The sequence below is a fragment of the Pseudomonas sp. RP-B7 genome (assembly GCF_059803535.1).
On the sequence record NZ_JAPFHC010000026.1, the window covers coordinates 1 to 94692 of the forward strand.

General features: G+C 62.7%; 81 protein-coding genes. 49 read left to right on the top strand and 32 right to left on the bottom strand.

Features of this window, described 5'->3' with window-relative positions; all coding sequences use genetic code 11:
- Positions 1-164: 164 nt before the first annotated feature.
- Together OPU96_RS21035 and aptA are read right to left on the bottom strand one after the other, a co-directional pair.
- A complete protein-coding gene (locus tag OPU96_RS21035; RefSeq protein ID WP_192300141.1) occupies positions 165-1658 on the bottom strand; it encodes a CoA-acylating methylmalonate-semialdehyde dehydrogenase in 1494 nt (497 codons plus the stop codon).
- Between the two features lie 39 nt (positions 1659-1697).
- Complete coding sequence (gene aptA / locus OPU96_RS21040) at positions 1698-3047, bottom strand: omega-aminotransferase AptA (protein ID WP_192300142.1); 1350 nt, start codon at positions 3045-3047, stop codon at positions 1698-1700.
- Positions 3048-3172: 125 nt separating this feature from the next.
- On the opposite strand from aptA, the gene OPU96_RS21045 reads away from it, so the two are divergent.
- The 6 genes from OPU96_RS21045 (at position 3173) to OPU96_RS21070 (ending at position 9140) form a co-directional block, all read left to right on the top strand.
- Entirely contained in the window at positions 3173-4093 is a 921-nt protein-coding gene (locus tag OPU96_RS21045) for a LysR family transcriptional regulator (protein WP_192300143.1), read from the top strand.
- Between the two features lie 79 nt (positions 4094-4172).
- Complete coding sequence (locus OPU96_RS21050; protein ID WP_498559645.1) at positions 4173-5567, top strand: uracil-xanthine permease family protein; 1395 nt, start codon at positions 4173-4175, stop codon at positions 5565-5567.
- Positions 5568-5654: 87 nt separating this feature from the next.
- Positions 5655-6314, top strand: a complete 660-nt coding sequence (locus OPU96_RS21055; RefSeq protein ID WP_192300145.1) for a TetR/AcrR family transcriptional regulator — start codon at positions 5655-5657, stop codon at positions 6312-6314.
- Between the two features lie 12 nt (positions 6315-6326).
- On the top strand, positions 6327-6908 hold the full coding sequence (locus OPU96_RS21060) for an IMPACT family protein (RefSeq protein WP_498559620.1): 582 nt from the start codon (positions 6327-6329) through the stop codon (positions 6906-6908).
- A gap of 34 nt (positions 6909-6942) precedes the next feature.
- Complete coding sequence (locus OPU96_RS21065; RefSeq protein WP_498559621.1) at positions 6943-7629, top strand: SDR family oxidoreductase; 687 nt, start codon at positions 6943-6945, stop codon at positions 7627-7629.
- Positions 7630-7781: 152 nt separating this feature from the next.
- Positions 7782-9140 carry an 8-oxoguanine deaminase gene (locus OPU96_RS21070; protein ID WP_226455700.1) on the top strand — a complete coding sequence of 453 codons (1359 nt, stop codon included), beginning with the start codon at positions 7782-7784 and terminating at the stop codon, positions 9138-9140.
- A gap of 123 nt (positions 9141-9263) precedes the next feature.
- On the opposite strand, the gene OPU96_RS21075 is transcribed toward OPU96_RS21070, so the two are convergent.
- Positions 9264-10349, bottom strand: a complete 1086-nt coding sequence (locus OPU96_RS21075) for a calcium:cation antiporter (protein ID WP_192300149.1) — start codon at positions 10347-10349, stop codon at positions 9264-9266.
- Between the two features lie 194 nt (positions 10350-10543).
- Between OPU96_RS21075 and OPU96_RS21080 the strand changes: the two genes are divergently transcribed.
- Positions 10544-11497: an adenosine deaminase gene (locus OPU96_RS21080; protein WP_305392014.1), complete on the top strand. Its 954-nt coding sequence runs from the start codon at positions 10544-10546 to the stop codon at positions 11495-11497.
- 137 nt (positions 11498-11634) lie between these two features.
- On the opposite strand, the gene OPU96_RS21085 is transcribed toward OPU96_RS21080, so the two are convergent.
- From OPU96_RS21085 to vimR, 3 genes are all read right to left on the bottom strand, one after another.
- Entirely contained in the window at positions 11635-13005 is a 1371-nt protein-coding gene (locus OPU96_RS21085; protein ID WP_305392013.1) for an MFS transporter, read from the bottom strand.
- A gap of 321 nt (positions 13006-13326) precedes the next feature.
- Positions 13327-14022 (bottom strand): ArsR/SmtB family transcription factor, encoded by a 696-nt coding sequence (locus OPU96_RS21090; RefSeq protein WP_226455698.1) that lies wholly within the window; start codon positions 14020-14022, stop codon positions 13327-13329.
- A gap of 134 nt (positions 14023-14156) precedes the next feature.
- Complete coding sequence (gene vimR / locus OPU96_RS21095; protein WP_305392011.1) at positions 14157-15086, bottom strand: transcription regulator VimR; 930 nt, start codon at positions 15084-15086, stop codon at positions 14157-14159.
- Between the two features lie 120 nt (positions 15087-15206).
- Here vimR and OPU96_RS21100 point away from each other — a divergent pair, with 120 nt between their 5' ends.
- Both OPU96_RS21100 and OPU96_RS21105 read left to right on the top strand, forming a co-directional pair.
- Complete coding sequence (locus OPU96_RS21100; RefSeq protein ID WP_498559622.1) at positions 15207-16220, top strand: zinc-binding alcohol dehydrogenase family protein; 1014 nt, start codon at positions 15207-15209, stop codon at positions 16218-16220.
- Between the two features lie 145 nt (positions 16221-16365).
- Entirely contained in the window at positions 16366-16539 is a 174-nt protein-coding gene (locus tag OPU96_RS21105) for a hypothetical protein (RefSeq protein WP_498559623.1), read from the top strand.
- Between the two features lie 8 nt (positions 16540-16547).
- Here the strand turns inward: OPU96_RS21105 and OPU96_RS21110 are convergent, their stop codons facing one another.
- Both OPU96_RS21110 and OPU96_RS21115 read right to left on the bottom strand, forming a co-directional pair.
- The gene (locus tag OPU96_RS21110) at positions 16548-17741 is read right to left on the bottom strand and encodes a multidrug effflux MFS transporter (protein ID WP_226455694.1); all 1194 of its coding nucleotides are present in this window, start codon (positions 17739-17741) and stop codon (positions 16548-16550) included.
- A gap of 85 nt (positions 17742-17826) precedes the next feature.
- Positions 17827-18018, bottom strand: a complete 192-nt coding sequence (locus tag OPU96_RS21115) for a heavy-metal-associated domain-containing protein (protein ID WP_192300157.1) — start codon at positions 18016-18018, stop codon at positions 17827-17829.
- 147 nt (positions 18019-18165) lie between these two features.
- Here OPU96_RS21115 and OPU96_RS21120 point away from each other — a divergent pair, with 147 nt between their 5' ends.
- The 3 genes from OPU96_RS21120 (at position 18166) to cueR (ending at position 21212) form a co-directional block, all read left to right on the top strand.
- Complete coding sequence (locus tag OPU96_RS21120; RefSeq protein WP_192300158.1) at positions 18166-18546, top strand: hypothetical protein; 381 nt, start codon at positions 18166-18168, stop codon at positions 18544-18546.
- A 66-nt stretch (positions 18547-18612) separates the two neighbouring features.
- Complete coding sequence (locus tag OPU96_RS21125) at positions 18613-20814, top strand: heavy metal translocating P-type ATPase (RefSeq protein ID WP_498559624.1); 2202 nt, start codon at positions 18613-18615, stop codon at positions 20812-20814.
- The gene (cueR, locus tag OPU96_RS21130; protein ID WP_192300160.1) at positions 20811-21212 is read left to right on the top strand and encodes a Cu(I)-responsive transcriptional regulator; all 402 of its coding nucleotides are present in this window, start codon (positions 20811-20813) and stop codon (positions 21210-21212) included. The genes OPU96_RS21125 and cueR overlap by 4 nt, the downstream gene beginning before the upstream one ends.
- 179 nt (positions 21213-21391) lie before the next feature.
- Here the strand turns inward: cueR and OPU96_RS21135 are convergent, their stop codons facing one another.
- Together OPU96_RS21135 and OPU96_RS21140 are read right to left on the bottom strand one after the other, a co-directional pair.
- On the bottom strand, positions 21392-22291 hold the full coding sequence (locus tag OPU96_RS21135; RefSeq protein WP_014716761.1) for a PA4780 family RIO1-like protein kinase: 900 nt from the start codon (positions 22289-22291) through the stop codon (positions 21392-21394).
- A gap of 124 nt (positions 22292-22415) precedes the next feature.
- Positions 22416-23693 carry an acetyl-CoA C-acetyltransferase gene (locus tag OPU96_RS21140; RefSeq protein ID WP_498559625.1) on the bottom strand — a complete coding sequence of 426 codons (1278 nt, stop codon included), beginning with the start codon at positions 23691-23693 and terminating at the stop codon, positions 22416-22418.
- 116 nt (positions 23694-23809) lie between these two features.
- Here OPU96_RS21140 and OPU96_RS21145 point away from each other — a divergent pair, with 116 nt between their 5' ends.
- The 4 genes from OPU96_RS21145 to OPU96_RS21160 all read left to right on the top strand — a co-directional run bounded on the left by OPU96_RS21145 (position 23810) and on the right by OPU96_RS21160 (position 29745).
- Entirely contained in the window at positions 23810-25153 is a 1344-nt protein-coding gene (locus tag OPU96_RS21145; RefSeq protein ID WP_226455691.1) for a 3-oxoacyl-ACP reductase, read from the top strand.
- A 2-nt stretch (positions 25154-25155) separates the two neighbouring features.
- Positions 25156-26004, top strand: coding sequence for a MaoC family dehydratase (locus OPU96_RS21150; protein ID WP_226455690.1), 849 nt, complete (start codon positions 25156-25158; stop codon positions 26002-26004).
- Between the two features lie 291 nt (positions 26005-26295).
- Positions 26296-27885, top strand: coding sequence for a collagen-like triple helix repeat-containing protein (locus tag OPU96_RS21155; RefSeq protein WP_498559626.1), 1590 nt, complete (start codon positions 26296-26298; stop codon positions 27883-27885).
- A 174-nt stretch (positions 27886-28059) separates the two neighbouring features.
- Entirely contained in the window at positions 28060-29745 is a 1686-nt protein-coding gene (locus OPU96_RS21160; protein WP_498559627.1) for a ShlB/FhaC/HecB family hemolysin secretion/activation protein, read from the top strand.
- Positions 29746-29797: 52 nt separating this feature from the next.
- Here OPU96_RS21160 and OPU96_RS21165 read toward each other — a convergent pair whose 3' ends face one another.
- From OPU96_RS21165 to OPU96_RS21175, 3 genes are read right to left on the bottom strand one after another with little or no spacing between them, the layout of a single operon-like run.
- Entirely contained in the window at positions 29798-30205 is a 408-nt protein-coding gene (locus OPU96_RS21165) for a response regulator (RefSeq protein WP_192300166.1), read from the bottom strand.
- A gap of 55 nt (positions 30206-30260) precedes the next feature.
- The gene (locus OPU96_RS21170) at positions 30261-30458 is read right to left on the bottom strand and encodes a Flp family type IVb pilin (protein WP_192300167.1); all 198 of its coding nucleotides are present in this window, start codon (positions 30456-30458) and stop codon (positions 30261-30263) included.
- Positions 30459-30504: 46 nt separating this feature from the next.
- A complete protein-coding gene (locus tag OPU96_RS21175; protein ID WP_498559628.1) occupies positions 30505-30705 on the bottom strand; it encodes a Flp family type IVb pilin in 201 nt (66 codons plus the stop codon).
- Between the two features lie 314 nt (positions 30706-31019).
- Between OPU96_RS21175 and cpaB the strand changes: the two genes are divergently transcribed.
- Genes cpaB through OPU96_RS21215 form a run of 8 tightly spaced genes read left to right on the top strand, consistent with a single transcriptional unit; the run spans position 31020 to position 38461 of the window.
- The gene (gene cpaB / locus OPU96_RS21180) at positions 31020-31961 is read left to right on the top strand and encodes a Flp pilus assembly protein CpaB (protein ID WP_192300168.1); all 942 of its coding nucleotides are present in this window, start codon (positions 31020-31022) and stop codon (positions 31959-31961) included.
- Between the two features lie 20 nt (positions 31962-31981).
- Entirely contained in the window at positions 31982-33199 is a 1218-nt protein-coding gene (locus OPU96_RS21185) for a type II and III secretion system protein family protein (protein ID WP_305392006.1), read from the top strand.
- Positions 33196-34386 carry a CpaE/TadZ family protein gene (locus tag OPU96_RS21190; protein WP_498559629.1) on the top strand — a complete coding sequence of 397 codons (1191 nt, stop codon included), beginning with the start codon at positions 33196-33198 and terminating at the stop codon, positions 34384-34386. Before OPU96_RS21185 ends, OPU96_RS21190 begins: the two co-directional genes overlap by 4 nt.
- Entirely contained in the window at positions 34383-35657 is a 1275-nt protein-coding gene (locus tag OPU96_RS21195; protein WP_498559630.1) for a TadA family conjugal transfer-associated ATPase, read from the top strand. Before OPU96_RS21190 ends, OPU96_RS21195 begins: the two co-directional genes overlap by 4 nt.
- Before the next feature lie 12 nt (positions 35658-35669).
- Positions 35670-36554 carry a type II secretion system F family protein gene (locus tag OPU96_RS21200; protein WP_226455684.1) on the top strand — a complete coding sequence of 295 codons (885 nt, stop codon included), beginning with the start codon at positions 35670-35672 and terminating at the stop codon, positions 36552-36554.
- 1 nt (position 36555) lies between these two features.
- A complete protein-coding gene (locus tag OPU96_RS21205) occupies positions 36556-37440 on the top strand; it encodes a type II secretion system F family protein (protein ID WP_192300173.1) in 885 nt (294 codons plus the stop codon).
- Between the two features lie 11 nt (positions 37441-37451).
- A complete protein-coding gene (locus OPU96_RS21210; RefSeq protein ID WP_192300174.1) occupies positions 37452-38165 on the top strand; it encodes a tetratricopeptide repeat protein in 714 nt (237 codons plus the stop codon).
- A gap of 20 nt (positions 38166-38185) precedes the next feature.
- Entirely contained in the window at positions 38186-38461 is a 276-nt protein-coding gene (locus OPU96_RS21215) for a DUF3613 domain-containing protein (RefSeq protein WP_305392002.1), read from the top strand.
- Here OPU96_RS21215 and OPU96_RS21220 read toward each other — a convergent pair.
- Together OPU96_RS21220 and OPU96_RS21225 are read right to left on the bottom strand one after the other, a co-directional pair.
- Entirely contained in the window at positions 38458-39237 is a 780-nt protein-coding gene (locus OPU96_RS21220; RefSeq protein WP_498559631.1) for a response regulator transcription factor, read from the bottom strand. The genes OPU96_RS21215 and OPU96_RS21220 overlap by 4 nt on opposite strands.
- A gap of 116 nt (positions 39238-39353) precedes the next feature.
- The gene (locus tag OPU96_RS21225) at positions 39354-39839 is read right to left on the bottom strand and encodes a prepilin peptidase (protein WP_463984727.1); all 486 of its coding nucleotides are present in this window, start codon (positions 39837-39839) and stop codon (positions 39354-39356) included.
- Between the two features lie 72 nt (positions 39840-39911).
- Here OPU96_RS21225 and OPU96_RS21230 point away from each other — a divergent pair, with 72 nt between their 5' ends.
- Together OPU96_RS21230 and OPU96_RS21235 are read left to right on the top strand one after the other, a co-directional pair.
- Positions 39912-40352 (top strand): TadE/TadG family type IV pilus assembly protein, encoded by a 441-nt coding sequence (locus OPU96_RS21230; RefSeq protein ID WP_226455680.1) that lies wholly within the window; start codon positions 39912-39914, stop codon positions 40350-40352.
- Positions 40349-43081, top strand: a complete 2733-nt coding sequence (locus OPU96_RS21235) for a PAS domain-containing sensor histidine kinase (RefSeq protein WP_498559632.1) — start codon at positions 40349-40351, stop codon at positions 43079-43081. The genes OPU96_RS21230 and OPU96_RS21235 overlap by 4 nt, the downstream gene beginning before the upstream one ends.
- Here the strand turns inward: OPU96_RS21235 and OPU96_RS21240 are convergent.
- From OPU96_RS21240 to pbpC, 6 genes are all read right to left on the bottom strand, one after another.
- A complete protein-coding gene (locus tag OPU96_RS21240) occupies positions 43078-45087 on the bottom strand; it encodes a pilus assembly protein TadG-related protein (protein ID WP_498559633.1) in 2010 nt (669 codons plus the stop codon). The genes OPU96_RS21235 and OPU96_RS21240 overlap by 4 nt on opposite strands.
- Positions 45088-45251: 164 nt before the next feature.
- A complete protein-coding gene (locus OPU96_RS21245) occupies positions 45252-45809 on the bottom strand; it encodes a DUF4136 domain-containing protein (protein ID WP_192300181.1) in 558 nt (185 codons plus the stop codon).
- 45 nt (positions 45810-45854) lie between these two features.
- Positions 45855-46457 (bottom strand): DUF4136 domain-containing protein, encoded by a 603-nt coding sequence (locus tag OPU96_RS21250; RefSeq protein ID WP_192300182.1) that lies wholly within the window; start codon positions 46455-46457, stop codon positions 45855-45857.
- 24 nt (positions 46458-46481) lie between these two features.
- On the bottom strand, positions 46482-47231 hold the full coding sequence (locus tag OPU96_RS21255; protein WP_226455677.1) for a methyltransferase: 750 nt from the start codon (positions 47229-47231) through the stop codon (positions 46482-46484).
- Complete coding sequence (locus OPU96_RS21260; protein WP_048723087.1) at positions 47224-47532, bottom strand: MazG-like family protein; 309 nt, start codon at positions 47530-47532, stop codon at positions 47224-47226. The genes OPU96_RS21255 and OPU96_RS21260 overlap by 8 nt, the downstream gene beginning before the upstream one ends.
- A gap of 159 nt (positions 47533-47691) precedes the next feature.
- Positions 47692-50004: a peptidoglycan glycosyltransferase PbpC gene (gene pbpC, locus OPU96_RS21265; RefSeq protein WP_226455710.1), complete on the bottom strand. Its 2313-nt coding sequence runs from the start codon at positions 50002-50004 to the stop codon at positions 47692-47694.
- Positions 50005-50228: 224 nt separating this feature from the next.
- On the opposite strand from pbpC, the gene OPU96_RS21270 reads away from it, so the two are divergent.
- Entirely contained in the window at positions 50229-50522 is a 294-nt protein-coding gene (locus tag OPU96_RS21270) for a hypothetical protein (protein ID WP_017738360.1), read from the top strand.
- Between the two features lie 135 nt (positions 50523-50657).
- On the opposite strand, the gene OPU96_RS21275 is transcribed toward OPU96_RS21270, so the two are convergent.
- Positions 50658-55553, bottom strand: coding sequence for an alpha-2-macroglobulin family protein (locus OPU96_RS21275; protein WP_498559634.1), 4896 nt, complete (start codon positions 55551-55553; stop codon positions 50658-50660).
- 313 nt (positions 55554-55866) lie between these two features.
- Between OPU96_RS21275 and OPU96_RS21280 the strand changes: the two genes are divergently transcribed.
- Positions 55867-57204, top strand: a complete 1338-nt coding sequence (locus tag OPU96_RS21280; protein WP_498559635.1) for an MATE family efflux transporter — start codon at positions 55867-55869, stop codon at positions 57202-57204.
- Between the two features lie 56 nt (positions 57205-57260).
- Here OPU96_RS21280 and speA read toward each other — a convergent pair whose 3' ends face one another.
- The 4 genes from speA to OPU96_RS21300 all read right to left on the bottom strand — a co-directional run bounded on the left by speA (position 57261) and on the right by OPU96_RS21300 (position 61492).
- A complete protein-coding gene (gene speA / locus OPU96_RS21285; RefSeq protein ID WP_192300185.1) occupies positions 57261-59174 on the bottom strand; it encodes an arginine decarboxylase in 1914 nt (637 codons plus the stop codon).
- Positions 59175-59318: 144 nt separating this feature from the next.
- On the bottom strand, positions 59319-59690 hold the full coding sequence (locus OPU96_RS21290) for a translation initiation factor Sui1 (RefSeq protein WP_005784408.1): 372 nt from the start codon (positions 59688-59690) through the stop codon (positions 59319-59321).
- A 195-nt stretch (positions 59691-59885) separates the two neighbouring features.
- Positions 59886-60422: an NUDIX hydrolase gene (locus OPU96_RS21295; protein ID WP_498559636.1), complete on the bottom strand. Its 537-nt coding sequence runs from the start codon at positions 60420-60422 to the stop codon at positions 59886-59888.
- Between the two features lie 2 nt (positions 60423-60424).
- The gene (locus OPU96_RS21300; RefSeq protein ID WP_192300187.1) at positions 60425-61492 is read right to left on the bottom strand and encodes a DUF2333 family protein; all 1068 of its coding nucleotides are present in this window, start codon (positions 61490-61492) and stop codon (positions 60425-60427) included.
- Positions 61493-61792: 300 nt separating this feature from the next.
- Between OPU96_RS21300 and OPU96_RS21305 the strand changes: the two genes are divergently transcribed.
- From OPU96_RS21305 to OPU96_RS21365, 13 genes are all read left to right on the top strand, one after another.
- Positions 61793-63463: a diguanylate cyclase gene (locus OPU96_RS21305; RefSeq protein WP_498559637.1), complete on the top strand. Its 1671-nt coding sequence runs from the start codon at positions 61793-61795 to the stop codon at positions 63461-63463.
- A gap of 971 nt (positions 63464-64434) precedes the next feature.
- Positions 64435-65478: a methyl-accepting chemotaxis protein gene (locus tag OPU96_RS21310; RefSeq protein WP_498559646.1), complete on the top strand. Its 1044-nt coding sequence runs from the start codon at positions 64435-64437 to the stop codon at positions 65476-65478.
- Between the two features lie 175 nt (positions 65479-65653).
- Positions 65654-66109: a type II 3-dehydroquinate dehydratase gene (aroQ, locus tag OPU96_RS21315; RefSeq protein WP_017738538.1), complete on the top strand. Its 456-nt coding sequence runs from the start codon at positions 65654-65656 to the stop codon at positions 66107-66109.
- A 24-nt stretch (positions 66110-66133) separates the two neighbouring features.
- Positions 66134-66598 carry an acetyl-CoA carboxylase biotin carboxyl carrier protein gene (accB, locus tag OPU96_RS21320; RefSeq protein WP_226455672.1) on the top strand — a complete coding sequence of 155 codons (465 nt, stop codon included), beginning with the start codon at positions 66134-66136 and terminating at the stop codon, positions 66596-66598.
- A gap of 17 nt (positions 66599-66615) precedes the next feature.
- Positions 66616-67977: an acetyl-CoA carboxylase biotin carboxylase subunit gene (accC, locus tag OPU96_RS21325; protein ID WP_010213490.1), complete on the top strand. Its 1362-nt coding sequence runs from the start codon at positions 66616-66618 to the stop codon at positions 67975-67977.
- 262 nt (positions 67978-68239) lie between these two features.
- Positions 68240-69118 carry a 50S ribosomal protein L11 methyltransferase gene (prmA, locus tag OPU96_RS21330; protein WP_226455671.1) on the top strand — a complete coding sequence of 293 codons (879 nt, stop codon included), beginning with the start codon at positions 68240-68242 and terminating at the stop codon, positions 69116-69118.
- A gap of 30 nt (positions 69119-69148) precedes the next feature.
- The gene (locus tag OPU96_RS21335) at positions 69149-70396 is read left to right on the top strand and encodes a DUF3426 domain-containing protein (RefSeq protein ID WP_305391994.1); all 1248 of its coding nucleotides are present in this window, start codon (positions 69149-69151) and stop codon (positions 70394-70396) included.
- A 185-nt stretch (positions 70397-70581) separates the two neighbouring features.
- Positions 70582-71595 carry a tRNA dihydrouridine synthase DusB gene (gene dusB / locus OPU96_RS21340; protein ID WP_498559638.1) on the top strand — a complete coding sequence of 338 codons (1014 nt, stop codon included), beginning with the start codon at positions 70582-70584 and terminating at the stop codon, positions 71593-71595.
- The gene (gene fis / locus OPU96_RS21345) at positions 71592-71912 is read left to right on the top strand and encodes a DNA-binding transcriptional regulator Fis (RefSeq protein ID WP_002555375.1); all 321 of its coding nucleotides are present in this window, start codon (positions 71592-71594) and stop codon (positions 71910-71912) included. Before dusB ends, fis begins: the two co-directional genes overlap by 4 nt.
- A gap of 82 nt (positions 71913-71994) precedes the next feature.
- Positions 71995-73602 carry a bifunctional phosphoribosylaminoimidazolecarboxamide formyltransferase/IMP cyclohydrolase gene (purH, locus tag OPU96_RS21350; RefSeq protein WP_498559639.1) on the top strand — a complete coding sequence of 536 codons (1608 nt, stop codon included), beginning with the start codon at positions 71995-71997 and terminating at the stop codon, positions 73600-73602.
- 166 nt (positions 73603-73768) lie between these two features.
- Positions 73769-75061, top strand: coding sequence for a phosphoribosylamine--glycine ligase (gene purD / locus OPU96_RS21355; RefSeq protein ID WP_226455668.1), 1293 nt, complete (start codon positions 73769-73771; stop codon positions 75059-75061).
- 104 nt (positions 75062-75165) lie between these two features.
- A complete protein-coding gene (locus OPU96_RS21360; RefSeq protein WP_226455667.1) occupies positions 75166-77937 on the top strand; it encodes a hybrid sensor histidine kinase/response regulator in 2772 nt (923 codons plus the stop codon).
- A 552-nt stretch (positions 77938-78489) separates the two neighbouring features.
- Positions 78490-79086, top strand: a complete 597-nt coding sequence (locus tag OPU96_RS21365) for a MarC family protein (protein WP_003171467.1) — start codon at positions 78490-78492, stop codon at positions 79084-79086.
- Here the strand turns inward: OPU96_RS21365 and OPU96_RS21370 are convergent.
- From OPU96_RS21370 to cobG, 5 genes are all read right to left on the bottom strand, one after another.
- Positions 79083-79865 carry a hypothetical protein gene (locus tag OPU96_RS21370; protein ID WP_226455666.1) on the bottom strand — a complete coding sequence of 261 codons (783 nt, stop codon included), beginning with the start codon at positions 79863-79865 and terminating at the stop codon, positions 79083-79085. The two genes, OPU96_RS21365 and OPU96_RS21370, sit on opposite strands and share 4 nt — an antisense overlap.
- Before the next feature lie 226 nt (positions 79866-80091).
- Entirely contained in the window at positions 80092-81729 is a 1638-nt protein-coding gene (gene cobJ, locus OPU96_RS21375) for a precorrin-3B C(17)-methyltransferase (protein ID WP_498559640.1), read from the bottom strand.
- Positions 81729-82460 carry a precorrin-2 C(20)-methyltransferase gene (locus OPU96_RS21380; RefSeq protein WP_226455664.1) on the bottom strand — a complete coding sequence of 244 codons (732 nt, stop codon included), beginning with the start codon at positions 82458-82460 and terminating at the stop codon, positions 81729-81731. Before OPU96_RS21380 ends, cobJ begins: the two co-directional genes overlap by 1 nt.
- Positions 82460-83086 carry a precorrin-8X methylmutase gene (locus tag OPU96_RS21385; RefSeq protein WP_226455663.1) on the bottom strand — a complete coding sequence of 209 codons (627 nt, stop codon included), beginning with the start codon at positions 83084-83086 and terminating at the stop codon, positions 82460-82462. Before OPU96_RS21385 ends, OPU96_RS21380 begins: the two co-directional genes overlap by 1 nt.
- On the bottom strand, positions 83079-84425 hold the full coding sequence (gene cobG, locus OPU96_RS21390; protein WP_498559641.1) for a precorrin-3B synthase: 1347 nt from the start codon (positions 84423-84425) through the stop codon (positions 83079-83081). Before cobG ends, OPU96_RS21385 begins: the two co-directional genes overlap by 8 nt.
- Before the next feature lie 38 nt (positions 84426-84463).
- Between cobG and cbiE the strand changes: the two genes are divergently transcribed.
- Both cbiE and OPU96_RS21400 read left to right on the top strand, forming a co-directional pair.
- Entirely contained in the window at positions 84464-85669 is a 1206-nt protein-coding gene (gene cbiE, locus OPU96_RS21395) for a precorrin-6y C5,15-methyltransferase (decarboxylating) subunit CbiE (RefSeq protein ID WP_305391991.1), read from the top strand.
- A complete protein-coding gene (locus OPU96_RS21400) occupies positions 85666-86385 on the top strand; it encodes a cobalt-precorrin-6A reductase (protein WP_305391990.1) in 720 nt (239 codons plus the stop codon). Before cbiE ends, OPU96_RS21400 begins: the two co-directional genes overlap by 4 nt.
- A gap of 118 nt (positions 86386-86503) precedes the next feature.
- Here OPU96_RS21400 and OPU96_RS21405 read toward each other — a convergent pair whose 3' ends face one another.
- A complete protein-coding gene (locus OPU96_RS21405) occupies positions 86504-86752 on the bottom strand; it encodes a DUF6124 family protein (protein WP_226455659.1) in 249 nt (82 codons plus the stop codon).
- A 590-nt stretch (positions 86753-87342) separates the two neighbouring features.
- Between OPU96_RS21405 and OPU96_RS21410 the strand changes: the two genes are divergently transcribed.
- From OPU96_RS21410 to OPU96_RS21435, 6 genes are all read left to right on the top strand, one after another.
- Positions 87343-87738, top strand: a complete 396-nt coding sequence (locus tag OPU96_RS21410; protein WP_226455658.1) for a DUF2946 domain-containing protein — start codon at positions 87343-87345, stop codon at positions 87736-87738.
- A gap of 46 nt (positions 87739-87784) precedes the next feature.
- Positions 87785-88267, top strand: a complete 483-nt coding sequence (locus OPU96_RS21415) for a copper chaperone PCu(A)C (protein ID WP_305391989.1) — start codon at positions 87785-87787, stop codon at positions 88265-88267.
- An 11-nt stretch (positions 88268-88278) separates the two neighbouring features.
- Positions 88279-88668 carry a DUF2946 domain-containing protein gene (locus OPU96_RS21420; RefSeq protein ID WP_226455656.1) on the top strand — a complete coding sequence of 130 codons (390 nt, stop codon included), beginning with the start codon at positions 88279-88281 and terminating at the stop codon, positions 88666-88668.
- 93 nt (positions 88669-88761) lie between these two features.
- Entirely contained in the window at positions 88762-90831 is a 2070-nt protein-coding gene (locus tag OPU96_RS21425; protein ID WP_498559642.1) for a TonB-dependent copper receptor, read from the top strand.
- Between the two features lie 125 nt (positions 90832-90956).
- On the top strand, positions 90957-92339 hold the full coding sequence (locus tag OPU96_RS21430) for a PepSY-associated TM helix domain-containing protein (RefSeq protein WP_498559643.1): 1383 nt from the start codon (positions 90957-90959) through the stop codon (positions 92337-92339).
- 149 nt (positions 92340-92488) lie between these two features.
- Entirely contained in the window at positions 92489-94597 is a 2109-nt protein-coding gene (locus tag OPU96_RS21435; RefSeq protein WP_498559644.1) for a TonB-dependent receptor, read from the top strand.
- The last annotated feature ends 95 nt before the right edge of the window (positions 94598-94692 follow it).

The window sequence follows — 94692 nt, forward strand, 5'->3', positions numbered from 1 at the left end:
ATTGTTTACCAAGGAGTTTTCCGTTTCGACTGCGCCGGAAGTGGGGCGAATTATAGACATCCAGAATCTGCCGTCAATGCCTTTCTTCATATTTCTGTCATATAAGTCAGAAAAGCCCCAAAAACGCAAAAGCCGGCCCCAAGGGCCGGCTTTTGCCTCAAGCGTTACAAGCTAGGGAAAGCAAACTGCGACGCTTCATGGCTGGCCCGTTGCGGCCAACGCTGGGTAATCGCCTTGCGACGGGTATAGAAACGCACGCCATCCGGCCCATACGCATGCAAGTCACCAAACAGCGAGCGCTTCCAGCCACCAAAGCTGTGATACGCCACCGGCACCGGCAACGGAACGTTAACCCCGACCATGCCCACTTCAATCTCGTCACAGAACAAACGCGCCGCTTCACCATCACGGGTGAAGATACACGTACCGTTGCCGTACTCGTGGTCGTTGATCAGTTGCATCGCCGCTTCCAGGCTATCGACCCGCACCACGCACAGCACTGGCCCAAAGATCTCTTCTTTGTAGATACGCATCTCAGGCGTCACATGATCAAACAGGCTGCCCCCCAGGAAGAACCCCTCTTCGTGACCGGCAACGCTCAGACCGCGACCATCAACCACCAACTTGGCACCCGAAGAAACTCCGTCTTCTATATAGCCACTGACCTTATCCCGCGCCTGCCCCGTCACCAACGGCCCCATATCCAGGCCGCAGGAGGTGCCCGCACCGATCTTCAGCGCCTTGACCTGCGGCACCAACTTGGCGATCAACGCATCCGCGACCTGGTCGCCCACGCACACGGCCACCGAGATTGCCATGCAACGCTCACCGCATGAACCATACGCCGCGCCCATCAACGCGCTGACAGCGTTATCCAGATCCGCATCCGGCATCAATACCGCGTGGTTCTTCGCCCCACCCAGCGCCTGCACGCGTTTACCGCGCTTGGTCGCCTCGGCATAGATGTACTCGGCAATCGGCGTCGAGCCCACAAAACTCAGCGCCTTCACTTCCGGCGCTTCGATCAGCGCATCCACTGCGCCCTTGTCACCGTGCACCACGCTCAGCACACCTTTGGGCAAACCGGCTTCCTGCAACAGTTGTGCGATCAACAGCGTCGAGCTCGGATCACGCTCCGACGGCTTGAGGATAAAACAGTTACCGCAAACAATCGCCAGCGGATACATCCACAACGGCACCATTGCCGGGAAGTTGAACGGAGTAATACCCGCTACCACGCCCAACGGCTGGAAATCCGACCAGGCATCAATATTCGGTCCTACGTTACGGCTGTATTCGCCCTTCAGAATCTCCGGCGCGGAACAGGCGTATTCAACGTTCTCGATACCACGCTTCAATTCACCGGCAGCATCTTCCAGCGTCTTGCCATGCTCTTCGCTGATCAACTGCGAGATGCGCGCTTCGTTCTGCTCCAGCAATTGCTTGAAACGAAACATCACCTGGGCGCGCTTGGCCGGTGGGGTATTACGCCAGGCCGGGAACGCCGCCTTGGCCGAGTCGATCGCCTGCTGAATGGTTTCACGACTGGCCAACGGCACCTGGTGGATCACTTGGCCGGTCGACGGGTTGTAGACGTCGGCACTACGACCGCTGTCATTGACCAATTCACCGTTGATCAAATGCTGGATAAGGCTCATGCAGGGCTCCTGAAAAATTGTTCTATATAGAAGGAGAAATCAGTCGATCTTGTTCAGCACTTCACCGACCGCATCGAACAGGCGATCCAGGTCCTGCGGTTTGCTGTTGAAAGTTGGCCCGAACTGCAGGGTGTCACCGCCAAAACGTACGTAGAAACCGGCTTTCCACAAGGCCATGCCGGCCTCGAATGGACGCACGATCGCATCACCGTCACGCGGGGCAATCTGAATCGCACCGGCCAGACCGTAGTTGCGGATGTCGATCACGTTCTTGCTGCCCTTCAACCCGTGCAGCGCATTCTCAAAGTGTGGAGCGACTTCGGCTACGCTCTGCACCAGATTCTCCTTCTGCAGCAGGTCCAAAGCCGCCAGGCCTGCAGCACATGCAACCGGGTGCGCCGAGTACGTATAGCCGTGTGGGAATTCCACCGCATACTCCGGCGTCGCCTGGTTCATGAACGTCTGATAAATCTCGCTGCTGGCAATCACCGCACCCATTGGGATGGCACCGTTGGTGACTTGCTTGGCGATGCACATCAGGTCTGGCGTCACACCAAAGCTGTCGGCGCCAAACATCGAACCAGTACGACCGAAACCGGTGATCACTTCGTCGAACACCAGCAGGATATTGTGCTGATCGCAAATTTCACGCAGACGCTTGAGGTAACCCTGCGGTGGCACCAGTACGCCAGCAGAGCCGGCCATCGGCTCGACAAACACCGCGGCGATGTTCGACGCGTCGTGCAGTTCGATCAGCTTGAGCAACTCATCGGCCAAGGCGATGCCGCCCTGCTCCGGCATGCCACGGGAGAACGCATTGCTCGCCAACAGGGTGTGCGGCAGATGGTCAACATCCATCATCGCCTGACCAAAAATCTTACGGTTGCCGTTCACGCCGCCCAAGCTGGTACCGGCAATGTTCACACCGTGATAACCACGGGCACGGCCGATCATCTTGGTCTTGGTCGACTGCCCCTTCAGGCGCCAATAGGCACGCACCATCTTCACCGCGGTATCGGCGCACTCGGAGCCGGAGTCGGTGAAGAACACGTGGTTCAAGTTACCTGGAGTCAGGTCGGTAATCTTTTCCGCCAACTGGAAGGACAACGGATGACCATATTGGAAGCCCGGTGAGTAGTCCAAAGTCCCCAGTTGCTTGGCCACCGCTTCCTGGATTTCCTTGCGCGTATGCCCGGCGCCGCACGTCCACAAACCCGACAACGAGTCGTAGACCTTGCGCCCCTTGTCATCGATCAACCAGCTACCTTCCGCGCCCACGATCAAACGCGGGTCACGCTGAAAGTTACGGTTGGCGGTGTAAGGCATCCAGTGCGCGTCCAACTTCAGTTGGCTGGCCAGGGACGATGGGGCGTTTTCGGGCATGTTCATCAGCAAAACCTCGCAGGGCAAAAGGCAGCGTCGGGATTGAAAAGCGTTGTTGCAGCTAAATTGCCACGGCGATAAAGTCGGTGAAATTCAACTCTTCTAACCTTCAGTCAGGCCTTCACTAAACTATGAGCAGCCGTCGACCCGATCCCCTCGCCCAAGTCAGCGACTTCGATATACGCTTGTTGCGCATCTTTCGCAGCGTGGTCGAATGCGGCGGCTTCTCGGCAGCGGAAACCGTGCTCGGCATCGGCCGCTCCGCCATCAGCCAGCAAATGAGCGACCTGGAGCAGCGCCTCGGACTGCGACTCTGCCAGCGCGGCCGCGCTGGTTTCTCCCTGACCGAAGAAGGCCGCGAGGTCTACCAGTCCGCGTTGCAACTGTTGAGCGCCCTGGAAAGCTTCCGCACAGAGGTCAACGGCCTGCACCAGCATCTGCGCGGCGAGTTGATCATTGGCCTCACCGACAACCTCGTCACCCTGCCCCACATGCGCATCACCCACGCCCTCGCGCAGTTGAAGGAACGTGGCCCGGACGTGCAGATCCAGATCCGCATGATCGCCCCCAACGAAGTCGAGCAAGGCGTACTCGACGGCCGCCTGCACGTCGGCGTGGTGCCCCAGGCCAGCGCCCTCTCTGGATTGGAATACCAGCCGCTGTACAGCGAGCGCTCGCTGCTCTACTGCGCAGTCGGCCACCCGCTGTTCTACGCCGACGACAAGCAGTTGGACGACGCACGTATCGATAGCCAGGACGCCATCGCCCCCACTTTCCGCCTGCCCGCCGACATCCAGGCCCACTATCAGGCGCTCAACTGCACCGCCAGCGCCTCGGACCGCGAAGGCATGGCGTTCCTGATCCTCACCGGCCGCTACATCGGCTACCTGCCCGACCATTACGCCAGTTTATGGGTGCAACAAGGCCGACTGCGCGCGCTGAAACCGGCTACACGTTTTTACGATTTGAGCCTGGCATCGGTCACACGCAAGGGGCGTCGCCCTCATTTGGTGCTGGAAAGCTTCCTGGAAAGCCTGGCCGCCACCCGTTAATTCGGGCGCAAGCGAAAAGCTGAGCAGTTGGACAGCTTTTTGCAAGAACCCAAGGACATAGACCTTGAGTTTGCCCGCCATGCCACCAGAATCCTCCAGCAGCAGCGACCTGATCTACGGCCTCAACGACCGCCCGAAACCCGCCCCGGCCCTGCTCGCCGCACTGCAACATGTACTGGCCGCGTTCGTCGGCATCATCACCCCGCCGCTGATCATCGGCTCCACCCTGGGCCTTACCGCGCATTTGCCCTACCTGATCAGCATGGCGTTGATGGTCTCCGGCGTCGGCACCTTCATCCAGGCACGTAGGCCTTATGGCATCGGCGCCGGCATGATTTGCCTGCAGGGCACCAGCTTTGCGTTTCTCGGCGCGGTGTTGTCGGCGGGTTTCCTGGTCAAGCAACGCGGCGGTAGCCCGGAAGACATCATGGCAATGATCTTTGGCGTGTGCTTTTTTGGCGCCGTGGTGCAGATCGTGCTGAGTCGCTTCATCGGTCAACTGCGCCGGGTTATCACACCGTTGGTGACGGGGATTGTCATTACCCTGATCGGCATCAGCCTGATCAAGGTCGGTATTACCGACTTGGGCGGTGGCTTCAATGCCCCCGACTTCGGCGCCCCCATCAATCTGGCACTGGGCGTGTTCGTCGTATTGACGATCATCCTGCTCAACCGCTCGAACACCCCATGGGTGCGCCTCTCGGCCATCATCATCGGCCTGGCGCTGGGCAGCCTCGCGGCCTGGTTCAGCGGCAAGCTGGTGCCCCAAACCTTGCCCGACCTGCCCCTGGTCAGCCTGCCGATCCCATTCCGCTACGGTTTCAACTTCGACTGGAGCGCTTTCCTGCCCATCGCGCTGATTTATCTGATCAGCAGCATCGAAACCGTCGGCGACCTCACCGCCAACTGCATGATCGCGCGCCAGCCCATCAGCGGCCCTTCTTATATAAGCCGACTCAAGGGCGGCGTACTCGGTGACGGCGTCAGCTGCATGATCGCCGCCACCTTCAGCGCCTTCCCCAACACCACGTTTGCCCAGAACAACGGCGTGATCCAACTCACCGGCGTGGCCAGCCGTTACGTCGGCTTATACATCGGCGTGCTGTTGTTTTGCCTCGGCCTGTTTCCGTTGATTGGCGCGGTACTCCAGCAAATCCCCAAACCGGTGTTGGGCGGCGCAACCCTGGTGATGTTCGGCAGCGTGGCCGCCGCAGGGGTGCGCATCCTCGCCCAGGCGCCATTGGATCGGCGCAGCATGTTGATCATCGCCACCTCGTTCGGCGTCGGCCTGGGCATCGCCGCCCAACCGAACCTGCTGCACCTGATGCCGACGCTGGTGCAGAGCCTGTTCGACTCGGCGATCACCAGCGGCGGCTTGACCGCCATCGTGCTGTGCCTGCTATTACCGGAAGCCAAGGCCACCGGGAATGCCGCAAACCACGCGTTGGAAAGCGACACGGTGGAATCGCTCTGACGGTTTTATTGCATCAGGACTTGTCTGAGGCTTGAGGGTGGGTTATCTGTGCACACGTCGTCTCTATCGATCTGCACGGAAACCTCCATGAGCCTCGAAGTTCCTGCCCACAGCAACCCCACCGGAAAACCCGCCAGCCGCATTCGGCAAAAGAACGAACAAGCGATTCTCCAGGCTGCTGAAGACGAATTCGCGCGCCATGGCTACAAAGGCACCAGCATGAACACCATTGCTGCCAGTGCCGGGCTGCCCAAGGCCAACTTGCACTACTACTTCACCAACAAGCTGGGCCTCTATATCGCGGTGCTCAGCAATATCCTCGAACTGTGGGACAGCACCTTCAACACGCTGACCGCCGAGGACGACCCCGCGGTAGCCCTGGCTCGCTACATCCGCACCAAGATGGAGTTTTCGCGACGCCAGCCCCAGGCCTCGCGGATCTTCGCCATGGAGATCATCAGTGGCGGCGAATGCCTCACCGAATATTTCAGCCAGGACTACCGCGCCTGGTTCAGTGGCCGGGCCGCCGTGTTCCAGGCCTGGATCGATGCGGGCAAGATGGACCCTGTCGACCCCGTACACCTGATCTTCCTGCTGTGGGGCAGCACCCAACACTATGCCGACTTCGCCACCCAGATCTGCCGCGTCACCGGTCGCACCAAGCTGACCAAGCAGGATATGGAAGACGCCGGCACCAACCTGATCCACATCATTCTCAAGGGCTGCGGCGTCAAGCCGGCCCTATAAACGAAGCGACTTATGCCTTTCACGCTCACCGGCCTTTGCGAGTTTCACGAAGAAATCCGCAAAAGCCGCTTTATCACCCTCGCCGCCCCGATCACCAGCCCGCAGGACGCCCAGGCGTTTTTCGCGCAACACAGCGACTTGAACGCCACGCACAACTGCTGGGCCTGGAAATTGGCTGATCAATACCGCAGCAACGACGATGGCGAACCCGGCGGCACCGCCGGGCGGCCGATCCTGGCGGCCATCGAGGCGCAAGGTTTCGGTCAAGTCGCGGTGCTGGTGATCCGCTGGTACGGCGGCATCCAGCTCGGTACCGGCGGCCTCGCCCGTGCTTATGGCGGCGGTGCGAACAAATGCCTGCAGAACGCCGAGCGCATCGAACTGATCAGCCGCGTCCCGCTGAGTTGCGCTTGCAGCTTCTCCGAGTTGAACCTGGTGAAACTGCGTGTCGCCGACCTGGGCGGGCTGGTGGTGGAAGAAACCTTCACTGCCAACGGCGTCGAACTACAACTCGCTGTCGGCCAAGCGCATATCGACACCCTGCAAATTCAACTCGCCGACCTCAGCCGCGGGCGTATCCTGCTACAACGCTGAACTCCCTGAACCGCGACTCCAAAGGAAGCTTTTCATGTCTACGCCAAAAACCGCACTGATCATCGGCGCCTCCCGCGGGCTGGGCCTTGGCCTGGTCAAGCAACTGCTCCAGGACGGCTGGGACGTGACCGCCACCGTGCGTGACCCGAGCAAGGCCGACGCCCTCAAAGCGCTCGGCCCGGTGCAGATCGAGAAACTCGACATGGACGATCAGCAAGCCGTGATCGCCCTGAGCCAGCGCCTCAAGGCGCGCACCTTTGACCTGCTGTTCGTCAACGCCGGCGTCAAAGGCCCCGCCAACCAGGAGCCTGGCCACGCCACCCTGGCGGAAGTCGGCCAACTGTTCTTCACCAATGCCGTGGCACCGATCAACCTGGCCCAGCGCTTTGTCGGGCAGATCCGCAAAGACAGCGGCGTGCTGGCCTTCATGAGTTCGGTGCTGGGCAGCGTGACCATCCCCGACGGCTCCGACCTGGCGCTGTACAAGGCCAGCAAGGCCGCACTCAACTCCATGACCAACAGCTTCGTCACCCAACTGGGCGATCACAAACTCACCGTACTGTCGCTGCACCCAGGCTGGGTGAGGACCGACATGGGCGGCGAAAACGCCCACATCGATGTCGACACCAGCGTGCGTGGCCTGGTGGATCAGGTAAATGCCTACACCGGCAAGGGCGGCCATCACTTCATCGACTACAAAGGCGACACCATCGCCTGGTAACTCCCACCTCAATCTCGTCCACTTTCCTACATGTGGACGAGATCTTTAACTACACGTAATCTAGCCCCTCGCCTTCACCGGCGACCCTGGATCAGCAGACAGGGCAACACTGAGCTGGCAAACCTGAACCCATCATTCAGAGGAGCCGGCCAATGCCTGCGACCCGTATCTGGTTAAAAAACCCCCTCGCGATTTTCACTGCCAACGGCCTCGACGCCCGTGGCGGCCTCGTGCTGCAAGACGGTGTGATCAGCGAAGTGCTGGCCCTGGGCCAAACACCTGCCCAGCCCTGCGCACAAACCTTCGATGCCCGCGAACATGTGATCCTGCCGGGCCTGATCAACACCCACCACCACTTCTACCAAACCCTGACCCGCGCCTGGGCGCCAGTGGTCAACCAGCCATTGTTCCCGTGGCTGAAAACCCTGTACCCGGTCTGGGCACGCCTCACCCCGGAAAAACTCGCCCTAGCCACCAAAGTCGCGCTGGCCGAACTGCTGCTCTCGGGCTGCACCACGGCGGCCGACCACCACTACCTGTTCCCCGACGGCCTGGAAAACGCCATCGACGTGCAAGTGCAGAGCGTGCGCGAACTGGGCATGCGCGCCATGCTCACCCGCGGTTCCATGAGCCTGGGCGAAGCCGATGGCGGCCTGCCACCGCAACAAACCGTGCAACAAGGCCAGGTGATCCTCGACGACAGCCAGCGCCTGATCCGCGCCTACCACGAGCGTGACGAAGGCGCGCAGGTCCAGATCGCCCTGGCGCCGTGCTCGCCGTTCTCCGTCACGCCAGAAATCATGCGCGCCAGCGCCGAATTGGCTGACAGTCTCGACGTACGCCTACACACACACTTGGCGGAAACCCTCGACGAAGAAGATTTTTGCCTACAGCGCTTCGGCCTGCGCACCGTGGACTACCTCGACAGCGTCGGCTGGCTTGGCCCGCGCACCTGGCTGGCCCACGGCATTCACTTCAACCCGGATGAAATCGAACGCCTCGGCGCGGCCGGCACCGGCATCTGCCATTGCCCAAGCTCGAATATGCGTTTGGCCTCGGGCATCTGCCCGACCCTCGACCTGCTCGCCGCTGGCGCGCCCATCGGTCTTGGCGTGGACGGTTCAGCCTCCAACGATGCGTCAAACATGATCCTTGAAGCGCGCCAGGCCCTGTACATCCAGCGCTTGCGCTACGGCGCGGAAAAGATCACCCCCGAAGGCGTGCTGGGCTGGGCGACCAAAGGTTCTGCGCAGTTGCTGGGGCGCACGGATATTGGTGAATTGGCTGTGGGAAAACAGGCCGACCTCGCGCTGTTCAAACTGGATGAACTGCGCTTCTCCGGTAGTCACGACCCGATCTCGGCACTGCTGTTGTGCGGCGCCGACCGGGCGGACCGGGTGATGGTGGCGGGTAAGTGGCGGGTGATTGATGGCCAAGTGGAAGGCCTGGACTTGAAAGGTTTGATCGCCGATCACAGCCAAGCGGCTCGAGCACTGATCGCCGGAACCTAAGTCATACACAAATCAAAATGTGGGAGCGGGCTTGCCCGCGAAGACGGCGGGTCAGTCAATGCATGTGCTGACTGATACACCGCTTTCGCGGGCAAGCCCGCTCCCACAGCTGATTGGCGGCGGCTATAGACCCAGTAACGACAACATAATGAAGGTCGCAAACAACACAAAATGCGTCATCCCCTCAATGGCATTGGTTTCCCCGTCATTGAGGTTGATCGCACTGACAATCAACGTGATCAACACCATCACCGTCTGCACTGGCGTCATCGCCATCTGGAACGGCTGGCCAGTGTAGAGCGCCATCGCCTCCATCACCGGCACCGTCAGGATCACCGTCGACAACGAGGCCCCCAACGCAATATTGACCACCGACTGCATGCGGTTGGCCAGCGCCGCACGCAACGCCGTCAGAATCTCCGGCGCCGCCGAAATCGCCGCCACCACGATTGCCGTGATCACCGGCGGTGCGCCCGTGCCCTCCAGGCCCAGGTCGAGGGTCTTGGACATCACCTCGGCCAACGCGCCAATCACAATCACGCCAAACACCAACGTACCGATAGAAAACGCCAGATTGATCGAATGCGCTTCTTCTGACGGCTTCTTACCGCGTTTCTCCGGGTAGCTGTAGCTGAAGAAATAACTGTGCGGCCCCACCTGCATGCGCAGGAACAGGGTGTAGAGCACCACCATCGCGCCGATGGTGAATGCCGAGTAAATTTTCCAGTCGGCCTCTGGGATAAATTCCGGCACCACCATCGACACACCCATGGCCGTCAGAATCATCACGCTGTAGCTGCGCGCCGAATCGTCGTTGTAGGACTGTTCACCATGCTTGATGCCGCCCATCAGCGCCGCCAGGCCGAGGATGCCGTTGATGTCGAGCATCACCGCCGAATAAATCGTGTCGCGCACCAAGGTCGGCGAAGGCTCGTTACTCATCATGATCGCCAGGATCACCACTTCCACCAGCACGGCGGCCAGCGTCAGGATCATGGTGCCGTAGGGGTCACCGACTTTTTCCGCGAGCTGCTCGGCGTGATGGGCCACGCGCATCGAGGCGATCACGATGAACACGATCAGCACCACCCCGCCAAGCAGTGCCACGCCCTGCCCGCTGTTGAGCATCCAGTGTTCCAGGGGGTATGCGGCGATGGCGGCAAGCAGCGCCAGCAGCATGAATTTTTCTTGCTTGAGGGATGTGAGCATTCCGGGCCTTATCAAACAGCGAATCAGTCATTGATGGAGTACAGACTACGGCAGGCTGCTAACGTTTCGTTACACCTTAGTTCACGCGGCCCTTGCGCGAATCCAACGAAAACGATCCTGCTGGTCAGGTTTTACCGATTATTTCAGCCATGCCCTGTAGAATGCCGCCATTGCACCTGATGAGAATTTAGAAAATGTACGATTGGCTCAACGCCCTGCCCAAGGCTGAACTGCACCTGCACCTGGAGGGTTCGCTGGAGCCTGAGCTGCTGTTCGCCCTGGCCGAGCGCAACAAGATTGCGCTGCCGTGGAACGATGTCGAAACCTTGCGCAAGGCTTACGCGTTCAACAACCTGCAAGAGTTTCTCGACCTGTACTACAAGGGTGCCGATGTGCTGCGCACCTCCCAGGATTTCTACGACCTGACCTGGGCCTATCTGCTGCGCTGCAAAGCGCAGAACGTGATCCACACCGAACCGTTCTTCGACCCGCAGACCCACACCGACCGTGGCATCCCGTTTGAAGTAGTGCTCAACGGTATCGCCGCTGCACTCAAAGATGGCGAGCAGCAACTGGGCATCACCAGCGGCTTGATCCTCAGTTTCCTGCGCCACCTGAGCGAAGCCGAAGCCGAGAAAACCCTGGACCAGGCCCTGCCATTCCGTGACGCGTTCGTGGCCGTGGGCCTGGACAGCTCGGAAATGGGCCACCCGCCGAGCAAGTTCCAGCGCGTGTTCGACCGTGCCCGTCACGAAGGCTTCCTCACCGTGGCCCACGCCGGCGAAGAAGGCCCGCCCGAGTACATCTGGGAAGCCATCGACCTGCTGAAAATCCAGCGCATCGACCATGGTGTACGCGCCATCGAAGACGAGCGTTTGATACAGCGCATCATCGACGAGCAGATCCCGCTGACCGTGTGCCCGCTGTCCAACACCAAGCTCTGCGTGTTCGATGACATGTCCCAGCACAACATCCTCGACATGCTCGAACGCGGCGTGAAGGTCACCGTGAACTCGGATGACCCGGCGTACTTCGGCGGTTATGTCACCGAGAACTTCCACGCGCTGCACACCGCACTGGGCATGACCCAGGACCAGGCCAAACGCCTGGCGCAGAACAGCCTGGATGCACGCTTGGTCAAGCCATAACCCGCACTCACTGGATGAGTGCAGGCTAAATGTGGGAGCGGGCTTGCTCGCGAAAGCGGTGGATCAGTCCATATAGCACTGACTGAAAGACCGCCTTCGCGAGCAAGCCCGCTCCCACATTAGAGGTGTATCGTCGATCAGATTTCGCTCAGCTCTTCCAGCGTCTTGCCCTTCGTCTCCATCCCAAACACCCACACCACCAGCGCCGCCACCGCAAAACACAGCGCGCCCAGGGCAAACACCCCACCCTGCCCGGTCATCGGAAATACCAACCCGGTCACCAACGGCCCCAGCAACGAACCAACCCGGCCGATCGCCGAGGCAAACCCGGACCCGGTCGCACGCGCCGAGGTGGGATAGAGTTCAGGCGTATAGGTGTACAACACCGCCCACATGCCAAACAGAAAGAACTGCATCAACAAGCCCGAGGTGATCAGCAAGCCCACATTGCCGCCAAACACCGCGCTTTGCCCATACACAAACGCCATCACCCCGCCACCGAGCAGCGTCACCACACACACCGGTTTACGTCCCCAGCGCTCCACCAGCCAGGCCGCCATCAGGAAACCGGGAATCCCGCCCAGGGAAATGATCACCGTGTAATACACCGACTGCGTCACCGCAAAACCCGACTGCTGCAACAGCGCACTCAACCACGACGTCAGCCCGTAGAAGCCGAGCAGGGCAAAAAACCACACGCTCCAGATCATCATCGTGCGTTGGCGATACTGCACCGACCACAGTTGCTGGAACGCCGAGAAAAATGTTCCCGGCGTGCTCTCCCCCCGTGGCAAGCGAATCGGCTCCGGCAACTGCGCGCCGCCCAGGGCGTTGCGCACTTTCTGCTCGATGCCCTGCAACACTTTGTCCGCCGCGTCATGCCGCCCGGCCTGTTCCAGCCAGCGCGGCGACTCAGGGATAAAAAACCGGATCGCCAGCACAAACACCGCCGGCACCGCCAACACCAGGAAAATGTCGCGCCAGCCGATCACCGGCAGCAAGAAGTACGACAGCACACCCGCAGCCACAAAACCCAACGGCCAGAAGCCATCCATCAAGGCGATGTAACGCCCGCGCCGCTTGGCTGGAATCAACTCCGACAGCATCGACTGCGCAATGGGAAACTCCATGCCCATGCCGATGCCCAGCAAGATGCGAAACAGCGTCAGCGTCTCTACCGTCTGCGCGGTGGAACACAGGTAACTGGCGATGCCCCATAACACGATGCTCCACTGGAACACCGGCTTGCGCCCGAAGCGGTCGGCGAGCATCCCGGACAACGATGCGCCCACCACCATGCCGAAAAAACTCGAACTGGCCAGCAATCCGGCCTGGGCCGTACTCAGCCCGAACTCGGTTTTGATCGAGCCCAACAGGAAGGTCATCATCGCCAGGTCCATGGAGTCGAAGAAAAACGCCAGGGCGATGATGATGAAAATGACTCGGTGGTAGCCGCTGATGGGCAACCGTTCCAACCGTTCCGCTGCGCTGTAGCCTCTCATACCCATGCCGCACCCCCAGTGTAAAAGTCCTCTCGGCGAGTGTGCGGCATGCTTTTTCCAGATTATTGCTGGATGCGACCTGATTGAAACTCTGAACGACGCCCGTATGGCCAAGGTTGCCGGGGCATAGGTATCTGCACAACTTTTGGCGACCGCAAACACTATGACAACCGTGTTGTAGTGAGCGGGCTAGCCCCGCGCCAGGTGGCGAAGCCGACCCAAACGGGACGCCGCCGTGTATCAGTGAGACCGCGGCGCCTGGATTTGGGGCGGCTTCGCCACCCGGCGCGGGGCTAGCCCGCTCACTACAGGGATGAGGTTCACGGTTTAGAGATTCTCGGGCGCAGCCAAACGATTGATTTCCACCAGCCCGCTGTCGTTGACCTGCAAGGCGTGTGAGTCTTTGATCAGGCTGACCCAGTTCGATTGCAGAAACAGTTGCAGCAAGCCCGCGCCCAACGCACCGCCCAGATGCGGTTGCTGCTGGCTCCAGTCGAAACAATCACACACCACGGGCAATGCCAGCGCCTGGGTAAAAATCCCCAGGTCTGCCAAATGCCGAGCGCCCTTGAGGGTCACGCCCAGACGCTGCTCATGCCGCGCAATCCAACCGGCCGCCAACATCCGTTGATACAACCCTGCCGCCAGTTCGCCGCCGAGGTGGCCGTGGCACATCCTGGCGTGACGCAGCGGCGATGGCACCACCAACGGCGGCGGTGGCGCACCCGGGCGACTGCGTGCGGCGCTGGCCATGGTGGTACTGGCCAAGGCATCGATGGCTGCACTGACATCCGGTGCCGCCACACGAAACAAGCGCTGGCCACGACGGGTCTCGACCCGCAGCAAGCCGCCACCTGTCAATCGCGCCAAATGCGCAATGGCCGAGGCCGGTGACAGCCCTGCATGCGCCGCCAGATCCTGCGACGACTTGGCCGAGCCGTCCATCAAGGCCCAGAGCATCGCCGTGCGCTTGGGCTCGGCGAGCAAGCTGGCAACTTGACTGATGCAAGGTGCTTCTTCCATGGTTTCACTCCCTGTTAAATCATTTTTCTGCTGTGGTTGGCGCCAAAGTATAGGGGCGCAAGCAACCCGTTCCGCGCCGTCCGACAGCGCGGATAAGGACAGAATCTGAGTGAAATTTCCTCGCTTGCTGGAGGCTACTGCCCAGCGGTAAATCGCTCCGGCCACTGCGCGGTCAAAGTCGCACAACGCGACACAAGCATTTCGCGCAGCAGGTTGACCGGTTTGCTCAATTGCGCACGGTGGGCACACAGCAGATTCAGCGGCGTACGCTCACCACGCAGCTCCGGCAGGATCACGCGCAAGCGCCCGGCGAGCACGTCAGCGCTGACATCCAGCCAGGACTTGTAGGCAATCCCCACCCCCGCCACTGCCCAGCGGCGCACCACGTCGGCATCGTCACTGAAGCGGTCGCCACTCACCGTCAGGCTGATCTCGCGTTTGCCGTCGTGAAAGCTCCAGCGATCATGCACGCGGCTGCCGAGCATATACAGCAGGCAATTGTGCTGGGCCAATTGCTCCAGGTGCCGGGGTTCGCCGTGCCGTGCGAGGTAGCCGGGCGCCGCGCACAACACGCGCACATTGTCCGGGGCCACCGGCAATGCGATCAGGCTGGAGTCCTCGGGCTCGCCGTAGCGCAGGGCGATGTCCACCGGCTGGCGAAACAGATCGGCAATCCGGTCGCCCAACAACAGACGCACGGTCAGTTGCGGATGCTCACGCTGGAAGTCATCCAACCACGGCAGCAACAGGTTGCGCCCCAGGTCCGAGGGTGCGGACAACTGCAGCACACCGCTGACCTGATCCTGGCCACTGGCCAATAGGCGCCGCCCCTCGTCCAGCGAACTCAGCGCAGCGCGGGCATACTCCAGGAACCCCTCACCTTCAGCCGTCAGGCGCAGGCTGCGGGTGGAGCGCGCCAGCAAGCGCGCGCCCAGTTGCTGTTCGATGCGCTTGAGCGCCGCACTGGCCACGGCGGGCGACAGGTCCATCACCCGCGCTGCCGCCGACAGGCTGCCCAAATCCGCCGAACGTACAAACAACTGCAAATCGTCAAAACGCAGCATGCCGCCCATCCATTATCAAAATTTTATTGAAACAGACCTCTGTTTTAGCCGCTTTTATCTATACGGGAAATAGCCAATCATCTGTCCATCCCGTTTATGCGCCCACTTCCCGGAGCCCCCATGAAAGCCATCGCGTACTACAACTCGCTGCCGATCAACGATCCCCAATCCCTGCAAGACATCGAACTGCCAGCGCCGGTCGCCGGCCCGCGTGACCTGCTGGTGGAAGTCAAAGCCATCTCGGTCAACCCGGTGGACACCAAAGTGCGCCAGAACGTCGCCCCGGAAAACGGCGCCGCCAAGGTGCTGGGCTGGGACGTCGCCGGGGTGGTCAAGGCGGTCGGCAGCGACGTGACGCTGTTCAAGGCCGGCGACAAGGTGTTCTACGCCGGCTCCCTGGTACGCCCCGGCGGCAACAGCGAACTGCACACCGTGGACGAACGCATCGTTGGCCACATGCCCAAGAGCCTGGGTTTTGCCGAAGCCGCCGCGCTGCCGCTGACGGCGATCACCGCCTGGGAATTGCTCTTCGAGCGCCTGCAAGTATCAGAGGGCAAAGAAGACAGGGGCCAGAGCCTGCTGATCGTCGGTGCCGCCGGTGGCGTGGGGTCGATCCTGACCCAACTGGCCAGCCAACTCACCGCGCTGAAGGTGATCGGCAGCGCCTCGCGCCCGCAAACCCAGGCCTGGGCCAAGGCACTGGGGGCAGACCTGGTGATCGACCACAGCCAACCGCTGAGCGAAGAACTCAAACGCGCCGGTGTCGGCCAGGTCACCCACATCGCCAGCCTGACGCAAACCGACCAACACCTCGATCAACTGGTCGAAGCCCTGCAACCCCAAGGCAAGCTGGCGTTGATCGACGACCCGAAGGCACTGGACGTCAGCAAGCTCAAGCGCAAGAGCCTGTCGCTGCATTGGGAGTTCATGTACACGCGTTCGATGTTCGAGACGGCGGACATGATCGAGCAGCACCACCTGCTCAACCGCGTCGCCGAGCTGATCGACGCTGGCACCCTGCAAACCACGGTGGGCGAACACTTCGGCGTGATCAATGCGGCGAACCTGCGCCGCGCCCATGCCCTGCTGGAAAGCGGCACGGCCAAGGGCAAGATCGTGCTGGAAGGATTCTGAAAAGGGTCTGTAGGCGTCGTCCGTTATTCATGTGAGTGATGGACGACACCATTAGTCAGAGAGTTGATCTTTGTCATATTTGCGCGGGTATACGGGTTTATATTGGCCGCCTTTGCCACGATTCTTTTACGCGAGGAAGTCAGTAATGAAGATCCTGATAAAAGCGTTAGCAAAATCCCAGTGGGAAGTGCGCCTGGACCAGAAGGCCATCACCTTCCACAGTGAAGCCGAGGCCCGCGCCTTTGCCGATACCCTGCAAGCCCGAATCCAGGCCCCTCACCGTCTTCCCGTCAACCAGCAACACTCCGCCGCTGGCTGACCGCCACCTCAGACCTGCGCTTGCGCGGCCCGAGCCCGCTGCAAGCGCTGGGTCGACACGGCCACCGTCACCGCCAACACACCGCACAGGCTGATGACCATGGCCATCGGCAGCGCCGTGCCATCGTGCAACAGGCCGACCAACGACGCCGCCCCCGCTGCCACACCAAACTGAATGCAACCGAGCAGCGCCGACGCACTGCCCGCCCGCGCTCCTTGCCCGCTCATGGCGCAGGCCGAGGTGTTGGGCAAAATGCAGCCCAGGCTGGCGATGCAGATAAACAGCGGCACCAGCAGCGGCCACAGGGCATCGGTGTGCAAAGCGCTGATCGCCAGCAATGACAACGCCGCCGCCAGGTACACCCACACGCTGCGCGACAGCAAGAACGCCGGGCCGCGCTTGGCCAGCAAGCGCGCGTTCACTTGGGCGATCAGGATGAAACCGGCCGCGTTGGAACCGAATACCCAGCCGTAATGCTCGGCAGGCACGCCATAGAGTTTGATGAATACGAAAGGTGAACCGGCGATGTAGGCAAACATCCCGCCAATCGCAATACCGCCAGTGAGGGCGTAGCCGAGGTAGACCCGGTCCGACAGCAACGACAGGTAGCGCCGCAGCGAGCCGGACAATGGCTGGCGCGGCTGATGGGCCGGGAAGGTTTCCGGCAGGCCGACGGCCACCGCAATCGCCGCCAATACACTGAACGCGGTCAGCGCGAGGAAGATCGACTGCCAGCCCCACAACCCGACCATCACCCCACCCGCCAACGGTGCGAGGATCGGCGCCAACCCCGTGACCAGCATCAGTTGGGAAAACACCTTGGCCGACCCCACCGCATCACATTTGTCGCTGACCACGGCGCGGGAAATCACCATGCCCGCACAACCGCCCAGGGCCTGGACGAAACGCGCGGCGATCAGCCATTCCAACGACGGCGCATAGGCACAGGCAAAGGACGCGAGGGTAAACAGGGTCACACCGCTGAGCAGCGGCACGCGCCGGCCAAAGCGATCGGCCAGCGGGCCGTAGATCAATTGGCCGATGGCCAGGCCGGTGAAATACACCGCCAGGGTGGTCTGGATATGTTTTTCGTCAGTGCCGAACGCGATAGCCATGGCGGGGAAGCCCGGCAGGTAAAAGTCGATCGCCAATGGTGCGAAGGCGCTCAAGGCGCCCAGAATCAGAATTATGCGCAGGTTCATCAGACACCCAAGTGAGTCGGCAGCTCGACAGTCTAGCCGCGCTTGGGTGCCTTGAACATTACGTTAGCTCGCTAACTATTAAAAATCAGACGACGCTGTAGCCTTCTTCCCGAATCGCATCGGCGATCTGCTGCGCGCTCAATTGGCTTTGCACGCTGACTTGCTTCGCGGCGAGGTCCACCTTCACTTCGGCGCTCGGGTCCTGGTTGTGCACTGCCTGGGTCACCGATTTGACGCAATGGCCGCAGGTCATTCCTTCAACGCTGAATACTTGCATGACATGACTCCTGTATTGAGGGTGGAGGCAGTCTCGACCTTGCCATCATGGCAAGGTCAAGCTCAGAAAATATCCGCCGGGCTGGTATTCGCCCGCGCTGTCGGCCAAGCTTCACCCATCTTTGATTCAACCCACGGAGCATTCGCCATGCGCTGGTCGTTTTTTGCCCTTGCCGGCCTGATGAGCTTGTCTGCCGCTGCGCCGCTGGCCAGTGCCGCAGAAGACTATGCGGTGTTGATCATTTCCCGGGAACGCCTGGAAGTGTCGACCAACTGCGAGATCGGCCTGTACCTGAATGATCAGCTGGCCGGGCGGCTGTTCCAGGAACAGTCCACCTCGTTCAACCTGCCGGCGGGCAACCTGTCGTTGCGCCTCAAGTTGCTGCCGGGCCAGGCACCGGGCTGCCAGCCGGGCCTGCTCGCGCCGCCAGCACAGAACATCACGTTGAAGGTTGGCGACGTGCGCAAACTGCGCATTGCCCAGGGTCCGGACGGCATGTATCTCAAAGCCGCTGCGCTGGACTATTAAACGGCCTTGACCTTCCCCACAGGTCAAGGTTGATGCTAGGGGCCACTTCTCCTGGAGGACTGCCCCATGAATGGAACCACCACCTTTGACCTGCCGATCAGCGGCATGACCTGCGCCAGCTGTGCCGGCCGCGTCGAGCGCGCGCTGGGCAAGGTGCCGGGGGTGCAAAGCGTCAGCGTCAACCTCGCCAACGAGCGTGCCCACGTCGAAGTGGCGGGCCAGATGGACCCCGGTGTGTTGATTGCCGCCGTCGACAAGGCCGGCTACACCGCCACCCTGCCGCAGAGTGAAACCGCTACCGAAGTCGATCAGGCCCAGCGCCTGCAGCGCGAACGCCTGTCGCTGCTGCTGGCGATTGCCCTGGCGCTGCCGCTGGTGCTGCCGATGCTGGTGGAACCCTTCGGCCTGCACTGGATGCTGCCCGCCTGGGTGCAGTTCGCCCTGGCCACCCCGGTGCAATTCATCTTTGGCGCACGCTTCTATATCGCCGCGTGGAAAGCCGTGCGCGCCGGTGCTGGCAATATGGATTTGCTCGTGGCCATCGGCACCAGCGCCGGTTACGGCCTGAGCATCTATGAATGGCTCAGCGCCCACCCCGGCATGGCGCCGCACCTGTATTTCGAAGCCTCGGCGGTGGTGATCGCCCTGGTGCTGCTGGGCAAATACCTCGAAAGCCGCGCCAAGCGTCAGACCGCCAGCGCCATCCGCGCCCTTGAAGCCTTGCGCCCGGAGCGGGCGATTCGGGTCAATGGCGGGCGTGAAGAAGACGTCGCCATCAACGCGCTGGCGCTCAATGACCTGGTGCTGGTCAAGCCCGGCGAACGCTTCCCGGTGGACGGTGAAGTGGTGGAAGGCCAGAGCCACGCCGACGAAGCGCTGATCAGCGGCGAAAGCCTGCCGGTGCCGAAGCAGCCAGGGGACAGCGTTACCGGCGGCGCCATCAACGGCGAAGGCCGCCTGCTGGTGCGCACCACCGCCCTGGGCGCCGAAAGCGTGCTGGCGCGGATCATCCGCCTGGTGGAAGACGCCCAGGCCGCCAAGGCGCCGATCCAGAAACTGGTGGATAAGGTCAGCCAAGTGTTCGTGCCCGCCGTGCTGGTGCTGGCGTTGGTCACGTTGGTGGGCTGGTGGCTGTACGGCGCATCACTGGAAACCGCGATCATCAACGCTGTCGCCGTGCTGGTGATTGCCTGCCCGTGCGCCCTGGGCCTGGCTACACCCACCGCAATCATGGCCGGCACCGGCGTGGCTGCGCGCCATGGCATCCTGATCAAAGACGCCGAAGCCCTGGAGCGCGCCCATGCAGTCAGCGCCGTGGTCTTCGACAAGACCGGCACCCTCACCTCCGGCACGCCAAAAATCGCTCATCTGAGCGCCGTGGATGGCAACGAAGCCCTGCTGCTGCAACAGGCCGGGGCGCTGCAACGTGGCAGCGAACACCCGCTGGCCAAGGCCGTGCTGGACGCCTGCAACGAACAAGGCCTGGTGGTGGCCGACGTGAGCGCCAGCCAATCCCTGACCGGGCGCGGCATCGCCGGTACTCTCGATGGTCGGCAGTTGGCCCTGGGCAACCGCCGCCTGCTCGAAGAAAGCGGCTTGAACGCCGGTGACCTGGCCGAGTCCGCCAAGGCCTGGGAGGCCGAAGGCCGCACCCTGTCCTGGCTTATCGAGCAAGGCGCGCAACCGCGTGTGCTGGGGCTGTTCGCCTTTGGCGACACGCTCAAGCCCGGCGCACTGGAAGCAGTCAACCAACTCAAGGCGCAACACATCAGCAGTCACCTGCTCACCGGCGACAACCGCGGCAGTGCGCGCGTGGTGGCCGAGGCGCTGGGCATCGACGACGTGCACGCCGAGGTGCTGCCCGCCGACAAAGCCGCCACCGTCACCGAACTGAAAAAAACCGGCGTGGTGGCCATGGTCGGCGACGGCATCAACGACGCCCCGGCCCTCGCCGCCGCCGATATCGGCATCGCTATGGGGGGCGGCACCGACGTGGCCATGCACGCGGCCGGCATCACCTTGATGCGCGGCGATCCACGCCTGGTGCCGGCCGCGCTGGAGATCAGCCGCAAGACCTACGCAAAAATCCGCCAGAACCTGTTCTGGGCCTTTGTGTATAACTTGATCGGCATTCCACTGGCAGCATTCGGCCTGCTCAACCCGGTGTTGGCCGGTGCGGCGATGGCGCTGTCGAGCGTCAGCGTGGTCAGTAATGCCCTGCTGCTGAAAACCTGGAAACCCAAGGACCTGGAGGATCACCGCCCATGAACATCGGCCAAGCCGCACGCCAGAGCGGGCTCAGCGCGAAGATGATTCGCTACTACGAATCCATCGGCTTGCTCAAGGCCGCCCACCGCACCGACAGCGGCTACCGTGTGTACGGTGCCGACGACCTGCACACCCTGGCGTTTATCAAACGCTCGCGGGACTTGGGGTTTTCTTTGGAGGAGGTCGGCAAACTGCTGACCCTGTGGCAAGACCGGCATCGGGCCAGCGCCGACGTAAAAGCCCTGGCGCGCCAACACATTGATGAGTTGAATCAGAAGATCATGGAACTGGGGCAGTTGCGCGATACCTTGCAGGACCTGGTGGAGCACTGCCATGGCGATCATCGGCCGGACTGTCCGATTCTCAAGGAGTTGGCTTCGGGCAGTTGCTGCACCTGATGGAATCTACCTGAATACATACAAAACCAAATGTGGGAGCGGGCTTGTGTGAGAGCGGGCTTGCTCGCGAAGACGGTGTGTCAGTCAACGATATATTCACTGATCAACCGCATTCGCGAGCAAGCCCGCTCCCACACAAGCCCGCTCCCACATTTTTTAGATCTACGCGGGCCTTGAGATCACTGCATCCAAGGCGGCGGCGGTGGCTCGTCCGGGACTTTGCTCGGTGGTGCATCGTCCGCCGCGCGGATCGCCTGCCGACGCTCTTCATCCAGCCGCGCCGCTTCGATCTCGCGGATCACGCCGCCCACGTCCGCCAGTTCTTCCGGCTCATCGAACTCGCCGGTCAACACACTGGCCGGGTGCAACGTGCCGGCTTCGTAAAGCGCCCACATTTCCTTGGCGTATTTGGTCTTTTTCAACTCCGGGGCAAAACGCCCGAAGTACGACGCCATGTTGCCCACATCCCGCTCCAGCATGCTGAACGCGTGGTTGTTGCCCGCCGCATCCACCGCCTGGGGCAGGTCGATGATCACCGGGCCGGTCGGCGTGAGCAGTACGTTGAACTCGGACAAGTCACCGTGCACCAGGCCGGTACACAGCATCAGCACGATCTGCGAGATCAGGAAGGCGTGGTATTCACGCGCCTGGTCCGGCTCCAGCACCACGTCATTCAGGCGCGGTGCCGCATCGCCGTACTCGTCGGCCACCAGTTCCATCAACAGCACGCCTTCCAGGAAGTCAAACGGCTGGGGCACGCGAACGCCCGCACCGGCCAGGCGGAACAACGCCGCCACTTCAGCGTTCTGCCAGGCATCTTCGGTTTCTTTCTTGCCGAATTTGGAGCCCTTGGCCATGGCCCGGGCCTGACGACTGTTGCGGACCTTGCGGCCTTCCTGGTATTCGGACGCCTGACGAAAACTTCGTTTGTTCGCCTCCTTGTAAACCTTGGCGCAACGCAATTCATTGCCGCAGCGCACCACATAAACAGCTGCTTCTTTACCACTCATGAGTGGGCGCAGCACTTCGTCGACCAGACCGTCTTCGATCAGGGGTTCAATGCGTTTAGGAGTCTTCATCAGCTTTTATTGTGGGTCCTTTATTACCAAATACGCGTATGGCACTCGTTATACGGCAATCGGCCCGCCGGTGGGAGAGGCGACTGACCGTTGATCACTTAAGAATGCATCAGATATGCCAGTTTCAGCGCTCAATGATCGCTGTAACCCCCTGCCCGCCCGCCGCACAGATTGAAATCAGCCCACGCCCCTTGCCCGCCGCGTCCAACAGTTTGGCCAGGTTGGCGACGATACGCCCACCCGTGGCAGCAAACGGGTGCCCGGCCGCCAATGAACTGCCCTTGACGTTGAGCCGGCTGCGGTCGATCGCGCCGAGGGGGGCATCAAGCCCGAGGCGCGTCTTGCAGTAGTGCGCATCCTCCCACGCCTTGAGCGTGCACAACACCTGGGCAGCGAAGGCTTCGTGGATCTCGTAGTAATCGAAGTCCTGCAGCGTCAGGCCATTCCTCGCCAGCAAACGCGGCACCGCATACACCGGCGCCATCAACAGGCCTTCGGCACCGTTGACGAAATCCACCGCCGCCGCTTCACCATCGCGCAAATACGCGAGGATCGGCAGCCCACGCTCTTTAGCCCAAGCCTCGCTGCCCAACAATACCAATGAGGCACCATCTGTCAGAGGCGTGGAGTTGCCCGCCGTGAGCGTAGCTTTTTCGCCGCGTTCGAACGCCGGCTTGAGCGCGGCAAGTTTCTCTAGGGTCAGATCCGGGCGCAGGTTGTTATCGCGGGTCAGGCCGAGGAACGGCGTGAGCAAATCGTTGTGCCAGCCTTCGGCGTAGGCGGCCGCCATGTTCCGGTGACTCTCCAGCGCCAGCTGATCTTGCTCGGCGCGGGGGATCTGCCAGGTCTGCGCCATCAGTTCGCAATGCTGGCCCATGGACAACCCTGTACGTGGCTCACCGTTGCGCGGCAGTTCCGGCTTGAGGTGATGGGGGCGCAGTTGCAACAGCACTTTAAGCTTGTCCGCCAGGGATTTGCTGCGGTTGGCTTGCAGCAGAATCTTGCGCAGCCCTTCGTTGACGCCGATGGGCGCGTCGGACGTGGTGTCGACCCCACCCGCAATCGCGCACTCGATCTGGCCCAGGGCGATTTTGTTGGCCACCAGCAACGCCGCCTCAAGCCCGGTGCCGCATGCTTGTTGAATGTCATAGGCCGGGGTTTGCGGCGACAGGCGCGAGCCGAGCACGCATTCGCGGGTCAGGTTGAAGTCCCGCGAATGCTTGAGCACCGCGCCGGCGGCCACCTCGCCGATACGCAAACCGTGCAGGTTGTAACGCTCGATCAGGCCTTCCAGCGCAGCGGTCAGCATCGCCTCATTGCTCGCCGTGGCGTAGGGACCATTGGAGCGGGCAAAAGGGATGCGGTTACCGCCAATGATCGCTACACGGCGCAATTGAGTCATGAAAATCTCCCTGCTGGATATGGGTGTAATCCGTCAGCCTAGCCTAGGCTGATCGAACGACTAGCGCGTTTTGATGGTCAACTCTTCTTTGAACCACAGTTTCTGGAGAGCGTTCCATGCCTGACCGTTATATCGACTTCGCCAATTCAGGCCTCGGCCATCGTCTGGTCGCCGCCCTTGGCCTGCCGTCACCGGTACGCCTGGAACGCTGGCAGGCCGGGCGTCTGCGCCCGGTCGACGGCGCCTTGTTACTCGGCGGTGGCGGGTTGGTGGACAAGGTGCAGGCATTCGCGCACAAACTCACCGACGCCATTTACACCTACGGCACCGAAACCTCGACATGGATCCCCGGACATGGCCCGAAGATCAAGGCCGTGGTATTCGACGCCAGTGAGCTGCAGCACACCGACCAACTCAAGCAACTGCGCGAATTTTTCCAGCCACTGCTGAAAAACCTCGATAACAGCGCGCACCTGGTGATCCTCGGTCGTGCGCCAGAGAGCTTTCTCAACCCATTCGCGGCCAGTGCCCAACGCGCCCTTGAAGGCTTCAGCCGGTCCCTGGCCAAAGAGTTGCGCAACGGTGGCGTGCTGCAATTGCTTTACGTCGGTGACGGCGCCGAAGACCAACTGGAAGGCGCGCTGCGATTCTTCCTCTCACCCAAAAGCGCATACATCTCGGGCCAGGTGATCCGCCTGGAAGCCTGCGCCACGCCGGTCGAGGACTGGACCCGCCCGCTGGCCGGGCGCACGGCGCTGGTCACCGGAGCCGCCCGAGGCATTGGCGCGGCCATCGCCGAGACCCTCGCCCGCGACGGCGCCGAGGTGGTCCTGCTCGATGTGCCCCAGGCCAAGACCGACCTCGACGCTCTGGCCGCACGCCTGGGCGCGCGTAGCGTCGCGCTGGACATCTGCGCCGACGCCGCCGCCGACCAGTTGGTCGAGCAACTTCCCACCGGCCTCGACATTCTGGTGCACAACGCCGGTATCACCCGCGACAAGACCTTGGCCAACATGACCCCGGACTTTTGGGACGCGGTGGTGGCGGTCAACCTGAACGCCCCGCAAGTGCTGACCAAGGCGCTGATCGACAGCGGCACCCTGCAAGACCACGCCCGCGTGGTGCTGCTCGCCTCCATCAGTGGCATCGCCGGCAACCGTGGGCAAACCAACTACGCCGCGAGCAAGGCCGGCTTGATTGGCCTCGCACAGGCCTGGGCGCCGCTGCTCAAGGGCCGTGGCATCAGCATCAATGCCGTGGCGCCGGGCTTCATTGAAACCCAGATGACCGCGCATATCCCGTTCGGCCTGCGTGAGGCCGGGCGTCGCATGAATTCGCTGGGCCAGGGCGGCCTGCCGCAAGACGTCGCCGAGGCCGTGGCCTGGCTTGGCCAACCAGGGTCCGGCGCGGTCAGCGGCCAGGCGCTGCGGGTGTGCGGGCAAAGTCTTCTGGGAGCGTAACCATGGATTGGCAAACCTTAGGCAGCACTCCGTTTCTGCCACCGCTGTACTGGCGTGCGGCGCTCAAGCGCAAAATCAGCGGCGACACCTTGCCCGCCCTGGGGCTGCGCTGCCGGGTCAGCGTCGACCCTACGCACGTGGCGGCCTATCGCAGGGTCTGCGGCTTTGCCGACAGCCCGATCCTGCCGGCGACGTACCCGCATATCCTGGCGTTCGGCCTGCAGATGCAGTTGCTCACCGACACAAGGTTCCCCTTCCCGTTGCTGGGCCTGATTCACCTGGGCAACTGCATCCGTATCCACAGGCCCTTGGGCGGCATCAGCGACCTGACCCTCAGCGTACACACGCAAAACCTCAAGCCTCACCCCAAGGGTGCGACCTTTGACGTGGTGACCACCGTCGAAGATGCCCTGGGCCTGCTGTGGGAAGCCGAAAGCCGCATGCTCTGCCGAGGCGTGAAGACTGACGGCAACGCGGCGGACGACGCCCTGCCCACGCCCACCCCCGTCAGCGAACTGACACGCTGGCCCGCCCCTGCCGACGTCGGTCGGCGTTATGCCAGGGTGTCCGGCGACTACAACCCGATCCACCTCAGCGCCCTGACCGCCAGGCTGTTCGGGTTCCCCCAGGCCATTGCCCACGGTCTGTGGAACAAGGCGCACGCCCTCGCCGCCCTCGGTGAGCATCTGCCCGCGGCCAATATCGAAATACACGTCGAGTTCAAAAAACCGGTGCGCTTGCCCAGTGAAGTGCGGTTATTCACCAGCGCAGCCGGTTCCAGCGGTGAATGGGTGTTGAAAGGCAGCGAAGAGATTGAGCACATGCTCGGCAAGTGGCAACCAATCGCCTGAAACAAACCGATAAATTGTATATATACACCTTAAGTGATAGCGGACTTCATAAAGTCCGCCCCTTTATTCAACCCCATGTTTTTTAATATATATACATCCTCCCCTTACACCCTTCGTATTAATCGCCAAGTACAGACTTGCCCTCCCTATATAAATCGTTAATACCAAGTTGAGCATTGCGCGAAAGTTGCCCCAGGCCTGTGATGATTCCACGGACAAACCCATCGCTATCCAAAGAAATAGCGAGTGTTTGAAGACAACTCAGGTTGTACAGGTGCAAGGAACTCAATCATGAAAACTCAAGTAGTGTTTTGGAAAGCAAGTACCGCACTCGCCCTCGCCGTAGCACTGACACTCGGCGGCTGCAGCAGCGGCGGTGGTGGGCATCACAGCGGCGGCTCGTCCTCCACCGACGATACGACTGCCGGCACAGGTGGCACTGGCGGTGGTACTGGCGGCGGCACTGGAGGTGGAACTGGTGGCGGCACTGGCGGAGGTACTGGCGGAGGTACTGGCGGAGGTACTGGAGGAGGCACAGGTGGCGGCACAGGTGGCGGCACCACCGGTCCTGGCACTGGCACCGGCGGCACGACCACGCCATTGGTTACCGCCACCGTCGTCGACACCGTGGGCACTACCGTGACCGGTGCCGGCACCGCTGTCGAAAGCCTCGGCACCCAACTGGGCAACCTGCCGATTGTCGGCGCTACCGCCGGCGGCCTGGTGACTGCCACCGGCACCGCAGTAGGCAGCATCGGCACCGGTTTGTCGGACGGCTTGGGCACGCTCGGCACTGACAGCAACGCACTGGGCACGACCCTCGCCGGGGTCGGCAACGGTGTCTCGGACCTGGGTGATGGCGTGAGCACGACCGGTACCAACGTTGCCACCTTGCTCGGGCGCGTGCCCGTGGTCAGCGGTGTCGCGCCGGTGGTCGGCGGGGCAGTCGACAATGTCGGCAACGTCGTGACCATGCTCGGCGACACCCTGAGTACCGCCAGCACCACCGGCCCACTGGGTTCGGTCACCAACGCCGTCGGCGCCAGAGTGCTGGTGCCCGTGGTCTCGCTGGTGGAAAAAACCACCGGCCAAGTCGGCACCGCAACCGGCCTGAACAGCCCTGTCAGCGGCCTGCTGAATAAAGTCGGGAGTACCGTCGACGGTCTCGGCAATCAAGTTGCCAGTGCGGGCGGCACTGGCAACCCAGTCACCGGCGCGGTGGGCAGCGTGCTCAATGGCGCAGGTACCGTGGTCGCCAGCGCCGGGGGCTACGTCAACCCGACCGGCGGCACGGGTGGCGGCACGGGGACAACCAACCTCGGCCTGCCGGAACTCATCGGCGGCGTGATCGCCGGCGCCGGCAACGGCCTCAATGCCGGCAACACCAATGGCCTGGTCAGTGCGGCGGGCATCACGGGCGGCAACGCAGGCGGCAGCGTGGCATCCCTGGGCACGCTGCTCGGCGGCAGCGGCGTACCGAACAGCGCAGCGGGTGCGCCAGTGGCGGCACTCACCACCAGCGTGGGTGGCGCGCTCAACCCGGTCACCAGCGGCGTCACCAGCCTCACGCAGAACGTCGGTAGCGCCACTGGGCTCGGCGCTCCGGTCAATGGCCTGGTCACCAACGTCGGCGGGGCTGTGAGCAACCTGGGCGGCGCCATCGTCGGCACCAATGCCAACCCGGTCACCAATGCCTTGGGCGGCACTGTGAACGCCGTCGGCAACACCGTGGCCTCGGTGGGTGGCGTGGTCACAGGTGGCACCAGCGGCGGTGGGTTGCTCGGTGGCGGCCTGAACCTGGGCGGCAGCGCATCTGCCAGCGCCAGCGCCGGTACGAGCAGCAACGGCGGCCTGCTCGGAGGCCTGATTGGCAATAAATAGAATTGCACCTGGCCGATTAGACGGCCTCCCCTACAGCGCCTACGCTTGGTTGAGACGAGAGACCCAGTAAGTCTCTCGTCTTTTTTAGCGCCAATGAAAGGCACCCGAACCGCGCCCCCAGAGCCCGGCGGGAATCTGCGAAACGCTGCAGCAGTTTTGACCATGGAGTGTCCTATGCGCGCTTTCACGCCGTTGTTGTTGCTCACCCTCAGTGCCTACGCCCACGCCGATACCCTGCCCAGCTTCCTCAATAGCAACGACACCATCCGCAACCTGCCCGTGCCCAACCTGCCCGCCGATGCCTATCGACCGAACACCCCGCAGACCCAGTTGCCGACGCCCGCAGCCAGCGAAGCAAAACCCTTATTGATGGACACCAAAGTGACCATCCGCAAACTGCAGATCGACGGTGGCACGGTCTACCCGCTCAAGGAACTGGCCCAGGCGTTCGAGCCGCTGATTGGCCACGAAACAGACCTGGCCCACCTGATCGAAGCCACCCGCAGCATCACCCGGCGCTACCAGGCGGACGGCTACCTGCTGTCCTACGCGTTCCTGCCGGAACAACATTTCGAAGGCGGCCTGGTGCACGTGGTGCTGGTGGAGGGCTATATCCGCGATTACCAAGTGCAGGGCGACATCGGCTCGGTGTCGGCCTACGTCACCAAACTCGCGGACAAACTCAAGGCCGAACGCCCCCTCACACGCAAGACCTTCGAGCGTTACACCACGCTGATGGGCGCGATACCGGGCGTGACGCTCCAGGCGCAAGTGCCGCCACCGGGCACCACCGACGGCGGCACCCGCATGCAGATCACCGCCAGCCGCAAGCCGTTCACCACCAGCATGAGCCTCAACCAGGCCAGCCGTGGCGGCCTGCAAGCGCTGCTCAGCGCCACCAGCAACTCCCAGACGTCCATGGGCGAGCAGTTGACCGTCAGTGGCCTGTTCCCGCCGGGCGACGACAAGGAACACTACTACCGCGCCGCCTACAGCCAATTCATCAATGCCGAGGGCACCCAACTGGCACTTTCGGGCGAACGCTACCGCGCCGACCCAGGCACCAACCTGCAACTGGGCGGCGGTTTCGAGCTCAAGCCGCACCAGGCCATCGACCGATTCTCCATTGGTTTGAGCCACCCGCTGATCGCCTCGCCGACCGAGTCGTTGAGCCTGGGTACACGCTTGTACGGCGTCGACCAGAAAACCCGCTATCAACTGGTGGGTTTCCCCAATCGCTTCGATGTCGAAACAGACCTGCGTGCCCTGGCCTTCGAAGGCGACTGGCGCAAGGCCGACAGCGACCAACTGCGCATCCTCAGCGCCGGTTTGTACCAAGGCATTAACGGCATGGGCGCCAAGACCCGCAGCGATCTGCAAGGGCTAAAACCCGACCTCGACTTCTTCCGCCTGCGCCTGTCCGGCGTGCAAAGCAACAAGCTGTTCGCCAGCAACTTCCAGGGCGTGCTGTCGGGGGCGTTCTACTGGAGCGACGACACCCTGCCCGACAGCGAACGCGCCACGTTCGGCGGGCAGAGTTTCGGCCGAGGTTACCCGGATGACCAGGGTTCCGGCGACAAGGGCTGGGGCGTGGCCTACGAGGTCAACTACAGCTACAACCGCGCCGGCGACTGGGTGCGCATCCTGCAACCCTACGTGGTGTTCGACCGCGCCAAAACGTGGTTCAACGAAGTGCCGGTCAAGGGCAATAACCTGTCCTCGGCGGCCGTCGGCCTGCGCTTTGGCGACAGCAAGTACTACAACATTGCGTTGGAAGCGGCCAAGCCGATGTCGGACGTCGCGCTGGACAGCTTTGATCGGCGGCCGCGCTATACCTTGAGCTTCAGCTATCAACTCTGAACGGCAGGGTTGTAAACCTGTGGCGAGGACGCTTGTTCCCTCGCCATTGAGGTCAGAGATGGCGTTTCTGGAGAGGAAACAGATTGTTGAGGGTATCGATCAAGCGCACCAGATAGATCGGCTTGCGAAACAAATCCAGCACTTGCAGGCGCAGCATGTCACTGACGTCATCCATTTCGGCATGACCCGACATCACGATCACCGGCAGGTGCTGACGGTCGGTGTGTTCGCGCAGGCGCTTGATCAGGGAGATGCCACTTTCCTCGGGCATGCGCAGGTCGGTGATGATCAGCGCGATGTCGGGGTTGAGGGTCAGTTCCTGTAGCGCGAAGGTCACGGAGGTGGCGGTGAAACAGACAAATCCCTCATTTGCGAGGGATTCGGCGAGTTCGATCAGGGCGTCTTCTTCGTCGTCCACCAAGAGGATTTGTTGCCGGGAAGACGAGGCAGGGAGGCTCATGGAAAAAGATCCTGACACTAAGAATGTACTCAGGTTAGTCGCGTCAATAAAATGATCAAGTCGACAGCAGGCTCGTTTCGATCAGGTTGAACAATACCTTCACACGGTCGCTGATCGGGGTCATGAAAATACCGATCACCGCCGCGCACATCGCCGCCACAATGGCGTACTCGATGCCGGAGGCGCCGTCCCTGGCGCTCACCATTACTTGCACTTTCACGTACGCGCTGCGAATGCTGTCTTCGATGTGCATGTAGAGCTCCGTCAAACTAAAGAGGAGAACGCAACGCATTAAAACATCAAGTAGTGATCCCGGTTTGTATGGAAGTAAAGATAGCCTTCACCTTGGTGCTGATCGGTGACATGAACGCCCCGATGACCGCCGCACACATCGCTGCAACAATCGCATATTCAATACCGGAGGCCCCTTCCCTGCCATACGACAGGATCTGGATTTTGATGAACACCTTGCGAATACCGTCAAGGAACATATTGAACATATGACTTCTCCTTTGCGCAGGAAGCGCGATGTAGCGGGCTTGCAACATGATCTTGCTATGCCTCAAGAGCATTGTCGGCAAATCCACTCCCGACAACTGTAACAAGCGACTAATCACAAAGTATTAGTCAGTTTCATGGCGCCAAACCCCCTGTATTTGTGTGGCGACGCATAATATTCAGACGGATTAATGGCGTTTTGTCCTAGCTCTACTACCTTCAAATAGCGAAATAGTCAGAAGCCCAGAATGCACTGATTGCGTAGTAGCTGGACGGACCCGATGGCAGGCCCGGCAGCAGGAAAGGGAGAGCCTTTATGAGCAGTCGTATCAGCATGATTCTGGCCGTGATATTGCTGCTCGGCGCGCTGATCGCCGGGTATTGGGGCCTCGTCCTGAGCCGGCCGGAGCCCATCACCGCCGTCGCGCCACCTGTCATTAACAACGCCCCCGTGGCTCCCGTCGAAGACCCGACCCGCCTACCCGTGGTCGTACTGATCCATGACGTGCCGCCCTTCGTCGCGCTGACCGCCGCCGACCTGAGCGTGGAAAAACTCAAGACCGTGCCCGCCGGCAGCCTGACCCGCCTGGACCAAGCCGTCGGCCGCGCCCCATGGCGCGCCCTGGAAGCCGGCACCTGGCTGACCGAAGAGAGCTTCAGCGCCGGCGGCAACCTGTCCCGCATGATCCGCCCCGATGAGCGCGCACTGGCGGTCGCCGTGGATGAAGTGACCGGCGCCGGCGGCCAACTCAACCCGGGTGACTACGTTGACGTGATGCTCTATCTGCGCCAGGAAAACGGCAACCCGCAACCCTCCGCACAAACCATCATCCCGGCCCTGCGCCTGCTGGGCGTGGGTGATCAGCTGGGGCTGACCAACGACGGCAAACCCGGCTCCCCGGTACCCGTCACCCAGGAAGACAAGGCCAGGCAACAACAAAACCGCGCCAGTGCGCGCACGGTGTTGCTGGCGGTGCCTGAACAGTTGATGACCCGCCTGGTCCTGGCCATACAAGCCGGCAACCTGCGCCTGGCCGTACGCAGCGCCGACGAGCAGCGCCTGAGCCACTACTGGAGCGGCGGCACCGACGCCATGGCCAACCTCGACAGCGCCAAGCGCGATCTCTACCAATTCAACCAACTGGCGCTCACCACGCCGCCCCTCGGCAACTTCAACCGGCCCGCCACCACGGGCGCCCCGCGGCGCTCTGGGGTCGAAGTCATACGCGGCAACCAGATCACTCAACAAACGCCCTGATAGCGCTAAGGATGCCTTGAATGAGCAGTCGTTCCATGCCGAAGTTTTCGCGGGTGTTCTGGGCCGTCATCACCCTCAGCCTGCCCGTCGCGGCCGCCCAGGCGGCTTCCGCCAACTGCGCCAGCCTGGGGCAGTTGCCCGCCACGCTGGAGGTGGGTGAAGGGCTGCAACAGGCCATACAGTCGCCGGTCGCCATTACCCGGCTGGCCGTCGGCGATCCGAAAATCGCCGACGTACACGTCAACGGCAACCAGGCCTTCCTGCTCACCGGCGTCGCGCCCGGCGCCACCACCCTGATGATCTGGACCGCCTGTTCGCCCAACCCGCGCCAGACCATGGTGTTCGTCAAAGGCAAGGCCACTTCGGCGTTGACCAGCCAGTCGCTGTCGCCGTCGGATGACCCTTCGCTGCCCAGCCAGGTGCAGACCGACATCCGCTTCGTTGAAGTCAGCCGCACCAAGCTCAAGGAGGCGAGCACCAAGTTCCTGGGGATCGGCACCAACTTCTTCGTCAGCAGCCCGAGCATCGTCTCGCCCTCGGAGAGCGTGTTCAAACTGCCGGTGAGTACCGACAATTTCAACGTCGGCTTCGGCGGGGGTCGAGTCAAGGCGATGATCAATGCCCTGGAAAGCAGCGGCTTCGCCTACACCCTCGCACGCCCCAGCCTGGTGGCCCTGAGCGGCCAGAGCGCGACCTTCCTGGCCGGCGGCGAAGTGCCGATTCCGGTGCCCAGTTCCGGCAGCGACAGCATCTCCATCGAGTACAAGGAATTCGGCATCCGCTTGACCCTCACCCCCACGGTGATCGACCGCAACCGCATCACCCTCAAGGTGGCGCCGGAAGTCAGCGAACTGGACTACAGCAACGCCATCGCGATCCAGGGCATCCAGGTGCCCGCGCTTACCGTGCGCCGCACCGACACCAGCGTGTCCCTGGCCGATGGCGAAAGCTTCGTGATCAGCGGGCTGATCAGCACCAACAACCGTTCGACCATCGCCAAGTTTCCCGGCCTGGGTGACATCCCGATCCTGGGTGCATTTTTCCGTGACTCCAACATCAGCCGCGAAGAAAAAGAGCTGCTGATGATCGTCACCCCGCACCTGGTCCAACCCCTGGCCGCCAACGCGCAACTGCCTTCGCTGCCAGGGGAAAAACTGCGCAGCTATGACCCGAACTGGTATCGCCTGTTCTTCCTCGAAAACGGTAATTTCGACCGACGCACGGGACTGTCCCAATGAGTGAAAGCCTGAGCCAGACCTTCCTTGCAATCACCCGCAACGGCACCGACCTGGAATGGCTGCAGGGTGCCCTCGCGCCCCTCGGCCAAGTGGTCAGCGCCGGCAGCGGCAGCCTCGACGAATTGCTGGCGTTGGTAGACGTGACCTTCGCCAACCTGGTGTTCATCGGCCTGGACCGGGAAAACGTCAACAACCAGTGCGCTCTGATCGAAGGCGCCCTGGAGGCCAAGCCCATGCTGGCCATCGTGGCCCTGGGCGACGGCATGGACAACCAACTGGTGCTGAACGCCATGCGCGCCGGGGCCCGGGACTTTGTCGCCTACGGCTCGCGTTCCAGCGAAGTGGCGGGGCTGGTCCGGCGCCTGGGCAAACGCCTGCCCGCCGTGGCCCACACCAGCCACCTGGGCGGCCTGACCGTGCTGTACGGCACCCAGTGCGGCACCGACGGCGCCATGCTGGCCGACCACCTGGCCCATGTGGTGCAGAAAAGTGGCCAGCAAACCCTGGTGCTCGACCTGGGCCTGCCACGGGGCGACAGCCTGGCGTTGCTCGGCCTGGAAAGCTCGTTCCACTTTGGCGATGCCCTGCGCCACCTGCGCCGCCTCGACGCCACGCTGATCAACAGCGCCTTTACCCAGGCCGAGGATGGGTTGCGGATCCTCGCCTACACCGACGGCGACGATCCCCTGGAACAGACCAGTGCCGCCGAGCTGTACATGCTGCTCAGCGCCCTGCGCCAACACTTCCAGCACATCGTGGTGAACCTCACCGGGCAGCCGGACAGCGACGCCCTGCGCACCGTTGTCAGCCACTGCGACAAGCTCTTGTGGTGCACCGACCAGAGTGTGCTCGACTGCCGTCGCAACCTGGCGGTGCTCAATCGCTGGCGCGAAAAGGGCATGAAACTCGAACACGGGCGGCTGCTGATCGACCGCTACATCAAAGGCGCCGCGCCCGAGGCCGAAGCCTTGGGCAAAACCTTCGGCCTGGAGGTGATGGCCATATTGCCGCTGAGTGCAGAGATCCGCCTCAACGCCAAGAATCAGGGCCAAAGCCTGTTCACCCTGGCCCCGCGCGAACCCTTGACCCAAGGCTTGCGCAACCTCGGCGAGCGCTTGGCCAAGCGCTCCGAAGGCCTTGAGAAACCCACCGCCAACTGGCTGACCCGTCTTTGGAGCACCAAATGAGCGGCGACAAACTGTTCGGCGGGCCGGGCGGGCGCAGCGCCGTCGGCAACACCGACCATGACGGCCTCAAGCTGGTACTGCACCGCTACATCATCGATGCCATCGAGGAGTCGGGGCGCAACCTGCTGGAAGGCACACGCCAGTCCCTCGCGCAGTTTGTGATCGACAAGGTCAGCGAATACATCACCCGCATGCACCTGGCGATTTCCCGCTACGAGATGGAACGCCTGGCCGAAGAGATCGTCGACGAACTCACCGGCTTCGGCCCGCTGGAAGTGCTGCTGCGCGATGACTCCGTCACTGAAATCCTGGTCAACGGCCCCCATCGGGTGTTCGTTGAGCGCGAGGGGTTGCTGCACCAGAGTGACCTGCGGTTTATCGATGACCATCACGTGGAACGCGTCATGCAGCGCATCCTCGCGCCGTTGGGGCGGCGCCTGGATGAGTCCTCGCCGATGGTCGATGCGCGGCTGCCCGACGGCAGCCGGGTCAACGCGATCATCCCGCCGATTGCCCTGGATGGGCCGTGCCTGTCGATCCGGAAATTCCGCAAGGACATGCTCAAAAGCAGCGACCTGGTGGCGATGCAAACCATCGACCAGCCGATTTTCGAGTTCTTCCAGGGCGCGGTGGGCAAGCGCTGCAACATCCTGATCAGTGGCGGTACCGGCACCGGCAAGACCACCTTGCTGAACATCCTCAGCCAACTGATCAACCCCCATGAACGGCTGGTCACCATCGAAGACGTGGCTGAACTGCAACTGGGCCACCCCCACGTGGTACGCCTGGAAACCCGCCCGCCGAATGCCGAAGGCCACGGCGAAGTAAAGGCCAGCGACCTGATCCGCAACGCCCTGCGGATGCGCCCGGACCGCATCATCCTTGGCGAGATCCGTGGCGTCGAAGTGCTCGATGTGCTCACCGCAATGAACACCGGCCACGACGGCTCGATGAGCACCGTGCACGCCAACAATGCCCAGGACGCGCTGCTGCGCCTGGAGACGCTGGTGGGCCTGACCGGGCGCCTGATCGCGGAAAAAACCCTGCGCCAGATGATCTGCGCGGCACTCGACGTGATCATCCAATTGTCACGCCTGCCCGACGGCCGCCGCTGCGTCACCGAAGTGGTGGAAGTGGTCGGCGTGCGCGATGACATCTACGTCACCAATACCTTGTTCCGCCTCGACAAGCGCACCGGCTACGGATTCTTGCGCGAGGCCATCAACCCCGCCGGCGACAAGCTGCGCCGCGAGAGCCACCTGCCGCACTAGGAGGCGTGCCCCATGCTTGGTCCGATACTGCTCGCGCTGACCTCCCTGGCCATGTTGTTGCTCGGCGTGCAGTTGATGCGTCGCGGGGTACGTCAGGCCCAGACCGACCGCGTATTGGAGCGCCTGGCCCACGGGCAGCCGCAAACCCAGGAAAGTAACCCACTGCTCAACAGCCTGGAGCGCGCCTTTATGCGTGCCGGCCTGGGCAAGCCGACCGAACGCCTGGGGCTGTGGCTGAGCTTGTGGGCGCTGGGCGTAGTGCTGGGGTTGCTCGCCTTCGAATGGCTGGGATTGCTGGTGATGCTACTGGGGCCGCCGCTTATCCTGCGCTTCTACATCTCACTGCGCTATCAACGGCGCTTGCAGCGCATGATCGAACAGCTACCGCAGTTGCTCGATCACGCGGTGCGCAGTCTCAAATCCGGGCGCACCCTGGCCGATGCGGTGCTCAACGCTATCGACGCCAGCGACGACCCACTGCGCACCGCCATGGGCCGCATCAAGCGCAATGTGCTGCTGGGCGTCAGCCTGCCGGAGGCCACCCACGATTTCGCCGAGCTGTATGAACAGGATGAATTGCGCCTGTTTGCCCTCGGTTTGAAGGTCAACCATCGGTATGGCGGCAACGCCAGCGAGCTGCTGGAAAACCTGATCAAGATGATCCGCGAGCGCGACCAGGGTGCGCGCCAACTGCGCGCAATGACCGGCGAAACCCGGGTCACCGCGGTGGTCCTGGCGTTGTTGCCGGTCAGCGTGGCGGGCTATTTCCTGCTGACCAACCCGACGTATCTGGTGGGCATGTGGGCCGATGACAGCGGCCAATGGTTGCTGATCGGCGCCTTCAGCATGCAGGTCTTCGGGTGCGTGGCGCTGTGGCGCATGCTGAGGAGCGTCTGAGATGGCCGTGATGATCAGCATCGCCCTGTTTTTCGCGGCACTCGCGCTGCTGGTCATCAACCTGCTCGCCCATCGTCGCCAGCAGCGGCTGGTCAGCCAGCGGCTACAGGGCAACACCGTACGCGATGACAAGATGGGCCAGTTGCTGCGTCAGTTGGGCAATACGCGCATCGGCCAGCGCACCATCAGCCTGGACAACGAAACCCAGACCCTGCTCAACCGCATCGGCTGGAGAAAGGCCAGCCAGCGCTCGATGTTCGCCGCCTGCCAGGTGGGCGCGCCGATTCTGTTGCTGGGCCTGACGATCCTGGTGCAAAGCCTGTTTTTCCCGGACGTCGCCCATGTCTGGCCGGTACCGTTTCTCGGGTTTGCCGTCGGTTACCTGCTGCCCAAACGCGTGCTGGCCTCCGTCGCCAAACGGCGCCAGGAGCAGATCGCCCAGGAGATTTCGACCTTTATCCCACTGCTGCGCATCCTGTTCGAGTCCGGCATGGCGGTGGAGCAAACCTTGCGGGTCATGTCCAACGACTCCCAGACCTTGATGCCGGTGCTGACCGCCGAGTTGCGCCTGGTGCTGGCACGGGTGGACTCGGGCCTGGAGCTGGGCGAAGAACTGAGCAAAACCAGTCTGATGCTCAGCGTGGATGAGTTCACCGACACCTGCACCATCCTGCAACAGCTGCTGTATCAGGGCGGCGGTGCGATGAAATCGTTGCAGGCGCTCAAGCAACTGCTCGATGACCGGCGCCTGACGCGCATGCAGGAATTCATTTCCAAGATGTCGGCCAAGATGTCGGTGGTGATGATGGTTTTTCTGTTTCCCGCGCTGCTGATCGTACTGGCCGGCCCGGGGTTTATCGCCATATCCAAGGCCATCGGCACTTGAGAGGACGCACCATGAAATTACTGTTTGCCGCCTGCAGCCTGCTACTGATCAGTGGTTGCGCGAACATGGGCCAGGCTCCCTGGGCCGGGTTCGCCGGCACCGGCAGTTGCACCAAGCCCAACGCCGACCAGGAGCTGTCGCTGAACCTCGCCGACGACATGGCCAACGACGGCAAGCTGCACGCCAGCCTGGCCAATCTGCAGAACCTGTCGGACAACCTGCCGCAGGTGCGCCTGCGCAAAGCCAAGGTCTACCGCTTGCTGGGGCGCAGCGAGGCCGAAGGGTTATATCGCGGCCTGCTCGGCACGTGCCTGGCGGCCGAGGGCGAGCACGGGCTGGGCCAACTGGCGGTGGCCAAAGGGGATAACGGCCAGGCCATGGAGCATTTGCAGCGGGCAGCCAGGTTGTCGCCCATCGACGAGAAAATCCGCAATGACCTCGGCGTGGTCTACCTCAACCAGTTGCGCCTGGAGGACGCGCGCTTCGAATTCCTCACCGCCATGGAACTCAACCAGAGCAGCTCACTGGCGGCAGTCAACCTGGTCACCCTGCTGATCTATCAGGACAACTGGACGCAGGCGTCGCAGTTGGTCAGCCGCTTTGGCTTGAGTCCCGAGCAATTCACCCAGGCCCAGCTCCGCGCCGAACAACTCAAGCGCTCGGCGCCCCGCGCCAGGGAGCAAGTGGCAACCGTCAGCGACGCACGGCAAGTGCCCGTCAAATAAGTATCCGAGGGAGTATTCAGATGACACTCAAACCGTTCGCCCACCTGCTGCTGGCCACCCTGCCCCTGAGCGCACTGGCCATCGAGCCCGGCCCGTCATCGCCTTATCAACAGCAGACCGAAGGCTGGCTGCAGATGCAGGTCACCGGGCAATTGGCTTCGTCCACAGCGCAAAAAGCCTCCCCGGCGGAACGCGAGCAGGCCATGCAACGTTTGATCGAAAGCTACAAGCACCCCATTCCCGAGTACTACGACCAGAACCAGGGTGGCGCCGCGAAGAGTGGCAGCAGTAACTAGTGGGCGCTCACGCGCTGGCGGATCGACGCGCTGGCGGGTGACAGCGCGAGCGCCAGTTGCGTGCGGTTGTGCATGTGGGTCAGGCGCAGCACCTGGGACACGTAGAGCTTCACCGTGTTTTCGGTGATGCCCAGTTCGCAGGCGATCTGGTAGTTGGTCTGGCCCTTGCCGACCAGGCGCGCCACATCCAATTGGCGCGGCGACAGTTGCTTGAAGATCACCGGCATTTCGGCGCCTTCGACGTCGTCGCCCAGGGCTTCATCAGTGGCGGGTTGCGGGCCGCTGCGCACCTTGTCGAGGTCGTGGTAAAGGTCGTCGATCGACGCGGACAGGAACTGCAATTTCTGATTCAACTGCCCCAGTTCCAGATCCTTCTGGCGCTCATGCAGCGCGGCCTCCTGGCGTTGCAGGCCTTCAAGCAGTTCTTCGAGGTTGATCGGTTTCTGATAGTAATCGGCGATGCCCGCCCGCAGCGCCTTGATCACGTCCTGTTTGTCGGCACGCCCGGTCAGCATGATCGCCTCGAAGGCGCGGCGTTTGCCGGCAAGGCGTTGCAGTTCCTGGACCAGCTCGATGCCATCCATTTCCGGCATGTGCAGGTCGCACAGCACCAGGGCGATTTCAGCGTCTTCACGGAACCGCGCGATGGCCTGCCGGCTTGAATCGCAAGGCACGCAACGGTAACCGCTGCTTTCGAGGTATTCGCACAACTCTTCCACGATCAAGGGCTGATCGTCGACCACGAGGACTTTCATCTGAGAGATAAGCTTGTTCACGCGCTACTCCATGCCTGGCCAAGCAAAAATCGGTTCAAGACGGTACAACCGCGTCTATTTCGCACATCCTGGCTATAAACGTAGACGCACTTTCCGACTATGTACATAGAGCTACGCTACGTTGCGATCAGTGGGTTCCAAAGCCAGGCGAGGGTAAATCCGACCAACAAAAACGGCGCGAAGGGCTGTTTTTTTGACTGGTGCGGGCCGAGGTACTCAAGGGCATTTCTAAGCCCTTGATTCATCAGCGGCCACAATTTTGGCGCCAACAGCAGCCACACCACGCTGGCCAGGCCGGCACCGACAAACGTGCCGAGCAAGTACGTGCAATTGCTCGCCAGGCCCAGGGCCGCCAGCAGTTTTACATCCGCAGCGCCAAGACGCCCCAGGGCATAACCGGGCAAGGTGAACACCACGGCAAGGGCAAATGCCCAGGCACCCTCGGCCGGCGTCGCGCCCAGCCAGGTGGAACCGCTCCACACCAGGTAAACCAGTGCCAGCACAAAACCGCCGAGGGTCAGGCGGTTGGCGATCTGGCGTTGACGGGTATCTTGCACGGCGCACAGCGCCAGCCAGGCAAACACGATGAGGCTGTGAATCACGTAAAAAAAATCCCTTTTTACTGAATGACTCTATGCTGATATCAGGTAGTCGTTGTCAGGGTAGACGCAGTCATGAGAAAGGGCCTCCCCAGAAAACAGAAAGGTGCCGCCGCGCTTGAGTTCGCGATGGTGTTCATGATCTTTTTTGCCGTGTTTTACGGTTTGGTCAGCTACAGCCTGCCGTTGCTGTTGCTGCAATCGTTCAACCAGGCCACGGCCGAGGGTGTCAGGCGCAGCGTTGCACTGGACCCCACCACCCCCGGTTACTCCAGCGCCGTCACCGCACGTGCCGTGGCGACCGCCCAGGCTCAATTGCAGTGGCTGCCTGCCGCGTTCAAATTCGTCCCGGGCTATGTCACCGCCACCTACTCGGCCGGCAACCTGTTGACCGTGCAAATCAACTACCCCTCCGACAACCTCAAAAGCGTCCTGCCATTCCTGGTGCTGCCGGGCTTCGGCACCGTGCCCAACCTGCCCACCACGCTGTCGGCCCAAGCGAGCCTGCAATTTTGACCTCGGGGGAAAAGTTCTTCGACCGCCTGCTCGGCCGCCCGCCCGAGTCACACCTGCCCGCGGCGCACGTCCCCGTCAACGCCGGTTTGCAGATTGACCTGGACAACCTCGGCCGCGTCCTGCAAACCCACGGTCCGCTGCGTCATCGCCTGGTCAAACACACCGCCGAGCAACATCCCGAACCGCTGGTGGACTACCTGTGTGCCCACAGCGCCGTGGTGATCGAGGGCAGCCCCGCCGATTGGCAGGGCCAAAACCTCGACCTGGATTTCAATGGCTTCGCTGGACGCCCCCTGCAAACCCGTGGCTGGATCCAGCCCAGCGGCGACGGCTGGGTTTTGCAGCTGTTGGACATCGGCGACTTGATCGGCCACCGCGAGCACGCCGAAGCCCGCGAGCAACACCAGTTGCTCAGCGCCCAGGTCAGCGAACGCTTGCGCGTGTGCAGCCTGACCCGGCTGCCGGAAGTGGTGCAGGACAACCTGCAAAGCATTGCCCAACACTTTCAGATTCCCTGTGTCGCCATCGCCCTGCTCGACGAACAGGACCTGGGCTGGCGGGTCCACAGCCAATACCGCACGTTTGACGCCCCGGTGCTGTGGCACGATGGCCAGGCACTCGGCGCGGCCCTGGACAGTTTGGGCGGCACCGCGCCGTTGAGCCTGACCCTCACCCACGGCCACAGCGAGCATCCGCGCCTGCAAGGCATCTTTGCGAATGCCGAGGGGTTCCTGGTGCCCTATCGCGATGACCATGGCGTCGCCGCCTGGCTGCTGTGCGGTTTCTACCACGCCCAAGACACCTTCGAGCGCGACTGGCTGCAACTCACCGCAGCCCTCGCCGCGCCCCTGCTCAGCCGCCTGCGCGAACAGCGCCACCAACAGCAACTGGATCGCCTCGAAGCCCTGCAAGGCCTGCTCGGCACTGGTTGGTGGGAACTGCCCAACCTCAGCGACGACATCCAACTGGCGCCCCAGCTGCAACAGCACCTGAACCCCGACGAAGCCACCACACGCCACACCTTGAGCGACTGGCTGCGGCTGTTTCACCCCGCCGACCGCGAGGAACTCGCCAGCCGCCTGCACGACTTGCAGACCCTGAGCAAACCGCTGTCGACCAGCGTGCGCCTGCACCGTCTCGACGCCGCGCAAAACCCCATCTGGTATCGCGTCCAGGGCCAGGCCCTGGGCGTCGGCAACCATCGGCGGCTGGTCGGCTTCATGCTCGACATCAGCGACATCAAAAACCAGCAACAGCAAGCCGCTGCCGCCCACGCCCGGCTGGACAACCTGATCGCCAGCTCACCGGCAATCATCTATGTACAGCGCTACGTCGAAGGCACCCTGCAACCGCTGTTTTTCAGCGACAGCCTGCTGCCGTTGCTCGGCCGTACGCTCGCCGAATGCACGGCCGCCAGCCTGATCGAATGGCTGCACCCCGACGACCGCGACCTGTATTTCGAACGCACCCGCCAACTGCTGCGCGAAGGCAATGTGCGCAGCCGCTATCGCGTGCAGGACAAGCAAGGCAACTATCACTGGCTGCTCGACGAAGCCAGGCTGCTGCGCGACGACCTGGGCCTGCCGGTCGAAGCCGTGGGCCTGTGGCTGGATGTGACCGAGGCCACCCTGGCGGCGGAGCACGTCAAGCAAAGCGAGGAACGCTACCGCATCCTGGTAGAGGACTCACCGGCGATGATCTGCCGCTACCGCCCCGACCTGACCCTGACGTTCGGCAACACCCCGCTGGCCAACTATCTGGAGTGCCGCCCGGAACAATTGCCGGGGCTGAACCTGGCGGATTGGCTGTCGGCCGAACAACGCGACAGCTTTGTGCAGCGCATTGGCCGACTGACGCCGGAGTTCCCGGTCAGCACCGCCGAAATCAGCCTGCAACTGCCGGGGCGCGAACATGCCTGGTGGGTATGGTCAGACCGCGGCGTGTTCGATGAGCAGGGCGCGCTGGTGGAAGTGCAGGCTGTGGGCCGCGACAACACCGAAGTGCGTCGCTCCCAGCAACAACTGACCCAGAGCGCCAAAATGGCCACCCTCGGCGAAATGGCCACGGGCCTGGCCCACGAGATCAACCAACCGTTGAACGTGATGCGCATGGCCATCGTCAATGTGCTCAAGCGCGTGCGCGATGGCGATGCACAAATCGACTACCTGACCGAAAAACTGCAACGCATCGACACCCAGGTGCAGCGCGCGGCGCGGGTGGTCGACCATATGCGCGTGTTCGGCCGCCGCTCGGAAGTCGAGCAGCACCCCTTCGACCCGGCACAGGCGGTGGAGGGCACGCTGTCGCTGCTCAGCGAAGGCTTGCGCGGCAAGGGTGTGGAACTGCGCCTGACACCGCCGGACTTCACGGTGCAGGTCAAGGGCCACGTCGACCAGTTGGAACAGGTGCTGATCAACCTGATCGTCAACGCCCGCGACGCGTTGCTCGGCCAGCGTGAAAAACAGCCGGAGCTGCGCCCCTGGATCGCCATGCACAGCGAGCGTGACGGCCGTCACGTGCGCATCTGGGTCGAGGACAACGGCGGCGGCATCGACCCGCGCCTGCTGGAGCGGATCTTCGAACCCTTCTTCACCACCAAGCCGATTGGCGTAGGCACCGGCCTCGGGTTGTCGGTGAGCTACGGGATTGTGGAAAACATGGGCGGACGCCTGAGCGTCAGCAACGGCGAGCACGGCGCCCGGTTTTGCGTGGAGTTGCCGCTGGCCTAGTTCACCAGCGCCGCCTGGCCATGGGGGCGGCAACTGAGGTTGGCACCGACTTCGACCTGGTTGAGGTTGATGCCGAGGGTGTTCAGCAGGCCGTTGACCAGTGGGTCGACGACTGGGCTGAGTACATTGCCGATCACGCCGCCCAAGGCAGTGGTTAAGTCATTAAGCAAGGTGCCGCTGGTTGCCAGCAATCCGCCCAGCAAGTTGAATCCGGTGGGTTTATAGACTTGGAATTTCAGGTTTGTTTTCAACGCTGATGCGACCGACGCCACCAAATTTTGAGTAGAAAGAGAATGATAAAGCGGGGGTTGCTTGATTTCTGGAGGCTGGTTGTACGTGTCTGGGCCTAGCGTCGTGTTGATTGAGCCGACGGTGGGGTCGAAGATCAATCCTATCCCACCGCCATAAAACGCCTTGCGGGTACTTTGATCACACGTAGTTGGACCAAGCCCCAGCAAGGGTTTTAGGCAAGTAATCGCGCCAATATCAATCACTGGCAACGGTGGCACCGACGCCAACGGCGTGCTAGCGCCCAAGGAGTTGATCAGGGTTGGGCTTTGGCCGATTTTGATACTCACCGCTGAGGTTTTTGTTTGGGTGGTCAGCGTTTTGGTCGCGTCGCTGACGCAAGTAAACCCGGTAACATAACTTTCAGCTATGCCCACGTCTAAAATCACATCCACACTGGGGACGGGTGGGTTAGTCGCAGACGACAACAACCTCAAATCTGTCGTCTGACAAGGAACTCCGCCTACCGCACAAAGGAGCGAGCTGACAGTCCCCGCCAAGTTCAAACTAAGCAAGTTGTTAAGCACATCCGAAAGCGGCGCAACTAAGCTGTTCAAGGCCGTATTCACCAGCGGTGTGTTAAGTAGCGGCAGATTCACCGTCAGCCCCACACTAATCTGAGCGGTTCGCACATAAATACGCGTATTCAAATCAGTCATGTTCTTGGCATACGTCGGATCGCCAATCGCCGACAACTGCGGCGGCTGGATCACTTTGATCTTGAGATTCGTCGTGACCCCGGGCAGCGTCACCGGCACGTCGGCAACCACGGCACTTGTCTTGTTGGCCAACTGCACAAACGCCTCGATCAACTGGAAGGCATTCACCGTGGTATTGAGCCCCGCGGACACCGCGCCGGTCTGCACTTGCATCAAGCTGCCCAACGTCACGTCCAGGTTGCCCACCAGCGCACTGATCTTCGCCGCTCCCGCCGCAGCCGCCACCGAGGCGGTGCTGCCTCCGGCCTGCAACACCGTGACCGCTGCATCCACCAACTGACCGAGCTTGAGGTTCTTGGCCAACAACTCATCGTAATTGCCTGCCTGCACTCCCACGTTCAGCGCCAGTTGGTTCAGGTAACTGAGCAGGTTTATATCGGTGCCCACCAACCCTTGCCAGCCCGCCAGGCCCACCGACAGGTTGCCGCCCAGCAGCTTGCCGAACAGCAGGTCCAGGGCGTCCGACTTGCTGGAGTCGACCGTCAGCACCGTCGACTTGATCGTCAACTGCGCCTGCGGCGGCAGAATCTTCGGCGCGGCGACGGCCCTGGCGGTCAATTGGGTCATCACGTTGTAGGCGTTGCCATTGACCAGCGTCCAGACGCCACCCGCAACGCTGGTCAACACCGGGCGGGAGGCGGTCACCTGGATGGCATCGGTCTTGGTGGAGTCCTGGCTGAACACGCGCAGGTTGCTGGCATTGGTGCTCAGCACGCCGCAGCGCACGTCCAGCGCACTGGCGGGGGGAATGACATAGCCGTTGCGCGTGGCGCTGGCGCCGGCAAAGGTCGGCGCGGTGTTGGTGGCCGGTATGCAATTGCCGTTGCGCTGCACCGCTTCCAGCGCGGCCATGTCGGCGATGCCTTGCAGCTTGCGCTTCTCCAGGTACAGCCGCCCGCTATCGACGACCAGCAACAGAAAGACCAGCGCCAGCCCCAGGGTCAGGGCCGCCATCAAGCCAATCGCACCACGCTGCCTGGAACGAAGTCGGGGAGACATCGAGCACTCCTTTAGCGCTTACTCTCCGTAGTGCAGTGGAGTGTAGACAAGGCGTTGCGGCCGCGCCGGCCAGTCGCCACATTGGCGACTGACGGAGATTGTGGGGCGTGCACAAAGCTAGGTGTGGGAGCGGGCTTGCTCCCACAGGGGGATTGCGGTGTTGGTTAGTGCGGCGGGTAGTTGGAGAGAATTTTAGTCACCGTCGCGCGGATGGCATTGCTGCGATCCTGGGGATTCGGCGTGCTGCTCATCATCTGCTCGTCGCTGCCGCGCCACACCAGCTTGCCGTCCTTGCCGTCGAGCAGGTCGATCTGGAGGGTTGCCACTTTGTAGGTGATGTTGCGCGTTTCGTTGTACATCGGCGCGCCCCAGTAGCCGTTCCACGGGCCGCCCCAGGCGCCGCCGTAGTTGGTGGTGACTTGTTGCTGGCGGTCTTCGACGATCAGGTAGGCCTGCACCTTCAAGTCCGCCTTGGCGCCAGCCGCCGCCGGACGCAGGCCGCGCTGGTCGAGTTGTTCGCCGACGGCCTGGCGGATGCGTTGTTCGGTGAGGTCGCTCTTGATCCGCGGGTCATCCGGACGGTATTGCAGTGCCGGGTCTTTCCAGGCCCAGCTGCGGTACGCGCCGAAATCACGGCTGGCGTCAAAATCGTGGTTGACCTGGCTGGTCTGGCAACCGCCCAGCAGCACTACAAAAGCGAGCGTTGCGATACGACGAAACATGAGTGTTCTCCAAAATAGACCGGGGCCTGTCATTGAGCTTAGCGCTTAACGTGGCGGATAAGCGCTCATCGCCTTCTGCACCGCCTTGCGCAGCCCATCGGCGCGTTCGCTGAGGCTACCCTGGCTGGCGGTTTCCGCGCTGGTGCTCCACACCGGCTGGCCGCTGCGGGCGTCGAACAGGTTGACGCGCACCACCGCCACCGTCACTTCATAGGTGCGCACGATCGGTGCCGAGTTGTACATGCCGTAGCCATTGCCATAGCGGTTGTAGCCACCATAGCCGTAGCCATAGTCATCCTGGACTTGCTTGAGGCGCTTCTCCAGGCGCACGTCGGCGCTGACCAGCAGGTCCGGCGGGCGATTGTCGTGCAGGGGGCGCAAGCCGCGCTGGTCGAGGGCGCCGCTGACCGCTTCGGCAATCTGCGCCGAATCGGCCCAGGCCGTGCCCGCCGGCAGCTGGCCGTTGCGCCAGGCCCAGTTGCGGTAGGCGCCATAGTCGCGCACCGGCGCCGGGTAGGCACTGGCATCAAAGGTATTGGCCGCCTGGGCCGGGGCCGGCGGCATCGGGGCCGAGGCGGCCACGTAGGGATTGGGGCTGGAACAGGCGCCCAGTCCCAAAGACAACAGGATCAAACAGAGACGACGCATTTCGACCTCCGCAGACTGGGCCGCTTAAACCGGACGGCAGATCCAGTGCAAATAACGCCCAAGTCCGGCAAAGCTTGGGTGACGACGGTGAGCGAGTTCCATCTCCAACAAGTCCTGCAGATTCGCGCGGGCCTGGAATTCCACCGGCATGTAGTCGTGGAACACCCGCACGCCACTTTGGCTTTCGACCTGCCAAAGGCCTTCGAGTTGCGCCGCCAGTTCACGCGGGTCGAGCGGCTGTTGCGGGGTGAGGCTCTGCTTTTCCCCGGCCATGTCGTTCTTGCGCATCTTGCGGAAGTGGCCTTTGAGCAGGTTGCGGTAAATCAGCGCATCACGGTTATAGAACGCCAGGGACAACCAGCCGCCGGGCACCGTGAGTTGGTGCAGCACCGGCAGGATCGCGTGGGGCTCGGCCAGCCATTCCAGCACGGCGTGGCACAGCACCAGGTCATAGGGTTCGGTGAGTTGGCCAAGCAAATCCTGCCACGGCGCGTGAATGAACGTTGCGCTCTGCCCGGCCTCGGCGAAGCGTTGGCGCGCGCCTTCGAGCATCGGCTCGGCGGGTTCGGCCAGGGTCACTTGATGGCCCTGCTCGGCCAGCCACAACGACATATGGCCCAGGCCCGCGCCGATGTCCAGCACGCGCAATGGGCGCTTGGGCAGCGCTTCGGTCAGGTCGGCCTGGAGCACCGCCAGACGGATGGCCCCCTTGGCGCCACCGTAGATTTTCTCGGCAAAACGCGTGGCCAATTGGTCGAAATGTCGGTCACTCATGGGCAAACCGCCGTTCGCTGTCGGCCAGTTTGGCGCGCACCACCTCGTTCATGTCCAGGCCCAACTCGCTGCACAGCAACAGCAGGTACAACACGATATCGCCGACTTCCTGCCCGGCATGGGCGAGTTTGTCGGCAGGCAGCTGGCGGGATTGGTCTTCGCTCAGCCATTGGAAGATCTCCACCAGCTCGGCCATTTCCACGCTGGCGGCCATGGCCAGGTTTTTCGGGCTGTGGAACTGCTTCCAGTCGTTGGTATCGCGGATGCGGTGCAGGCGTTCGGTGAGGTGTTCGAGGTTCATGCGTGAGGCTCCTGAAGGTGAGTAGCTTCGGGGGGATTGGCCTTGAAGGCAAGTGAATCTCCGGGTGTTCTTGAGGACGCCTTCGCGAGCAAGCCCGCTCCCACACTTGAAGGTATTCACAAATCAAAATGTGGGCGCGGGCTTGCTCGCGAAGGCGATTTAGTCGACGACACTGAACTCAAGCCGGGCAGTCTGCCCCGCCTCATCCAGCACACTCAGCTGATACCGCCCCAACCGCTCAAAGCTGGCATTGATAAAGTCCTGGTTGGCACTGTCCCCCAACGGCTCGCCATTGAGAAACCACCAACGCCGCCCACTGCCGCCCAACGCCGAGATTTTCAGACGCAGCGCCTGCTGGCTGGCAGCCGGCAAGCGCAGTTGATCACCCTCGCGCACGCCTACAATCGACAACGGCGACGACGCGGCCAATACCGGCGGCGGGCAATCGGGATCGGCGGCCGGGATGCGTGCTTCGCGGCGCTCGACCCGTGGCAACCATGGCTCCAGCGGCGCCGGCCACAAGGCGATGCTTTTCGCCTCGGCACCAGGGCAATGGGCGTCGACCCGCAGGCCCTTGGCGTTGACCCACACGCTCTCCATCAACCCCACGCTCAACGGTTGATCCAATGCCTGCAAGGTCGGCGGTGTGGTGTTGTCCAACGTCCAGGCAAAACGCTGGCGCCGGCAATTGGGATCGCTGCGGCCCAGCGGCTGGCCCAGCGGCCAACAGATCGCAGCCACGCCAACATTCGCCGGCACCGGTTTGACGGGCGCACTGATGCCGCGCTGGCTGTCGCGGTTGGTCAGCACATCGTGCACCTGCAGCATCAACGGCGCCGCCGAGGCCAGGCCGAACTGCCCCGGCACTGGCGTGCCGTCCGGTCGGCCGATCCACACACCAATCAAGTAACGCGGCCCCACACCAATCGCCCAGGCATCACGAAAGCCATAGCTGGTGCCGGTTTTCCAGGCCAGCACCGGGCGCTGCACCAACTCGGCACGCGGGTCGCGGTCGGGGCGTGCCTGGCCACTGAGGATACGTCGCACAATCCACGCCGCACCAGGGGACAACATCGGCCGCTCCCTGAGAACGTCGCCTGGCTGCAAGCGAATGGTCGCGCTCTTGCCATCCCGGGCGAAGGCGCTGTAACCGCTGACCAGATCCTCCAGACGACTGCCCGCGCCGCCAAGAATCAACGCCAGATTGGGCTCGGCCAGCGCCGGCAACGCCAAGGGCACGCCGCCGATACGCATTTGGGCGGCGAAGCGCTTGGGCCCGTAGGCTTCCAGCAACTGCACCGCCGGCAGGTTCAGCGAACTGGACAACGCCGTACTCGCAGGCACCGCGCCGGTAAAGCCCATGGAAAAATTGCCCGGCCGGTAATCGCCGTAACGGCGGGGGACGTCTTGCAACAGCGACTCGGAGTGGATCAAGCCGTCATCCAACGCCATGCCATACAGAAACGGTTTCAACGTGGAGCCTGGCGAACGCAACGCGCTGATCATGTCCACATGGCCAAAGCGCTTGGCATCGTTGATGTCCACCGAGCCGACGTAGGCGCGCACGGCCATGCTTTCTTCTTCCACCACCAGGATCGCGGCGGAGGTGTACTCCGGCAAACGGGCGCGCCAGCCCAGCAGCAGGTCTTCGAGACGGCGTTGCAAGGTGGCATCCACGGTGGTGCGGATCAGCGGCGGGCTGTCCGGACGGTTCAGGCGGCGCGCGAGCAAGGGTGCCAGGCTCGGCTCCAGGCGCGGGGCGAGCAGCAGCGGTTCCTCCAGGGCTTCGTCGACAGCGGTCTGCGGCCACACCTGAAACTCGGCGAGGCGGCGCAGCACCTTGTCGCGGGCTTGCTGGGCGCGTTGCGGGTGACGGTCCGGGCGCAAGCGGCTGGGGGCCTGGGGCAGTACGGCAAGCAAGGCCGCTTCGGCATGGGTCAAGTGCGCCGGGGATTTTCCCAGGTAGGCCCAACTGGCCGCCGCCACGCCTTGCAACGTCCCGCCAAACGGGGCGCGGTTCAGGTAGAGGTTGAGGATTTCGTCCTTGGACAGGTGCCACTCCAACTGCGCCGTGCGCCACAACTGGCGCAACTTGCCGTGGAAGGTGCGCGAATGCGGATCGAGCAGGCGTGCGACCTGCATCGACAAGGTGCTGCCGCCGGACACTACCCGTGTGCCGCTGAGGTTCTGCCAGGAGGCCCGCACCAGCGCCAGCGGGTTGACGCCGGGGTGTCGGTAGAACCAGCGGTCTTCGTAGGTGAGCAGTGCGTCGAGGTAATACGGCGAGACTTCGCCGGTTTGCACCGGGTAGCGCCACACGCCGTTGGCATCGGCGAAGCGCCACAAGGGCGTACCGTCTTCGGCGAGTACGACGCGTGCCAGGTCGTCCTGAGGGAGCGGCAAGGGCCAGATACGGTCGGCCAGCCACAACAGCGCGATCACCAACACCACAACCCCCAAGCTCCAGCGCAGTAACCGTGGGAGCGGGCTTGCCTGCGATAGCGGTGGGGCGGTTGGTAAATTTTTCACTGACCCACCGCTATCGCAGGCAAGCCAGCTCCCACATGGGATTGTGGGTATCCGATACTAAGCAAACCCATTATTTAACCTGCAAACCTCTATGCTTATAGGGAACTAGCCTGGCGCAATCACAACCAAAGGCACAGATACGCCCACCTTCTCATCAGGACACACACATGCAGGTAGAAAGCTTCTTCGAATGGCTGGGCCAAGCGCTCGGTTCGGTCATCCGCTTTATCGTCGATGGGCTCAGCGGATTGTTCGGGGCCTTGACCAACGCTGGCGGCAACTTTGTCGAAGGCCTCTCACGTACGCTGGGCATGGACACTTCGATAATCAGCATCCTCACGCTGATCATTGGCCTGCTGTTCCTGTATTCGGCGGTGCGGGCGTTTATGCGTGCGTCGATCATCTTCGGGATTATCTGGTTGCTGCTGGGGCTGTGGCTGCTCAGCTGGGTCGTGCACTGATCCCCCAAACAACCAGCCCCCCTGTGGCAGCGGGCTTGCTCGCGAATGCGGTATGTCAGTATCAGATGTACTGGCTGACACTCCGTCTTCGCGAGCAAGCCCGCACACATTCAGGCCCCATTTCAAGTTGAGATCTCAGCGGCCCTTGATCACCAAGTCCGCCGGGGTCTCGCCCACCGCCTGCCAGTTCGGCCGGTACATCGACTCCACTTGCGGCGGCGGTACGCGGTACGTGCCCGGCGTCACCGCTCGTGCCAGATACAGCAAGTGCGTGGTGCCGGAACCGTCCAGGTTCAGCGCGGCCACATAACGGTCATCGCGGAACTCCTGATGCTTGAGCGACGCGTTCTGCATCGACTCACGCCATTCCTTCACCTGGCTGCTGGCGTTTTCCAGGCTGGCAGCGCTCTGTGCCAGGTTCTGGTTTTCCAGTTCCAGGCCGGCGGGCAGCAGGTCCACCACCAGGGCGTCCGGCACACGTTGCTTGGCGCTGACGGCCAAGTGCACCAGCACCAGGTCGCCGCTGTTGAGGCTGTGCAGGTTCAGCGGCTGGCCGTTCATGCCCAGGTATTCACGGCGGATGCTCAAGTTGTCGCCACCTGGCGCCGGTGGCACCTGTGGGTAACCTGAAATCGTCAGTTGCTGGTAAACCGGCACATCGCCCTGATTGGTCAGGCTCAGGTTGCTTGAAAGCAGCTTGCCCTCCAGATCCAGGGTCGACTGCTGGTTATTCAACTCGTGGCGTCCAGCACTGCCATCCAGTAGCACTTTCCAGTCCGACTCCGGCTTGGCAAACCCCAGGCGCCCGGCGAGGAACAGCGAATTACGCTCCTGGGTCGACAAGTACGGGCTCGCTGCCAACTGATCCGACAGCGTGAACAAGCGCTCCTCACGCTTGCCTTTGGCCAGGTCGTTCTCCTCCAGCAGCGCCAGGATCATCGCTTGATCACGCAACGGGCTGCCGTAGTCGGCCAGCCATTCATTGGCATTGCGCTGCGCCGCCAGACCGGCCAGCAACGCCTGGTCCGCCCGTGGCTGGTCGCCCATTTTCTGCAACGCAATCGCCAGGTGCACCAGCGGCAACCCGGAGCGCGCATCGCTGCGACGCTCGAAGATGCTGCGCAACGCGCCCAACGGCGCCTGCTGGCTGCGCGCCAGGACCATGCCGGCGTAGGCCTGCACGGCGAAGCGGGTGTGGTCGGCGTTGTCGCTGTAATCGACGTCGATCAGGTTGCGCTCCTGCACATAACGCAGCAGTCGCTCACTGGCCTTTTTCAAGGCCTCCTGCGGCACCGCGAAACCCTGATCACGGGCGCGCAGGAGGAAGTCGGTGACGTAGGCTGTCAGCCAATATTCTTCTTCGCCGTCAGCTCCCCACAACCCGAAGCTGCCGTTATAGCGCTGCATGCCCAGCAAGCGCTCGATGCCGATTTCGATCTTGCGCTTGCGCTCGGCATCCGGCTCGCCCTTGATCGCCAGGCGCTTGAGCAACGTATCGTCGGCGTACAGCGACGGGTACAGGCCGCTGGCGGTCTGCTCCAGGCAGCCATAAGGGTAGGCCTTGAGCGCGCTGATCTGCGCGCCAAGGTTCAACGGCGGCCGGCTCGACAGGCTCAACAGCGCCTCGCGCCCCGACGCATCGAACTGATCCAGGGTGCCCGCTGGCAGGCTCCACGGCTGATCCTTGAGTACCGCGCGGTAATGCTTGAGCAATGCCGGATACGCCGGACGCACGCCCAGGGTCCATTCGCGAGTGAACGGCGGTAGATTTTCACCCGGCAGGTCGAGGCCATTCACGGTGACCTTGACCTTGCCCTGCCCCAAGCCGCCCCAGGCTTTTACCGGGATGCGCAGGGTGGTGCGCTGGCCTTGTTTGAGTTCGACGTTTTGTGCGCCAGGGTTGACCAATTCCAGCTGCCCCTCGACGCTCAATTGCACATCGAGCTTCTGCGCCCGGCCCGACAGGTTGGACAGGTCCAGCGCCAAGGTGGTCTGGTCGCCACCGGCAAGGAAACGCGGCGCCGACAGCTCGGCGATCAGCGGCGCGGCAATCACTGTCTTGGCTTCGGCCATGCCATAGCGATCATCGCTCCAGGCCTGGGCCATCAGGCGCAGTTCGCCGTTGAAGTCGGGGATGTTGACGCTGACTTCGCCCTCGCCCCGCTCATTCAAGGTCACGGGCGCGCTTTGCAGGGCGACGATGGTGAGGCTGGTGTCCGGGCGCTTGCCGCCCTTGGCCAGCGCAGCGTCACCACCAAAGGCCAGGCTGGCCAGGCGGCCCTGGCCAGCCTCGATCAACTGGCCGTAGATGTCGAACTGGTCCACGCCGTAAGCCTTGCGACCGAACAGGCTGGCGTACGGGTCCGGCGTCGGGTATTCGGTGATATTGAGGATGCCCACATCCACCGCCGCGACCAGCACGTGCACCTGTTTCGGCACGCTGCCATCGGCATTCTTGGCGGCGACTTTTACCGTCAGCGCTTGCTTGGGACGCATTTTTTCCGGCGCGCTGAGGGTCACGCCGAGTTTGCGCTGGGTGCGATCCAGCGGCAGGTGCAGCAGGCCCACGGCCCGTTTGGGGGTGATATTGGCTTTGCGCTCGCCGGGACGAATCACCAGGGCACTGACGTACAAATCATGGCGCGACCATTTCGGGTCGAGCTTCACGGCGAAGCTTTTGCCTTCGGCCGGCACGTCGATTTCCTGCCACCACAACGGCCCTTCGGCGGACTCCACCAGCAGGTAGCCCTTGCCGGCGGCAGGCGGGGTCACGGTGACGTTGGCGGTATCGCCGTCGCCATACGCCGGTTTATCCAGCGCCAGCTTGACCTGATCGGGGCGTACGGCGCCGCCTTCGGTGTTGTCCTGGGCCTGGTAGCCGGCCCAGAAGCGCAGGCTGCTGACCAGCCCGGTCTGCGGGTCTTCGACCTCGACGCGGTAAGGGCCCCACTCGACCTGGAAGCTGACCTTGGCGGTGTCGCCCGCCTGGATGTTCAAGGTCTGTTCGTCGAGGTTGAGGAATTTTTCGTTGAAGTGGTAACTCCAGCCATCGTTGTCGGAGTAGTTCCAGTAGTAATCGCGACGCTCACGCACCAGGCGCACTTTGAGGTTTTGCGCGGCGAGCTTCTGCCCTTGCGGGTTGGCCAGCAGTACTTCGAATTCTGCCGGGCCATCGCCGTTGGTTTCCTTGCCGTCAAACAACCCGCGCAGGCCCGGCAGTTGTTCGGCCGGCCAGATCGGCTGCACCAGGCGCCGGGTGATCGGGCGCCCGCCGGACTCGTGCAGACTGGCTTGCACGATCAGTTGCAGCGGCGACTTGGCGTCGGCCCATTTGCTTTCCAGGGTCAGTTCTTCCTGGCCCTTGGCGTCGAGCACGCTTTCGTCGAGTTCGAAATCCTGGCTCAGTTCTTCTTCGGTGACAGAGCCAAACTGATAGCCCGGCAGCGCCTTGACCGCTTCGCGCAACGGCCGCACATAGATTTGCCCGCTGACGCGGTTGCCCGATGCCGGGGCGCCGTAGAGGTAGCGGCCACTGACCTGGATGACCGGGTTATCGGCCGGGCTCAACGCCGTGTCGCTGCCCTTGAGTTCCAGCGCCAGGCGCTCGGGCAGGAAGTCTTCGACGAGGAATTCATACAACTGCGGCTTGCCGTCCCCCAGGTCGAACACCAGCTGCCAGCGCCCGGTCGGCGCTTCGCCAGCCAGTTGCAGTGGGTATTGATAGAGGCCGGACGCGTCGGCATCCCACACGAACTTACGGCTGACCTGCTCATCCGGGCGACGGACCTCGACGCTCACGGGTTGCGGCTTGACCGCGTTGCCGTCCTTGTCGCGCAACAGGGCGTTGAGCAGCACGGTTTCGCCGGGGCGATACAGGTCACGCGGGCCGAACACAAAGAACTGCAACGGATGGGACGGCTGGCCGCCGATGTCGAACTCGGCCAGGTCCAGCGCCGCGCTGTCGAGGCGTAACAGGCTGGTTTGCTCGCCCTGCTTGGCCATCAGCACCTGGGCTTTTTTCGGCAACGGCAGCTCGGCGTGGCCGCCCTTCTCGGTCTTGCCCTGGCCCAGCACGCGGCCGTCGGCATCGAGCACTTCAAGGTCGACGCCATCCAGCGCCTTGCCGCCTTCGAGGGCCTGGGTAAACACGTCCAGGCGATTGGCGTAGCGGTGCACCGACAAGCCGATGTCACTCAAGGTAAACAGCGTCGCCGGCTGGGAATAGTTGTAGGTGCCGGAAGCGCGCATCACCGCCAGGTACACGCCTGGCTGCTGCAATTGCTTGAGGCCGGCAATCGGCAGCAGCAGGGTTTCACGGGTGTTGCGTGCAGGGTTCAGGTCGAAACGGCCGCCGTAGACCAGGTCGGCCATCGGCAGCAGTTCGCGGGCCTCATAACTTTGCAGGCTGCTATTGCGGCCCCATTGCGCTAGGAAGGTGGGCAGGGATTCGGGCTTGATGCGAAAGAATTCGACGTCGATCTTGTCGACGTTCAACGCAATCACCGGCAGGCCTTCGGCCAGGCGTGTCGGCAGCAAGGTGCCACGGCTGGCGAAACCGACGGTGGCTTGTAGGTCGCGGGTTTCCAGGCGGGCGCTGTATTCGGCGGCGAGCTTGGCGTCGTTGACCGCTTTCACGCCGGCGTCGATGGTCAGCACCAGCTTGCGCTGTGGCTCCAGATGGCGCAGGCGCAGCTCCATCAGGTTGTCGGAAATTTCCCAGGCACCATCGACCTTGCCGGACTTGCTGTCCACCAGGTGAAGTTTGTCGGCGAATTTCTGATCGGGGTCCAGGGGAATGGAAAAGCTCACGGAGAGCGTGCTGGCCCCATCGAGCTGCACCTCGGACACATCCACCACGCTTAACTCACGCCCGGCATAACGCTGCTTCAGCGCTGCCACGTCCACCACCGCCTTGGCCGGCTTAGGTGCTGCCGTCACGGTTGGCGCAGGAGGCGCCGCCGGTTTGTCGGAAGAATCGCAGGCGCTCAGCAGGGCCAGCGCGCAGGCCAGGAACAATCCTTTGTTAAGCATGGGGCACTCGTTGTTAGGGGGCCGAGGGATGAACTATATATCAGCCCGCGTGGGGCTGATGAGGTGCTGCTCACATTGACCGACGGAGGGTGGTTTGGTTCTTGAAAGGAAGTGTTGCCAAGCCAAATCCCACAAACACTGAAGATCAAAATGTGGGAGCGGGCTTGTGTGGGAGCGGGTTTGCTTGCGAAGGCGGTGTGTCAGTCGACACATCTATTACTGAACCACCGCATTCGCGAGCAAGCCCGCTCCTACATTGGTCCTGCGATGACAAGGAGTGCCGGTTACAATGCCGCTCTCCCGAGGAGCCTGCATGTCCACCTTACTGACCGACTGGCGCGACCGCCCTACTCATCGCCGTGTATGGGCCTTAGCTGCGCCGATGATTCTTTCTAACATCTCGGTGCCGTTGGTGGCCCTGGTAGACAGCATGGTCATCGGCCACTTGCCCCACGCCCATCAGTTGGGCGCCGTGGCCGTCGGCGCCAGCCTGTACACCTTCCTGGCCTGGGCCATGGGCTTCCTGCGCATGGGCTCCACCGGTTTCGCTGCCCAGGCCGCTGGGCGCAATGATGGTGCGGCGTTGCGGCAAATCCTCCTGCAAGGGTTACTGTTGGCGCTGGGGCTGGCGATGTTGCTGGGCACGGTAGGTATTCCCTTCAGCCATCTGGCGCTGGAATGGATGCAGCCCTCCCCCGAGCTCAATCAACTGACCCAGGACTTTTTCCACACCCGCCTGTTCGGCTTGCCCGCCGCCCTCGCCAGTTATGCGCTGGTCGGCTGGTTCCTCGGCACGCAAAACGCCCGCGCGCCGTTGGCGATTCTGCTGACGACCAACCTGGTAAACATCGCCCTGAACCTGTGGTTTGTGCTTGGCCTGGATTGGGGGGTGGTCGGCTCGGCTCGAGCCTCGGTGATCGCCGAATGGACCGGCGCCCTGCTCGGCCTGGCCCTCACGCAAAAAGCCCTGCGTGCCTACCCCGGGCATATCGCTTGGGCTGCGTTGCAACGATGGAAGAGCTGGCGCCCGCTGCTGGCGGTGAACCGCGACATTTTTATCCGCAGCCTGGCGCTGCAGTCGGTGTTTTTCATGATCACCGTGCAGGGCGCGCGCTTGGGCGATGCCACCGTGGCGGCCAACGCGTTGCTGCTCAACGGCCTGTTGCTGACCGCCCACGCATTGGACGGATTGGCCCACGCGGTCGAAGCCCTGTGCGGCCATGCCATCGGTGCCCACGACCGTCAGGCGCTAAGGCGTTCACTGGTGGTCGCCGGCGGTTGGTCGCTGATCGCCAGCGTCGGTTTTGCCTTGCTGTTCACGGTCGGCGGGCACTTGTTTATCGCCATGCAGACCGACATCCCCAGCGTGCGCGAAACGGCTGACCGTTACTTGCCGTATCTGGCGGTATTGCCGTTGATTGCGGTGTGGAGTTATTTGCTCGATGGCCTGTTTATCGGCGCTACCCGTGCGCGGGAGATGCGCAATGGCATGTTGCTGACGGTGCTGTTGACGCTGCCGTTAGCCTGGCTGTTGCAGGGGTTGGGCAACCACGGGCTGTGGCTGACCTTCCTGCTGTTCATGGCGCTGCGCAGCCTGACTTTGTGGGCGATTGCGTGGCGACTGAACCGGCAGGACCAGTGGCTTGGATAAAAAAATGTGGGAGGGGGCAAGCCCCTTCCCACATCTTGGATCGCCGTCGACTGTGCTTATGAGGACAGGTACGACGAACGCGTCAGGCCCAGGCGCAAGGCGTCGAGGAACTGGGTACGCTCAGACGCAGAGATCTTCGCGCTCGCACACTTGTCGCGGTAGTGGGTCATCAACTCCTCCGGCGACAAGTGCACATAACGCAGCATGTCTTCGATGGTGTCATGGGTCTCGATCCCGGCGCTGTACACCGAACCGTCTTCACGCTGGTAGATGTTCACCGAATCGGTATCACCGAACAGGTTGTGCATGTCGCCCAGGATCTCTTGGTAAGCACCAACCAGGAAGATGCCCAGCAAGTAATCCTCACCTTCGTTCAACGCATGCACCGGCAGGCTGGTCTCGATGGACTGCTCGTCGACGTACTGCTTGATCTTGCCGTCGGAGTCGCAGGTCAGGTCCTGCAACACCGCACGGCGCAACGGCTCTTCGTCGAGGCGGTGCAGCGGCAGGATCGGCAGGACCTGGCCGATGGCCCAGGTGTCCGGCAGGCTCTGGAATACCGAGAAGTTGCAGATGTACTTGTCGGCCAGCTTGTCGTTGAGTTCGTCCAGCACCTGGCGGTGCGAGCGCTGGCGGGCCTTGAGCGAGTTATGCAGGCGGCGGCACACGGCGAAGTAGCACTGTTCGGCCAGGGCCTTTTCCGCCAGGGTCAGTTTGCCGTCGGCGTACTGGGCGGCCACGTCGCTCATGTAGTGGGTGGCGCGCCAGTAGGTTTCGGTGACCATTTCAATGTCGGTCGGACCGAGCAGGTCCACCAGCCACTGCACGGTTTCCGGCAGGCTTTCCTTGTTTTCGATCAGCGGGATTTCGTCGTTGTGTTTCTCGACGTCGGTGACCTGCACCACCAGCATGGCGTGGTGGGCAGTCAGCGAGCGACCGCTTTCGGAGAAGATATGCGGGTGCGGCAGGCTCTGGGCGTCGCAGAACTCCTTGAGCATGCCCACCACCACGCCGGCGTAGTCGTCCATGTCGTAGTTGATCGAACTGGCGTTACGCGAGTGGGTACCGTCGTAGTCCACGCCCAGGCCGCCGCCGACGTCGATGTGATCCACCGGCAGGCCGAGGTTGCGCAGTTCGCCGTAGTAACGAATGGCTTCCTTGAACCCGTGCTGGTAGTCCGCCAGGTTGGCGATCTGCGAGCCCATGTGGAAGTGCAGCAGGCGGATGCCCTGGTCCAGGCCGGCGGCGCGGAAGCGCTCGACCACCGACAGCAGCTGCGCCGCCGACAGACCGAACTTGGATTTCTCGCCGCCGGTGTCCGCCCACTTGCTCGACGCCAGGGACGACAGGCGCACGCGCAGGCCGACCTGTGGCTTGACCTTGAGGCTGGCGGCCTCTTCGATCACCAGGCCGACTTCGGATTCTTTCTCGATCACGATGAACACGTTGTGGCCGAGTTTCTGCCCCATCAGCGCGAGGCGGATGAACTCACGGTCCTTGTAACCGTTGCAGACGATGGTGCCGCCCTTCGGCGCCAGGGCCAGCACGGCCAGCAGCTCAGGCTTGGAACCGGCTTCGAGGCCGATGGACACGTTCTGGGTGGCGATGATGTTCTCGATCACCGCTTCCTGCTGGTTCACCTTGATCGGGTACAGAGCGGTGTACTTGCTCTGGTACTCCAGGCGCTCGATGTTCGCATCGAAGGCGCCGGTCAGCTGGCGTACACGGTCTTGCAGGATGTCGGGAAAGCGCACCAGCAGCGGCAAGGACAGGCCGCTCTTGCGCAGCTCGTCGACTTGCTCGTAAAGGTCGACAGGCGTGCTGTTCGGGCCGTTCGGACGGACTTCAACGCGACCGGCATCATTGATCGCGAAATACCCGGCCCCCCAATGGCGAATCCCGTAAACACTGCGGCTGTCCGCAACTGTCCATTGGCTGCCATCGTCTTTGCGTGTGCGTCGTACGGACATCGAAGTCCCCTATAAATGAAGTCGAAGGCGCAGCCCCCTATCAGAGGCTGGCGCAGTCTAAAGAATGAAAATGACGATTTGCCTGCGCGAGAGGTAGGACCCCACTTGCAGGACAGAGTTTAGACACAGGTCGGGAAGAGGCTTTCAGCCGCCGGACTTCTTGGCCTTGTACCCGAGCTTGATCAGCTCGGCCAACAGCAACTCGACGTGATCGCCCTGGATCTCGATGACGCCGTCTTTCAACGCGCCACCGGTGCCACAACGCTTTTTCAGCGTGGTGGCGAGTTCTTTCAGGGCATCCTCGGCCAACGGCACGCCGGTGATGGTGGTCACCGTCTTGCCGCCACGGCCCTTGCTCTCGCGTCGCACGCGGGCAATACCGTCGCCTTCAGGGATCAGGGTCTGTTTGCAGGTGCACGAATCCACGGGCTGACGACAGTCCGGGCAGTGTCGACCTGCGTCGGTGGAAAATACCAGGCCACCAAGGGCGGCGAAGGATGCGGCTTTTTTGGCCACCGGCAATCCTCTTGGGAGGACAAAGACAGATCGGTGCCCGCAACGGGACTACCGACCGCGAAGCCCCACTCAGGCAGGGGCAGCGCTACCGAACCGCCCCACTCCTAATAGCAGGAAGGCTCGGGTGAAAAGTCGCGCAGTGTAACGGCAAAAAGCCGACTTGCTAAGGGCCAAATCGCGCCAATTTATGCAAGTTTAGCGACGCAGGGCCAGATAGCGACGCAGGCCCTCCTGGGCGTCCGGGCAATAGGGCTTTTGTTCAGCTTCCTGAAGGATAACGTCGAGGGGCAGAAAGTGCGCTTCCATGACCTCTTCGGGCTGCAAACGCAGCGCCCCGTCCCACACGGCAGAGTAGGACTTGCACCAGAGCCGGCTGTCGCCGTCGGCGAAATAGAAGTGATCATGCTCGACCAGTGCTACCCCGGCCACACCGAGTTCTTCTTCCAGCTCGCGGGCCGCCGAATCGGCGTAGCTCTCCCCCGCTGCGACCATCCCACCCGCCGCCGTATCCCAGAAACCGGGGTACAAGGCTTTGCTCAGGGTGCGTCGATGCACACACAGCTCGCCCTTGGAGTTGAACAGGAAGATAAAGGTGCAACGGCCGATAAGACCGCGCTGGCGCAGGTCGGACCTGACCAGGTGACCGAGGAGCCTGTCCTGTTCGTCAACCCAGCAGATCAGTTCAGCATCAGAGGCCGCACGGTGTGCGGCCTCGTTTTGAGTAGCGTCCATCATCAACCCTGGTTGAGGAGCTGACGCAAGTCGATCACTGCAGCGTTGGCCCGGGAAATGTAGTTGGCCATCACCAGCGAATGGTTCGCCAGTACGCCGAAGCCACTGCCGTTAAGAATCATAGGACTCCAGACCGGTTCCTGCGAGGCTTCCAGCTCACGGATGATCTGGCGCACGCTGACCGTGGCGTTTTTCTTGGCCAGTACATCGGCAAAGTCGACCTCGATGGCGCGCAGCAGGTGGGACAGCGCCCAGGCCTGGCCACGGGCTTCATAGAACACGTTGTCGATCTGCATCCATGGGGTTTCCACCACTTCTTCATCGACCTGCGGCACTTCACCCGGCGCCAGGGCTTCGGTTTTCAGCGCGGTGTTCAGTTTCACCCGGCCGACGCTGGCCGACAGGCGCTGCGACAGCGAACCCAGGCGGGTCGCCACGTCACCCAGCCAGTTGTTCAGGTTGTCGGCACGTGCATAGAACAAGGCGCCGCGCTGGTTCGGGTCGGACAGGCGCGCTTCATAGCGGCTCAGGGAATTGATGCCTTCCTGGTACTCGGACTCGCTGGAAGGCAGCACCCAGCTCTTGTTGTCGAAGTTGAAGCGCGGTTCGGCCTTGGCCAGGTCCGCGTCTTCGGCCGACTGCGACTGGGAACGCGCGAAATCTTTGCGCAGGGCGCGGGTCAGGTCACGCACCTGAACCAGCACGCCGTATTCCCAGCTGGGCATGTTGTCCATCCACAGGCCAGGCGGGAAACGGTCGTTGGAGATATAGCCACCGGGCTTGTCCAGCAAAGTGCCGACCACGGTCTTGAGGGTTTCGACGGTGGTATAGCCCACCACCATCTGCTTGCCTTCCTTCTCGGCGGCAATCTGCGCATTTTGCTGGACCGGGAACAGCGCCGGCTCTGCGCTCCAATACCACCCCAGGGCACCCGTGACCAACAGGTACAAGCCCAGCAGGCTGAGCACGGCGCGGCTCATCAGCAGGCTGCGAAAGTAGCTGCGGTTGGCCGACTTGGGTTCGGGGGCGGGGCCTTTGGTACTGTCTGCGCGGTTTTTCCAGTCCAGCATGGCGGGATCCTTTCAATCACTTGAGTTCATGCACGTCTATTGTCCGGGTGCGTTCAAACACTCCGACCACAACCCTACCCCATCGTGCCCGTCAGCGCGGGGCTTTTAAACGAAAGTGGCGCATACGGGACGTTCGACTATAAAGGATGCACGCTTTTTACGCTGCGCGACCGATGAGTCGAAAATTGAATGCGTAAGTCTCGCAGTTAATTGACGTATGACACTCATGCAACAGAAAAGAGGTGCTAGCATAGAGCCATCAGTTCGACCTCAGCATGCAGCCTTACTAGTAGTCAGGATATGACCGAGCCAGAAGACCCCAGCCGTGAGCGTCTCAAGCACCATTTTGCCCAGCGGGTAATTCATCAGGCACGTCAAATTCTTGAGATCTGGCAGCGCCTGCAACGCAGTGAATGGTCCAACGCTGACCTCTCCGAACTCAGCGAAGCCAACCTGCGCCTGCAGCGTTTTGCCGAGCGCTTCGAGCAGCCGGAGCACGGCCAGTTGGCGCGGCATATCGGCGAATCGCTCAAGCAAGTCGACGAAAACCGTGGCCGCCTCAGCAGCCACCTGATCACCGAACTCAATCGCCTGATGCAGCGCCTGTCGCGCACCGGGCTGCGCCAGGGCGACCAGCTCGAACAAACCTTCCTGCCACCGATGCGCAAGCCGATCTACGTGATGCTCGCCGATCACGAGCGCGCCGAGCGCCTGGCCAAGCAGCTGGAATTTTTTGGCATGAGCGCGCAGTCCCTGGATAGCGTGCCGGCGTTCCGAGCGTCGATGGCCGAGCGCTTGCCGTCGGCCATCGTCATGGACGTGGACTTTTGCGGCGCCGGCCTGGGCCTCAAGCTGGCCGCCGAAGCCCAGGAAGGCCTGGAGCAAAAACTGCCACTGCTGTTTTTCAGCCTGCACGAAACCGACACCCCGACCCGTCTCGCCGCCGTGCGCGCCGGTGGCCAGGAGTTCCTCACCGGCACCCTGGAAGCCTCCAGCCTGCTGGAGAAGATCGAAGTGCTCACCTGCGTCGCCCAGTACGAGCCGTATAAAGTGCTGATCATCGACGACTCGCGCGCCCAGGCCCTGCACACCGAACGCCTGCTCAACAGTGCCGGCATCGTCACCCGCACCTTGATCGAGCCGATCCAGGCCATGGCCGAGCTGGCGGACTTCCAGCCCGACCTGATCATCCTCGACATGTACATGCCCGCCTGCACCGGCACCGAACTGGCCAAGGTGATCCGCCATAACGACCGCTATGTCAGCGTGCCGATCATCTACCTGTCGGCTGAAGATGACCTGGACAAACAGCTGGACGCGATGAGCGAGGGCGGCGACGACTTCCTGACCAAGCCGATCAAGCCGCGCCACCTGATCACCACTGTGCGCAACCGCGCCGCCCGCGCCCGCCACCTCAAGGCGCGCATGGTGCGCGACAGCCTGACCGGCCTGTACAACCACACCCACATCCTGCAATTGCTCGAAGACTGCAGCTTCCGTGCGCGCCGCGAGAACAAGCCGCTGAGCTTTGCCATGCTCGACATTGACCACTTCAAGCGGGTCAACGACAGCCACGGCCACCCCATGGGCGACCGCGTGATCAAGAGCCTGGCGCTGTTTCTCAAGCAGCGCCTGCGCAAGACGGACTACATCGGGCGCTACGGCGGCGAGGAATTCGCCATCGTGATGCCCGACACCGACCTGGAATCGGCCTGCAAGGTGCTGGACGAAATCCGTGGGCGCTTTGCCGAAATTCACTACCCGGCCCAGCCGCAGGACTTGTGGTGCACCTTCAGCGCAGGGGTTGTGGAGCTGTGCGACGGTTCCGACAGCCTGATGATGGCGGCCCAGGCCGACGAGGCGCTGTACCGCGCGAAGAACGCCGGACGCAACCGAGTACAAGCGGCGCGCACATCAAAGCAAAGTGCCACCTTTTCACCGGAATCCACTGATTCCGTCATAACCTTGTAATGAAAGCGCAATAACTTCAGGCACTTACCTTTTGCTGTCGGTTGAAATCCCGCATGCGCCTGAAGCTGCTGACCAATCTCAATACCCTTCTGCTCGTGGCTGTGTGCCTGGCGCTCGGTGCGACACTCTGGTGGTCGCAGCGGGCACTGGAGCGTCCGTATTTGCTGATGGAGCGCTACCTGAGCCTGTCCCAGACCTTCCAGAACCAGGCCGCGCGCAATATCGACGACTACCTCGCCAGCGGCGACGCCCTGCGTTTGAGCAGCGCCAGCCAGAGCCTGGAAAACCTGCTGCAACATCTGGATGAACTGCCTGCCGACCTCGCGCAAAATCTGCGCCCGAGCCTTGTGGACCTGGACGCCTTCAGCAAGACCGACCTGCTCGCTGCCGGCAAGCTGGCCGGCGACCCGCAAGCCCTGCTGCTGCAAGCCGAGCGCGAATTGGGCGCGAACCTGGAGCAACTGAGCCAATACGCCATCGGCGTGAATTCCCCCCAGGCCGCGCGCTACCTGCCGCCGCTGCTGGCCGCGTCGCAACACCTGGGCAAACTGTCCCTGGCCCGCGACAAGCTGGTGAGCAGCGGCCGTGCGGAACTCGCCGATGATGTGGAGCGCGAAGTCGGCAACATCCGCAGCCAGGCGGACCTGCTGGAACAGCTGCCGCTGCTGGGCGTGAAGGCCAGCGCCGAATCCAGCGCCGACGACTTCTCCGCCCTGATGGGCCTGGAAAACAGCGAAAAAACCGAAGCCCAGGACACCGGCGTCGACCTCAAGCGCGAACTCAACAGCCTGCTGACCCGCTACCCCGCCGAACTCAAGCGCACTCGCGAGCAGATCCAGCAGCGGGCCGACCTGGCCAACGCCACTCACCTGAAAATCAACGCCGTGCAACAAGCCATTGCCAGCCTGGAGCCGGTGGTGCGCGCGCAGCACGGCAAGATCCAGGGCGAAGTGCGGGTGATGCAAGGCGTGATGATCGGTCTGATCCTGCTGATCGCATTGCTGATCGACACCCTGCAACGCCGCTTGGCGCGAGTCCTGACCAACCTGGCACCGGCCCTGTCGACCTGGGCCGAAGGCGACTTCAGCCAGTCGATTGCCTTGGGCAAGACCAACCGCGAACTGCACGACATTGAAGCGTCGCTGAACCGCCTGCGCGCCTATTTGGTGGCGTTGGTCGGCACCATTCGCGGCAATGCCGAGGAAGTCGCCGGCAGCAGCCGTGCATTGGCCGAACTGAGCAGCGGCCTGCATGACGGCGCCGAGCGCCAGGCCGGCGACACCGCGCAGATCCGCGACTCCCTGGGCGAACTCGAAGCGACCATTCAACAAGTCGCCGGCGACGCCAGCCAGGCCGCCGGGGCCAGCCGCAGCGCCGGTGACGCGGTGGAACAGGGCCAACGGGTGATCGGCCTGAGCCTGACCGGGCTACATGCGCTGGTAGGTGAAGTGCAGCAAAATGCGCAGATGATCGAGAAACTCGCTGAAGAGTCCGCGACCATCGGCGGCGTGCTGACGGTGATCCGCTCGATTGCCGACCAGACCAACCTGCTCGCGCTCAACGCGGCGATTGAGGCCGCCCGGGCCGGTGAAGCCGGACGCGGGTTTGCCGTGGTCGCCGACGAAGTGCGCTCCCTGGCGCAGCGCACCGCCGGCGCCACCGCCGAAATCCAGACCCTGATCGCCGGCCTGCAAGCCGCTGCGCACCAATCGGTGCAAGGCATGCGCGCCCAGGTCGAACACGCCGAAGCCACCGCCCAGCAGGCCCAGGCGGCCGACGGTGCACTGGATGAAATCGTCGGGGCGATCCAGACCATTTCCGCCACAGCAGTGCGCATTGCCGATGTGACCGCGCAGCAGAGCAGCGCGGTCAGCGAAATCCGTGACAACAGCGAGCGGATTCACCAATTGGGTGAGGACAATTTGCTGCGCATCGGCCAGGGCCGCAGCCAGGGCGAGCATCTGCTGGTGCTCGGCGGGCAGCTCAACACCGCTGTCCAGGCGTTCCGCGTTTAACCCGGTCTCAGCCTGGATGCCGCTCCCACACTGACCGGATCCAGGCTCGCAGTCACAAATTTTGCGCTATCCTCGCTAATCGTGCTGCCTACTGCATAGAACTGGACAGTCACAAAGGCTTTGCGGCATAGTCGCCGGGTTCTGCCGTACCCACATCAATAACAAGGAACAGCCGATGGCGACCTTTCTGGTTCTACACGGACCCAACCTGAACCTGCTCGGCACCCGCGAACCGGGCGTCTACGGGGCAGTCACCCTGGAACAGATCAACCTCGATCTGGAACGCAGGGCCCGTGAAGCCGGCCACCATCTGCTCTACCTGCAAAGCAATGCCGAGTATGAATTGATTGATCGCATCCATGCCGCGCGCGGCGAAGGCGTGGACTTTATCCTGATCAATCCCGCCGCTTTTACGCATACAAGTGTTGCATTACGTGACGCGCTGCTGGCGGTGAGCATCCCATTCATCGAAGTGCATTTGTCCAACGTGCACAAACGCGAAGCTTTCCGCCATCACTCTTACTTCTCCGACGTAGCGGTAGGAGTGATCTGCGGCCTTGGCGCCAGCGGTTACCGACTGGCCCTGGAGGCCGCCCTGGAACACATTGAACAACCGGCCAAGCGCCCCTGACCGACCCTTGGGAGTTGATGATTCATGGATATCCGTAAAGTTAAGAAACTGATCGAGCTGCTGGAAGAGTCCGGCATCGACGAGCTGGAAATCAAGGAAGGCGAAGAGTCCGTACGGATCAGCCGCCACAGCAAGACCCCGGCCCAACAGTTCTACGCACCGCAAATGCAAGCACCGGCTCCTGCCGCCGCTCCTGCTGCTGCTGCGCCAGCCGCTGCCGCCGCTCCTGCAGCGCCAGCCGCTCCAGTGCTGAACGGTTTCGTGGTCAAGTCGCCAATGGTCGGTACTTTCTACCGCACCCCGGCGCCAACCTCGCCAGCCTTCGTTGAAGTGGGCCAGACCGTGAAAGTGGGCGACACCATCTGCATCGTTGAAGCGATGAAGATGATGAACCACATCACCGCTGAAAAAGCCGGCGTCATCGAATCCATCCTGGTAGAAAACGGTCAGCCGGTTGAGTACGACCAGCCGCTGTTCACCATCGTTTGAACCGCGGAGCGCCTTCGATGTTGAAACCTGCGAAGAAACTGCAAAAAGTCCTGATCGCCAACCGCGGCGAGATCGCGCTGCGTATCCTGCGCGCCTGTAAGGAAGAGGGCATCAAGACCGTCGCTGTTTACTCGACGGCTGACACCGAATTGATGCACGTGAAACTGGCGGACGAAAGCATCTGCATCGGCCCGCCACTGGCCACGAACTCGTACCTGAAGGTCTCGAACATCATCGCTGCCGCGGAAGTGACCGGCGCTGATGGCATCCACCCAGGCTACGGCTTCCTCGCGGAAAACGCCGATTTCGCCGAACAGGTGGAAAAATCCGGCTTCGCCTTCATCGGCCCGAAAGCCGAAACCATTCGCCTGATGGGTGACAAGGTTTCTGCCAAGGACGCCATGATCGCAGCCGGCGTGCCAACCGTTCCCGGTTCTGACGGCCCGCTGCCTGAAGACGAAGAAACCGCGCTGCGCATTGGTCGCGAAGTCGGCTACCCGGTGATCATCAAGGCCGCAGGTGGCGGTGGTGGTCGCGGCATGCGCGTGGTGCACAAGGAAGAAGACCTGATCGAAGCGGCCAAGCAGACCCGCTCCGAAGCGGGTGCCTGGTTTGGCAACCCGATGGTCTACCTGGAAAAGTACCTGACCAACCCACGTCACGTGGAAGTGCAAGTACTCTCCGACGGCCAAGGCCACGCCATCCACCTGGGCGACCGCGATTGCTCGCTGCAACGTCGTCACCAGAAGGTACTGGAAGAAGCACCGGCACCGGGCCTGGACGAAAAAGCGCGTCAGGAAGTACTGGCTCGTTGCGTCAAGGCGTGCATCGACATCAACTACCGTGGCGCCGGTACCTTTGAGTTCCTCTACGAGAACGGCCGTTTCTACTTCATCGAGATGAACACTCGCGTGCAAGTGGAGCACCCGGTTTCGGAGATGGTCACCGGTATCGACATCGTCAAGGAGATGCTGAGCATCGCCGCCGGCAACCCGCTGTCCTTTACCCAGGACGACGTGAAGATGCACGGCCACTCCCTGGAGTGCCGCATCAACGCCGAAGACCCGAAAACCTTTATCCCAAGCCCTGGCCTGGTCAAGCATTTCCACGCGCCCGGCGGCAACGGCGTACGTGTGGATTCGCACCTGTACAGCGGCTACAAGGTTCCGTCCAACTACGACTCGCTGATCGGCAAGCTGATCACCTGGGGCGCGACCCGCGACGAGGCCATGGCCCGCATGCGCAATGCCCTGGACGAGATCGTGGTTGACGGCATCAAGACCAACATCCCGTTGCACCGGGACCTGGTCCGCGATGAAGGCTTCTGCGAAGGTGGTGTGAACATTCACTACCTGGAACACAAGCTGGCCAACCAGTAAGCGCTCCACCCGACAAAGCCGCCTTCGGGCGGTTTTGTTGTTTCTGGCCCCCGGATTTTACTGGCGGGATACATTCCCCTGTGGGAGCGGGCTTGCTCGCGAATGCGGTGGGTCAGTGAATAATATCTTGGCTGACGCACCGCATTCGCGAGCAAGCCCGCTCCCACATTTGTTATGTGTACACCCCTCCCGCCGCTCGCGTAAACTTGCGCCCTTTCGCGACCCACCCGTCGCACATTCAATTTTTTCAAAGGTGCCCGCCATGCCTTGGCTGCAAGTCCGTCTCGCCATCAGCCCAGAACAAGCCGAAACCTATGAAGACGCGTTCCTCGAAGTCGGCGCCGTTTCGGTCACCTTCATGGACGCCGAAGACCAGCCGATCTTCGAACCCGAACTCAACACCACCCCGCTGTGGTCGCACACCCATCTGCTCGCCCTGTTCGAAGACGGCACCGATGCCGCCAGCGTGCTGGCCCATATGGAACTGCTCACCGGCGCACCGCTGCCGGAGCATCACAGCGAAGTCATCGAAGACCAGGACTGGGAACGCAGCTGGATGGACAACTTCCAGCCGATGCGTTTCGGCCAGCGCCTGTGGATCGTACCGAGCTGGCACGCCGCGCCAGAACCTGACGCCGTGAACCTGCTGCTGGACCCGGGCCTCGCATTCGGCACCGGCACCCACCCAACCACCGCACTGTGCCTGGAATGGCTGGACGGCCAGGACCTGCACGACTGCAATGTGCTGGACTTCGGCTGCGGCTCGGGGATTCTGGCGATCGCTGCCCTGTTGCTGGGCGCCAAGGAGGCCGTCGGCACCGATATCGACGTGCAAGCCCTGGAAGCCTCCCGCGACAACGCCGGGCGCAACAACATCGCTGAAGGCAAATTCCCCCTCTACCTGCCGGAGCAATTGCCCCAGGTGCAGGCCGACGTACTGGTCGCCAATATCCTCGCCGGGCCGCTGGTGTCGCTGGCGCCGCAGCTGTCGAGCCTGGTCAGGCCCGGTGGCCGCCTGGCCCTGTCGGGCATCCTGGCCGAGCAAGGTGAAGATGTTGCCGCCGCCTATGCCCAGGATTTCGAGCTGGACCCCATCGCCAACCGTGATGGCTGGGTACGCATCAGCGGCCGTCGGCGCTAGAATGAGCGCTTGCCTGAATCGGATGGCCGCATGACCGACAGTTTCGTCACCCAGTGCCCGCATTGCCAATCGCGTTTTCGCGTCAACCACGCTCAATTGAGTGTGGCCCGCGGCGTGGTGCGTTGCGGCTCGTGCCTGCAAGTGTTCAACGCGGTGCGCCAGTTGCTGGAGCAGCGCGCAGCCGCGGCCGCCTCGCAAGCCGAGCAACCGGCCAGCGTCGAGCCGCCCCCCGCGGCCCCGCGCGCCATCAGCCAGAAGCAATGGAGCGCCGAAGAGCTGGACCTGGACAACCTGGACCTGGACCAGGAACTGGCCAAGCTGGAACGCCGCGAGATTCAGCACACCCAGCCGCTTGGCGCGGATCGCCGTCAACCCGGCAGCGATCGTCGGCAAAAAGACGAACCTCTCAGCGCCAGCCGCGACACCATCAAGGCCGAGGAAGAAAAGTGGGCCGCCAGCCTGTTCAGCGAACCGCCGCAAGAACGCCTGCCGGCTGAAGAAGACGAAGACGACGCCGAACCGACGAACGCACCTGCGACCAAGCAGCGCACCGAACCGTCCATGTCGTTCCACACCGACGACCTGGATGAAGAGCCGCCACTGCGCGCGCCGCCGGACGAGGACGACATCGACCCGCCGTTCACGCCACTGACCCATGCCGCCGGCCAGCCGGAAGCCGAAGAACGTCTCGGCACCCGCCGCAAGCGCCCGCGCACCGAAGCCGGCGTGCACGACGATGTGCTTCAGGACCTGGAAGACGACCCGCTGCACCTCTACGCGCAAAAACGCCCGGCCAGCCTGGGCAGCCGCCTGATCTGGATCTTGCTGGTGCTGATCGCCGCCGGCGGCCTCGCCGCCCAGTACATCGCCTACCAGTTCGACGACCTGGCCCGCCAGGACGCCTACCGCCCGTGGTTCCAGCAACTGTGCCCGACACTCGGCTGCACCGTGCCATCACGGGTCGACATCGCCCACATCAAGAGCAGCAACCTGGTGGTGCGCAGCCACCCAGAGTTCGCCGGGGCGCTGGTGGTCGATGCCATCATCTATAACCGCGCGACCTTCTCCCAGCCCTTCCCCTTGCTGGAACTGCGCTTTGCCGACCTCAACGGCAACCTGATCGCCAGTCGTCGCTTCAAACCCGCCGAATACCTCAGCGGCGAATTGGCCGGTGTCAGCGAAATGCCTTCGCAGACGCCGATCCACATCTCCCTGGACATCCTCGACCCGGGCAACAAAGCCGTGAATTACAGCCTGAGCTTCCACTCGCCCGAGTGAATCGGCCTATGCATTGAGGTTTGACGGCGGATTCTTGACTGGACCCCGCGCATCCAAACCGGCGGCGATAAACAAATAACTGTTCAGATTTTATCCAATTCAGCCTTTATCCAGTCATCGAGAGCGGGTATCATGCCAACCCTTTTTCGAACTCTAATGATCCGGCCCCACAACAGGGAAGTCCTATGTCGGCGGTACGCATCGGCCCATATACATTGCACAACGGTTTGATTCTCGCCCCGATGGCGGGCGTCACCGACCAGCCCTTTCGTCAGCTGTGCAAGCGTTTGGGCGCGGGTCTAGTAGTCTCGGAAATGGTCACCAGCGACATGAGCTTGTGGAACACCCGCAAATCGCGGATGCGCATGATCCACGAAGGTGATCCCGAGCCCCGCTCGGTACAGATCGCCGGTGGGGATGCACAGATGCTGGCGGATGCGGCCCGGGCCAACGTGGAGTTGGGGGCGCAGATCATCGACATCAACATGGGCTGCCCGGCCAAGAAGGTCTGCAACAAGGCCGCCGGTTCCGCGCTGTTGAAAGATGAGCAGTTGGTTGCCGAGATCCTGCAGGCCGTTGTCGCCGCAGTCGAGGTGCCGGTGACGCTGAAGATCCGTACCGGTTGGGACCGGGAGAACAAGAACGGCCTGACGGTGGCGAAAATCGCCGAACAGGCAGGAATTACAGCGCTGGCGGTGCATGGCCGCACCCGCGCCGACCTTTACACAGGTGAAGCCGAGTACGACACCATTGCCGCGATCAAGCAGGCGGTGTCGATACCGGTATTTGCCAATGGCGACATCGATTCAGCCGAGAAAGCCCGGCGCGTGTTGCACGCCACTGGCGCCGACGGCTTGTTGATTGGCCGGGCTGCCCAGGGGCGGCCCTGGATTTTCCGTGAGATCGACCATTTTCTGCGTACCGGCGAAGTCTTGCCGGCACCGGAGCTGGTCGAGGTGGAACGTATTCTGCTAGAGCATCTGGCCGCCCTGCACGCCTTCTACGGAGACGTGATGGGAGTACGCATTGCTCGCAAGCATGTCGGCTGGTATCTCGCAACCCTGCCGGGCGCCAGGGAGTTTCGCGCCCACTTCAATCGTTTGGATGATACGGAAGCACAGTGCGCCAACGTTCGTGAGTTCTTCGGCGAGCGTTACAAGAGCCTGGGGACAGGGGACGGAGAGGGGGTGGCCGCATGACGATGATGACCGAGACTTTAGTGAGTGGAACGACACCCGTGAGCGACAACGTCAATTTGAAACAGCACCTGAACACGCCGAGCGAAGAAGGCCAGACCCTTCGCGGTAGTGTCGAGAAGGCGCTGCACAATTATTTCGCCCACCTTGAGGGCGCATCCGTCACGGACGTGTACAACCTGGTGCTCTCCGAAGTCGAAGCGCCCTTGCTCGAAAGCGTGATGAACTACGTCAAGGGCAACCAGACCAAAGCCAGTGAGCTGCTCGGCCTCAACCGTGGCACCTTGCGCAAAAAGCTCAAGCAGTACGATTTGTTGTAAGCATTCAATCAAACCAGAAAGGCGCCCGCGTAAAAAACGGTCGCCTTTTTTGCTGACTCCTTTGCTTTTGATGGAAATTGAAATGACCGACCAGACTACCCGCCTGCCGATCCGCCGCGCCTTGATCAGCGTTTCCGACAAGACCGGCATCCTCGAATTTGCCCGGGAGCTGGAAGCCCTGGGCGTGGAAATCCTCTCCACGGGCGGGACCTTCAAACTGCTGCAGGACAACGGCGTGGCCGCAGTAGAAGTTGCGGACTACACCGGTTTCGCAGAAATGATGGACGGTCGGGTCAAGACCCTGCACCCGAAAATCCACGGCGGCATCCTTGGCCGTCGCGGCACCGACGACGCCATCATGGCCGAGCACGGCATCAAGCCGATCGACCTGGTAGCCGTCAACCTGTACCCGTTCGAAGCCACCATCAACAAGCCAGGCTGCGACCTGCCGACCGCCATCGAAAACATCGATATCGGCGGCCCGACCATGGTGCGTTCGGCGGCCAAGAACCACAAAGACGTGGCCATCGTGGTCAACGCCAGCGACTACAGCCAAGTACTCGAAAGCCTGAAAGCCGGTGGCCTGACCTACGCCCAGCGTTTCGACCTGATGCTCAAGGCGTTCGAACACACGGCAGCCTACGACGGCATGATCGCCAACTACATGGGCACGGTTGACCAGGCCGCTGAACCCCTGTCGACCGAAGGCCGCAGCCAATTCCCGCGCACCTTCAACAGCCAGTTCATCAAGGCCCAGGAAATGCGCTACGGCGAGAACCCGCACCAGAGCGCGGCGTTCTACGTGGAAGCCAAGCCTGCCGAAGTCGGCATCGCAACCGCGACCCAGCTACAAGGCAAGGAACTGTCCTACAACAACGTGGCCGATACCGACGCCGCGCTGGAATGTGTGAAGAGCTTCGTCAAGCCCGCCTGCGTGATCGTCAAGCACGCCAACCCGTGCGGCGTGGCCGTGAGCCCGGACGCTGAAGGCGGTATCCGCCAGGCTTACGAACTGGCCTACGCCACCGACACCGAATCGGCATTTGGCGGCATCATCGCCTTCAACCGTGAACTGGATGCCGAGACCGCCAAGGCGATCGTCGAGCGTCAGTTCGTGGAAGTGATCATCGCCCCAAGCGTCAGCGATGAGGCCCGCGCCATCGTGGCGGCCAAAGCCAACGTGCGCCTGCTGGCCTGCGGCGAGTGGTCGGCTGACCGCGCTGCGGCCTGGGACTACAAGCGCGTCAACGGCGGCCTGCTGGTACAGAGCCGCGACATCGGCATGATCGGCAGCGACGACCTGAAAGTCGTGACCAAGCGCGCGCCAACCGAGCAAGAGATCAACGACCTGATCTTCGCCTGGAAAGTGGCCAAGTACGTCAAGTCCAACGCCATCGTCTACGCCAAGAACCGCCAGACCATCGGTGTCGGCGCCGGCCAGATGAGCCGCGTGAACTCGGCGCGTATCGCTGCGATCAAGGCTGAACACGCTGGTTTGCAGGTGGTCGGTTCGGTGATGGCATCCGACGCGTTCTTCCCGTTCCGTGACGGCCTGGACAACGCCGCGAAAGCGGGCGTCACCGCCGTGATTCAACCCGGTGGCTCGATGCGCGATGCCGAAGTGATCGCTGCGGCTGATGAAGCCGGCATCGCCATGGTCTTTACCGGCATGCGCCACTTCCGTCACTGATCCAACTCGATAGAGATGTGAGAGCGGGCTTGTGTGGGAGCGGGCTTGCTCGCGAATGCGGTGTATCAGCTACATATCCTGCGACTGACACACTGCTTTCGCGAGCAAGCCCGCTCCCACATTTAAAGGCGCTTCTGCAGCGTCCACAGAATTTGAGGTTTTTGAAATGAATGTTTTGATCATTGGCAGCGGTGGCCGTGAACACGCCCTGGCCTGGAAAGTAGCCCAGGACCCACGCGTCCAGAAGGTTTTCGTCGCCCCCGGCAACGCCGGCACCGCCATTGAAGCCAAGTGCGAAAACGTCGCTATCGACGTGCTGGCCCTTGAGCAACTGGCCGATTTTGCTGAAAAGAACGTGTCCCTGACCATCGTTGGTCCGGAAGTCCCTCTGGTTGCCGGCGTCGTGGACCTGTTCCGCAGCCGTGGCCTGGACTGCTTCGGCCCTACCGCCGGTGCAGCCCAGCTGGAAGGCTCCAAGGCGTTCACCAAGGACTTCCTGGCACGCCACAAGATCCCGACCGCCGACTACCAGAACTTCACCGAGATCGAGCCGGCCCTGGCTTACCTGCGTGAAAAAGGCGCACCGATCGTGATCAAGGCCGACGGCCTGGCCGCCGGTAAAGGCGTGATCGTCGCCATGACCCTGCAAGAAGCCGAAGACGCCGTGCGCGACATGCTCGCCGGCAACGCGTTCGGCGACGCCGGTTCCCGCGTGGTGATCGAAGAGTTCCTCGACGGCGAAGAAGCCAGCTTCATCGTGATGGTCGACGGCAAGAACGTGCTGCCGATGGCCACCAGCCAGGACCACAAGCGCGTCGGCGACGGCGACAGCGGCCCGAACACCGGCGGCATGGGTGCTTACTCCCCGGCCCCGGTGGTGACCGCCGACGTGCACCAGCGCGTGATGGACCTGGTCATCTGGCCAACCGTGCGCGGCATGGCCGCCGAAGGCAACGTGTACACCGGCTTCCTGTATGCCGGCCTGATGATCGACAAGGCCGGCAACCCGAAAGTCATCGAGTTCAACTGCCGCTTTGGCGACCCGGAAACCCAACCAGTGATGCTGCGCCTGCAGTCGAGCCTGGTGTTGCTGGTAGAAGCCGCCCTCGCCCAGGCCCTGGACAAGGTTGAAGCACAGTGGGACCCACGCCCAAGCGTCGGTGTCGTACTGGCCGCCGGCGGTTACCCTGCCGACTACGCCAAGGGCGATGTGATTGAAGGCCTGGACGCAGCTGCTACGCTGGAGGGCAAGGTGTTTCATGCGGGCACCGCGCTCAAGGATGGCAAGGTTGTAACCGCAGGTGGCCGCGTGCTGTGTGCCACCGCAATGGGTGCCAGTGTCGACGCCGCGCAACAACAGGCGTACAAGCTGGCCGCGAAGATCGACTGGAAAGGCTGCTTCTACCGCAAGGACATCGGCTATCGCGCGATTGCCCGTGAACGTGGCGAGAGCAACTGAGTCGTAGCTATCCGTTCGGTTAGGCAAGGGCCCGCGGCCCTTGCCGTACACATGTCGCCCCGCGCATAGTTAACCCGTGCATCAACCTACGAAGGGATTTCGCCGTGCGCTGGCTCAGGATCGCCATAGGTTTCACAGTCAGTCTGCTGACACTGCTCTGCTTGTTCCCGGCCCAGGCCGCGGCGCAAGGCAGTGGTTGGGCAGTATTGCTTGATGAACAGGCCGACCTGCAACTGAGCGACATCCGTTCAGCCCGCTACACCAATCAATTCAGCCCCATCGAACTCGACCGGATCACGGCTGCGCCGCCCGACGGTGCGTTGTGGGTACGCTTCAAGCTGCAACCCGGCGCGCACGAACAAGTGCTGCGGGTGTTTGCCCCGGACCTGTCCCACCTGAGCCTCTACGTACTGGACGGCGACACCCTGGTGGAACAACAGAGCACCGGTACGCGCCAGCCCCAGGCCGAGCGCCCACTGCCCAGCAGCGATTTCATGCTGGCGATGCCCCAGAGCCAGAAAACCCTCGATGTGTACCTGCGCATGGTCTCGGAACACGAGCTGCGCCCGTACATCACCCTGGAGGCGGCCGTCCTCGTCGCCGCCAACCAGACCCAGACGCTGATCTACGGCCTGTTGTTCGGCTGCCTGCTGATGCTGATCCTGCACAACCTCACGCGCTTTGCCTACCACCGCTCGCGCAGCAGCCTGTGGCTGGCCGCCTGCGAAGTGCTGTTGATGCTGAGCCTGGCGTTGCTGCTCAATGTGGTCGGCCCCTGGCTGCCAAACTGGCACGCGATCCAGACACCTGGCGCCTACCTCGCCCTGCTGCTCACCGCGCCGTGCGGGCTGATGTTTGCCTACCGCTTCTTCATGCCGCTGGGCCCGCACCCGCTGAACAAGCTGCTGATGGCCGACATCCTGTTTATCGTGCTGTGCGGCCTGCTGCTGTTATTCGTCAACACCCTGCCACTGAACATCATCACCTACGCCCTGGTCGCCCTCGCCGGGCTGAGCATGCTGTTTGTCTCGGCCTATCACTGGCAGAAAGGCTACCGCCCGGCGCGCCTGTTCGTGGCGGCGATGGTGGTATTCAACACGGGCACGCTGATCATCCTGCCCGCCCTGCTCGGCCTCACGCTGCTGGCGCCGCAAGGCTTGATCATCACCCTGCTCGCCTTTATCTGCATCAGCGGCTTGTTGATGAGCCTTGCGCTGGGTGAACGCCAGCGCGCCATTGTCGAAACCCGCTTCAGCCTCAGCCGCGACCTTGCTGCGAGCAACGCCGAAATCGCGGCCAAGGCCGAGTTCCTGGCGAAGATCAGCCACGAAATCCGTACCCCCATGAACGGCGTGCTGGGCATGACCGAGCTGTTGCTGGGCACGCCGTTGTCGGTGAAACAGCGGGACTACGTACAGACCATCCACAGCGCCGGCAACGAACTGCTCACGCTGATCAACGAGATTCTCGACATCTCCAAGCTCGAATCCGGGCAGATCGAACTGGACGACGTGCAGTTCGACCTCAACGCATTGATCGACGACTGCCTGAGCATCTTCCGCGCCAAGGCCGAACAACAGAACGTCGAGCTGATCAGCTTTATCCAGCCTCAGGTGCCACGCGTCATCAGTGGCGACCCGACCCGCCTGCGCCAGGCGCTGTTGAGCCTGCTGGAAAACGCCCTGCAAAAGACCGATGAAGGCGAAGTGCTGATCGTCGTCGCCCTCGATGAACGCAGCACCAAGCCGCGCCTGCGCATCGCCGTGCAAGACAGCGGCCTGCCGATGGAAGCGGCCGAACGCGACGCGCTGCTGCACAGCGAACTGCACAGCAAGAATTTCCTCTCGGCCACCCGCTTGAGCGGCCACCTGGGCCTGGTCATCGCCCGCCAACTGATCCTGTTGATGAACGGCGAGTTCGGCATCAAGAGCGGCAGCCACCAGGGCAGCACCCTGTGGCTGACCCTGCCGCTGGACCCGGAACGCCTGGAACACCCGACGTCCGACCTCGACGGCCCACTCAAGGGCGCGCGCGTTCTGGTGGTGGACGACAACGACACCTGCCGCAAAGTGCTGGTGCAGCAATGCACGGCCTGGGGCCTCAACGTCAGCGCCGTGCCTTCGGGCAAGGAAGCCCTGGCGCTGCTGCGCACCAAGGCGCACCTGCGCGACTACTTCGACGTGGTCCTGCTGGACCAGAACATGCCCGGCATGACCGGCATGCAACTGGCGGCGAAGATCAAGGAAGACCCGAGCCTGAACCACGACATCCTGCTGATCATGCTCACCGGCATCAGCAATGCGCCGAGCAAAATCATCGCGCGCAATTGCGGGATCAAGCGCATCCTCGCCAAGCCAGTGGCGGGCTACACCCTCAAGACCACCCTGGCCGACGAACTGACCCAACGCAGCAAAGGCACCGTGCAATCACGCCCGACGCCAAGTGCACCGGCCGCCGTGACCGTGCCCGCCGACTTCCGCATCCTGGTGGCCGAAGACAACAGCATCTCCACCAAAGTGATCCGCGGCATGCTCGGCAAACTCAACCTCAACCCGGACACCGCCAGCAACGGCGAAGAAGCCCTGGAAGCGATGAAAGCCCAGCGTTATGACCTGGTGTTGATGGACTGCGAAATGCCGATCCTCGATGGCTTCTCGGCGACCCAGCAACTGCGCGCGTGGGAAGTCAGCCACCAGCGCATCCGCACGCCGGTGGTGGCGCTGACCGCACACATCCTCTCCGAACACAAAGAGCGCGCGCGCCAGGCCGGGATGGACGGGCACATGGCCAAGCCGGTGGAACTGTCGCAGTTGCGCGAGTTGGTGGAGTACTGGGTTGCACAGCGCCAGCAACGCCCAGAACACGCTCCCTCCTGACCTGCAATGCAGTTCCCCTGTGGGAGACTCCATGGTGGAGGGGCAACATCTTCACCAGCAGTGCCGCCGCCTTCGCAGCCTCGCTAAAGCTCGACAACTCCCACAGGAGATTGGCAGTGTCTGGGCGATCTCCAGCCGAACACTCACTCCCCATCAACACCAATCACCTGTGGGAGCGGGCTTGCCCGCGAATGCGGTGGTTCAGCCAACACCTCTGCCAACAGTACCGCCGCCTTCGCAGCCTCGCTAAAGCTCGACAACTCCCACAGGGGATTGGCAGTGTCTGGGCGATCTCCAGCCGAACACTCACTACCCATCAACACCAATCACCTGTGGGAGCGGGCTTGCCCGCGAATGCGGTGGTTCAGCCAGCACCTCTGCCAACAGTACCGCCGCCTTCGCAGCCTCGCTAAAGCTCGACAACTCCCACAGGGAGTTGGCAGTGCCTGGGCGATCTCCAGCCGAGCGCTGACAGCCCAGCAAGCCCGCTCCCACATTTGATCTCTGGCGCCTGATAGACTCGACACACTTCTCTCATCGCGAGCCACTCACATGCTCCACGTGTTATTCAGCGTCTACCTGAAAATGCTGGTGCTCTACAGCCCCTTCTTCGTGCTGTCCTGCTTTATCAGCCTGACCCGTGGTTACTCCAGCAAGGAGCGCCGACGCCTGGCGTGGAAGGTCGCGCTGGCGACCCTGGTGTCGAGCGTGTTGCTCTACCTGTTCGGCCGCGTGATTTTCAGTGTGTTCGGGATCACCGTGGATGCGTTCCGCATCGGCGCCGGCAGTGTGCTGTTCATCTCGGCCCTGGGCATGGCCCAAGGCAAGTCGGCGGTGCAGACCGACAACGTGCAGCAGGACGTCACCATCGTGCCGCTGACCATTCCCCTGACCGTCGGCCCCGGCACCATCGGTGCGCTGCTGGTAATGGGCGTCAGCCAGCCGCACTGGGACGACAAACTCACCGCCATCCTCAGCATCGCCCTGGCCAGCCTCACGGTGGGCGTGGTGCTCTACCTGTCCAACCGCATCGAGCGGATTCTGGGCGACCAGGGTTTGCAGATTGTCAGCCGCTTGATGGGCCTGTTCGTCTGCGCCCTGGCCGCGCAAATCATCTTTACCGGGGTACGCGGCTATCTGGTGCCTTAGATCCGGTACTTGGCGATTGCCAGCTGCACCTTGTCACCCGCGCTCTCGCGCATCAGTTGGATGGTTTTTTCGTTGACCACCGAGGTATTCAGCACCAGGCACGTCTGCCCGCTGAAGGCCTCGAACGAGGAACTGTCCCACTCCAGGAACGGTAGGCCGACCTGCTTGCTCACGCCGAGGGTGCTGTAGGTCACCAGCACCATCGTCACTTCGCCATCGGTTTGCGCACAAGAGGCCAGGCCGAAATCCCCCCCTTGCTGCATGGTGCTGTTGCGCTTGAACAGCTCGAACGACGCTGGCGCCTGTTTCAAGGCCTCCAGCGCATCCGCCGCCAACTTAGGCAACGCCGCGAAAGCCGGCCCGACCAGTGACGTCGAGGCCAACATCGCCGCGATCATATTCAATGCCGCCAGTTGCACCGTCAGGCCCTTGCCGCTGCTGGAAACCCGCTCAAAGCTGCTACGCAACGGCAGCCAGCCCAGGCTGATCATCACCTTGATAAATTCGTCGTACCAGCCCTCGGTGCCGCGCTGGACCTTCAACACATCGCTGACGTAACTGCTGGCCAGCAAATAGCTTTTGCGGATGTACTCACGATTCAACGCCGACATGCCCTCGACGAACGAAATCACGCCGTTGTTCACCACCGCCGCATTGCAGTCATCCGCCATATCCACCGGCAGCGCGGCATTCAATCCCGAAGCCCCCGGCAGCTTGTAGGCGGCGATCAATTTACGCCTCTTGGTACTGTTGATCCTTCTTTTTTGATGTCGCTCCATTTCCAGTTCTCCACAAACACCCCACATGGGGCTTACCTGCACACTAGTCCAGCGGCTGGCGGGCTTGCCAGGCGACAAACATGCCTTGGCCGGGCGTGTCAGCCCCCAGCGTCCAGCAACCGCGCGGGCCTTGCGGATTTCAGCACGCAAAAAAAGAAAAAGCCCCGGACAACCGCAGGTAAATCCCTGGGTCATTCGGAGCTTTCGGGCAGCCACGAGGCTGTTTTCAGGAGAGGGGTTTTTCGCCGTACCAGCGTGGCGTGTACACCCACTCACCACCACCGGCGCGCGGGAACGCGCAGGTGGTGGACGAGCCGATCAACACCATGGTGCGCATGTCCACTTGCTCGGGCGTGAGCTGCCCCAGGGTGGTGACGCGCAAGGTCTGGCCCGGGCGACCGATGTCGCGGCCCAGCACCACCGGGGTTTGCGGCGTGCGGTGCAGCGCGACGATTTGCAGGGCACGCCCCAGTTGCCACGGCCGCGAGCGCGAGATCGGGTTGTAGAACGCCAGGGCAAGATCGGCCTGGGACGCGAGGTCCAGGCGCTTTTCGATGATTGCCCAAGGCTTGAGGTTGTCCGACAGCGACATCACGCAGAAGTCGTGCCCCAACGGCGCACCCGCCTGGGCGGCGGTGGCCAGCGAAGCCGAGACGCCCGGCAGGATCTGCAGGTCGACCTGATGCCACGCCGGATCGCTGGACTCGTGCAGCGCCTCGATCACCGCCGCCGCCATGGCGAACACGCCCGGGTCGCCGGACGACACCACCACCACCGAACGGCCTTGCGCGGCCAGCTCGAACGCGTGGCGCGCGCGCTGCATTTCTTCGCGGTTATCGGTGCAGTGCTGCACCTGGTCGTCACGGAACGGCCCGGCCATGCGCACGTAGGTTTCGTAACCCAGCACATCGGTGCAGCGTGCCAATTCGGCCTTCACCGCCGGCACCATCAATTCGGCCGCGCCAGGCCCCAGGCCGATCACGGCCAGACGCCCGCGCACACGCCCTACCTGGGACAGGTCCAACGGCTGCTCGGCAACGGTGATCACGATGTCGGCGTCCTGGCTGACGCAGGCAAAACGCAGCGGCACCCCCAGTGCCGCCGCGGCTTCATGCAACGACGCCTCGGCCATCTGCGTATCACTGGCCAACAGGCACGCCAGGGATTGCACGGCGATGCCCGCCTCACGCAACGCCGTGCGCACACGCTCGGCCAGTTGCGCGCCGGGCTTGCAGGTCACGCTGACGTTCTTCGGATAGATCAGCAGTTCGTTGGCCGCAGGCGGGCGCTCGGCACTGCCCACGTGAATCGCCAACTGCGCCTGCTGGTCCTGGCGCAGATTGGCTTGATCCAACCACGGCGCCGCGCCTTCGATGCGCACGCTTGCGCCCGCCAGCAGGTCCGAGACAAAGCGCTTGCCCAGCTCCAGGTCGGCCAGCTCATAACCACTTGGAGGATTGAGCAGGCAGGTGCCGAAACGCAACTCGCCGCTGGTAGTGATCGCCGCAGCCACGTTCAACGCTGCCGCGATGTCCCGCGCCATGACGTTCACACCGCCCAGGCCACCGAGCAGCGGCACCACGGCGCTGCCGTCTTCGGCCACGGCCAGCACGGCGGGCTCTTCGCCTTTTTCCAGCAGCAGCGGCGCCAGGGTGCGGATCACGATACCGGCGGCACACAGCGCAATCAGCGGCGTGCCTTGTTGGTACAAGTGCCGCAGGGTCGCGCCGAACTCGCTGTAGGTCTGGTCCGCGCCTTCAACCCGTGCGGCCAAGCCGTGGATCAATGCGCCCGGGTAAACCTGCTGAATCTTGCGCGCAGTGGCCAGGCTGCCCTGGCCCAGAATGACAATCGCCGGCGTCATCAACCTTGCCACCGTTCACCGGGCACGATGATCAGCGAAAAGTACGGCGACGACGACGGGTCCACCTGATCCAGCGCCACGATCTTCTGATTCGCCATGGTGGCGCGTTCCACATACAACGCGCGCCCGGCCAGGCCGAGCTCTTCCAGCACCTGGCGCACCTTGGGGAAGTTGCGGCCCAGCTTCATGATCACCGCCGCGTCGGCATCGGCCAGGCGGCGCTTGAGATCGTCATGGGGCAACACGCCGGAAAGCACCGACAGGCTCTGGTTGCGATACACCAGCGGCGCGCCCAGCACCGAGGCGCCACCGAGCATCGAGCACACGCCAGGAATCACTTGGGCTTCATAACGTTCGGCCAGGCGGTCGTGCAGGTACATGTAGGAGCCATAGAAGAACGGATCGCCTTCACAGATCACCGCCACATCGCGGCCGGCGTCCAGGTGCGCGGCCACATCGACACTGGCCGCGTCGTAGAAATCGCTGATCACTTGCTCGTATGACATCGGCGCCGGCAAGGCTTCGGTGGTCACCGGGTACACCAGCGGCATCAGGGTCTGCTGCGCCACCAAGTGGTCCTCGATGATGCCGAACGCGTTGCCCTTCTTGCCCTTGGCCACGAAGTACGCCACCACCGGCGACTCACGCAGCAGGCGCAGGGCCTTGAGGGTGATCAGTTCCGGGTCGCCGGGGCCTACGCCCAGGCCGATCAACCGTCCGCGAGCCTGCATTATTCGACCTCCGTGGCCAGGGCATTCACCGCGGCGGCAGCCATGGCACTGCCGCCCAGGCGGCCCTGCATGATCACGAACGGCACGCCACGGCTATCGGCGGCGAGCATCGCCTTGGATTCGGCGGCGCCGACAAAGCCCACCGGGAAGCCGAGGATCAGTGCCGGTTTCGGTGCGCCGGCATCCAGCATTTCCAGCAGGTAGAACAACGCGGTCGGCGCGTTGCCGATCACCACCACGCTGCCTTCCAGGTGCGGGCGCCACAGTTCCAGCGCCGCAGCGGAACGCGTGTTGCCCAGCTCCCGCGCCAGCTCCGGCACACTGTCGTCGCGCAACGTGCAGATCACCGCGTTGTTGGCCGGCAGGCGCGTACGGGTCACGCCTTCGGAGACCATCCGCGCATCGCACAGAATCGGCGCGCCGGCCGCCAGCGCATCGCGCCCGGCCTTGCCCGCACCTTCGGAGAATTGCAGGCCGTCGATGGCGTCGACCATGCCGCAGGCATGAATCACCCGCACCGCGAGTTTTTCCAGGTCGGCCGGGATGCGCTCCAACTTGGCTTCCGCGCGAATAATGGCGAAGGAGTTGCGATAGATCTCCTGACCGTCGCGGATGTAATCAATCATCGGTGTTGCTCCGTGGGCGGGCGCGCAGCAAGGCACCCGTCGCTTCAATAGAAAGGGCGTGCGCGTGCAGCCGGCCGAAACCCGGGTGGGCTGCATCGCGAAAATAGAGGTCGTAGTGGCCGGGGCTTACCGCCAGCAAGGTCACCGGCGCGATGTGCGCGGCGGCGCAGGAACGCGGGCAGCCGGACAAGTGCACACCGTGCCCCGGGTCCAGGGCGGCGAGTCGCACGGCGTCGGCCTTGGTATCGGCCAGGGCCTTGGCGCAACCGCTGGAGCCGGTGCAGGCGGTCATGTGCGCCAGGGGCTGGTCGACTGAGCAGAGGAAGCCCAGTTGCGCCAGGCGTTCGGTCACGGCATGGTTTTTTTCGACGCCGGGCAGCAGCACGCCTTGCCAAGGGGTGAAGCGCAAGGTGCCGTCGCCGTGCTCGCTGGCCAGTTGCGCGACGCCTTTGAGCATCGTCGAATCCAGGCGCCCCAAGGGCGCGATGGCAGCGACATAGAACTGATTTTTTTGCACCTGTGGATAAGTCCCCAGGTGCAATAACGCGCCGCTGGGCGGGCGTTTGAAGCCATCCGCTGGCAGCAGCGGCAGGCTGAGGTGGCTCAATAACTTATCCACAGCCAGATGGCGCATGCGGGTTTGCGCCGGGGTCGCCAGGTCGAGAAAGGCTTCCAGCACCGCCACCACCAGCGCATGGCCCTGCTCCAGCGGCACGGCGGCCACCGGCGCATCGAGCCCCGGGCAACCGGCCAGGCCGAACGCGAGGAGCGTCTGGCCATCGCGCACGAACGCCGACAGCCACAGGTCATGATGATGTTCGAGCATCGCCAGGTCCTCGCCGCCATCCAGTTGCACGGCGAACTTGGCCGACAACTCGTGGAAACGCGGGTGGCTTTGCAGGGTGTTCAGGATCTGCCCGGCCAGCGGGCGCGTGTCGAACAGCATCTGCGGGTCGATCCCGGCGCTGGGGCTGAGCATCAGGTTGCGCACGTCGTCGCCAGCGGCGTTGTTGGGGCCGAGGTCGGCGGCCAACAGCATCGCGATCAAGGCCCCCTCTTCGGTGCCGATCCCGCGGATCTGCAGGTTGGCGCGATTGGTCGCCTCGATCACCCCGCCTGCATAGGTCTGGGCGGCTTCCGCCACCGCATGAGCCTGGGCGGCGGTGATCGAACCGCCGGCCAGTTTGATCCGGCAAATACCGCCATCCAACGCCTGGACGATACGCAGCAACCCCGGACAAGCCGAGGGGCGCAAGGTATTCACAGCGGGCGTTGGTTTCACGGGGCTTCCGGTTGACGGGTAAAGGCGCGGTATTATGCCTGCTTTGTCCGGCAGCATGAAAAGCCTGCCCGTCGGATGTCGCTCAAGGAATTTTTATGTCGCCCTGGCTGACGGTTGTAGGCATCGGTGAAGACGGCTTCAAGGGGCTGGGCAGGAATGCCCGGCATGCCCTGTTGCACGCTTCGCGGATTATAGGCGGCCAACGCCAGTTGGACCTGTTGCCGGTGTGTATTCGTGGTGCGCGCGAGGTGTGGCCGAGCCCGTTTTCCCTGGAGCCGGTACTGGCCCGGCGCGGTACGCCGGTGTGCGTGCTGGCCAGCGGTGATCCGATGCTCTATGGCGTTGGCGCGAGCCTGGCGCGGCAGGTGGCGGCGGATGAACTGCTGATCCTGCCGGCGCCGTCGTCGGTGTCCCTGGCCGCAGCGCGGTTGGGCTGGCCGTTGCAGGAGGTGGTGACGCTGTCCGTGGTGGCCCGGCCGTTGGCGGCACTGCATGCCCATCTGGCCAGTGGCGTGCGCTTGTTGGTGTTGAGCAATGACGGCAGTAGCCCGGCGTTGATCGCTGCTTTATTGGCCGAGTCGGGATTCGGACCGAGCCGTGTGAGCGTGTTTGAACACTTGGGCGGCACGGGTGAGCGGCGTCTCGATGGGTTGGCTGCGGATTGGCAACATACTGGAATCGCCGATTTGAACCTGGTTGCCATCGAGTGCGTGGCCTCTGGCGAAACACCCCGCCTGTCACGCTTGGCAGGCCTGCCGGATTCGGCGTTCAAACACGACGGCCAACTGACCAAGCGCGATGTGCGCGCCATGACCCTGGCCCGCCTCGCACCGATGCCCGGCGAACTGCTGTGGGACGTGGGCGCGGGCAGCGGTTCCATCGGGATTGAATGGATGCGCACCCATCCCAGCTGCCGAGCCCTGGCGATTGAAGCCGACGAGGGCCGCCAAGGCCTGATCGAACACAACCGCGACGCCCTCGGCGTGCCCGGCCTGCAACTGATCCGCGGCAAGGCCCCGGACGCGCTGCACGGCCTGCAAGCGCCGGATGCAATCTTCATCGGCGGCGGCGTCACCCGCGACGGCGTGCTCGACACCTGCTGGCAACACCTGCGGCCGGGCGGGCGCTTGGTCGCCAACGCCGTGACCCTGCAAAGCGAAATGACCTTGATGGACTGGCGCGCCCGGCATGGCGGCGAACTGACGCGCATCCACGTGGCCCAGGCGCAGCCGCTGGGGGACTTTGATACGTGGCGACAGGCGTTACCGATCACCTTGCTGGACGTGGTCAAGCCACGATGAAACGCATCCTGCTGCTGGGCGGCGTGACCGAAGCCCTGGCCATTGCCCGCACATTGGGCCCGGAACATATCTACAGCCTGGCCGGCGTTGGGCGGGTGCCGACCGATCTGACCTGCCAAGTGCGGGTCGGTGGGTATGGCGGCGCCGAGGGCTTGGCGCGGTTTGTCCGGGATGAGGGCATTAGCTTGATTCTCGACGCAACCCACCCGTATGCCGCACAGATCAGCCGTAATGCCGCCGAGGCGGCGCAGTTGAGCGGCGTACCATGCTGGGCCTTGCGCCGCCCGGCGTGGCAGCCGCAGGCAGGGGATGATTGGCGGGAGGTCAGCGATTGGGCCGCCTTGATAGAAGCGTTGAAACCGTTCAAGCGCCCGCTGTTCACCTTGGGACGTGAGCCGTTGCAGCACCTTGATGAGATCCCGCCGGACCAGTTCTGGACACTGCGCGCACTGGATGTGTACCCGGGCAATGAGCGCTGTGAAGTGATCGGCGCACGCGGGCCGTTTCTGATCGAGGATGAGCGGGTGTTGTTCGAGCGGCGTGGGATTGATGTGCTGATCAGCAAGAACAGCGGCAGCACGGCGACGGAGCCGAAGCTGGAAGTGGCAAGGGAGCTTGGGGTGCCGGTGTTGGTGTTGAAGCGGCCGGTGTTGGCGGCGGTGGATCGAGAATTCACCACCGTGCCTGCGCTACTCCAGGCAATCACCACACTCTAACCACCATAAATCCCCTGTGGGAGCGGGCTTGCCCGCGATAGCGTCCTGTCAGCCAACTCATCTGTAACTGATGCACCGCAATCGCGGGCAAGCCCGCTCCCACATTTGGGCGGTATTGTCAGGCAGCAGTTGTCGCTGGGCCGCAGCCCTTGTGCACACGATCAGCCAGCAACTGCGCCAGCTCAATCAATTGCGCAACGCCGAGCAACTCCTCTCGTTTCGAGCCTTCCAGGTTAAATGCCAGATCGCAGCTCAGCGCATTGGCTGAGGCGAGGGTTTCGCCGAGGTTGACCAACAGGTCTTCGGTGCTGATGCCGTCGGCAACGGTGAAGAGCCGGACGGGGGGATTGGGGGTGGGTTTGATCATTGTGAAGCTCCGGAGAAGTAAAAAGGAGCTGCCACTGATCGCCGCGACGCGATGGGGGTGGCAGCTGTACGCAGGTTCGCGGACCGATCCTCCAGAACACCGGCATACCCGAAGGTATCCCGCGCACAGCCGCCATAGCGCCGCACAGTAGACGATAAAAAAACGCCAACTGAAAGGAGACAATGACGCTTCAACGTTTGGAGAAATCCGGGCCGCGACGCCCGACCGCTGCGCTTGCAGCGGTGTACGGAGACTAGGGATTGAGTTTCCTAGGGGCAACCTTAAAGGCTTGTCGGATATTTCTGTCGAATGACTCCATATTCGAGCCGAACACAATCCAAAATGTGGGAGCGGGCTTGCTCGCGAAGACGGTGTGTCAGTCATCCTATTTATCCACTGGACTACCGCATTCGCGAGCAAGCCCGCTCCCACATTTAGCACCGCATTGCCCTTGATATCGGCAACCTATCCGTTCCCGTCTATCCTCAACCATTGACTGTGCGACACCAAACCACACCACCCTTTTTTACTTATCCCCTACGATCAGGCTAAATACCCGCCTGATCGTTTAACCCTACGGATTGTCCGCCATGGCCCGTCAACGCTTTGCAATCGTCTGGATCGCCTGCTTTGCAGTGCTGTTCAACGCCTTTGCCATGCCGCTGGCCAGCGCGATGCAACAGTCCAAGGACCCGGCGCAGCAATTGCTGTGGGGCAGTTTCTGTTCCTCCAATGGCGCCAGTCTCAAGACCATCGCCCTGGGCAAGCTGGAGATTCCGGCGCCGCAGCAGGACGATCATTCCACCATGCAGCATTGCTGGTGCTGCTCGGGCTCGGCGCCGTTGGTGGCGTTGCCGGGGCATGTGCCGCAGTTGTACCTCACCCAATTCAACACCTCACAAAGCTTGCCGCCGCCCCGGCTGCAAGGCCCGACCCCGCGCCAGCAATGGCCAAGCCTCAACCCCCGCGCCTCTCCAACGGTCTGATGTCTTCGCAAGTGAACTGCGTTTAGAACCGTTCTGGAGAACTGCCATGCTCAAATCTTCCCTGCTTCTGGCCGCGTTGTTGCTGCCGGTGTTCAGTGCTGCCAATGCCGATGACTACAAAACCGGCGACCTCGTGGTCAGCGACCCCTGGTCCCAGGAGTTGCCGCCGAATGCGCCCACCGTCGCGGCGTACTTTGTGATTCATAACACCGGGGAAACGCCGGACCGCCTGCTCAGTGTCGAGACGCCGGTAGCCGACAAAGCCGAGCTGCACGAGCACGTCATGCAGGGCGACCTGATGAAAATGCAGCAAGTGCCCACCGTCGCCGTCCCGGCCAAGGGCGACCTGACCTTCGCGCCCATGGCGTATCACGTGATGCTGCTGGGCCTCAAAGACCGCAGCCTGCTGGCCAACGGCAAGCACTTCCCACTGACCCTGACCTTCGAAAAAGCCGGCAAGGTCGAGGTGCAAGTGTCGGTGCAGAAGATGCCGCCGATGGCCGGCCACGAGCATAAACACGCCCAATAGGCCAACACTCGATGGGCGTCCCCCGCGCCAGGTTGTCCCCACCGTCGCGTGTGAAACGCGGCAGTTGGATCAGCCTGTTCGCCATGCTGATGATCTTTATCGGTCCGCTGATTTCCCAAGCGATGCCGATGGATCATCACGCCGGTATGTCGATGGACATGCCGATGGACCACGGCGCCGCCCATCACCCCAAGGCGCCTGACGAACACCACGCCCTCTGGTCCAAGTGCGGCTACTGCGACCTGCTCTACAGTTGCCCCGCCCTGCCCGGTGGCGTCTCGACATTCACCCTGAACACCCCACCACCGGCCCACGCCCTCACCCCCGCCACGCGCCTGGGCCATGCCCGGCAGAGCATCTTCCCCGGCGCCCGCAGCCGGGCGCCGCCCATCATCTCGTAGGCACTTCACAGCGTTACTTCACCCCGGCCGACTCTAGACAGACAGCCGCAGGCTGCTGGCCGTGTTGTTTACGATTGATTGATGGAATTTGTCATGTCCAGGTTTACTGCTGACTCCCGTTTGGGATGTACCCCCGTGCTCGCTGCCCTGTGCGGCGCGCTGCTCGCCCCCCATGCCCTGGCCGATGAACATGCCGAGCATGAACTGAGCCCCACGGTGATCACCGCAATCGCCCCCAGCTCACCGCTGACCGTAATCACCAACCCCAAGGACCCGCGCCAACCAGTGCCCGCCAGCGATGGCGGCGACTACCTCAAGACCATCCCCGGCTTCGCCCTGGTGCGCAACGGCGGCACCAACGGCGACCCGGTGCTGCGCGGCATGTTCGGCTCGCGCCTGAACATCCTCACCAATGGCAGCATGATGCTCGGCGCCTGCCCCGGCCGCATGGACGCGCCGACCTCGTACATTTCGCCGGAAACCTACGACAAGCTCACCGTGATCAAAGGCCCGCAAACCGTGCTCTGGGGCCCGGGCGCGTCCGCCGGCACGATCCTGTTCGAACGAGAGCCTGAGCAGTTCGGCGAACTGGGCACGCGCCTCAACGCCAGCGTGCTGGCCGGTTCCAACGGGCGCTTCGACAAGGTCATCGATGCCGCCGCCGGTGGCCCGCTGGGCTACGTGCGCGTGATCGGCAACCAGGCCCACGCCGACGACTACAAGGACGGCAACAACGACACCGTGGCCTCGCGCTACGACAAGTGGAACGGCGACGTCGCCGTCGGCTTCACCCCCGACGCCGATACCCTGCTGGAACTCACTGCCGGGCGCGGCGATGGCGAAGCACGCTACGCCGGACGTGGCATGGACGGCTCGCAATTCCTGCGCGAAAGCCTCGGGCTGCGCTTTGAAAAATCCAACCTCGGCGAGGTGCTGGACAAGGTCGAGGCCCAGGTCTACTACAACTACGCCGACCATGTGATGGACAACTACAGCCTGCGCACGCCCTCGGGCACCGGGATGATGGCCGGGCCGATGGCGTCCAACGTCGACCGCCGCACCCTCGGCGCACGCATCAAGGCTACCTGGCGCTGGGCCGATGTGCAGTTGATCAGCGGCCTGGATGCGCAGACCAACGAACACCGCCAACGCAGCAGCATGGGCGTCGACACCTACAAGGAGCTGCCGCGAAACAAGGACGCCAACTTCCATAACTACGGCGTGTTCGGCGAACTGACCTGGTACGCCGCCGACCGCGAACGCCTGATCAGCGGCGCGCGCCTGGATCGCGCCTCGGCTAAAGACTTCCGGCAAACCACCGGCTCCGCAATGATGAAGCGCGCCAACCCGACGGCCGACGACACCCGTGCCGACACCCTGCCCTCCGGTTTCGTGCGCTACGAGCATGATCTGGCCGACAGCCCCACCACCCTCTATGCGGGCCTGGGCCATTCGGAGCGTTTCCCGGATTACTGGGAGCTGTTCTCGCCGAACACCGGCGCGGTCGGCTCGGTGAACGCCTTCGACGGCGTGAAGCCAGAGAAGACCACTCAACTCGACTTCGGCGCACAGTACAAATCCGCCGACCTCGAAGCCTGGGCCTCGGGCTACATCGGCCGCGTGCAGGACTTCATCCTGTTCGACTACAAGCCCGGGATGATGGGCACCACCTCCCAGGCGCGTAACGTCGACGCACGCATCATGGGCGGCGAACTGGGCGCCGCGTACAAGCTGACGCGCAACTGGAAAACCGACGCCACCCTCGCCTACGCCTGGGGCAAGAACAGCAGCGACGGCAAGGCCCTGCCGCAAATGCCGCCGCTGGACGCCCGCCTGGGCCTCACCTACAGCGAAGACGACTGGAGCGCCGGCGCCTTGTGGCGCGTGGTCGCGGCGCAAAACCGCATCGACCAGAACAAGGGCAACGTGGTCGGCAAGGACTACGACAAGAGCGGCGGTTTTGGCGTGTTCTCGCTGAACGCGGCGTACCGCATCAACAAAAACTTCAAGGTCAGCACCGGCGTCGACAACCTGTTCGGCAAGGCTTATGCCGAGCATCTGAACCTGGCCGGCAACGCCGGGTTCGGCTACCCGGCCAATGATCCGCAGGCCATCAAAGAGCCCGGTCGCACCCTGTGGACCAAGGTCGACATGAGCTTCTAAAAGCTTCGCGGGCAAGCCCGCTCCCACAGTTTGGAATGTGTTCACAAATCTGAATGTGGGAGCTGGCTTGCCTGCGATGGCGGCCTAACCAACAAAAAAATCCAAGCCTTTGCGGAGCATCCCTGATGAGCACCCCCAAAATCTCCTTCTACAACCTGGCCTGGCGCTGGCATTTCTACGCCGGCCTGTTTGTCGCGCCGTTCATGGTGCTGCTGGCCCTGACCGGCATCATCTACCTGTTCAAGCCCCAGCTCGACCCGCTGATGTACGGCCACTTGCTCACGGTCCCGGTCGCCGAACACCGTCTGAGCGCCGACGAACAACTGCAACGCGCCAAGGCTGCCTATCCCAAGGCCGCCATCAGCAAATACCTGCCCCCGGCCGACGCCACCAGCAGCGCACAATTCGTGATGCACAACGACGGCCGTGAAGTGACGGTGTTTGTCGACCCGTATCGCGGCACCGTCCTCGGCGAGCAAGACGCCAAATACAACCTGCAAGCCATCGCCCGTGCCCTGCACGGCGAACTGATGATCGGCACCGTCGGCGACCGCCTGGTGGAGCTCGCCGCCGGTTGGGGGGTGATGCTGGTGGTGTCCGGCGTGTACCTGTGGTGGCCGCGCGGCAAGTCGTCGGCCGGTGTGTTGTGGCCGCGTTTCAACACGCGCGGTCGCGTATTTTGGCGCGACCTGCACGCCGTCACCGGTTTCTGGGGCGCGTCACTGTTGCTGGTGATGTTGCTCAGCGGCATGACCTGGACCGGCTTCTGGGGCAAGCAATACGCCGACCTGTGGAACAAGTTTCCCGCAGCGATGTGGAACGCCGTGCCGCAGTCCGACCAGCAAGCCCGTGTGCTCAATACCGCGACGCAACAGACCGTGCCATGGGCCCTGGAAAACACGCCGATGCCGATCTCCGGCGACCACGCCGAACACATGAACCACGGCGCCATGCACGCCGCTCCTGCCGCCCCCACGTTGCGCCTGCAACAGGTGGTGGACCTTGCCACCGCACGCAAAGTCGAACCCGGCTACAGCATCACCTTCCCCACCACCGCCGAAGGCGTGTTTACCGTCGCGGTGTTCGCCAACGACCCGCGCAACGACGCCACCCTGCACGTGGACCAGTACACCGGCAAGGTCCTCGCCGATGTGCGCTGGGAGCACTACAGCACGGTCGCGCGCGCCACCGAGACTGGCGTGATGCTGCACGAAGGCAAGATGTTCGGCTGGGTCAACCAACTGATCGTGCTGCTGATCTGCCTGATGATCCTGCTCAGCGCCGTCAGTGGCGTGGTGATCTGGTGGAAACGCAAACCCCAGGGCAAGCTCGGTGTGCCGCCACTGCGTCACGACCTGCCAAAGTGGAAAACCGCGATGGTGATCATGCTCGGCCTGGCGATCATTTTTCCGCTGGTGGGCGCGTCGCTGATCGCCGTGTGGGTCCTGGACCGCCTGATCTTCTCACGCTTTTTTGGCCAACATGAGCCCGTCTCAGGTTCGTCATGAGCCCGGTGAGATGCCCGTTGCAGAGCACTTCTGTAGCCTTGCGCGACTTTTGCCGCGCAGCGAATAAGTGTTAACTTATAACACTTGTTGCGTTATCGTTGCTCGCCGCCACACGCGGCGAGCATCCCTCGAAGAAGACTGAACACCCCATGAACAAGTACCTAGCGTCCGGCCTGTGCATGCTCGCCCTGCACACCCATGCCCAGGCCCTGACCCTGCCCGCCAGCGCTGTCAACGCACCCGCCGTGGACGACGAACATGTCGACCTCAAGACCCCGACCACCGCCGGCTCGCGCCTGAACCTCAGTGCCCTGCAAACCCCCGGCAGCGTCGAAAGCCAGACCGGCGCGCAGATCCGCGCGCGCGGCGACGCCAGCGTGCAAGACGCGATTTCCCGCGCCACCGGCATCAGCCGCACCGGCACGCCGGGTGACGGCGGCACCTCGTTGGCGGCCCGAGGCTTCAGCGGCCAGGGGTCGGTGATGCAGCTCTATGACGGCAACCGCATGTACATGGGCATGGGCACCTCGACCTTCCCGGTGGATACCTGGGCGGTGGAACGCGTCGACGTGCTGCGCGGCCCGGCCTCGGTGCTGTATGGCGAAGGCGCCACGGGTGCGGTGATCAACACCGTGCCGAAAAAGCCGTTTGAAGGCGCGATCGAAAACCACATCCGCCTCGGCTACGGTTCCTATGACCGCCAGCAACAAGCCCTCGACAGCGGCGGTTCGCTGAGCGACACCCTGAGCTATCGCCTCAACCTCAATCGCCTGCGCAGCAACGGTTTCATCGATCGTGGCGATTCCTCAAGCGACTTCATCAGCGGCGCCCTGCGCTGGCAGGCGGCCGACAACCTGAGCTTCACGTTGGCCAGCGACTACGGCGACCAACGCCCGCAAAACTACTTCGGCACGCCGCTGATCAACGGCCAATTGCACAAGGGCCTGCGCGACAAGAACTACAACGTGCGCAACGACGAGCAGCATTACAACGACCAGTGGACGCGCCTGACCAGCGAGTGGCAGATCAACGACAGCGTCAGCGCCACCAACGAATTGTTCTACCTGAAAAACCAGCGCCGCTGGCAGAACGCCGAGAACTACAACTTCACTAACGGCCAGCTCACCCGCAGCGGCAATTACGGCATCAAGCACAACCAGGAACAGATCGGTGACCGCCAGACCTTCACCTTCAAGCACACCCTGTTCGGCCTCGACAGCCAGACCGTGACCGGTATCGAATACAACCGCATCCGCTTCCGCCTGGCCAGCAACTCGCCGTTCACCGACAGCTTCACCGATGGCCAACCCATCGATGTGAATCATCCGGCACCCGGTCAGTTTGCAAGCAACAGCGCGTTCCTGCCGCTGTTCGCCACCACCACCAAAACCGTCGCCGGCTTCGCCGAAAACCGCCTGCAACTCACCGACAAGCTGGCGCTGGTCACCGGTATCCGCCGCGACTACGCCCACGTCGACCGCGATGATCTGCGCGATGGCAGCCAGGCCGACAAAACCCTCACCGGCAACAACTGGAAGGCCGGCCTGGTCTACGCAATCACCCCGGACACCTCGGTCTACGGCCAGCAAGCCACCAGCACCGACGGCGTCGGCGGGCTGATTTCCCTGAGCCCCGGCCAGCAGCAGTTCGACCTCTCCACCGCCAAGCAGACCGAGATCGGCATCAAGCAAGCCTTCTGGGACCAGCGCGGTGAGTGGACCCTGGCCGCGTATCACATCGTCAAAAAGAAACTGCTCACCGACGTGCCCGGCAACCCGGACCTCAAGCAGCAAGTCGGCCAGCAATCCTCCCGTGGCCTGGAGGCCAGCCTCGACCTGCAACTGCCGGACGCCTGGCAGCTGCAAGCCAACGCGGCCATCGTCCACGCGCAGTACGACGACTTCAAACAGGCCGTCGACGGTGTGCAAGTCTCCCGCGACGGCAACCGTCCGGTAGACGTGCCGCGCCGCACCGCCAACCTGTGGCTGAGCAAGGCCGTGACCGACGACATCCGCGCCGGCGCCGGCGTGCGTTATGTGGATGCGCGGTATGCCGACATGGCCAACCAAAATGAGCTACCGAGCTATACCGTGGTGGATGCGACGGTTTCGTGGAAGGCCATGCGCAATACCACGTTGGGGCTGCAGTTGAATAACCTGTTTGATCGCACCTATGCGGTCAGCCAATACAATGACGGGCAACAGTGGCTCCTCGGTGAGCCGCGCTCGTTCTTCGTGACGGCGGACTACACCTTCTAACCGATACACCACAGGTCAAAAAGTGTGGGAGTGGGCTTGCTCGCGAATGCGGTGGGTCAGTCAATATATTCGGCGACTGACACTCCGTATTCGCG

What these genes read in the sequence shown, in the direction of transcription:
- OPU96_RS21035 (WP_192300141.1), bottom strand. Translation starts at nt 1,658, where the DNA reads ATGAGCCTTATCCAGCATTTGATCAACGGTGAATTGGTCAATGACAGC.
- aptA (WP_192300142.1), bottom strand. Translation starts at nt 3,047, where the DNA reads ATGAACATGCCCGAAAACGCCCCATCGTCCCTGGCCAGCCAACTGAAG.
- OPU96_RS21045 (WP_192300143.1), top strand. Translation starts at nt 3,173, where the DNA reads ATGAGCAGCCGTCGACCCGATCCCCTCGCCCAAGTCAGCGACTTCGAT.
- OPU96_RS21050 (WP_498559645.1), top strand. Translation starts at nt 4,173, where the DNA reads ATGCCACCAGAATCCTCCAGCAGCAGCGACCTGATCTACGGCCTCAAC.
- OPU96_RS21055 (WP_192300145.1), top strand. Translation starts at nt 5,655, where the DNA reads ATGAGCCTCGAAGTTCCTGCCCACAGCAACCCCACCGGAAAACCCGCC.
- OPU96_RS21060 (WP_498559620.1), top strand. Translation starts at nt 6,327, where the DNA reads ATGCCTTTCACGCTCACCGGCCTTTGCGAGTTTCACGAAGAAATCCGC.
- OPU96_RS21065 (WP_498559621.1), top strand. Translation starts at nt 6,943, where the DNA reads ATGTCTACGCCAAAAACCGCACTGATCATCGGCGCCTCCCGCGGGCTG.
- OPU96_RS21070 (WP_226455700.1), top strand. Translation starts at nt 7,782, where the DNA reads ATGCCTGCGACCCGTATCTGGTTAAAAAACCCCCTCGCGATTTTCACT.
- OPU96_RS21075 (WP_192300149.1), bottom strand. Translation starts at nt 10,349, where the DNA reads ATGCTCACATCCCTCAAGCAAGAAAAATTCATGCTGCTGGCGCTGCTT.
- OPU96_RS21080 (WP_305392014.1), top strand. Translation starts at nt 10,544, where the DNA reads ATGTACGATTGGCTCAACGCCCTGCCCAAGGCTGAACTGCACCTGCAC.
- OPU96_RS21085 (WP_305392013.1), bottom strand. Translation starts at nt 13,005, where the DNA reads ATGGGTATGAGAGGCTACAGCGCAGCGGAACGGTTGGAACGGTTGCCC.
- OPU96_RS21090 (WP_226455698.1), bottom strand. Translation starts at nt 14,022, where the DNA reads ATGGAAGAAGCACCTTGCATCAGTCAAGTTGCCAGCTTGCTCGCCGAG.
- vimR (WP_305392011.1), bottom strand. Translation starts at nt 15,086, where the DNA reads ATGCTGCGTTTTGACGATTTGCAGTTGTTTGTACGTTCGGCGGATTTG.
- OPU96_RS21100 (WP_498559622.1), top strand. Translation starts at nt 15,207, where the DNA reads ATGAAAGCCATCGCGTACTACAACTCGCTGCCGATCAACGATCCCCAA.
- OPU96_RS21105 (WP_498559623.1), top strand. Translation starts at nt 16,366, where the DNA reads ATGAAGATCCTGATAAAAGCGTTAGCAAAATCCCAGTGGGAAGTGCGC.
- OPU96_RS21110 (WP_226455694.1), bottom strand. Translation starts at nt 17,741, where the DNA reads ATGAACCTGCGCATAATTCTGATTCTGGGCGCCTTGAGCGCCTTCGCA.
- OPU96_RS21115 (WP_192300157.1), bottom strand. Translation starts at nt 18,018, where the DNA reads ATGCAAGTATTCAGCGTTGAAGGAATGACCTGCGGCCATTGCGTCAAA.
- OPU96_RS21120 (WP_192300158.1), top strand. Translation starts at nt 18,166, where the DNA reads ATGCGCTGGTCGTTTTTTGCCCTTGCCGGCCTGATGAGCTTGTCTGCC.
- OPU96_RS21125 (WP_498559624.1), top strand. Translation starts at nt 18,613, where the DNA reads ATGAATGGAACCACCACCTTTGACCTGCCGATCAGCGGCATGACCTGC.
- cueR (WP_192300160.1), top strand. Translation starts at nt 20,811, where the DNA reads ATGAACATCGGCCAAGCCGCACGCCAGAGCGGGCTCAGCGCGAAGATG.
- OPU96_RS21135 (WP_014716761.1), bottom strand. Translation starts at nt 22,291, where the DNA reads ATGAAGACTCCTAAACGCATTGAACCCCTGATCGAAGACGGTCTGGTC.
- OPU96_RS21140 (WP_498559625.1), bottom strand. Translation starts at nt 23,693, where the DNA reads ATGACTCAATTGCGCCGTGTAGCGATCATTGGCGGTAACCGCATCCCT.
- OPU96_RS21145 (WP_226455691.1), top strand. Translation starts at nt 23,810, where the DNA reads ATGCCTGACCGTTATATCGACTTCGCCAATTCAGGCCTCGGCCATCGT.
- OPU96_RS21150 (WP_226455690.1), top strand. Translation starts at nt 25,156, where the DNA reads ATGGATTGGCAAACCTTAGGCAGCACTCCGTTTCTGCCACCGCTGTAC.
- OPU96_RS21155 (WP_498559626.1), top strand. Translation starts at nt 26,296, where the DNA reads ATGAAAACTCAAGTAGTGTTTTGGAAAGCAAGTACCGCACTCGCCCTC.
- OPU96_RS21160 (WP_498559627.1), top strand. Translation starts at nt 28,060, where the DNA reads ATGCGCGCTTTCACGCCGTTGTTGTTGCTCACCCTCAGTGCCTACGCC.
- OPU96_RS21165 (WP_192300166.1), bottom strand. Translation starts at nt 30,205, where the DNA reads ATGAGCCTCCCTGCCTCGTCTTCCCGGCAACAAATCCTCTTGGTGGAC.
- OPU96_RS21170 (WP_192300167.1), bottom strand. Translation starts at nt 30,458, where the DNA reads ATGCACATCGAAGACAGCATTCGCAGCGCGTACGTGAAAGTGCAAGTA.
- OPU96_RS21175 (WP_498559628.1), bottom strand. Translation starts at nt 30,705, where the DNA reads ATGTTCAATATGTTCCTTGACGGTATTCGCAAGGTGTTCATCAAAATC.
- cpaB (WP_192300168.1), top strand. Translation starts at nt 31,020, where the DNA reads ATGAGCAGTCGTATCAGCATGATTCTGGCCGTGATATTGCTGCTCGGC.
- OPU96_RS21185 (WP_305392006.1), top strand. Translation starts at nt 31,982, where the DNA reads ATGAGCAGTCGTTCCATGCCGAAGTTTTCGCGGGTGTTCTGGGCCGTC.
- OPU96_RS21190 (WP_498559629.1), top strand. Translation starts at nt 33,196, where the DNA reads ATGAGTGAAAGCCTGAGCCAGACCTTCCTTGCAATCACCCGCAACGGC.
- OPU96_RS21195 (WP_498559630.1), top strand. Translation starts at nt 34,383, where the DNA reads ATGAGCGGCGACAAACTGTTCGGCGGGCCGGGCGGGCGCAGCGCCGTC.
- OPU96_RS21200 (WP_226455684.1), top strand. Translation starts at nt 35,670, where the DNA reads ATGCTTGGTCCGATACTGCTCGCGCTGACCTCCCTGGCCATGTTGTTG.
- OPU96_RS21205 (WP_192300173.1), top strand. Translation starts at nt 36,556, where the DNA reads ATGGCCGTGATGATCAGCATCGCCCTGTTTTTCGCGGCACTCGCGCTG.
- OPU96_RS21210 (WP_192300174.1), top strand. Translation starts at nt 37,452, where the DNA reads ATGAAATTACTGTTTGCCGCCTGCAGCCTGCTACTGATCAGTGGTTGC.
- OPU96_RS21215 (WP_305392002.1), top strand. Translation starts at nt 38,186, where the DNA reads ATGACACTCAAACCGTTCGCCCACCTGCTGCTGGCCACCCTGCCCCTG.
- OPU96_RS21230 (WP_226455680.1), top strand. Translation starts at nt 39,912, where the DNA reads ATGAGAAAGGGCCTCCCCAGAAAACAGAAAGGTGCCGCCGCGCTTGAG.
- OPU96_RS21240 (WP_498559633.1), bottom strand. Translation starts at nt 45,087, where the DNA reads ATGTCTCCCCGACTTCGTTCCAGGCAGCGTGGTGCGATTGGCTTGATG.
- OPU96_RS21245 (WP_192300181.1), bottom strand. Translation starts at nt 45,809, where the DNA reads ATGTTTCGTCGTATCGCAACGCTCGCTTTTGTAGTGCTGCTGGGCGGT.
- OPU96_RS21250 (WP_192300182.1), bottom strand. Translation starts at nt 46,457, where the DNA reads ATGCGTCGTCTCTGTTTGATCCTGTTGTCTTTGGGACTGGGCGCCTGT.
- OPU96_RS21255 (WP_226455677.1), bottom strand. Translation starts at nt 47,231, where the DNA reads ATGAGTGACCGACATTTCGACCAATTGGCCACGCGTTTTGCCGAGAAA.
- OPU96_RS21260 (WP_048723087.1), bottom strand. Translation starts at nt 47,532, where the DNA reads ATGAACCTCGAACACCTCACCGAACGCCTGCACCGCATCCGCGATACC.
- OPU96_RS21270 (WP_017738360.1), top strand. Translation starts at nt 50,229, where the DNA reads ATGCAGGTAGAAAGCTTCTTCGAATGGCTGGGCCAAGCGCTCGGTTCG.
- OPU96_RS21275 (WP_498559634.1), bottom strand. Translation starts at nt 55,553, where the DNA reads ATGCTTAACAAAGGATTGTTCCTGGCCTGCGCGCTGGCCCTGCTGAGC.
- OPU96_RS21280 (WP_498559635.1), top strand. Translation starts at nt 55,867, where the DNA reads ATGTCCACCTTACTGACCGACTGGCGCGACCGCCCTACTCATCGCCGT.
- speA (WP_192300185.1), bottom strand. Translation starts at nt 59,174, where the DNA reads ATGTCCGTACGACGCACACGCAAAGACGATGGCAGCCAATGGACAGTT.
- OPU96_RS21295 (WP_498559636.1), bottom strand. Translation starts at nt 60,422, where the DNA reads ATGGACGCTACTCAAAACGAGGCCGCACACCGTGCGGCCTCTGATGCT.
- OPU96_RS21300 (WP_192300187.1), bottom strand. Translation starts at nt 61,492, where the DNA reads ATGCTGGACTGGAAAAACCGCGCAGACAGTACCAAAGGCCCCGCCCCC.
- OPU96_RS21305 (WP_498559637.1), top strand. Translation starts at nt 61,793, where the DNA reads ATGACCGAGCCAGAAGACCCCAGCCGTGAGCGTCTCAAGCACCATTTT.
- OPU96_RS21310 (WP_498559646.1), top strand. Translation starts at nt 64,435, where the DNA reads ATGATCGGTCTGATCCTGCTGATCGCATTGCTGATCGACACCCTGCAA.
- aroQ (WP_017738538.1), top strand. Translation starts at nt 65,654, where the DNA reads ATGGCGACCTTTCTGGTTCTACACGGACCCAACCTGAACCTGCTCGGC.
- accB (WP_226455672.1), top strand. Translation starts at nt 66,134, where the DNA reads ATGGATATCCGTAAAGTTAAGAAACTGATCGAGCTGCTGGAAGAGTCC.
- accC (WP_010213490.1), top strand. Translation starts at nt 66,616, where the DNA reads ATGTTGAAACCTGCGAAGAAACTGCAAAAAGTCCTGATCGCCAACCGC.
- prmA (WP_226455671.1), top strand. Translation starts at nt 68,240, where the DNA reads ATGCCTTGGCTGCAAGTCCGTCTCGCCATCAGCCCAGAACAAGCCGAA.
- OPU96_RS21335 (WP_305391994.1), top strand. Translation starts at nt 69,149, where the DNA reads ATGACCGACAGTTTCGTCACCCAGTGCCCGCATTGCCAATCGCGTTTT.
- dusB (WP_498559638.1), top strand. Translation starts at nt 70,582, where the DNA reads ATGTCGGCGGTACGCATCGGCCCATATACATTGCACAACGGTTTGATT.
- fis (WP_002555375.1), top strand. Translation starts at nt 71,592, where the DNA reads ATGACGATGATGACCGAGACTTTAGTGAGTGGAACGACACCCGTGAGC.
- purH (WP_498559639.1), top strand. Translation starts at nt 71,995, where the DNA reads ATGACCGACCAGACTACCCGCCTGCCGATCCGCCGCGCCTTGATCAGC.
- purD (WP_226455668.1), top strand. Translation starts at nt 73,769, where the DNA reads ATGAATGTTTTGATCATTGGCAGCGGTGGCCGTGAACACGCCCTGGCC.
- OPU96_RS21365 (WP_003171467.1), top strand. Translation starts at nt 78,490, where the DNA reads ATGCTCCACGTGTTATTCAGCGTCTACCTGAAAATGCTGGTGCTCTAC.
- OPU96_RS21370 (WP_226455666.1), bottom strand. Translation starts at nt 79,865, where the DNA reads ATGGAGCGACATCAAAAAAGAAGGATCAACAGTACCAAGAGGCGTAAA.
- cobJ (WP_498559640.1), bottom strand. Translation starts at nt 81,729, where the DNA reads ATGACGCCGGCGATTGTCATTCTGGGCCAGGGCAGCCTGGCCACTGCG.
- OPU96_RS21380 (WP_226455664.1), bottom strand. Translation starts at nt 82,460, where the DNA reads ATGCAGGCTCGCGGACGGTTGATCGGCCTGGGCGTAGGCCCCGGCGAC.
- OPU96_RS21385 (WP_226455663.1), bottom strand. Translation starts at nt 83,086, where the DNA reads ATGATTGATTACATCCGCGACGGTCAGGAGATCTATCGCAACTCCTTC.
- cobG (WP_498559641.1), bottom strand. Translation starts at nt 84,425, where the DNA reads ATGCTGCCGGACAAAGCAGGCATAATACCGCGCCTTTACCCGTCAACC.
- cbiE (WP_305391991.1), top strand. Translation starts at nt 84,464, where the DNA reads ATGTCGCCCTGGCTGACGGTTGTAGGCATCGGTGAAGACGGCTTCAAG.
- OPU96_RS21400 (WP_305391990.1), top strand. Translation starts at nt 85,666, where the DNA reads ATGAAACGCATCCTGCTGCTGGGCGGCGTGACCGAAGCCCTGGCCATT.
- OPU96_RS21405 (WP_226455659.1), bottom strand. Translation starts at nt 86,752, where the DNA reads ATGATCAAACCCACCCCCAATCCCCCCGTCCGGCTCTTCACCGTTGCC.
- OPU96_RS21410 (WP_226455658.1), top strand. Translation starts at nt 87,343, where the DNA reads ATGGCCCGTCAACGCTTTGCAATCGTCTGGATCGCCTGCTTTGCAGTG.
- OPU96_RS21415 (WP_305391989.1), top strand. Translation starts at nt 87,785, where the DNA reads ATGCTCAAATCTTCCCTGCTTCTGGCCGCGTTGTTGCTGCCGGTGTTC.
- OPU96_RS21420 (WP_226455656.1), top strand. Translation starts at nt 88,279, where the DNA reads ATGGGCGTCCCCCGCGCCAGGTTGTCCCCACCGTCGCGTGTGAAACGC.
- OPU96_RS21425 (WP_498559642.1), top strand. Translation starts at nt 88,762, where the DNA reads ATGTCCAGGTTTACTGCTGACTCCCGTTTGGGATGTACCCCCGTGCTC.
- OPU96_RS21430 (WP_498559643.1), top strand. Translation starts at nt 90,957, where the DNA reads ATGAGCACCCCCAAAATCTCCTTCTACAACCTGGCCTGGCGCTGGCAT.
- OPU96_RS21435 (WP_498559644.1), top strand. Translation starts at nt 92,489, where the DNA reads ATGAACAAGTACCTAGCGTCCGGCCTGTGCATGCTCGCCCTGCACACC.